The following is a 115,343-nucleotide window of genomic DNA, read 5'->3' as shown; positions in this document are numbered from 1 at the left end:
CGCCGGACAGCACGATAATCCCTTCACGATGGTCGATCAACCATTGCTGATCAATATAAGGCAAATCCGTATAGCCGCGTTCGTAGGCTTGGGAAAGTAATAGGGTGATATTGTGATAACCTTCATTATTTTTCGCTAATAACGTCAATTCAAAGGATTCATCACCGAGTAAATCGCTTTTCACCAACACATCCGCGCCGACAATCGGCTTCACGCCGGAAGAAAGTGCTTCGCCGTAAAAACGCACCAAGCCGCAAAAATTGGTGAAATCCGTCAACGCCATCGCCACCATTTCATTTTGCACGCAAGCTTTCACCAAAGGTTTAACTTTAGCGATACCGTTGATCATTGAAAAATCACTGTGTACGCGAAGGTGGACGAAACGATGTTGCGACATAAAAAATCCTTGCTAAGAAAAATGAAACCGTCTGCAAACGGTGAAAAGTGCGGTGTTATTTTAACGAGATTTTCAACCCGACTCAACTTGAGCGCCGAACATCCGCAAACTAAAGCGTAAACTTAATCAAGGCATTTACAATTCGGCGAATTTTCTTTAGGCTAGTTATTTTTATCATAAAGGCGAAAATACAATGCCAAAACAAAATGATTTAACCTTCGTTGATTTGCTGTTCCTTTGTGTGGTTTTCTTCGGTGCACCGATTTTTTTCTCTTTGCTCGGTTTTTTACAACTTGAGCAAAGCGGTGCGGAGCTTGCGACGAATCTGGATTTTAGCGACAGCGATAACAAAAGCTCGATTTATCTGGAGCTTGTTAGCTTAAGCGTTGCCGCCATTTATCTTTATTGGCGCAAATTCGATTTCCACCGTCTTCATCTGTCGCTCGATCGTTATACGCTGCTCTTAACTCTTGCGCTGATTTTAATCGCCGGCGGAATTACGCAAATTTTTTACGATGTAACGCTGCCGACTGTTGAAATCGTCGAAGAAGAAATCGCTCAACCTATTGAATATTCTAGCTATTTTTCACTCTCACTGATTTTATTTTCATTGTTAAACGGATTTTATGAAGAAGTGTTTTTCTTAGGATTGGCTTTCGCCGTATCGAAAAATCGTTTGCCTTATGTTTTGATTTTCAGTCTGTTCGTGCGTTTTTCTTTTCACACTTATCAAGGTATCACCTCGGCGCTCGGCATTACCTTGTTCGGCTTGATTTTCCTTGCCTTTCGTTTTCGTTTAACCAACTTAGTACCTTTTATGTTAGCACACGCCTTTTTCGACGTTTTCGGCTTAGGCTTGCCGTTGTGGTTAATTCCTTAAAACAAGACCGCACTTTTTAAAGTGCGGTCGATTTTCTTTGCGATTTTTCGGTTAATTAAACGTCAATTTCGGCGCTTTGTTTTCGGTAACGGTTTCTTCTTCCACAGTGACTTTTTGCAAGTCTTTCAAGGAAGGTAAATCGTACATTGTATCCAACAATAACCCTTCCACAATCGAACGCAAGCCGCGTGCACCGGTTTTCCGTTCGAGGGCTTTTTTCGCCATTGCGGTCAAGGCTTCCGGCGTGAAATCCAATTTGACGTTTTCCAAATCGAACAAAACTTGATATTGCTTGGTGAGCGCATTTTTCGGCTCGGTTAAGATTTTCACCAGCGCTTCTTCGTCCAATTCGCTTAGCGGCGCGATCACCGGTAAACGACCGATAAATTCCGGAATTAAGCCGAATTTCATTAAATCATCAGGTTCGACTTGGTTGAACAATTCGGTCAAGCTCGCTTTATCCGATTCGCCTTTTACTTCCGCACCAAAGCCGATTCCGCTGCCGATATGAGTACGTTTTTCGATAATTTTATCTAAACCTGCAAATGCACCACCGCAAATAAATAAAATTTTCGAGGTATCGAGGCGCAACATTTCCTGTTGCGGATGTTTGCGTCCGCCTTGAGGCGGGATAGACGCAATCGTGCCTTCCACCAATTTCAACAACGCCTGCTGAACGCCTTCGCCGGAGACATCGCGAGTAATCGACGGATTTTCGGATTTACGCGTAATTTTATCGATTTCATCAATATAAATAATGCCCTGTTCGGCTTTTTCGATGTCGTAATCGCAATTTTGCAACAATTTTTGCAACACGTTTTCCACATCTTCACCGACATAGCCCGCTTCCGTCAATGTCGTCGCGTCCGCCATTGCAAAAGGCACGTTTAACATTCGCGCTAAAGTTTCCGCCAACAGCGTTTTGCCGCTGCCGGTCGGTCCGATTAACAAGATATTACTTTTGCCCAATTCCACATCGTTATTTTTATACTGCGTTTGGCGACGTTTGTAGTGATTATACACCGCAACCGCCAAGACTTTTTTAGCATAATCCTGCCCGATGACATAATCGTCCAAATGAGCGCGAATTTCGTGCGGGGTCGGCAAACGGGTTTCGGCTTGTTGTTCGGCGGATTCCGCTTCGTCTTTCGCTTCGCTTTCCGCGTTCACCAACATATCGTGGCAAAGCTCGATACATTCGTTACAAATATAACCGGAAGTGCCGGCAATCAATTTATCCACTTCTTCTTGCATTTTTCCGCAAAAAGAACAATGTAATTCGGTTTCTTTCGTCATTTCTGTTTCCAATTATCGTTTAATCAACACGTCATCGACCAAGCCGTATAATTTGGCTTCTTCCGCAGACATAAAATTGTCCCGATCCGTGTCACGCTCGATTTTTTCGATCGGCTGTCCGCAATGGAAGGCTAAACGTTCGTTTAACGTGTGTTTAATTTTTAAAATTTCTTGCGCGTGGATTTGAATATCCGACGCCTGACCGCGAAATCCGCCCAACGGTTGATGAATCATCACTCGCGCATTCGGTAACGCCGCGCGCTTGCCCGCCGTGCCGCCCGCCAATAAAAACGCGCCCATTGAACAAGCCTGCCCGATACAAAGCGTGCGCACGTCCGGTTTGATAAACTGCATCGTATCGTAAATCGCCATTCCCGCCGTGACGGAACCGCCCGGCGAATTAATATAAATATTGACGTCTTTTTCCGGATTTTCAGATTCTAAAAATAGCAACTGCGCCACAATCAAATTCGCCATATGATCTTCAACTTCGCCGCTTAAGAAAATGATTCGCTCTTTCAATAAACGCGAATAAATGTCGTAAGAACGCTCGCCGCGCGAAGTTTGTTCGACAACCATAGGAATTAAACTCATATCCACCTCTTTTCGTTTAGGTAAGCCGTCCGCTTACTTTTATTTTTCAGGATGACATTATATAACAAAAGTGCGGTCATTTTTTAATAAAAAACGACCGCACTTTCAATTCAAAAGATTATCGGCAAATTAAGCTTGCGGATTCATCACTTCATCGAATGAAGAGGCTTTTTCGCTCACTTGCGCTTTTGCCAATACCGCGTCAACCGCTTGTTCTTCTAACACAACATTGCGGATGTTATTCATTAACTCTTTGTTTTTGCTGTAGTATTCAACCACTTCCGCCGGTTGTTCGTAAGCAGAGGCGATATCTTGAATCATTGCTTGAACGCGATCTTCATCCGCTTTTAATTCGTTTGAAGAAATCACTTCGGCGAACAATAAACCGACTTGAACGCGACGTTTTGCTTGTTCTTCAAATAATTCGCGCGGAAGTTGTGCCGCTTGTTGCGCGTTACCGCCGAAACGTTGTGCCGCTTGGTTGCGTAATACTTCGATTTCTTGTTCGATTGCCGCAGCAGGAACCTCAATCGGGTTTTGTTCTAACAAACCGTCGATCACTTGATTTTTCACGCGTGCGGTTAATGCATTTTTCAATTCGCGTTGCATATTTTTCGCGATTTCAGTGCGCAAATCCGCAACGGTTTTGGTATTCGGACCGAATTTCGCAACGAATTCGTCGGTTAATTCAGGTAACACCATCACTTCGACTTTTTTCAAGGTAATTGCAAATTTCGCCGCTTTACCTTTTAAGTTTTCCGCGTGATAGCTTTCAGAGAAAGTTACGTCGATATCAAAGGCTTCGCCTGCTTTGTGACCGACGATACCATCTTCAAAGCCCGGAATCATACGACCTTGACCCATTGCCAACACGAAATCGGAGGCTTTGCCGCCGTCAAATTCTTCACCGTCAACGGAACCGACGAAATCGATTGTCACGCGATCTTCCGCTTTTGCCGCATCTTGGCTTTCTGCCCAAGTAGCTTGTTGTTTGCGTAATACGTCAACCATTTTATCGATGTCCGCATCGGAAATTTCCACGACCGGTTTTTCCACTTTAATTTGGTCTAAACCTTGTAATTGCACTTCCGGATACACTTCGAAAGTTGCGGTGAATTGTAATTCTTTACCCGCTTCGAATTGTTCGACGCTGAATGTCGGGCGACCGGCAAGATTCACTTTGTTTTCAAACATTACGTTGAAGAAATGTTTTTGTAATAAATCGCCTAAAACATCTTGACGAACGGACGCGCCGAAACGTTTTTCAATAATTTGCGGCGGAACTTTACCTTTACGGAAACCGTCAACACGCGCATTTTTAGACACGCGTTTTAATTCTTCGCGCACGGCTTGTTCGACGGTTTCTGCCGGAACGGTGATGTTTACACGACGCTCAAGACCTTGAGTTGTTTCAATATTAAATGACATTATGTTACCTCAAAATGAATTTGCACTCGGCGAATACACGCACCGAACACGTTAGTAAATAAACTTAAGTTAAAAGACGATAAATTATAGCGATACAAACGCCGTCCGTCGAGAAAATGGCGTATAAAAAACAGCATTTGATTATTTTTTAACCCAAATAAAAAAGAAAGCCTTATTTCATCAAGAAACAAGGCTTTCCTTTGTTAAAGATTATAATGCTTTAGGTAAGCGAATTTTTTGTCCCGGGAAGATTTTATCCGCGTCTTTGATCACTTCTTTATTCGCATTCACGATCGCAGTATATTTTGCGCCGTTGCCATAGGTTTTTTCCGCGATTTTCCATAAAGTATCGCCTTTTTGGATAACGTAAAACTCGTCATCGCCCGCCAAGGTTTCGCCGTTTGCAACGGATACTTTATCCACATTCACCGAATTAATGCCGATAATATTTCCCGCCATTAACACCGCTTTTTCCAAGGCTTCCGCCGAAACCGCATTGCCTTCGAGCGTCGCGACGCCGTCTTCGACTTTTACAGAAACGTTTTCCACGCCCGGATTATCTTCCGCGATATGATTGGTGACCGCTGCGGACGCTTCTTCTTTTTTAGAAAAGATTTTTTTGCCAATGTCGCCGACGAAATCAAATAAACCCATTTTTAGCTCCTTACATTAAGATTGAATTGAATTCGTCGCTAACATTACCCAATAAATGCGGGCGAATCAACATTAACTTAACGAATCGCCGTAATCTTTACATTAATTGAATTTTCTCCGCAAAAAAACACCGCACTTTTTTGTTTTTTATAATAAAATAACGCCGAAATTCATCATTTTAAAGGAACTCAATTATGCGTTGGCAAGGTCGTAGAGAAAGCACTAATGTAGAAGACAGACGCGCGTCCGGAAAATCCCTCGGCGGCGGCAAAAGTACGGGGATTCTCGGCTTTATTATTTTATTGGTCGGCGCGTATTACGGCGTCGATTTATCCGGCTTGGTGGGCACGCCCGATTTCGGCGGACAGCAAACTTCTTCGCTAAACAGCCAAGAAGAACAAGAACTGAACGGTTTGTCCCGCGTGGTGTTGGCAGATACGGAAACCGTTTGGGGCAATTATTTCGCCAAAAACAACCGCACTTATCAAGCGCCGGTAATGGTGTTGTATAACGGCGCAACTTCCACCGCTTGCGGCACGGGGCAATCGGCGATGGGGCCATTTTACTGCCCGAACGATCATCGCGTGTATTTGGATTTGTCCTTTTATAACGATATGAAAAATAAATTAGGCGCGACGGGCGACTCGGCGTTTGCTTATGTGATCGCGCACGAAGTTGGTCATCATATCCAAAATTTATTAGGCATTTTGCCGAAAGTGAATCAAGCGCAACAAAAACTCGGACAAGCGCAAGCCAATCAATTATCGGTGAAATTGGAATTACAAGCAGATTGTTTCGCCGGCGTGTGGGGTTATCAAGCGACCCAAAGCGGATTATTTGAAAGCGGCGACATCGAAAAAGCTTTTCGCGCGGCGGAAGCGGTCGGCGACGATCGATTGCAGAAACGTAGTCAAGGTTATGTAGTACCGGACAGCTTTACTCACGGCACATCGGCACAACGTTTGGCGTGGTTTAAACGCGGTTTGCAATCCGGCGAACCAAGCCAGTGTGATACCTTTAATGCGAATTAATTTTGAAAAGTGCGGTTAGAAATAATCGCATTTTTTATCTTTCGACTATATCGGTTCGTTTTTATCTTTGAATGGTTCAAGGTATCAAAAGATAACAAAAAAACGTCATAGTTACTCGGAAAAATTTGCTTATCGAAATCGGATAATTAATGGCACGCCCTATTGGATTCGAACCAATGACCTACGGCTTAGAAGGCCGTTGCTCTATCCAGCTGAGCTAAGGGCGCATTTCAAATGGATATGTCGAATAAAAAAGAAGTGGTCGGCGAGATAGGATTTGAACCTACGACCCACTGGTCCCAAACCAGTTGCGCTACCAAGCTGCGCTACTCGCCGACGAATGTGTGCATTATAATTTGCTTTTATTTACAGTCAACGACTTTTTTATATTTTTCGTTCAATCGCTCAAATTTATCTCAATTAAACTTACATTCAACGTGTTTTTCTGCCAAAATAGCAAACGTTTACTTTCAAACAATAAAAGGAAAAATCAATGCCGGCACAAATTATTTCAGGTTCTGCGTTAGCAAAAAACGTCAAAGCGGAGATTGCGCAGAAAATCCGTCAATATCTCGCCCAAGGAAAACGCGCACCGGGATTAGCGGTGATTTTAGTCGGTGCGGATCCCGCTTCTCAAGTTTATGTGGGAAGTAAACGCAAAAGCTGTGAAGAAATCGGTATTTATTCAAAATCTTACGACTTGCCGGAAACCACTTCCGAGCAAGAATTATTGTCGTTGATCGAACAATTAAATCAAGATCCGAAAATCGACGGCATTTTAGTGCAACTGCCGCTGCCGACGCACATTAACAGCACTTTGGTTATCGAACGCATTGCACCGGAAAAAGACGTGGACGGTTTTCACCCTTACAACGTCGGTCGCCTCTGCCAACGCATCCCGACGTTGCGCGCTTGCACACCTTACGGCGTAATGAAATTACTGGAAACCACCGGCGTGGATTTATACGGTCAACACGCCGTCATCGTCGGCGCCTCGAATATCGTCGGTCGCCCGATGGCGTTAGAATTACTGCTAGCCGGCTGCACCGTTACCGTTACGCACCGGTTTACCAAAGATTTGGAAAGCCACGTTCGCCAAGCGGATATTTTGGTGGTTGCCGTCGGCAAACCACAATTTATTCCGGGCGATTGGATCAAAGAAGGCGCTATCGTGATTGACGTCGGCATTAACCGCGTCGAAGGAAAATTATTAGGCGACGTTCAATACGACATCGCCGCGCAAAAAGCCGGTTTCATCACCCCCGTACCGGGCGGCGTCGGCCCGATGACCGTCGCAATGTTGATGTTCAACACCCTGTTCGCCTACGAACGAAATACGCAATCGGCGGCTTAATCCGCTTTTTCGAACTTGTCATTACTTACTCGGCAGGGAAATACCCTGCCTTATAAATTTGATTAGTTCCTGATTTCAAGTTTATAAAAGACATTTTCAATAGTATAACGGCTGTTATTAAATAAACTAAGGTTATTAACGTTATTCTTCATTCTAACGTAGTGACGGCATTGTTTTTCGTTAGACTCGACTAAAATAGCATTCGTCAACGCTTGGAACTGTCCTCTTGAATGTACTTTATTGATTAACTTTTCAAGATTAGGTATATTTGCGGCATCCTCCGCTCTTTCAGGAATCCAAGCTGGCGTAACTTTCAATCCATTATTCAAAATATCGATCCGAAATAAGTAGTCAATCGCACCAGTTTCTTCGTTTGCCCAACAAGGCGGGTAATCTCGACCTCCATTAGCATCTCGTAATTTTTTCCGTAAAAACTGCACTTGCCCTTTTAACATTGCATTATCACGCATATCTTGATGAGTTAATTGCTGAAGCAAATTCTCAGTAAATAGCTGACGATCTTCTTGATTGATATTTTCAGGTATCATTGATTCAAGCTGCTTATTTAATACGATTGAATCTTGCAAAACCTTTTCTATTGCATTTAAGTCATTCACATTAATTTGTAAATCAGCCTCTTTTAGGTGTTCAATAATCCGTTCTCGAAAACCAACAACCTCTTGTAATTTCTGCACTAATTCATCTTTATTATGTTTGCCTTCGGCTAAAATTTCACTTAATGCTGTTAAGGTTTCATCTTGATTTGTCAATTTTTCTTTTAGCCGCTCAATTTCTTTTGAATTCTCTAACAGACTTTCTAATTCGAAAATAATTTCTTCCGGATTTGCGTTTCTTAGTTTCAGTAATTGTAATACTTCGCTTACTGTTTTCCTGTCATCGGAATATTCATTTAATTTATTTTCAACCTGTTGTAATTCCTGTTTAAAATGCTCCGCTTTGTCACGCTCTAAAAAATACATCCAACCGAGTAATAACAGTAAAATAAAAATCAACATAAATGCAATTTCTGTTAATGATAACTGGAAAACGCTATCATTTCTTTTTTTGAACGCATTTTCTATACTCATTTTTTACCCTTTCTAAACAAAGAAGACCAAAATGAATCATTTTCATCTTGCGGAATTGCCCTCAAGAATCGCTCTAATAATTCTCGGATACCTTTAAGTTCTTTATTATGATTAAGATCGGAAGATAACGCTTTTACCTGTTCTTTCAAATCTGCTAATAATTGCGGAGATATATCATTAACATCACGTTGTTTACTTTGTTCGGCAAGCACAACTAAGCGAATATCATTTAGTTGCTTGCTTAATTGATTTAACAAATCTTCTGTTTGATTACTCGCCGATTGTTTAATTTGATTATTAACTGCAAGATTTAACTGTTCTAAATGCTCGGACAAATTATTAAGCGCTTGCATCATCATATCTTGATGATTATTTGAAAGTGCGGTAGAAAGCCGTTCGATTTTATCGCCAACGGAAATCAAATCAGTCAATGAATTCACAATATTATTTGAAGCTTTATCTAAAGCAATGGTTAACTCAGCCTGATGATGACTTGTTTTATCCAACTGCTCGGACAATAATTGCGATTGTCGTTCATTATGATGTAATGCCTCAATCACATTAGAACGTTCAAGTAATTTCTGCTGTTCTATCAATTTATCGGTTAACTCCCCGGCTTGCTCGGCAAGCGTATCAATCCGTTCTACACTGTTTGCCAAAGATCGGCTAAATTGACCGTTTGCCTCTTTCACTTCATTCAAAGAGTCAATATATTGTTCACTACTATCAGCAAAAAATTGGTTAATACGATCGGTATAATCCTTACTCATTTTTTCCACTTCAAGTTCTACTCTCGCTATCGTTTTTTGTGCGGACTCAGCAATTTGCGTTTCAAACATAGCCATTTTATCGGTCAAGTTTTCCATTTGCGCGATCAATTTATCCGCCGACGCAATAATCGCTTCTTCGGTTTGTGTCACCGCATCATTTGCATCCCGTTTAAAACCGATAATTAGTACACGAGCGACCACCCCTAACAAGGTTGAACTCATTGCCACGGCAAAACGTGCCGCAATGACATCAATTTCCGAACCGATTCGGTTTAATTCGATTAATGTCACCAAAATTGTTGCAATCGTAAAAATAAAACCAAGGTAATAACAAGAATCTGCAAATTTATCATCGGAAACAACTTTATCACGATAAAAGTTCCCTATAAGAATATAGAAAAGCATTATGACAAGCGGTAATGCAAAGCCCGCAATCCACAAATCATTTAAAAAATAGGCAGCTAACAATGCGCCGATTTTTAATACGCAAGCAGCAACGAATAACTTTTTCACATCAAGATTCATTTTTATTATCCTTCCAAGGTTTTAACCAAAGTAATTCTCGCTCCCGCCGCATCAAAATATTGTTCCCAAAAATTTAAATGACGACGTGTTTGTAATTTCGGACTATTCATAATGTAATAGAGTTCAACTTTCACATTGTTCAAATCAGGTTTCACGCGTTGAGCATAATCTTGTTTAATAAATTCCGAATAACTTATCTGTGTTTTGTACATTGAAAATTCCGGTGTATTTTGCAACATATCAGAGACAATAATTAATTTACGATTGCCTGTAATATGTTGTTTTTTAAAGCCGTTAATTGCAACCAGCTGAATTTGCTCCATCACCGGCGAACGTTTAGCCGCTTCAATATTTGTCAATTCATTACTAATAGTTAAAATCGGACTAAAGAAACGTTCTTCATATTGACGTTTTAATTTTTTTAAATTTGCTGTCCATTCACTTTTATCGCTTCCGTCACCCGGGTTACAAAGTTGCAATAAAGGTTCATCATTTTGCTGAAAATCCTCACCGAGCGCAAATACAGAGATCATTTCCCCCGATTCAATTTTATTCATTACAATATCTTCAATTAAAACTTGAAATGCTTTCTTTTGAACAAAATTAAGCGGATCTGTTTTATCGATCAACAGTACGGTATGCCCTATGGCGCCTTTTTGCGGACAAAGTGTGTTTTTCCTCTTGCTTCACGTTATACATAAAATATCCGATTAGAGCGCAAACAGTAACTGCCACAAGTAGCAAAAACACGCCCAATAAAATGCTTTTCATTTCGTTATTTTTACGCTTTTTCTTCGCCATAATTTTTCCATTAGTTAGTGTTCAATCGTTAAAGGTGTAAAGTGATCATATTGTTCGGTAAAAGTGCGAGCAATCTCATTTTTGTAGTCTTCAACACAATTTATTAATCGCTGCACATTTCGTTCGCATTCATCAATATTTTCACGATCGTGATCAATATTATACTCCGCTTGTAATTCCACTTTATTCAGTTTGACATCATCCAAAAAATAGGCGGGAATATCATCGGTGCGATGAAGCTGATTTTCACTGCGGAATGTCTGCAACAAAGCCTTTGCCGTATGTTCGGCTTGCTGCATATAATTTTCATAAACGGATTGAGTTTGTGCCTTATCATTAATAATACTATCTTGTCGTACCAAATTTAACTTCAACTCCTGACAATATTGATCAAGATTACTCAAGGCTTCATCTTTCTTTTGGGTCAAGACTGCACGCAAATTTTCAATTTCCTGTTCATATTGCGTTCTGCTTTCTTCAAACTGTATATATTTAGGAGCATAAAGTGGATAGCTATCATTTAATTTCAAGCCATCAAAAAGCGCAAAAATACCAAAGGCAATAGTCAACCCACAAAGCACCCAAGAAGTAATATCATTAAATTGAAAGGTATGATTAAGTAATGAATTAATAACCGCTTTTGCCGGTTCTTCCACGCCCAAAACTGTTGCATCACGATAATGGGAAACGGTTAATGCAATAGTAAAAATGAGAGCAAGCGCAAAGAAAATAGCAATCCCCCCAACACACTTGAAGAAAAAATTGCGGTGGTTTACCCAAGGGATGGTGTAACGACCTTGTACGGCAGCAAATCCAATATTCACGGTAGCAAAAATTGCGGCTTGAATAAAACCGCCTAACAATCCCTGATCACTCCCCTGTGCAAAAAAGTATGCATTCAATATACCTTCACAAACGACAAAACAAATTAGTAGGGAAATCATTAAGAATTTTTTCCGCCGGATACAATCTTTGCATCTCGTGTTAACCCGTGTTTAGCTTTAAATATCTCCAATTCTTGTTTGAGATTTTTATACTTTCTTTCTAATTCGTTTAATTCCGATCTACTTTGATCAATACAATTATTCAATTCTTGCTTAAATTGTTCGGGATAATTCAAAGCCTTATTCAAATCGGTTTTCACATTTATAACCAATTCCGTTAAATTCTTATCTTGAATGTTCAACCTTGCATCACGCCAAGTAGAATACTTGGTTCGATATTTTTCCACTTCATCAATAATTTTAGCTTCAGGTCCGGATAATACGGTATCGGTAGAATAAGGGATATTCTGCTCTCCCAAACGTTTAGCTTGGTTAACAATATCTAATTCTTTTTCTAATTCCTTAGTATCAATCAATTTGGGCTTCTCATATTCATTAATAAGTTGAGCTTTATCCGAACCGGCAAACCACGAGAGAATTTTTTTGAAAAAAGCGATCAGCATAATTGAATTAATCCTGTTTTTTGAAGTAAAACGATCAAAGATTTAACGATTATTGAGTAATAATTAAGTATAAAATTTCTACCTAGAAGAAACAACCGTTTAATATTCTTCTTGATTCAATAAATCACAGAATTTTTTATTTTTTCACCGCACTTTTCTTCGAATTACTGTATTTTTTAAGAAATACCCAAACAAGGTTCACTTATCAAATGCTAGTCTTGATATTAGATGCTCAAGCCGGGAATATTCGGTAAAAATCGTTACCCATATCACAAAATCAACAATTTCCCTAAGAAACAAGCAGATAACAATAAAAATCCCTACGGAGATAGCATAAAATAAACCTAACCTATTCAGGTGGAAACTTAGATAAATAACGTTTTTTATAAGGAGTGTCATATGAAAAGAATGTTATTAATCAGCGGTTCGAAATATCAAAATACGGATTATCTCGTTCATTGTCAGCCTTGGCTGAAAAGCTTTCTTAACGACTATCTACACAAAAAAATCGCATTTATTCCTTATGCCGGCGTGCGGCAAACTAATGATCAATATGAAGCTAAAGTTCAAGCGGCGCTTGCCGGATTGGATATGGAAATTATTTCCGTACACCGCGCGGCGCAGCATCGGCAAGCGATTGAACAAGCGGATGTGATTGCCGTCGGCGGCGGGAATACTTTTTGTTTGCTGAAACAAATGTATGAACATCATTTATTGGAGGCGATTCGAGAAAAAGTGCTTGCCGGTACGCCTTATTTCGGTTGGAGCGCAGGGGCGAATGTGGCGGGCGCGTCCATAATGACGACCAACGATATGCCGATTACTTACCCGCCTTCTTTTGCGGCGTTGAATTTGTTTCCGCATCAAATTAATCCGCATTTTATTTCCGGCAAAATGCAAGGGCATAACGGCGAAAGTCGCGAAGAACGGTTAAGCGAATTTTTAATCGTTAATCCGACCGCACTTGTGTATGCATTGCCGGAAGGTACAGCGTTGCAAATCGAAGGCGAACAGGCAACGGCACTGGGCGAAAACGATATTCTTTGTTTTGCCGAAAAAATGCAACAACGCATTATTCCAAGTCATTCTACTTTTCGATATTAAGGGGGATATATGACGGAAATCAAAACCTTGATCGCAATTATCGGGATTATTGCGACCATTTATTTGCTTATCAAAAAATATGAAACCCGAACCGTTTTGATCGGCGTCGGGCTGATAATGTCGATATTAACCTTAAATCCGATGGGCGCCTTGGATGCTTTTGCCAAATCAATGACTTCCGGTGGGTTGATTATGGCGATTTGTTCCAGTATGGGTTTCGCTTATGTAATGAAATACACCGAATGTGACACGCATTTGGTTAATTTGCTGACCAAACCGCTCGGCGGATTGAAATTTGTGCTGATTCCGATCGCGACGATGATCACCTTTTTCATTAATATCGCCATTCCGTCGGCTGCCGGCTGTGCGGCGGCGGTGGGCGCGACCTTAATTCCTGTATTGCGTTCGGCGGGCGTACATCCGGCAATGGCGGGCGCCTCAATTTTAGCGGGTACTTTCGGTTCGATGATGAGTCCGGGGTCTTCCCACTCGGCGATGATTAGCGAAATGTCCGGTTTAACCATTGCCGAAGTGAACCTATCGCACGCACCTTACACCACGATCGCCGGCGTGATCGGCGCGATTACCTTAACCGTCATCGCCTTAATTTTGAAAGATTACGGTCAACAACATCGCGACGCTTATTTGCAAGAAAAAAGCGAAACGCAAACCGGTCGGGTGAATTTTCTTTATGCTTTAGCGCCGCTCGTGCCGTTAGTCATCCTTGTAATCGGCGGTACTTCGCTACAAAAAACACCCTGTTTGGAATGGACGCAAATGGGCGTACCGCAAGCAATGTTAATCGGCGCTATTTACGGTTTGGTCGTCACTCGCACGGCTCCGGCGAAAATCACCAATGAATTTTTTAACGGAATGGGCAATTCTTACGCAAACGTATTGGGGATTATTGTCGCCGCAAGCGTTTTTGTCGCCGGTTTAAAATCCACCGGTGCCATCGACAGCGCCATTGAATTTCTCAAACATTCGAACGAATTCGTGCGTTGGGGCGCTACCATCGGACCATTCTTAATGGGCGTGATTACCGGTTCCGGCGACGCGGCGGCAATCGCCTTTAACACCGCCGTCACACCGCACGCCGTCGAATTAGGCTATACCCACTTAAATCTTGGTATGGCGGCGGCGATCGCGGGCGCTATCGGACGCACCGCCTCACCTATTGCCGGCGTCACCATTGTATGCGCGGGATTGGCGATGGTCAGCCCGGTTGAAATGGTCAAACGCACCGCGTTGGGGATGATCCTCGCTACGTTATATTTAGCCCTATTTATGCTGTAAAACTCGGCTAAAACCGACCGCACTTTACTTTCAAGTTTTCGCCAAACTACTAAAGTGCGGTTAAATTTCCACATTTTTTCGGAGAAACGTTATGTCAAAGGAACTTGATCAACTCATCAAACTGCGTCGCGAATTTCATCAATTTCCCGAAATCGGTTGGGGCGAATTTTATACCACGGCAAAAATCGCCGATTATTTAGCAGCAATGGGCTTTGAGGTATTACTCGGCAAACAAATTATTCATCCCGATTTCGTGCGCGGGCGCGATGAAAAAGTGGTAAATCAATCGCTTGAACGCGCCAAAGCGCAGCACGCCTCGCCCGACCGTTTGGCGCAAATGGACGGTTATACCGGCTGCGTCGGCGTGTGGGATACCGGAAAAGCCGGCAAAACCTTAGTTTTGCGTTTTGATATTGATTGCGTCAATGTCAATGAAACGAATGATCCCGCTCACCTACCGAATCAACTGGGTTTTCGTTCCATTAATGACGGCTTAATGCACGCTTGCGGACACGACGCGCACATTGCAATCGGCTTGGGAACCGCGCAATGGATCAGTAGACACCAAGATCAACTTCACGGCGTGATCAAACTGATTTTCCAACCGGCGGAAGAAGGCGTGCGCGGCGCGGCGGCGATTGCGGCAAGCGATGTGTTAAACGACGCGGATTATTTTGCCGCTTCGCATATCAGCTTTTGTGCCGACAGCGGTACAGTGATTTGTAATCCGAAAAATTTCCTTTCCACCACAAAAATAGATATTCGCTACTTCGGCACGCCCGCCCACGCCGGCGCACAACCGCATTTAGGCAAAAACGCCTTGCTCGCCGCCGCGCATACGGTGACGCAGTTGCACGGAATCGCCCGTCACGGCGAAGGAATGACGCGCATTAATGTCGGCGTATTGAAAGCCGGCGAAGGGCGCAATGTGATTCCGTCGAGCGCAACGATTCAACTTGAAGTACGCGGCGAAAACAAAGCGATTAACGATTATATGGTCGAGCAAGTAATGCAAATCGCCAAAGGCATAGCGATCAGCTTTGATATCCGTTATGAAACGGAAATTATGGGCGAGGCTGTGGATATGACAAATGATCCGGAACTCGTCGCTTTGCTTGAGGAAATTGCTTTGCAACAGCCGCAAATTCGCAATACGAACGCGGATTACGCCTTCAATGCCAGCGAAGACGCCACGATTTTAGGCAGAAAAGTGCAAGAACAAGGCGGCAAAGCCATTTATTTTATTCTCGGCGCCGACCGAACCGCAGGACATCATCAAGCGAATTTTGATTTTGACGAACGTCAATTACTGACCGGCGTCAATATCTATAACGCCTTGATAACAAAGCTGTTAGGTTAATTCGTAGGCTCGCAAAAGCATAAAAGTGCGGTGTTTTTTTAGCTGATTTCAAGATTCGAGCGGTTTAATAAAAATACCGTCTTTTACCCCCGAAAACGAAACAAAAAAGGAATCCGATCTGACACGGATTCCTTTTAAAGAAAAGAGATTAAATTTTAGAACGGAATGTCATCATCAAAACCGCCGTCCATCATTGCAGGCTCGGCGGCTGCCGGTGCTGCCGGTTTCGGTGCTTGGCGCGGTTGTTGGTAAGATTGTCCGTATTGCGGCGCGGCGTTTGGTGCTGCGCTCGGTTGAGGCGCATAACCGCCTTGGCTGCGTTCCGCACGCGAATCAAGCATTTGTAACACATCGCCTTGAATTTCCGTGGTGTAACGATCTTGCCCGTTTTGATCTTGCCATTTACGCGTTCTTAAACGCCCTTCTACATAAACCTTAGAACCTTTACGCAAATATTCGCCGACAATTTCCGCCTGACGACGATAAAACACGATGCGGTGCCATTCAGTTACTTCGCGACGTTCGTTAGTATTTTTATCAAGCCAGCTTTCACTGGTCGCCACGCTGATATTTGCCACGGCTTCGCCGTTCGGCATCGTGCGGATTTCGGGATCATTACCTAAATTTCCCACGATAATGACTTTATTTACTCCGGCCATAGAATCCTCTGTTTTAGTTGTTCATTAAAATAAATTTTGATTATTCTGCCTGAAAATCAAAAAAAAATCTATTACTAAAATGATTTTCACTGGATATTTGCACAGTTATTTAAGAATATGCGATAATGATCGCAACTTTGAAATAATTTTATACAAAATCAGTGCAGATCACCTATGGAAAAAATTGATATTCGTGGCGCAAGAACCCACAATTTAAAAAATATAAACTTAACGATCCCGCGCGATAAATTAATCGTCATCACCGGATTATCCGGTTCGGGCAAATCTTCCTTGGCATTTGACACGCTTTATGCGGAAGGGCAACGCCGCTATGTGGAATCCTTATCGGCTTACGCACGCCAATTTTTATCCTTAATGGAAAAACCCGATGTGGATCATATCGAAGGCTTGTCGCCGGCGATTTCCATCGAACAAAAATCCACTTCGCATAATCCGCGTTCTACCGTCGGTACCATTACGGAAATTCACGATTATTTGCGTTTGTTATTCGCCCGCGTCGGCGAGCCGCGCTGTCCGACGCATAATATTCCGCTTACGGCGCAAACCGTCAGCCAAATGGTTGACAAAGTGCTTGCGTTGCCGGAAGAAAGCAAAATGATGTTGTTGGCGCCGATCGTAAAAGAACGCAAAGGCGAACATATTAAAATCCTAGAAAATATTGCCGCACAAGGTTATATTCGCGCCAGAATCGATGGTGAAATTTGCGATTTGTCCGATCCGCCGAAGCTGGAATTACAGAAAAAACATACCATTGAAGTGGTGGTCGATCGCTTTAAAGTGCGGTCGGATTTAGCCACACGTTTAGCGGAATCCTTCGAAACCGCGTTGGAGCTTTCCGGCGGGACGGCGGTGGTTGCGGAAATGGATAACCCGAAAGGCGAAGAACTGGTATTTTCCGCCAATTTCGCTTGTCCGCATTGCGGTTATTCCGTGCCGGAATTGGAGCCGCGCCTATTTTCCTTTAATAATCCGGCGGGCGCTTGTCCTACTTGCGACGGCTTGGGCGTGCAGCAATATTTCGACGAAAAACGCGTGGTGCAAAACCCGACTCTTTCTTTGGCGAGCGGCGCAGTCAAAGGCTGGGATCGTCGTAATTTTTATTATTATCAAATGCTGACTTCCCTCGCGAAACATTATGATTTTGATATTGAAACGCCTTTTGAAGCTTTACCGAAAAAAATTCAGCATTTGATTTTGCACGGTTCGGGTAAAGAAGAAATCGAATTTCAATATATGAACGATCGCGGCGATGTGGTGCTGCGTCATCATACTTTCGAGGGCATTTTAAATAATATGGCGCGCCGTTATAAAGAAACTGAATCGCTATCGGTGCGCGAGGAATTGGCGAAAAATATCAGTACGCGTCCTTGCGCCGATTGCGGCGGTTCGCGTTTGCGTCCTGAAGCGCGCCACGTTTATATCGGACAAACCAATTTGCCCGAAGTTTCGGAAAAAAGTATCGGCGAGGCACTGAGTTTTGTCGGCGCCCTCGAATTGAACGGACAAAAAGCACAAATCGCCGATAAAATTTTGAAAGAAATTAAAGAACGCTTGCAATTTTTGGTTAACGTCGGCTTGAATTATTTATCTCTCTCCCGTTCTGCCGAAACGTTGTCGGGCGGCGAAGCGCAGCGTATTCGCTTGGCAAGTCAAATCGGTGCGGGCTTAGTCGGGGTAATGTATGTATTGGACGAACCTTCCATCGGATTACACCAAAGAGATAACGAGCGTTTACTTAACACATTAATTCATTTAAGAAATTTAGGCAATACCGTGATCGTCGTCGAACACGACGAGGACGCGATTATGGCGGCGGATCACATTATCGACATCGGTCCCGGCGCGGGCGTGCACGGCGGTAATGTGGTTGCGCAAGGCTCGGCGCAAGAAATAATGGCGAATCCCGATTCTTTGACCGGCAAATTCTTATCCGGCAAAGAAAAAATTGAAATTCCGCAAAAAAGAACCGCACTTGATAAAACCAAGCTGTTGAAATTAAAAGGCGCCACGGGCAATAACTTAAAAAATGTCAACTTAGAGATTCCGGTGGGCTTATTTACTTGTATCACCGGCGTATCGGGTTCGGGAAAATCCACTTTAATTAACGATACTCTGTTCCCGCTGGCGCAAAATGCACTAAATCGTGCGGAAAACGCTCAATTCGCCCCTTATAAATCCATCGAAGGCTTGGAATTTTTCGATAAAGTAATCGACATTGATCAAAGCCCGATCGGACGCACCCCACGTTCCAATCCGGCGACTTATACCGGCTTGTTTACGCCGATCCGCGAACTTTTCGCCGGCGTACCGGAAGCCCGTGCGCGCGGTTATAATCCGGGACGTTTCAGCTTTAACGTGCGCGGCGGGCGCTGCGAAGCTTGCCAAGGCGACGGCGTGATTAAAGTGGAAATGCACTTTTTACCCGATGTTTATGTACCTTGCGATCAATGTAAAGGCAAACGTTATAACCGCGAAACCTTGGAAATTCGCTATAAAGGCAAAACCATTCATCAAGTATTGGATATGACCGTCGAAGAAGCGCGCGAGTTTTTCGATGCGATCCCAATGGTGGCGCGCAAATTGCAAACGTTGATTGACGTCGGTTTGTCCTATATTCGTTTAGGGCAATCTTCCACCACACTTTCCGGCGGGGAAGCGCAGCGCGTCAAACTCGCTACGGAATTATCCAAACGCGACACAGGCAAAACCCTGTATATTCTTGACGAACCGACCACCGGTTTACATTTCGCCGATATAAAACAGCTACTTGAGGTATTACATCGCTTACGCGATCAAGGCAATACGATTGTGGTGATCGAGCATAATCTCGACGTCATCAAAACCGCCGACTGGATCGTCGATCTCGGTCCGGAAGGCGGCAGTGGCGGCGGTGAAATCATCGCCACCGGTACGCCGGAACAAGTGGCGAAAGTTAAAGGCTCGCATACCGCAAGATTTTTAAAAGCAATTTTAGATAAAAAATAAAAATTCACCGCACTTTACCGAACAAGTGTAAAGTGCAGTGATTTTTCTCTACATTTTTTCAAAAATTTCTGTTATACATACCGTTTTTTTGATACATTTAGCACAATTTTTCCACCGCTCTAAACTGAGCATTTATTGTACGATTTTATTTTTACGGAATTCCTATGTTATTAAAAAAAATTCGCGGTTTATTTTCCAATGATCTCTCTATCGACTTAGGCACGGCAAATACCTTAATTTATGTGAAAGGACAAGGCATCGTGCTTGACGAACCTTCCGTCGTCGCCATTCGCCAAGATCGCGCCGGTTCGCTAAAAAGCATTGCGGCGGTCGGTAAAGAAGCCAAATTAATGTTAGGTCGCACGCCGAAAAGCATTTTAGCCATTCGTCCGATGAAAGACGGTGTAATCGCCGATTTCTTCGTTACCGAAAAAATGTTGCAATATTTCATCAAACAAGTCCACAGCGGCAATTTTATGCGCCCTAGTCCGCGCGTGTTGGTGTGTGTGCCGGCGGGTGCAACCCAAGTGGAACGCCGCGCGATTAAAGAATCCGCTATCGGCGCGGGCGCACGCGAAGTGTATTTAATCGAAGAACCGATGGCGGCGGCAATCGGCGCGAAATTACCGGTTTCCACCGCGACCGGCTCGATGGTCATCGATATCGGCGGCGGTACGACCGAAGTCGCCGTAATTTCTTTAAACGGTATCGTGTATTCTTCCTCCGTGCGTATCGGCGGCGACCGTTTCGACGAAGCAATTATCGCTTATGTGCGTCGTACCTTCGGTTCCATTATCGGCGAACCGACCGCAGAACGCATTAAACAAGAAATCGGTACAGCCTATATTCAAGAAGACGATGAAGTCAAAGAAATGGAAGTGCACGGTCATAACCTTGCCGAAGGCGCGCCGCGTACATTCAAACTTACTTCTCGCGATGTTTTAGAAGCGATTCAACAACCGTTAAACGGCATTATTACCGCAGTGCGCACCGCATTGGAAGAATGTCAACCGGAACACGCCGCCGATATTTTCGAACGCGGTATGGTGTTGACCGGCGGCGGTGCGTTATTGCGCAATATCGACGTATTACTTTCCAAAGAAACCGGCGTGCCGGTCATTGTGGCTGAAGACCCGCTAACTTGCGTTGCGCGCGGCGGCGGCGAAGCCTTAGAAATGATCGATATGCACGGCGGCGATATTTTTAGCGACGATCTCTAATCTGATAACCATTACGAAAGTGCGGTCTGAAAATTTAAATTTTTATAAATAACCGACCGCACTTTTTTTTCGGATTACACAATGAAACCTATTTTCAGCAAATCGCCCCCTTTAGGTATCCGCCTGATTCTTGCGGTGATCGCGTCCGTTGCTCTGATTTTGTCCGACGGGCAAACCAACACGATGATCAAAGCGCGCAGCATAATGGAAACGGCGATCGGCGGTCTTTATTATCTTGCCAACACGCCGCGCACCGTATTAGACGGCGTGTCTTATAACTTGGTCGATACCAATAAATTACAAATCGAAAATACCGTTTTAAGAGAACAGTTACGCGAAAAAAATGCGGATTTGCTCCTGCTTGATCAGCTTAAAGTGGAAAATCAACGGTTACGTTTATTATTAAACTCGCCGCTACGCACCGACGAATACAAAAAAATCGCCGAAGTGCTTACTGCGGAAACGGATATTTATCGCCAACAAGTCGTGATCAATCAAGGCGAAAAAGACGGCGCCTATGTGGGTCAACCGATTATTGATGAAAAAGGCGTGGTCGGGCAAATCATTTCCGTCGGCAACGACACCAGCCGCGTGTTATTGTTGACCGATGTCACCCATTCTATTCCCGTGCAAGTATTGCGCAACGATGTGCGTGTGATTGCCAGCGGTACCGGACGCAGCGATGAACTGACTTTGGATAATGTTCCGCGTTCTGTGGATATTGTGAAAGGTGATTTATTGGTCACTTCCGGTTTAGGCGGGCGCTTTTTAGAGGGCTATCCGGTCGCCGTGGTAGAAAATATTTCGCGCGACGGAAAAAACTATTTCGCCACCATTACCGCCAAGCCTTTGGCTTCGATAGAACGTTTACGTTATGTGTTATTGTTGTGGCCGACCTACGACGATATGCGCAAAGCCCAATCCATCACGCCGGAAGACGTTCGACAAGCGGTACAACAACGTTTGGAAACTCAAGGTTCCGAAGCGGAAAAAGTGAAGAAAACACGGGTGACGGAAGACTCGGATAATGCGCCGCCGAGCCCGCAATCTGCGCCGGAAGAAAATCATTCCGATGCTTCACCGACGGAAATCGCGCCCGAACCGGTCAGCCCCGAACAGCAACAATACAGAGAGGAAGATTAATGCAAGGTCGTTTTTTCTTACAAGTATTAGTCGTCACTTGTATTTTTATCGTTGCAATGGTGCTGGAAATCGCGCCTTGGCCCGCCGGTTTACAAAGCTTTAAACCGGCTTGGGTAGTGTTGGTCTTAATGTATTGGGTAATGGCGATCCCGAATAAAATCAGTATCGGCTCCGCATTCGTTTTAGGCGTAGTGTGGGATTTGGTTTTAGGATCTATTCTCGGCGTACACGCGCTGGTGCTTTCCGTGTTCGCCTATTTAATCGGTGTCAATCATTTAGTCTTGCGCAACTTGTCGCTTTGGATGCAAAGCTTGTTGGTTATTTTGTTTATTTTCGTGTTGCGATTAAGCATTTTCTTTATCGAACTATTTTTACACAACGCCAACTTTCACGCGCAAGAAATTTTCGGCGCCGTCGCCAGCGGCATTCTCTGGCCGTGGATTTTCCTTTTCCTACGCAAAATCAGACGTCAATTAGGTTTGCGCTAAATAAAAAAGTACGGTCAAAATTTAGATTATTTTGACCGCACTTAGTCTTATGGTTTTTAACGTAAGAATGCCGGAATTTTACTTTCGTAATCGGCGATTTTATCTTCGTGTTGCAAGGTCAAGCCGATATTATCCAAGCCGTTTAATAAGCAATGACGGCGGAATTCGTCCAGTTCAAAGCGATAAACTTTCTCACCGACGGTGACGGTCATTTTTTCTAAATCGATGTCAATGGTTTTTCCCTCGTTCGCCCAAACCCATTGGAAGATTTCTTCTACTTCTTCTTCGCTCAAACGAATCGGTAACATATGATTGTTCAAGCTGTTGTTATAGAAAATATCGGCGAAACTCGGTGCGATCATCGCTTTAAAACCGTAATCCGCCAGTGCCCAAGGCGCGTGTTCGCGAGAGGAGCCACAACCTAAATTTTTGCGCGCCAATAAAATCGTCGCTCCTTGATATTGCGGATAATTCAACACGAATTCCGGATTCGGTTGCGTGCCTTCCACATCTAAATAACGCCATTCGTGAAACAAATGTTTGCCGAAACCGACACGGGTGATTGCTTGTAAAAATTGTTTCGGGATAATCGCATCCGTGTCCACATTCGCTGCATCAAGCGGAACCACTAAACCCGTAAGTTGTTTAAAACCTGCCATTTTATTTTGTCCTTTTCGGGGCGAAGAACGCTTCGCCCGTATGATTAATTTAATTCAATGTGGCGAATATCCACAAATTTACCGAATACCGCCGCAGCCGCCGCCATTGCCGGACTGACTAAATGCGTACGGCCGTTACGTCCTTGGCGCCCTTCGAAGTTACGGTTACTGGTCGAAGCGCAACGTTCCCATTCGCCTAAGCGGTCGTCGTTCATTCCCAAACACATTGAACAACCCGGATTGCGCCATTCCGCGCCGGCAGCGATAAAAATTTTATCCAATCCTTCTTTTTCCGCTTGTTCTTTCACTAAGCCGGACCCCGGTACCACCAATACGCGTTTAACGTTATCGGCTTTTTTACGCCCTTTCATTACTGCCGCCGCAGCGCGTAAATCTTCAATGCGCGAATTGGTGCAAGATCCGATAAACACTTGATCCACCGGCACTTGGGTTAAATCCGTATTCGCTTCCAAGCCGATATAAGCCAAGGCTTTTTCCGCCGAGGCGCGCACTACTTGGTCGTCCATTTCTTGCGGGTTCGGCACAAGCTGATCGATACCGATAACTTGCCCCGGGTTGGTTCCCCAAGTGACTTGCGGTGCGATGTCTTTCGCTTCTAGCGTTACCACGGTGTCGAACTGTGCGCCTTCGTCGGTTTTTAAGGTTTTCCAATATTCCACCGCGTCATCCCAATCTTGTCCTTTCGGCGCATAAGGACGACCTTTTAGATATTCGAAGGTGGTTTCGTCCGGTGCGATAAGACCGGCTTTGGCGCCCATTTCGATCGCCATATTGCACACGGTCATTCGACCTTCCATCGATAAATCGCGAATGGCTTCGCCGCAGAATTCCACAACGTGTCCCGTGCCGCCCGCCATTGTGGTTTTGCCGATAATGGCAAGAATGATGTCTTTCGCGGTAATGCCCGGCGCCACTTTGCCGCGCACTTCGATTTTCATACTTTTAGCACGCGCTTGTTTTAAAGTTTGCGTCGCCAAAACGTGTTCCACTTCGGATGTGCCGATGCCGAACGCCAAGGCACCGAATGCACCGTGGGTGGCGGTGTGCGAGTCGCCGCACACAATGGTCATTCCGGGTAAGGTTAAGCCTTGTTCCGGCCCCATAACGTGTACGATCCCTTGTTGTTTGGTATTCATATCGAACAAAGAAATACCGGTGGATTTACAGTTTTTATCCAATTCCAATACTTGAATTTTTGCCTGTCCTTCCAATTTATTTACATCGCGTACTTGGGTGGAAATGCTGTGATCCATTGTGCCGAAAGTTTTGCTCACTTGACGCACTTGGCGATTTGCCACGCGCAATCCGTCGAACGCTTGCGGGCTGGTCACTTCGTGGATTAAATGACGGTTAATATAAAGAATCGGTGTTTCGCCCGCTTCTTCGTGCACAATGTGCGAATCAAATAATTTTTGGTAGAGTGTTTTTGCCATTTTATTATCTCGTTAGGGCGGGCGTAACGCATACGCCCGAAATATCTATAAAGTGCGGTGTTTTTTTACGCCGTTTTTGCACGTCGAACTAAATTGCATTAGCAATTAGCGTACCCATTTCCGCGGTGGAAACCGGTTTGCTATCGTCGGCTAAATCTGCGGTACGATAACCGTCAGCCAACACTTTTTTCACCGCATTTTCAATCGCGTTCGCCGCATCGTTTAAATCAAAGCTGTGGCGTAACATCATTGCGGCGGAAAGAATTTGCGCAATCGGATTGGCGATGCCTTTGCCGGCGATATCCGGCGCCGAGCCACCCGCCGGTTCGTACAAGCCGAAACCGCTTTCGTTAAGACTTGCGGACGGCAGCATTCCCATTGAACCGGTGATCATCGCACATTCGTCGGAAATAATATCGCCGAAAATGTTAGAACAAAGCAATACGTCGAAGAAATCCGGCTGTTTGATTAATTGCATTGTGGCGTTATCAATATAAATATGATCCAATTTCACTTCCGGATATTGTTTCGCTACTTCGATAACGGTTTCGCGCCATAAAATCGAGCTGATTAATACGTTGGCTTTATCTACGGACGTGACGTGTTTGTTACGTTTCATTGCCGTTTCAAAGGCGACTTTGGCAATGCGCTCGATTTCATAACGATGATACACTTCCGTATCATAGGCTTTTTCGTTTGCGCCCTCGCCTTCGCGACCTTTCGGTTGACCGAAATAGATCCCGCCGGTCAATTCGCGCACCGTGACCATATCGAAGCCTTTCGCGGCAATATCCGTACGCAACGGACAGAATTTTTCCAAGCCTTTATATAAGGTCGCCGGACGTAAATTGCAGAACAGCGCGAAATGTTTACGCAACGGCAATAACGCACCGCGTTCCGGTTGTTGATTCGGCGGTAAATGTTCCCATTTCGGGCCGCCTACGGAACCGAATAAAATCGCGTCGCTTTCTTCACAGCCTTTTACCGTTTCGGCAGGCAGCGGCGTGCCGTGGTTATCAATGGCGATACCGCCCACATCAAAAGTGCGGTAATTTAATTTAAAATTATATTTTTGTTGAACCACGTCCAATACTTTAAGCGCTTCCGCCATAATTTCCGGCCCGATGCCGTCCCCGCTTAATACGGCTACATTGTAACTTTGCATTTGTTCTTTTCCTTAATTGTTAATGTGAATGTTTATGTGATTTTAAATCCGCAACTTTATGCGCGCGATAAATCGCGTTGATGGCGTGAATTAATGCGCGTGCCGAGCTTTCCACAATATCCGTCGCCAAACCGACGCCGTGGAAACGACGACCTTCGTGTTCCACCACAATATCCACTTGCCCCAAGGCTTCCGCGCCTTCGCCTTTTGCGGTTAAATTATAACTCAACATTTTCAAATCAATCTGAGTAATTTTCAAAATCGCGTTAAATACGGCGTCAACCGGCCCGTTACCACCGCTGGAAACCTCGCTTAAACGCTCGCCGTCCAATTCCACTTGCACGAAAGCGGACGCCGGTAAATGGCTGATCATTTGCGAGGTGATCACATCTAAAGTCAAACGATCTTCATCCCCTTGTTGCATATCGATAAAGGCAAGAGCTTCCAAATCATAGTCGAACACTTGACCTTTTTTATCCGCCAATTTTAAGAACGCTTCGTACAATTTATCCAAATCATATTCGCTTTCTTGATAACCCATTGATTCCATATGATTTTTAACCGCCGCGCGACCGGAACGTGCGGTTAAGTTTAATTTTTCTTTTTTCAAGCCGATGGTTTCCGGCGACATAATTTCATAGGTATTTTTGTTTTTCACCATACCGTCTTGGTGAATGCCGGAAGAATGTGCGAACGCGTTCGCGCCGACAATCGCTTTATTCGGCTGAATCGGCATATTACAAAGTTGGCTGACCATTTGGCTGACACGATGAATTTCTTGCGTATTAATGCGCGTATCCACGCCTTTGAACAAATCTTGGCGGGTTTTGATCGCCATTACGACTTCTTCCAACGCGGTGTTACCCGCACGTTCGCCGATACCGTTAACGGTACATTCGATTTGGCGCGCGCCGTTTTGCACCGCGGTTAAGGAATTTGCCGTCGCCATTCCCAAATCGTTGTGACAATGCACGGAAATAATCGCTTTATCCACATTCGGTACGCGATTCATTACGTTCGCGATAATCTCGCCGTATTGCATCGGTAGGGTATAACCCACCGTATCCGGAATATTTACCGTGGTGGCGCCAGCGTCAATCGCCGCTTCCACAATGCGGCAGATATTATCGATACCGGTACGTCCCGCATCTTCGCAAGAAAATTCCACATCGTCGGTATAACGACGCGCGCGTTTCACTGCGTTAATCGCCATTTCTACCACGTCGTCAAAAGTGCGGCGTAATTTCGCTTCGACGTGCAAAGCGGAAGTTGCGATAAAGGTGTGAATACGAAATGCTTCCGCTACTTTCAAGGCTTCCGCCGCAACGTCAATATCTTTTTCCACCGCGCGGGACAAGGCGCAAACGCGGCTGTTTTTAATATTTTCCGCAATGGTGCGCACGGATAAGAAATCCCCTTCCGAAGATACCGGAAAGCCCACTTCCATTACATCCACGCCCAAGCGCTCCAACGCCAAAGCGATTTGTAGCTTTTCCTTCACTGTTAAGCTGGCTTTTAACGCCTGTTCGCCGTCGCGTAATGTGGTATCAAAAATAATTACATTGTCTGCCATAATCCGATCCTTAATTGTGCAATATTTAATATTCGCGTTGATAAAATCACTAAAAGTGCGGTGATTTTTCAGAAAATTTTATATGAAAAAACCCGCGTTCTAGTGCGGGTTTAAATTCGGGCGTTTTACATTTTACTGTTTTTTATCCGTGACTTAACCGCACAAAGAATGTGTGAGGAGGAGTCGGAGGGATAAAGAAACGGTATTAAACATAAAACAAAATCCTTTAAGTTAAAAATTAGCTTAATCTTACCGATTTAATAAGGAGTGTCAAATGATTTTTCAGCATTTTATTCCGATAGAAACGATTGGCAAGAACGCAAATAAATATAATTAACCAATTACTCGAAACAATAAAAAATTTAGCGCTAAAAATTTAAAAAACTTTAACTTTTTATACCGCACTTTTCCGGTTTGGCGGAGCGGAAAATTTTATCCTTTCATTGTCCGCCGACAAAATCAAAAGCCAATCACACAGTAAATATAAGGCAATTTTTCCCGTCGAACACTTGTTTTAAATCAAATAAATCCACTATATACGACTAAATGGGTATGTTTTTCCCGCTGCAAAAACTACGAGCGCGCAAAATGCTATGATAGAATGTCAACTTATTGGTACGGTAAAAATAAGCGGTTTTATGCAGCGAAATCATCAATTATATCTCGAACAATTAGCTTGTCAGCGCGGAGATCAAATTCTGTTTACGGATTTAACGCTACATTGGCAAAGCGGCGATTTCGTGCAAATCGAAGGGCATAACGGCATCGGGAAAACCAGTTTGTTACGCATTATCGCCGGTCTCGCCCAGCCTTTGCACGGTGAAGTGCGGTGGAATAATCTGAATATTTGCAAACAGCGGGAAGATTATCAGCAAGATTTGTTGTATTTAGGTCATCAAGCCGGCATTAAACCGGAATTAACACCGTGGGAAAATCTGCATTTTTACCAACAAATCGGCGCTTGTCGGCAAGGCAATGAAATGCTTTGGCAGGCATTGGAAAAAGTCGGTTTATTAGGGCGCGAAGACATTGCTGCCGCCCAGCTTTCTGCCGGTCAACAAAAACGAATCGCTTTGGCGCGTTTGTGGTTATCTGAGGCGCCGTTGTGGGTGCTAGACGAACCTTTTAACGCGATAGATCGAAACGGTGTGGCGATTTTGACCGCACTTTTCGAGCGCCATAGCGCCGAGGGCGGAATGGTCATTTTAACCAGCCATCAAGAAGTGCCGAGCGAAAAATTGCGCAAAGAGCGGTTGGAAAAATACAAATTTTTAGGAAACGACGAATGATCTTTATCCGAATTATTCAACGAGAACTCAAAATCGCCTTGCGTAAAAAAGCGGAAATTTTAAACCCGCTCTGGTTCTTTTTGATTGTTCTCACGCTGTTTCCCTTAGTCATCGGGCCGGATCCGAAATTATTGGCGAAAATCGCGCCCGGTATCGCGTGGGTCGCCGCGTTGTTATCCGCACTATTATCCTTCGAACGCTTATTTCGCGACGATTTCATCGACGGTTCGCTGGAACAATTAATGCTGACCGCGCAGCCTTTGGTGCTAACCTGTTTGGCAAAAGTGATTTCTCATTGGCTATTAACCGGTTTACCGCTGATTTTACTCTCGCCGATCGCCGGATTGTTGCTGTCTTTAGATATGCATATTTGGACGGCGTTGGTGCTGACGTTGTTATTGGGCACGCCGATCTTAAGTTGTATCGGCGCAATCGGCGTGGCGCTGACCGTAGGATTGCGCAAAGGCGGCGTGTTATTAAGCTTACTTATTTTGCCGTTGTTTATTCCGGTGTTAATTTTTGCCGCGTCGGTTTTAGACGCCGCAAGTTTGAATTTGCCTTATAACGGTCAACTCGCCGTTTTAAGCGCAATGTTTGTCGCCGCCCTCACGCTGTCGCCTTTTGCCGTTGCGGCAGCGTTGCGGGTGAGCTTGGATCAATAAAAGGACTCGTTATGTGGAAGTGGTTACATCCTTACGCAAAATCTGAAACGCAATATTATTTATGCGCGAAATTAATCCCTTTATTCGCCGTTTTGACCGCACTTTTGCTAGGCGCGGGCGTGATATGGGGCTTGGCATTCGCGCCGGCGGATTATCAACAAGGCAACAGTTTCCGCATTATGTACGTTCACGTTCCGTCCGCCATTTGGTCGATGGGGATTTATGTATCAATGGCGGTCGCCGGCGTCATCGGCTTAGTCTGGCAAATTAAACAAGCGCATTTATCCATTTTAGCAATGGCGCCGATCGGAATGGTGTTCACCTTTTTAGCCTTAGTTACCGGAGCAATTTGGGGCAAACCGATGTGGGGAACTTGGTGGGTGTGGGACGCGCGGCTTACCGCGTCGCTGATTTTATTCTTCCTTTATCTCGGCGTTATCGGGCTGTATTCGGCATTTCAAAATCGTGCGACCGGAATGAAAGCCGCCGCGATTTTATCCATTGTCGGCGTGATCAACATTCCGATCATTCATTTTTCCGTGGAATGGTGGAACACCTTGCACCAAGGCGCCAGTATTACCAAATTTGAAAAACCGTCTATCGCCACGCCGATGTTAATGCCGCTTATTCTGACTATTTTCGGCTTTATGGCGTTGACTATTTGGCTTACATTAGTGCGCTATCGCACGGAATTATTAAAAGAAGACGCCAAGCGCCCTTGGGTCAGAAATTTAGTGAAATAACGGGGGAAATATGTTTTTTGCAACTTGGAACGATTTTTTTGAAATGGGAGGCTACGGTTTTTATATCTGGCTTTCTTACGGCATTTCGTTTTTCGCCGTTTTATTTTTAATTATCCAAAGCGTTCAAGCACGCCGCGCCGTCTTACGCGAAGTGAAACGCGAATTGGCACGCGAACAACGTCAACAATCGACAAAAACAAAGGAAACCCTATGAATCCGAGACGTAAATCCAGATTATCCGTGATTATTTTCGTTTTAGTCGGCATTACGATTGCCGCGTCTTTGGTGCTGTACGCTTTGCGCCAAAATATCGATTTGTTTTACACGCCGTCGGAAGTGATTTACGGTAAAAACGATGATCCGAGCACCAAACCCGAAGTGGGACAACGTATTCGTATCGGCGGAATGGTGGTGGAAGGTACGGTGGAACGCGATCCGAAAAGCTTGAAAGTCAAATTTGATCTAAACGACATCGGCCCGTCCGTCACCGTTGAATACGAAGGCATTTTGCCGGATTTATTCCGTGAAGGACAGGGCATCGTGGCGCAAGGCGTGTTGAAATCCCCGACCGTATTAGAAGCCTCCGAAGTATTGGCGAAACACGATGAAAACTATGTGCCGCCGGAATTGGACGCGCAAATGCAAAAAGTGCATAAACCGATGGGCGTTTCCGATTTAAAAACTGAAAGCGAACGTGATCGCCAAACCAAAGAGCAAGAAGGACAACAATGATCGCAGAATTAGGCAATTATGCGCTGGCGCTAAGTTTGGCGGTGTCACTATTACTGACGATATTTCCGCTATGGGGCGCGGAAAAGGGCAATGCGCAGCTAATGTCCTTAGCCCGTCCGATGACATACGGATTGTTCGTCAGTTTAAGCGTTTCCTTCGGTGCGCTTTTCTATCTTTTTGCCACAAACGATTTTTCCGTGCAATATGTCGTGAATAATTCCAACACGGCGCTTCCGCTGCAATATCGCCTTTCCGCCGTTTGGGGATCGCACGAAGGATCGTTATTGCTATGGATTTGGTTGCTCACCTTGTGGGGTGCCGCCGTGGCGTTATTCAGCAAGCAGCTGCCGCAAGAAGCCGTGGCGCGCGTGCTAGGAATTATGGGCTTAATCAGCATCGGTTTTCTGGTGTTCATTCTGTTCACCTCCAATCCTTTTACCCGCACTTTCCCGAATTTTCCGGTGGACGGCAGAGAACTCAATCCGCTATTACAAGACGTCGGCTTGATTTTTCATCCGCCGTTGCTGTATATGGGCTATGTAGGATTTTCCGTCGCTTTTGCGTTCTCCATCGCGTCACTGATTAACGGCAAATTAGATACCGCGTGGGCAAGATGGTCGCGCCCTTGGACAATGGCGGCGTGGATTTTCTTAACGCTCGGTATCGTGCTCGGATCTTGGTGGGCGTATTACGAACTCGGTTGGGGCGGCTGGTGGTTTTGGGATCCGGTGGAAAACGCCTCGTTAATGCCTTGGCTTGCCGGAACCGCTTTGTTGCATTCTCTCGCCGTCACCGAAAAACGCGGTTCCTTTAAAGCTTGGACGGTTTTATTGGCGATTTTAGCCTTTTCTCTTTGCTTGCTCGGTACGTTTTTAGTGCGTTCCGGTATTTTGGTTTCGGTGCACGCCTTCGCCTCGGATCCGACCAGAGGATTATATATTTTAGCCTATTTAATCGTCGTAATCGGCGGTTCCTTAGCGCTGTACGCTTATAAAGGCTCACAAATTCGTTCACGCGATAATGCCGAACGTTATTCGCGCGAAAATATGTTATTGCTGAATAATATTTTATTAATGACCGCACTTGTCGTGGTATTCCTCGGTACGCTATTACCTTTAGTGCATAAACAACTGGGTTTGGGTACTATTTCGATCGGCGCGCCGTTCTTTGATCAAATGTTCTTAATCATTATGACGCCGTTTGCGTTCTTATTGGGTATCGGGCCTTTAGTCAAATGGCGTCGCGACGAATTCAGCACGATTCGCTTACCGGTGGTTATCAGCTTGATCATTATGCTCGTCAGCGGTTTCGCGCTCCCTTATTTCTTGCAAAACCGCCTGACGGTCAGCGCGGTTTTAGGCACAATGATGAGCGTTTTTATCGTTTTGTTAGCATTGTACGAATTACATCAACGCGCCGCTCATCGGCATAATTTTTTCACCGGTATCGGCAAACTTTCTCGTTCCCATTGGGGAATGGTCTTGGCGCATTTGGGCGTGGCGATGACGGTTTGGGGAATCGCATTCAGCCAGAATTACAGTATCGAACGCGATGTGAGAATGCATATCGGCGAAACCATCGATATCGCCGATTATCAATTCACCTTCCAAGGTATTAGCGACGCGAACGGCGCGAACTATTTGGGCGGCAAAGCACAAATCGACATTGCCCGCAACGGTAAGCACGAAGCGACATTATTCGCGGAAAAACGCTTTTACACCGTCAGCAAAATGACTATGACCGAAGCGGCGATCGACTGGGGTTTCTCGCGCGATCTATATGTTGCCTTGGGCGAAAGCCTCGGCAACGGCGCTTGGGCGCTACGTTTGTATTATAAACCGTTTATCCGCTGGATTTGGTTGGGCGGATTATTTATGGCGTTCGGCGGCGCATTATGTTTATTCGATCGACGCTACCGTTTCGGCGCATTATTAAAAAAATCCTAATCGGAGCAAAAATGTTTCAACACACAGATCCTCACAAGAGCGAGGCCCTATGTGTTGCTCTGAATTAGAAGAGGTTATGTCTCTTCCAATTAAATTATCCGCGATAAATGACTGGGGTTTCAACCATAAGGTAAATATTTGATGAATAAGAAACTTTATATTCCGTTAATTCTTTTCTTGGCATTGGCACTGACGTTTTTCGTCCAGCTGCAACGCAATGCGCAAGGTGATGATCCGAAAGCTTTGGAAAGCGCCTTAATCGGCAAATCCGTGCCGACAAAAATGTTGACGGATTTGTTTGATCAAAACAAAGCTTACGACAATACGCTGTTTCAACAAGGTAAACCGCTGTTAGTCAACGTGTGGGCGACTTGGTGCCCCACTTGCTACGCCGAACATCAATATTTGAATCAGCTGGCAAAACAAGGCGTTACCATTATCGGCATCGATTACAAAGACAAATCCGACAAAGCGATTAAATGGCTTAAAGATTTGGGGAATCCTTATCAAACGGTAATTAAAGACGAAAAAGGCGCTTTCGGTTTGGATCTCGGCGTGTACGGCGCGCCGGAAACCTTTATCGTTGACGGTCAAGGCGTGATTCATTATCGCCACACCGGTGATGTCAACGAAAGCGTATGGCAGGAAAAATTGTTACCGATTTATCAAACACTGGCGGAGAAAAAATAATGAAAAAAATCACCGCACTTTTTTTCTTTTTCATCCATTTTTCTGCCTTTGCCGCGATTGACGCGTTAAATTTCGCCTCGCCGCAGCAAGAAAACGATTATCACGCGTTAACGCAAGAACTGCGTTGCCCGCAATGTCAAAATAACAATATCGCCGACTCCAATGCAACGATCGCCGTAGATATGCGGGCTAAAGTGTTCGAACTTTTGCAAGAAGGCAAACAAAAGCAGGAAATCGTGGATTATATGATCGCACGCTACGGTCATTTCGTGACCTATAACCCGCCGCTCACCGCCGCCACGCTTGCATTGTGGGTCGTGCCGGCATTGTTGGTTTTATTCGGTGTAGTGATGATTTTTCGTCGCAAACCGCACCAAGCACAGACGTCGCAAAGTGCGGTGAATTTCGAGCAAGAATCACTAAGCGAAGCGCAGCGACAACGTTTAAACGCGCTTTTGAAGGAGAAGGAATAACAAAATGTTTTTTTGGCCGAGTATTATTATTTTAACCTTCATTGTCGCCTTTATTTGTTTTTATCCACTTTGGCGCAATCGTGTATCCCGCGCGGAAACACAGCGCGATGCGCTCAATAAAGCCTTTTATTTCAATCGCTTGCAAGAATTGGAACAAGAAGCGCAACAAGGTCTATCCGACGATGTCAATCAATTTAAAACCGAATTGCAACAAACCTTATTAGACGATATTCCGGAAACCCGAACCGTTTCGACACCGACGGCAAAACCCTACGGCAAAATTTGGGCATTATCCGGATTTGTAGCGTTGCTGATTCTTGCCGGTTCGGCTTATATGCCAATCGGTGCGTGGAAAACGGAAATCGCTTTGCAAAAAAATCTCGAAAACTTACCGCACTTTTATCAACGTTTAAAAGAAGAACAAACTAATCCGCTCAATGATCAGGAATTACAACAATTTATTACTGCTTTACGGCTTAAATTGCAAAATGATCCGCAAGACGCAGAAGGCTGGTGGTTGCTCGGTCAAAGCGCAATGGCGGCGGATAACGGACAACTCGCTGCCGACAGTTATGCTCGCGCACACCGTTTGGCACCGGAAAATACGGAATATCAACTCGCCTACGCGCGAATTTTAATGTATTCCGAAGATCAGAGCGATAAACAAAAAGGCACGGAATTGTTAAAAGAAGTTCTGCGCAAAGATCACACCAATATGCACGCGCTTAATTTGCTCGCCTTCCGATATTTTGAAACGGAAGACTACAAAATGGCGTCGGTGACTTGGGCGATGATATTGCGTTTAATGCCGGAAAACGATCCGCGCGTGCCGTTAATCGAAAAAAGTATTCGCGCGGCGCGTGATGCCTTGGAAGAACAACAAAACAAACAAAATTAGATAAATTTTAATAAATCGGTCAAAATCGATTTGACTATCGGATAGAAGAACAAATTCTACTCAACTTATTGAACGAAAGCTGATATACTCTTCAGATTGTAAGGTTAAGGAACGAAAATGAACTCGCCGATTTTGGGATTTCATCATATTGCGCTGATTGTGTCCGATTATGCGAAATCGAAAGATTTTTATACGCGGATCTTGGGCGCGCAAATTATTCAAGAAACCTATCGTCAAGAACGAGACAGTTATAAGTTGGATTTGCGCTTTCCCGATAACAGTCAAATAGAATTGTTTTCTTTCCCCGAACCGCCGCCGCGCCTCACCTCACCGGAGGCGTGCGGATTACGCCATTTAGCATTTAAAGTCAATAATATAGAAAATGCCGTCTGCTATTTACAGCAACAAGGTATTCAATGCGAAGCGGTGAGAATTGATAAATTAACGGGTAAACATTTTACTTTCTTCCGTGATCCCGATGATTTACCTTTAGAGTTTTATGAAATTGAATAAAATAGTCAGAGTCAACACAAATGAAAAAGAACAATTTAATTATTGCGATCACTTTCTGTCTCGTCTCTAGTCAATGTTTTGCGCAAGCCGCGCAAAGCGCAAGCCATTCTCAATTATTTAAGCAAGTCGAACAGAAAAAAGAGGTGAAAAATCAAACTTATTTGAGTAAAGACGCTCACGCTCAGTTAAATCCGGACGACAGTAAAGATGCGGAAAAATTAGCCTCCAGCATTGAATTTGAGATTTACGAAATCGGCGAAAATAAAATGGCGCATACGGTTTATCAATCCGGCGCAGGGATTTGCAACGGTTATCAATCCGCATTGGGTGTCGATATTACCGATTCCAGAACTTATTACATTAATCAAGACGAAAACGAATATTACGCCAGCATTGCCGGCGCAACGGTTTATTCGAAAAATGATCCGGATAACGTACAATATGCGCCGGTTTTTAATATCAAAAATACCGATGTAGCAAAACAAGTTCAAGAAGAAGAACAACTATACGGTAAAAAAATGGCGACGCAAAATATTCAAAAAAGCGCAAACGTACTATCCGGTACGATTTGCAAATAATCACAACCTAAGGAACTTTTATGAAAAAATATCTTTTAACTGTTGTCGGATTGGCAATGTTATCCGCCTGTAGCGCACCGCCGCAACAAACAGCATCGGCACCTTTGGACACCAAAACCGTCGAAGAATACAAAAAGAACGTATATAGCGGCAATACGGTCAGTGCGGCACAAAAACAACAAGCGCCGACCACGGTGGAAATGCCGTTGAACGCCAGCGATAACGGCGGCAAAAAAATCGCACGCTATACGCAAGAACCGCGCATTATTCTAGCGCCGAGCGTCGGCTACGGTTATTATCGAGGTCATCGCCACTGGCATCATTGGTAAACAAATATTGAAAGACCGCAAAAGTGCGGTCTTAGACTGATGACAAACCTGATGTAAATCATATTTTATGCGTAGGATGGGCTTCAGCCCATCAAAAATATAATTATTTCAATATGATGGGCTAAAGCCCATCCTACTTATATACTTTGTCAATAAACTAAGACCGTTAAAAGTACGGTCTTTTTTGTCCGAATTTATAATTTTAAAATTTCTTTTACGAACGGAATGGTTAATTTTCGTTGCGCTTGTAGCGAGGCTTTATCCAACTTCGATAAGACATCAAATAAGGTTTTCATATCACGATCCAAGCGTTTTAATAAAAATGCGGCGGTTTCATCCGGCAGTTCTAGCCCGCCTGTATAGGCTTTTTTTTGTAGCACGGCGATTTTTTGTTCGTCATTTAGCGGAGCCAACTGATAAATCTCGCCCCAAGACAAGCGCGACGCCAAATCGGGTAATCGCACGCCGAGCGCGTTCGGCGATTGTTCCGCACTGATTAACAATAAGGTCTTACCCGTTTCACGAATGCGATTGATTAAATCGAAAATCGCCAATTCCCATTCCGCTTGCCCAATAACCGTATGAATATCATCCAGACAAACCAGTTCTTGACGTTCCAAATCTTCTAACACGGCGGGAGAAAAATATTGCGATTTGGCTAAAGGCACATAAATCGAGGCGCGCTGTTGCGCCAAAAAATAATGCGAACAGGCTTTTAATAAATGGCTTTTTCCACAACTTTTCCCGCCCCAAATATAAAAGAATTGCTGCTCAAGGCGCGTGAAATTATTATGCAACGAGCCGAGCAACAATCGATTATTCTCCGGATAGAAATTTTCTAAGGTATCATCATCCGGTTGATAAATGGGTAATGGAAGCTGAGAATTGACCAACAAATCGTTCCCTAAAAAACAAGAAAGTGCGGTAAGAATATACAAAAAAAAGAGGGATAAATAAACCCTATCCCTCTTTTTTATTGAAAAAACTACTCTTCAGGTTGATTAATCGCTTTTGGTAACACTAAGTTTAATAAGATTGCTACCACAGCGCACAAGCTGATGCCTTTTAAGGAAATTTCGCCGAAATTAACAAACATTCCGCCGATACCGAATGTCATTACCACAGAAATAATGCACAGGTTACGCGCTTCGGTAACATCCACTTTACCGCGAATTAAGGTACTCATTCCCACAACGGCGATGGAACCGAACACTAACATCATAATACCGCCCATTACAATGGTCGGAATGGTGGATAGGAAGGCGCCAACTTTACCGCAGAAGGAAATGGCAATCGCCCAAACCGCCGCCCAAGTCATAATGTTCGGATTAAAATTGCGTGTCAACATTACCGCGCCGGTCACTTCCGCATAGGTGGTATTCGGTGGACCGCCTAAAAATGATGCGGCGGAGGTAGCAATACCGTCACCTAATAATGTGCGGTGCAAGCCCGGTTTTTTGAGGAAATCTTTACCGGTAACGGAACTGATCGCCATAATGCCGCCGACGTGTTCAACCGCCGGTGCGATGGCGATTGGCAATAAATACAAAATCGCTTCCAATTTAAATTCCGGCGTGGTGATATTCGGCAAGCTGAACCAAGGCGCATCGAGTACCGGTTGGAAATTGATTAAGCCTAAAAATAGACATAGTACATAACCGACGGCAATACCGAACATAATCGGAATAAGTTTCATCATTCCTTTAGAGAACACAGCAACCGCTAAGGTGGTTAATAAGGTTACCATTGAAACCAACACCGCATCGTTATAGTCGTAGTTGCTGCCTTTTCCTAATGCCATATCAACGGCAACCGGCGCCAAGCCCATCCCGATAATAATAATCACCGGGCCGACCACTACCGGCGGAAAAATGCGTTGTAATGCCCCCGCACCTTTTAATTTCACCAAGGTACTTAACGCAACATACACCAAACCAGTGCATACCAAGCCACCCATTGTTACCGCAATGCCCCAAGTGGCGACACCGTATTGGATCGGCGCGATAAAGGCGAAGGAAGAGGCGAGGAAAATCGGTACTTGTTTGCCGGTACATAATTGGAATAATAATGTTCCGATACCTGCGGTTAATAATGCCGTATTGGCGTCCAAACCGGTAATTAACGGAACCAATACCAATGCGCCGAAGGCGACGAATAACATTTGCAAACCGACAAACGCCTGTTTGGCTTTGCTTTGCACCTCGTAAGGCGCTTGTTGATGATTTTCTGTCATTTAAGTTTCAACTCTCTGTCTGAATTAACTTGAAAGTGCGGTCTATTTTTCAATAAAACGCACCGAAAAAAACGGCATTAAATGCCGTTCTATCTTTTGGATTTATTTCGTACCAAAAATCTTGTCGCCCGCGTCACCCAAGCCCGGAATAATATAACCGTGCTCGTTAAGATGTTGATCGATTGATGCGGTATATAATTCAATGTCCGGATGCGCTTTTTCCAATGCTGCAATACCTTCCGGTGCGGCAACCAACACTAATACTTTAATTTGTTGGCAGCCTTTTTGTTTTAATAAATCGATTGTCGCAATCATTGAACCGCCGGTCGCAAGCATCGGATCCACCACGATCGCCAAACGTTCGTTTAAATCACTGGCAAGTTTTTGGAAATACGGCACCGGTTCTAAGGTTTCTTCATTACGATACATTCCGACCACGCTGATTCTGGCGCTCGGAATATGCTCCAACACACCGTCCATCATTCCCAAGCCTGCACGCAAAATCGGCACGACCGTCACTTTTTTACCTTTAATCCGATCAACTTCCACCGGTCCGCACCAACCGTCGATAATCACTTTTTCGGTTTCTAAATCTTCCGTCGCTTCATAAGTTAATAAACTACCGACTTCCGTCGCCAATTCGCGGAAATGTTTGGTACTCACGTCGGCGGCACGCATTAAACCCAATTTATGTTTTACTAACGGATGTTTGACTTCGACAATCTTCATTTTATACCCCTTATTATGAATTAAACGATGTGAGGAAAAATTCCAAATCGGCAAATTTTAAATCAGAACACCGAAAATTAACAGTCATTCGTCACAATTTTCCGCGAAAAATTTAAAAGTGCGGTGATTTTTCCGTTTTTTTATAATGATATGAATCCCCAACCCGCCCTCATTTTTATTTCAATCAATACTTGGTAATACAATATACGCTTTCATTTTTACACCTTAACTTATACGGGGCGACACGGTTCGTGAATGGACTGCCCTTCGTCCTCATTATTGTGCTAAAAGCAAAGTTAGCATTCGCCTTGAAATAAAAATTACACCTTATTTTTTATAATTCGTTCAGCCAATTTGCTTGCTGAATTAAGGTATCCAACTCGCGACAAGTTCTTGCCGTGTTGTCCGCCTGTTTGCGCAGATCTTTCACATCCACCGCCGCCAACATTTTTATTTCGCTGCGGCTATAGCGGGATTGTTCGGGAATCGCGGCGTTAGCTAATGCAGTGAGCATCGAATGCTGCGCTTTTAAACGATCGCGCCGTGCTAAGGCTTTAATCATCGGCATACCGTCTTCAAGCACAAGCCGATTATTCGCCGAATTGATTTGCACGATTAAATTTTCCAAGCGATTGGCGGTTTGCTGATATTCCGCCAGCAATTCCGTCGGATTTTCTAACGGTGCTTCGCCTTCTTGATATTGTGCATTTTGTTGTAAACGTTGAACTAATTGTTCTAAGCGGCGTTGCAAATCCGCCCGTTCAATTAACGCTTCCGCTAATTTCATCCTTTTCCCCTTTATTGAAAGATAAAGTCAGTTAAAAATAATTCTTTGATTTCAATCGGATAACCTTTTAATAATAAATCCGAACGACGCGCATATAATCCGCTGGTAGGATCCTGTCGCCATTGCAAACTCACGCGAGTCGGATTCTGCGGAAAAAGCCAAAGCCCGATCGGTCGTTCGCCCAAATACAGCACTTCACCGGCAACCTGACGAACGGTCGATTCCGGTAAGTCGGTTCGGGCAAAAATCCAATTTTTACCGTCGCCTTGTAGCATCACCTCGCGACGCCAAACCGATTTCTCAGAAAGTGCGGTCGGTTTTTGATCATTTTTTTGCACCCAACCTTGAAAAATCACTTTCACGCTTAATTGCGCGCCGGTTTCGTATAATTTTTTCGTCAAGGAGCCTTGATGCAACAGCCATTGCGCCTTTTCCGGCGAAAGAAAAGAACCGGTCGTCCGCCAATCTTGGGCGGATAACAAGGTTCTATAAAGTGAAAAATCGGGTTCTGTCATTGTGCGGCGCCTTTGTGTTTACGCCATTATAACACTAAACTATTTTGCGTGGCGTTCTTTTAGTTTACCGATAACATCCGCCCAAGATAAATCCGCATCTTGCAATAACACGGTTAAATGATACGCTAAATCCGCCGCTTCGCAGATGGTTTCATTGCGATCTTTCACCGTCGCCGCCAATGCGGTTTCCACGCCTTCTTCGCCGACTTTTTGTGCAATTCGCTTGGTACCGCGCGCATACAAAGACGCTGTATAAGAACTTGCCGGATCCGCGCCTTTACGCGCATTTAACAAACGTTCCAATTTACTGAAGAAAACCCAATCCGGTTCCGTTTGTCGTTCGAATTGATGAAAACAGCTTTCCGCGCCGGTGTGACAGGTTTCACCAATCGGATTCGCGAGGATCAATAAAGTATCATTATCGCAATCCAAGCTCATATCCGCCACATTTAAGAAATTACCGGAGGTCTCACCTTTTGTCCAAAGCCGCTGTTTGGTGCGCGAGAAAAAGGTCACTTTTTTCTCCGCCAACGTTTTTTCCAAGGCTTCTTGGTTCATATAGCCCAACATCAGCACTTCGCAGGTTTGAGCGTTTTGGATGATTACAGGGAGTAGTCCGTTGACTTTTTTCCAGTTAATTTGGTTTTTCATATTATTTAGCCTTTATCTTGTAATTTAATAATTTTACCTAACATTTCTCCACCTTCATTAACAATAGTTGGAGCAATAAAAACAACTTTTCGCAATAAGTTATTTTTTCCATAAGGTTGATTACGAAAATGCCCTCTTCTAAAGTGAGTTGATAATATTTTTCCTGTAGTTAAAGCCTTTGCTAATAAATTAGCTTCTTTAGTTTTAGCAAAATTTTTACCGACATATAGAACTTTAGAATAACCAGCTTCCAGCAAACCCTTTTCTAGATTTTTTCTTTCATTAACATTATTTCCTTTTTCTAATCTTAATGTTTTTTCTATTGGTGTATCTTTATTCCAATCTTCAATAACATCATTGTTCTGACTGTTAATATAAAGTATTAAATTAACAACTAAAGGGAATAATTTTAATATTTCTTCACTTTCTAACTTTTCTTTTTGGAGATGTAGCTGGGTATTTTCATTATTTAATGTCCCATTTCTTTCTGCTATAGAATATTGAATGTAAAAAGATGATGTTATCTCATTTTGAAGTATATCTTTTATAATTGAATTTGGTTCGCTAATATCCAACTCACAGCTACGTAATTTATCTCCGCATATTTTATCTCGACGTAACTGACTTAATGATGTTTTATTTTTTGCATAATTTTTATAAACAAAATAAAACCAAATAGTATCTTCTTCACCATTAACATCTTCAGATGATATATACTTATCAACATATACCCCATCAAATAAACTAGAGTATTCTCCTAGTTGGATATAGAAAGTACTATACGGTAAATTAAGAGTAGAGCAAGGAATATCTAACTCTGTAATAGATAGGGCTTCAAAAAGTATTTTGTCTAGTTCATAAATAATTCTTCCACTAGCTAAAAATCGAGTAAATATGTCTATGTTTAAGATTAACTCTAGATTATCTCCATTTATATTTTTATCTATCCAATTCCCTACAAATTGATAGCAATCTTGTTCTTTATTGATTATTTTCTTTTTGGCTACATTAAACATCTCTTGTAAAAAAGAATAACGAGCTTCAAATCTAATAGGACCATAACTGCTTTTTTCTGTAATACGTATTTTGCTCATAATATCTCCCATTATGGTAATAAATATCCACGATCGTACCATCACCTATTTGAGCTATTTGCGAATTTCCACACTTTCTCTCGCCAAATACTCCTTCAACTCCCCAATATCAATAATCCGCTTATGAAACACACTCGCCGCCAATGCACCGTCTACATTCGCTTTCACAAAGGCATCACGGAAATGCACCATCTCTCCAGCTCCGCCGGAGGCGATTAAAGGCACGTGGCATACTTCACGCACGGCGTTGAGTTGCACTAAATCATAGCCTTTACGCACGCCGTCTTGGTTCATCATATTCAGCACGATTTCGCCCGCACCGCGTTGTTGCACTTCTTTCACCCAGTCGAGCAGCTGCCAGTTGGTTTGGCGGGTGCGTTTTTCATCGCCAGTATATTGGTTTACCCAATATTTGCCGTTTTCCGCTTCAAACCAGCTGTCGATTCCTACCACAATGGCTTGCACGCCGAAACGTTCGGCAAGGGCGGTGATTAAATTCGGGTCGGCAAGGGCAGGGGAGTTGATAGAAATTTTATCCGCCCCGAAAGCGAAAATTTGTTCCGCATCTTCAATGGTTTTAATCCCGCCAGCAACGCAAAACGGAATATCGATCACTTCCGCCACACGTTCCACCCAGCTTTTATCCACGGTTCGACCATCACTAGAAGCGGTGATATCGTAGAATACCAATTCGTCTGCCCCTTCTTCCGCATAGCGTTTTGCAAGCGGTACGATGTCGCCGATAATTTCGTGATTGCGGAATTGCACACCTTTTACCACTTGCCCGTCACGCACATCTAAACAAGGAATTATCCGTTTTGCCAACATTCAATCGCCTCCGCTACATTAAATTTACCTTCTAACAACGCACGTCCGACAATCACGCCCGCCACGCCCGTACCTTTTAATGCCGCAATATCAGAAAGTGAACCGATACCGCCAGAAGATTGGAAATCCACCTGCGGAAATTTGGCACAGATTTCTTGATAAAGCTGCACGTTTGAGCCGGCAAGGGTGCCATCACGGGAAATATCGGTGCAAAGAACGTGTTGAAGACCAAAAGTGCGGTAGTTTTCTACCAAGTTTTCCAAAGTGAGTGGGCTAGTTTCTTGCCAACCTTTAATTGCCACTAGCTTTTGTCCGTTTTCAATCCGCACATCTAACGCCAGCACAAATTTTTCCGCGCCATATTTTTCAAACCAACCTTGCACCATCTGAGGTTCGGTTACTGCTGTTGAGCCAATCACTACACGATTTGCCCCCACCGCCAGTAAATCCGCCACATCTTTTTCCGAGCGAATACCACCGCCCACTTGGATTTTGCTTTGGGTCGCTTCAATAATCTTGCCGATTAACGCTGTTTGGCGCTTGTTCGGATCTTTCGCACCAGTTAAATCCACCAAATGCAACTGCTCCGCCCCTTGTTGAATATAGCTTGCGAATTGCTCGATAGGATTATCGCTATAACTAGTCTGCTTGCCGTAATCCCCTTGGTGCAACCGCACTACTTGTCCGTCAATCAGGTCAAGGGCTGGGATAATGATTGATTTTTTCATTGTGCTTTTCCTGTATTAAATATTTTCCACAAAATTTCTTAACAACTGTGCGCCAGCCTTGCCTGAACGTTCCGGGTGGAACTGCACGCCATAGAAATTCTTATGTTGTAATGCTGCGGAGAACAGCACGCCATAATCCGCAGTCGCAATGGTATTTTCATTCGGCAGAACGGCATAGCTATGCACAAAATAGAAATAGCTACCTTGTTCAATATCGGCAAAAAGCGGGTGATCCGAGCGATATTCCACTCTATTCCAGCCCATATGCGGCAAAGGTAAACCGTTATCAGGAATTAACTCCGTACGACCGTTCATTAAATTCAATGTCGGCACATTGCCTTCGGTGGAATATTCAGTCATCAGCTGCATACCCAAACAAATGCCAAGCATTGGTTGGGTTGCTTTGCGGATAGTTTCGATTAAATCCCGCTCCTGCAAAATTCGCATTGCTGCTTGTGCCGTTCCCACACCAGGTAAAAGCAGCTTATCGGCGGATTGGATTTTAGTTAAATCACGGCTGATTTCGGCGTTAATCCCCAAGCGGTCAAAGGCAAATTTGACCGAAGAAAGATTGGCACAGCCGGTGTCGATGATGGTGATGTTGGGCATAATTTTCCTTATTTTTAATTATAAATTTCTTAAATGTTAATCTGTGCAAATTCACTAAGTAATGAATTATGGAATTTTTTAATTCGCTTATCCATTGATTTATTATTTTCTATATAAATATTAATTTTACATTCAAGCGTTCTCATTTCATTATTATACTCTTGAATAAGATCTTCATATTCTTCCCACATTCTATTTTTATATATTTTTGTAATTTTATTAGTTAAATCCCCTTTACTTTCGTGACCAGTAAAAGGATCTAAAATCTTAGGAATAAATGCTATATTCCAAGGAGCACAAAACGCATAGGGATTTTTGGTACATCCAAATATATGAGAAACCTGAAAATTCTGTATATTTGCATTTCTTCCGTTTTTGTTAAATCCCGTCAGTTCTTGTAATAATTCCGTCGGATAACGATTATTTGTTTTATCAACGATTATTTTACAAGGGAAAAGCTCTTGATATATTTCTTGATATAAATAATTTCCTTCACCATTTCTAGCATAAGATCTAACATAAACCTCTTGACCTTCCCCTTGTATTCTTTGCTTCAAATTTACCCATTCTTTTTTTGCCCTTTCTTTAGGTATTAAAATAATGGAATCTTCAGCAAACCGAAGAAAATCTTCTATGCTAATATTAAATCGTTCAAAAAATTCTAAATATCCATCTTTCATCATAGAACTCTACAAAATTCAACCGCACTTTTAACAACAGGCACGAGTGAGACACTCGCACCATCGTTACTTTTATATTTATAGTACACCTTTCGAACTCGGCAACTCATTCCCTTCAATCCGAATACATTGTCTTAATGTACGCCCAAACACCTTAAATAAACTTTCGATTTTGTGGTGATCATTATCGCCTTTTGCTTTTAAATGCAAGGTGGCAAACATTGTAAACGCAATGGATTGGAAGAAATGTTCGGTCAGTTCGGTGCTGAAATCACCGACTTTGTCGCGTTTGAAATCGGCTTTGAATTTGATAAATGGTCTGCCAGATAAATCCATCGTGCATTCGGCTTTGCATTCGTCCATTGGTAGCACGAAGCCGAAGCGGGCGATGCCGCGTTTGTCGCCGATGGCTTGTTTGAGTGCGGTGCCAAGTGCGAGTGCGGTGTCTTCTACGGTGTGATGTTCGTCAATCCACAAATCGCCTTTGCAGCTCACGTTCATTCTAAAGCCGCCGTGGGTGGCGATTTGGTCGAGCATATGGTCGAAAAAGCCTACACCTGTGCTGATTTCGTTTGTGCCGGTTTCATCAAGCCATACTTGCACTTTAATATCAGTTTCTTTAGTTTTGCGAGCCACTTCCGCATAGCGTGGTTGGCGGTCGCCGATGTTGGTTACCGCTTCGCCAAGCAGTTTTTCGGCAATGAGATCCCAATTTAATTTTTCAGGATGATATTGCAAAGCACGAATGCCAAGATTTTCTGCCAGTTGTACATCTGTAGCACGGTCGCCGATGACAAAGCTGGTCGCTGGATCGAACAGTTGGCGGTCGATATATTTTTGCAAAAGCAGAGTTTTCGGCTTACGGCAGTTGCAATTATCTTCCGGTTTGTGCGGGCAAATTAGCACATCATCAAATTCAATACCTTGCGAATTAAACAACGTCATCATTGCATTGTGCGGTTTGTCGAAATCTTCTTGCGGAAAAGAGCTTGTGCCTAAACCGTCTTGATTGCTCACCATCACAAAGCGGTATTTGTGTTTAAGCTTGAGCAATGCAGGGATGACATTCGGCTCAAATTTGAGTTTTTCAAGGCTGTCAATTTGAAAATCGGTTTTTGGTTCGTCGATAAGCGTGCCGTCGCGGTCGATGAATAAAATAGATTGTTGTGTCATTTTGTTGTCCTATCAATTAAAAATCTACAAAAGAAATTCCTTTATTGGATAAATTTTCAACCAATTTCATTTTAAATTCATCCAATATGGTTTCATCTACGGTGGTTAAATATGGATTAATATATAATCCTAATTTTCTTATATTTTTCAATTCCAATAGTGGTTCTAAAACAGCAATAGAATTACAGGATATATCCGAGAGTATTAAATAGTCACAAGAAATATTTTTAACTGCTGATATATCTTCTAACATAGCACCATTAATCCAAAACTGTTTTAAATTCTTAAAATAAGTTAGTTCTGGAATAGATTCTATTTTTAACTGCTGAAGATCAGGCAATGGATCGGGTAGCATACAATATGTGCTGTATTCAGCTTCACCAACTTGAATTGCATTAAGGGAGAATATTAATAATAAATCGTTCTCTCTTTCCAACGTTGTTCTTCCATATTCACAGATACCTCTATAATTATTAGGACTACACATTGTAAAAAAGCCTTGTTCGTAATAAAGAAGGGTAAATACTTTCTTCCAAAAATCAGACAAGTTATTCCACCATTGTCGTTGTTCTTCACTCACTGTTTTGCCTTTTATCGCTTCTCTATCTTGGTTTATTCTTAGCTGATTTTGTCTATCCCAATCATCTTCTTCTAATTGCATTCTATATCTCCTTTGTAGCCTATTTTGATGGGCTAAAGCCCATCCTACTTGGTATTATACGATTGCGGCAATCGTTTCAACCACTCTCTGATTCTCTTCCGCCGTGCCGATACTAATCCGCACGCAATTCGCTAAACCGACAGCTTTGTGTTGGTCACGCAGGATAATGCCTTGATCCCACAGGGTTTTGAATACTTTTTGTCCGTCTTGGAATTTAACCAGCAGATAGTTGCCGTCGCTTTCAAACACTTTCTCTACAAGCGGTGAGTTTTCGAGATTTTTTTGCAATTTTTCACGCTCAGAAAGTACGTCTGCTACACGTTGTTTCATCTGTGCGATACCTTGTGGTTGCAACGCTTGGGCAGCGATGTCGGCAACAGGCACAGGCAGCGGATAAGGGGCGATGACTTTTTGCAGCACGCCGATAAGTTCTGCATTAGCAAGGGTGAAACCGCAACGTAAACCGGCAAGGGCGAAGGCTTTGGATAGGGTGCGGATAATCGCCAAGTGCGGGTGGTTTGCCAGTTCATTGACCATTGTCGCTTGCGGGCAGAATTCGATATAGGCTTCATCCACCACCACAATCGCTTTGCCTGCGGTGATTTGCAAAAGTTTGAGCAGATCCGACCGCTTGATCAACGTGCCGGTCGGGTTATTCGGACAACAGACAAACACCACTTTCACACCGTTCAGATTTTTCTCGATTTCGGCTAAATTGAGTTGGAAATCGGCTGTGAGCGGCACGGTTTTTAACGCAACGCCGCAGGTTTCTGCACTCACGGCATACATTCCGTAGGTCGGCGGGCAGTAAAGTACGCTGTCGTTCGCTTCACAAAAAGCGCGAATAATCAGCTCAATACTTTCATCGCCGCCGCGGCTGACCAGCACATTTTCCTGTTTTACACCGGCGTAATCGGCATAGCCTTGAATTACGGCTTCAGGCTGCGGATCGGGGTAGCGGTTAAAAGTGCGGTGGGTTAAATCGAAATTCGGCGAAGTCGGATATTCGTTTGCATTCAGCCACACATCGCCGTTGCCGCCTAAACGACGGGCAGATTGATAAGGGGTGAGGGCTTGGACGTTTTTGCGTGAAAGTTGTGTAATGTTCATCGTTTATTCCTGTTTTTTGTTATTTAACGGTTAAATCGTAGCTCCAGTCGATCATTTTATATACCTGATCTTCAGGAAAATTGCTGTCCAGCCTTAAACTGAACCAATGCTCTTTATTCATATGATAGCCGGGTAAAATATCCGGATCGTTTCTTAGCGAACTGATAACTTCCGTCTTACATTTCAGATTAATAATTTCAACCGTTTCATCGCCATTTAACCCTAATTTCTCGGCAGATACCTGCAAGATAAAGGCAAAAGCCTTATTTTTCTTGTTCTGATGTCGCAATGCGACCACATCAGGAAATTTTGGAAAAGGGTAACTCGGTTCAATGCCGTATTGGTTTAAAACATAGTCAAAAATGTGTTGTCGGGTAATCATTTTTAGTCCTACTTTTTCAACATATGCATAATTAAACGGATCAATGTTTCTTTTTGTTTCGGATCGCTTTCCGCCACCAACAATGTAAGTGCGGCAAGTCCGGTATCGTTAATCACGGGATTGCCTTGTTCATCAAATAGTCGCCCGTTACGGTGTAAAAAATCCACAAATAAAAATGCACCGCTGCGTTTGTTTCCGTCGGAGAACGGGTGATTCTTCACGATAAAATAGAGCAAGTGGGCGGCTTTGGCTTCAATGCTCGGGTAAGCGGGTTCACCGAAAACCGTTTGATCCAAATTGCCTAAAATGGCGGATAAGCCATCTTCCCGTTCACGCCCGAATAAATCGGATGCTTCGCCGCGGCTGACAAGCTGTTGTTTTAATTCGCTCAAGGCAGCGCGTGCAGCATCAACTGTCGGTAATATACCGCCTTGTTGTGTTCGAGGTTCGGCAAGTAAGCCTTCATCATACTGCTGTAGCCACAAAAAGGTTTGTGCATAACGGCTAACAATATCTACCAAACCGCGACCGCTTTCCACGGTTAATTCAGGGGAATGCGCCGTTTTTTGAATAAGCAGTAATGCTTGCTCTAATTCTGCCGCATTTTGTTGCAAACGTTTTTGATTTAACGCATAGCCTTTAACGAGATAATCTTTTAAGCGAGCGGTTGCCCATCGACGAAATGCTACGCCTTGTGGGGATTTTACTCGATAGCCTACGGAGATAATCATATCTAAATCATAGTGTTCGATTTCACGATTGACCTGCCTTTTACCTTCTTGGCGAACTATCCGGAAATTCCGGATAGTTAAATCTTGTTCTAATTCGCCTTCCTCAAATATATTTTTGATGTGTTCATTAATAGTACGCACATCTTTTCCAAATAGAGTTGCCATTTGCGCTTGTGAAAGCCAAACAGTTTCCTGTTCAAAACGCACTTCTACTTGTGTTTGTCCGTCTTGGGTTTGGTAGATTTCAATCGGGTTGGTCATAGTTATTTCCCTTTTTGCAACACCAACAATGTTGGCATAGCGAGTTCCGCTTTCTCATAAAGTACAAAAATATGATCGTGATAACACACTATCGTTTAACACAGGCTGCATAGTTCGAATGAGAATTTGTAAGTTGCTGATTGCAGTCATAATTATTAAACCTCTGTTTCCGGATTATTCTTGTCCACAAATCCAATCTTTATTTCTGCATTAAATTGAATTTTAAGCCATTGTGCTAAAGTTTGGGCGGCTAAACGAACTTGTTCATCATTAACCCCAACGAAACCGTCAATCGGGAAAAACACATATTCGGTATTTTCATCAATTTTGCCGTTTTCACTTTGTCGCCACGTCCAACGGCGTGTACGCACTTGATTTCCCACCGCATAAATCGCTTCACCCGTTTCGGGATTATCCGGTTCCGTCGCGCCGAAAGGCAAAAACTCATCTTGAGCAACGGCTAAACGTAGGCAAATATCCTGTTCGCTTAAGGCTAAATTATGCGTTCCCATTGGCAGAGTATAGGCAAGACTCACTGCATTATTTAAATCAACCAACGGGTTAATCGACGGCATTCCCTTGCCTTTGGCAATACGGGTAAATAAAGCTTCGATACTGCACAAAAATTTATTCGGATTGATATTTAACGCTTGAAACGCCTTGCGGTAAGGTAAAATTTCCGTGCATTCTTTCACTCTTTTATCTTTGAAACGCCCTTCCGCCTCGGAAATTGCGCGTTGCAAAAACGCCGTGATTTCAGGATAAGCTTTTTTATTATTAATGCCTTTAGCCACCACAACACCCACACATAAATCCGGCATTGCATCAAAAATCTCTGAAGAAACAATAAATTTCATATTTACATCCTTAAAATTTTGCTAGTTTCGACCGCACTTAAGCTAATTTAGCCAATCTAATACTCACCGCTTGTTTATGCGCATCCAACTGTTCCGCACTCGCCATAAGTTCAACGGTTTTAGCGAGGTCTTTAAAACCTTGCGGGGTGAGTTCCTGCACGGTCATTCGTTTGCTGAAATCCGCTAAACCAAGGCTGGAATAGGTGCGAGTATAGCCGTAAGTCGGCAGAACGTGGTTGGTACCGCTGGCGTAGTCGCCCATACTTTCCGGTGAATATGCACCTAAGAAAATTGAACCGGCGTTGTCTAAAAACGGCAATAAATCGCGCGGATTTTCCACTTGCACCACCAAGTGTTCCGGCGCGTATTCATTGCTGATCGCCACGCATTGTTGTAAATCTTCCGCAATAAAGGTACGGCTGTGCGATAACGCTTTACTGGCGGTTTCTGCACGAGGCAATAAAGCCAGTTGACGTTCTATTGCAAGCTCGGTTTGTTCGGCAAGTTTGCGGCTCGGTGTGACTAAAATCACTTGGCTGTCCGCACCGTGTTCCGCTTGGGAGAGCAAATCGCTCGCCACAAACTCAGGATCGGCATTTTCATCCGCTAGAACCAACACTTCGGAAGGTCCCGCCGGCATATCGATATTCGCACCGTTGATTAATTGACTGACTTGGCGTTTCGCTTCGGTCACAAAGGCATTGCCCGGCCCGAAGATTTTATCCGTTTTGATCACGCTTTCCGTACCTAGTGCCATTGCAGCGATTGCTTGCGCACCGCCGACGGCATAAATGGTTTCAACACCGCAAAGATCCGCCGCGTATAAAATTTCGTCGGCAATCGGCGGCGGTGAACACAACACCACTTTATTACAACCGGCAATTTTTGCCGGAATGGCAAGCATCAATACGGTGGAAAACAGAGGTGCCGAACCGCCCGGAATATATAGCCCCACGCGATTGATCGGACGCGTTACTACTTGACAACGCACGCCCGCCTGCGTTTCCACATCAACAATTTGTGGCTTTTGCGCCTCGTGGAAAAGCGTAATATTACGTTTGGCATTTTGAATCGCTTGTTTTAATTCTTGCGGAATGCGTGCGCTTGCTTGTTCGATTTGCGCTCGCGACACAATTAAATTATCCAATTTCGTTTTATCGAATTTTTCCGTCAATTCAAACAACGCCTTATCGCCTTGGCTTTTCACTAAATTAACGATATTTTCCACCGCACTTTTGATTTCGTTTGAGGCGGAAATCGCCGGACGAGTAAGGGCTTGTTGTTTTTCGATTTCGGTTAGAGTATTCCAGATTAGGGTTTGCATATTTTTTCCTTATTCTAAATTTACGTTTTATGCCTAGCACTGCGTGCTAGGTTACGCATAATGCTGTCGCGCTGCGACAGGTTGCGGAGCAACCGCACAATGCGTAACCCTATACGTCAGTATAGGGACTACTCCATCATCTTCTCAATCGGTAACACCAAAATCGAGCTGGCGCCGGCGGCTTTTAATTTTTCCATTGTTTCCCAGAACAGATTTTCTTGGCTGACGACGTGCATTGCCACTTTGCTGCCGTCTTCCGCTAAAGGTAAAATAGTCGGGTGTTCGACACCGGGTAAAAGTGCGGTGATTTCTTGTAATTTTTCTGTCGGTGCGTGTAGCATAATGTATTTGGATTCGCGAGCTTGGGAAATGCCTTGGATACGGGTGAGCAATTTATCCACAAGCGCTTGCTTGTCGGCATCTAAAGGTTCGGCGCGTTGAATTAAGCAGGCTTTGGATTGATAAATTACTTCCACTTCGCGCAAGCCGTTGGCTTCCAAAGTTGCGCCGGAGGAAACCAAATCGCAAATCGCATCGGCAAGCCCTGCGCTTGGCGCCACTTCCACCGAACCGTTCAATAGAATGCTTTTGCACGGCACATCTTGTTCTTTCATATAGCGTTTTAACAAATTCGGGTAAGATGTGGCGATGGTGGCATTGGTGAAATCTTGCACATTGCGGTAAGCGCGATCACGGTCGATGGCGAGAGATAAACGGCAGCCGCCGAAATCGAATTGACGTAATTTTTTATAGGCAACGGCTTCACCGGCGGCGAGGCGACCGAGTTCTTCCTCTTCCAGCACGTTTTCGCCGATAATGCCGAGATCCACCACGCCATCGAAAATCAAGCCCGGAATATCGTCGTCGCGCACGCGTAAAATTTCAATCGGCATATTTTCCGCATAAGCGATTAAACGTTGTTCGTTCCAGTTAATTTTTACACCGCATTGTTTGAGCAATTCGCTGCATTCTTTGGTTAATCTGCCTTTTTTTTGCATTGCGATGCGTAATCTTTTGTTGTCTGACATATTGTTTTCCTTTTTTATTTTTAATAATGATAAAAAAACCTCTCGAAAGTTATCTTCCGAGAGGTTTTCCTATTTGCTTACTGCACTTACTCGGAAGGTTATCTTCCAAGCACCACAAAACGCCTGAAAGATCAATCAGGGAAATGGTGGTGATGATGAGAAGTGCGGTTAAAATTCATTTGATTTATTCCAAAATTAAGTTGGTTTTTAATCTACTAGGAAATCGTTTGCTCGGCAAGTCTTTTTTTAGATTTTTTTCGCTTTGATAAACAACAGCACCGGACGGTGACGTAAATCTTTAAATTCCGCGTGCCATTGCGACTGCTGCGTAAGCATCGGTTCCGCCATTTCTTCGATTTGAAAGCCGTTTTTAATCAACAGATTCACGACAGTCGATAAGGTGCGATGATAGGTTTTAAACGGCTGTTTAAACCAATTTCGATCGCGCTCGCCTTCTTCGCGATAATAATTCAATCGATAGGCGACTTGTTCTTTCTGTGCATTTTTCTCCCAACGATCGCCTTCGCGATAACAGGTCACAATCGGATGTTCTTGGGAAAAGATCAAATAGCCGTTCGGCGTTAATTTTGCTGCGATTTGCTGCAATAATGCATCGAAATCTTCAATATAATGAAACGCAAAAGAACTGGTGATCAAGTCAAAATTCGTTTCGGGCAGCGATTCAAGTCGTTCCATTGATAAACGGTGCAAAGCAAAGTGTGGTGAAAAATCCGCAAGATTTTGCTGCGCTTGTTGCAACATTTTTTCCGACAAATCCACACCGACGACAGACGCAGCACCTCGCTGCAAATATAACGCCAAATGTTCGCCGCAACCGCAGCCTAAATCCAATATTCGTTTTCCGTTTACATCCGGCAATAGCGACAACATTGTCGGTTTTTCTACGCATTCATTCAGGCTGAGCGGATTTTCCCGCAATTTTTGATACAGCGAAAAAAATTCCGCCGTATCATACACGCTTTGTTTCATCATTAACCTGTAAACACCGGCAACCAACCGAATTGCATTGCGATTTGGGCGAAAATATTCAAAATACCGAATAGCAATACAAAGTAAATCATCGCGTTGCCGCCGTAAGCGGTATAGCCGGATTGGGCGAATTTACGACGGCTGGCTTTCGCCAATAACGCCGGCACGATCACCGCCCAAACGGTTGCCGCTAAGCCGGCGTAGCCGATAGCGATTACGAAGCCATAAGGGAATTGCAAGCTTAATAACAACGGCGGTAAGAAGGTGACTAAGGTGGTTTTGGTTCTGCCCGCTACGCTATCATCAAATTTAAATAAATCGGCGATGTAATCGAACAAGCCCAAAGTCACGCCGAGGAAGGAGCTGGCAATCGCCATATAGGCGAAGAAACGTAAAATCAATGCGATGTAATCCGTTTGCAAATAGCGTCCCAAGGCATCCAGCAACACGGCGATGTCGCCACCTTTTTCGATCACCGGTGCAAATTCCGCGCGCGGCAAATTACCTTGAATCGCCAACTGCCATAATACATAAATGACCAAGGCAATGCCGGTGCCAATAAAGATCGCTTTCACCACCGGTCGGCTGTCGCGATCATAATATTTCACCAAACTCGGTACGTTTTGATGGAAACCGAAGGACACCAAACAAACCGGCAACGCCACCAAAGCATAAGGTAAATATTGTTGTTCGCCTTGGGCGAGCGTATCAAACAACACCTCGGTTTTCGCCGAAGAAAGCAATCCGCTGACCGATAGGAAGAAAGAAATCACCATTCCCGCCATTAACACCACGCTAAAGCGATCCACCGCTTTGGTGGAAAGCCAAACGAACGCCGCCAAAATAACACAGAAAATTAACGAGCCGAAAGTGCGGCCGATTTCCACCGCACTTTGTTCCGAACTGAGCAGCTGATTTAAAAAGCCTTCGGTAATACCGCCGCCGGAGGTAATGTAGGCATAGGTTAAAATATAAAGCACGAAAGCTAAGGATAAACCGTTGAAGACATTCCAACCTTTACCAAGCAAATCTTTCACAATGGTGTCGAATCCCGCGCCGGTCGGGTAATGCAAATTTGCTTCAAGCAACATTAAGCCTGAAGTCGTCATACAAAACCACGTATAAACAAGGATTAATAAAGATCCCACAAACCACACGCCTGCCATAGAGGTCGGATTTGCCAACATTCCGGCACCGATTGTGCCGCCCGCGATAATCATCGCGCCGCCGAATAACGAAGGAGTTTTCTTATTTGACATAGTTTTTTCCGTTTAAGAGAATATAATTTTGAACTATTATAATAGTACAAATTAAAATTACAATGTCGTTTTTACACAATTTCGGAGGTCGAGGACTTTTTTCCCTTCACCGTGCGGCGCACCTCGACAACTTCCCTTAATTAAAGCTATAATTAACTCGTTTTATTCACAATTAACTTTTAAGAAGGAACAGCAAATGGGCTTAGAAAGCGTACCAGCAGGTAAAGAATTGCCTGATGATATTTATGTCGTTATTGAAATTCCGGCAAACTCCGATCCGATCAAATATGAAGTCGATAAAGAAACCGGCACATTATTCGTTGACCGTTTTATGGCAACCGCAATGTTCTATCCGGCAAACTACGGTTATGTCAACAACACCCTTTCTTCCGACGGCGATCCGGTTGACGTTTTAGTTCCAACACCTTATCCGCTTCAACCGGGTTCGGTAATTCGTTGTCGTCCGGTCGGTGTGTTAAAAATGACCGACGAAGCCGGCGGCGATGCAAAAGTGGTTGCCGTTCCGCATACGAAATTAAGCAAAGAATACGATCACATTAAAGATGTAGGCGATTTACCGACATTGTTAAAAGCGCAAATTCAACACTTCTTCGAAAGCTATAAAGCGCTTGAAGCCGGCAAATGGGTGAAAGTCGAAGGCTGGGGCGATGTTAACGAAGCGCGCAAAGAAATTTTAGATTCCTTCGAACGCGCGAAAAAATAATTTTTTATCGATACCGTTCCGCCTTGCGGAGCGGTATTTTTTTATCCGAATTACGACTTAAGGAAATCCGAATGCTATTTTCAATGAAAAAAACCTTATCGATCTCGTTGCTTGTTTTGTTCGTCAACGCTTGTGCCAGTTCCGCCGATATTAATCAACAAGCCGCCGCGAACTATGTCGAGACCGTGAATGAAGCGAAAACCCAAGGCGCGGTGGATACCACTTCCACCACGGCAAAACGCGTGCATAAAATTTTCAACCAAATGCGTCCTTATGCAGACAAAGAAAACCATACGGGACAAGTGTTTAATTGGCAATTAACCGTGATCAAATCAAAAGAATTAAATGCGTGGGCGATGCCCGGCGGGAAAATGGCGTTTTATACCGGCTTGGTGGATAATTTGAAATTAACCGATGATGAAATTGCCACGGTAATGGGCCACGAAATGGCGCACGCGCTGAAAGAACACGGCAAGAAAAAAGCCAATATGGGGCAATTTACCAATGTGTTGGCACAAGTGGCGCACGTTGCGCTCGCGACCCAAATCGGCTCCGACGGCAGTGCCGTTGTGGTGGGATTAACCAAAGATTGGGCGTTGGATAAACCTTATTCGCGCAGCGCCGAAACAGAAGCCGATGAAGTCGGTTTGTTATTAATGGCGCGTTCGGGCTACAATCCGGAAGCCGCACCGAAATTATGGGACAAAATGCAAGCGGCATCCTCCGGTTCCGACAGCGTGTTAGCCGCTCTGTCTTCCACCCACCCGAGCGATAAAGATCGCCAAGCCAATTTATTGCGTTTAATGCCCGAAGCGGTTGCGATTTATAAAGGCAAGAAATAATTCCGTTCAACAAAAAGTGCGGTCGATTCTAAAAAATTTAATGATCGACCGCACTTTTTTATTTACTGCAATTTAAAACTAATCGGCACGGAAATATTTGCATCCATTCCTTTCGGGCGCGGGCCGATAGAACGTGCGTTTTGCACCGCTGCAACCGCCGCCGTATCCAAGTCTTCCGCACCGGAAGATTGACCTACGCGAACATTCGTTAAACCGCCGTCGGCACCCAACGTAAAGTTCACATTCACCACGCCTTGTTTGCGCATCATTTTCGCCCGTTGCGGATAACGTTTATGCCGTTCGATTTCACGCCGTAATGCCGAGCGATAGGCGTTTAACTCGTCCGCACTCGCGCCGCTTCCGGCGAGATTCTGATTATCCGTGGTCGCTTTTGCCGGCGCGCTTGCCGCCGAATTGACCTTGTGTTCCGATTTAATCGTGCGCTCGCCTTTCGGCATTGCCGAATCAACCGGCTTTTTAGGTTTCTCTTTCGGTTTATCCTTCGGTTTTTCTTGCAGCTTCGGCTTTTCTTTCGGTTTCTCTTTTTTCTTCTCCGGCTCTTTCGGTTTTTCCGGTAGCGGTTTCACCGTCGGATCCGGCAAGGTTTCTTGTACTACGGGCTCCGGCTCGCTTACTTGTTCCGGTTCGGGCGGCGTTTCTTCCACCATTCCCATAATCATTTCCATTGAAATATTGGTATCCGTCACTTGCGCCTGATACGCACTGGCACTGTCGCTTTTTACCGTATAAAACAACGCGCCGATCACTGCGGAATGAAACAGCAAAGACAACCAGAAACCTAACCAAGAACGATGCTTATTCGCCATTTATTTGCCTTTTTCTTTCATTGTGACGATCGCGACGTTTTTAATCTGATTTTTCGCCATTAAATCGGTTAAGGTGACAAAATCTTGGAAAGTGGACTTAGCATCCACTTTTAGCGTCACTTTTTGATCTTTATTCCAAGTAGAAATTTCTTGTTCCAACGCATCAATGGAAATCGGTTTATCGTTAAAATAAATCTCGCCCTGTTCCGTCACGGTCAATAATTTAGCCAAATCGTCCGACTTAAACGCCACCGTGCTGCTTGCTTTCGGCACATTTACTTGAATTTTACCTTGCGAAATAAAAGAGGCCGTAATCAACACAATCGCCAATAAGACCAGCATTATGTCGATAAACGGAATAATGTTGATTTCGTCGAATTTTTTCACCTTATGCCCCTACGTTTTTTTGTCCGTTTAAGGCTTTCCATTTTAAGCGATTGACTTCCACTTTACGCACCAAGCCGTTATAAAACACCATCGAAGGAATCGCCACTAAAATCCCCACCGCCGTAGCTTTTAAGGCAAGAGATAAATTCAGCATAATCGCCGCGGCGTCAATGTCGCCGCCGGAATGCCCTAATTCATAAAACGTTAATAAAATCCCGATTACCGTACCAAGCAAACCCACATAAGGCGCATTGGAGCCGATGGTGGAAATGACGGTTAAATTGCGGTTTAAATCGATATCCAATTCGTGAATATTGGTATATTGCGCCACTTTGACGCGGCTTAAGAAAATAAAGCGTTCGATAACGAACCATAACATCAAAAAGCTCATCAAACCGAGCAAACCGAGAATAATATAATCAACGTACTGTTGTAAAAAATCAAATAGCTGCGACATTAACATACCCTTAAATTAATTAGAATTTTGTAATTGAGAATTAATTTCAATTAGATTGAAATTCTAGCAAAATCACGAGGCAGGGTCAAAACGTATTGACAAAAAGTGCGATGAAAATCACCGCACTTTTGAGGAAAATTAGAATTTATAGGCAACGGATAATTTATAGTTGCGACCCGGATCCAAATCGACGGAGCCGTAATATTGGGTACTTTGATCTTTATAGGCTCTGTTAAAGATATTATCAATACCCGCCGTTAATTCTAAACCTTTCACTTGTTCCGGTGACCAGCTGACATAAAGATTGCTGACCGCATAGCCGTCTTTACGCAATTTGCCCGCTTTTTGTGCACCACGTGAACCTACAAGAGTCGGCATATACAGGTTTCTCACAAACATTGTGTTCCAACCTAATTCCACGTGCGCCGCCGGAATATATTGGCTGATGCCGAAAGTATAACGGTCGCCGGTATCCGGGAACGCTGCTAAATGATCGGATTTTTGTTCGCTGCGTGCACGCGCATAGCTGACGGAAAGTTGCGTGTTGTCATAACGATATTTCGCCGACGCTTCCACCCCTTTCAATTTTACCGCGCCGACACTGGTGTATAAGCTACCGCTTAGCGGTTTAGGTGCGGTGGTATTTTTGTTTAAATTGTCATAATCGGTATGGAAATATTTCGCCGTGAAGGATAAACCGTCATTGTCGGACAATAAACGATCCTTCACAAAGTTGAAACCAACTTCTTTATTATCGCCGCGAATCGCTTCTAAGTTAGCGGAATAGTTGCGAGAACCTCTTAACATAATTTCACCGGCATCCGGCCCTTTGAACAATTCCGTATAATTGGCGAACAAGACGATTTCATCCGTTAAGGCATATTTCAAACCGAGCGCTTTGGAAAAGCGTTGATAAGTTCTGTTAAAGCTCGGATCCAAATCCGCTTTATGGTGATCATAACGAACACCCGGCGTAATTAAGAAATCACCCAAAGCAATTTGATCTTCTAAATAAACGGAAGTGCTGGTGACTTTGGTTTCGTAGGTTTTTTCCGTGTCATTTAAGGCTTTGGATTTAGTTTGATATAACTCGCCGCCGAATAACACGCGGTGTCCGGTTACGCCCAAATCAAATTCCGAAGTGTTTAATAAAGTCGCACCGTTGGTTTCCACTTTGGTTTGCGGGCTACCCATTGACGCCATTTCGGTTTCCGTATTATAGGCGTTAAATTTCACATTCACCCATTTGTTATCTTGCGGATTAAAACCGTAGCTTAATGTGTGCGTTTTTCGGGTTAATTCCGTATAAGCGCGACTATGGTTCGAGCTGACATAACCTTTTTCCCCTTCTTGCGGCACATCACCCAAACAAGTACCGAAATTTGCACGGAAACAGCTGAACGCAGTGTTGGTATAACGCTCGGTGGAAACTTTTAACCATTGTTCCGGACTAATATTATATTTGGCTTTAAACAAATAGTTTTGTAAATGACCGCGGTTAGCATTTTTCACGCCGTTGCCATCTTTACCGTCCTCTTGATGACGATAATTGAAATAGCCTAATAAATCCAAATCGCCGCTACGACCATAAAGCGTCGCCATACCTTGATGAGAATTACCGTTGGAGCCGTATGCATATTTCAATTTCGCCCCGATGTTTTGCCCTTCTTCCAACAAATCCGCTGCATCAACGGTTTCGAATTTAATCGAACCGCCTAAAGAACCGGCGCCGGCAACAACGGAATTCGAGCCCACATCAATATCCACGCGTTTTAAAATTTCCGGATCGATACCGTAGTTACCGGCGTGGTGGAAGGCATAACCGTTTTGTCTTGCGCCGTCCACAGTAACGGTTAAATATTCTTCGCTAACGCCACGAATGTTGTAACGTTCCACCGCCGAACGCGCGCCGTTAACATTCACGCCCGGTACGCCGCGAATCACGTCCGACATTTTAGTCGCTTGACGAACTTTCGTTACGCCTTTCGCCGCAATATTTTCCGCTTGCGGAGAAAAATTATCGCTCACCACATCAATGGTATCCAACGCCTGAGTATCGGCGTGCGCGGCGGAGGCAATGAATGCTGCGAGAGGTAAAAGTGCAAAGTGTGTCTTTTTCATTATTCTTCCTTAAAATTAATTATGAGGCCTAAATAGCAAATGCTAATTATTCTCATTTATTGTTTAATGTCAAGAATAGAATCTAAAAACGCGTTAACGAATCATTAAAAATAAAAAAAACGACGATTTTATTACCGTCGTTTTATATGATTTTCAATGATTGAATTAATTTTGTTCGTTTGCCGGCGGGAGTTTTTCCACTTTGGCTTGTTTCACCATATTGTCCGCTACTTCCAAAATGGTGATTTTCAACCCATCGATTTCGCATTCCGTGCCTTCGTCGGGAATTTCTTCCAAGTGTTCCAAAATCAATCCGTTGAACGTGCGCGCATCTTCCGTATCCAAATGCCAATCGAACAATTTATTTAAATCGCGAATGTTCGCCGAACCTTCGATAATCATCGAGCCGTCCGATTGCGGCGTGACTTCTTCATTAATCGACGGCGCGGTAGAGGTAGTAAATTCACCGACGATTTCTTCTAAAATATCTTCCAACGTGACCAAACCTTTAATGTCGCCGTATTCGTCCACCACCAAACCGATTCGTTCCTTACGGCTGCGAAAATTCAGCAACTGCGCATTCAACGGCGTGCCTTCCGGAATAAAATAAGCTTCGTCCACCGCGCGAATCAAGGTTTCTTTGGTGAACTCGTTTTTATCCAACATTAAACGAAACGCCTCGCGCACGCGCAAAATGCCCAGTACGTTTTCATCCATACTTTCTTTATATAACACGACTTTACTGTGCGCTGCGTGGTTTAACTGACGCATAATGGATTTCCAATCGTCTTCGATATCGATACCGCCGATGTCGTTGCGCGGCACCATAATGTCGTCCACGGTCACTTTTTCCAGATCTAAAATCGACAGCAGCATTTCTTGGTGAGCGGAAGGAATAAATTTGCCCGATTGATTCACAATCGCACGCAATTCCTCGGTGCTTAACGAATTACCTTTCACCTCGTTTTTCACGCCGACAATTTTCATCAAGCTACGAATAATCAGATTCATTACAAAAACGATCGGACTGAACAATTTCAATAAAATCGTTAATAAATGACTGGATACGAACGCTACACGCTCCGGATAAATCGCTGCGATGGTTTTCGGGAAAATTTCCGAAAATATCAGCATTACGAAAGTCAGCACACCGGTAGCAATCGCCACGCCGATGTCGCCGTATAAGCGCATTCCGATAATCGTCGCGATGGCGGATGCGGAAATATTCACGAGGTTGTTACAAATTAAAATTAGGCTCAGCAGAATATCGGTTTTTTTCAGTAATTTTTCGGCTTTTTGCGCGCCTTTATGCCCTTTTTCCGATAAAAAACGCATCCGATAACGATTCGCCGAGAGCAAGCCGGTTTCCGAACCGGAAAAATATGCGGACGCAATAAGTAAAATAATTAAGGTAATAAATAAGGTACTAAGGGGAATACTATCCAAAACAAACTCATCCTTTTGTCGGTAAAGACTAAAAGTGCGGTGATTTTTTGCGAATTTTCACCGCACTTCAAAAATATCATTAAAGATCAAACATTACACGGCTGCCGAAATAAGCAATCGTTAGCAAGATCATACCTGAAATTGTATAAATTATCATCTTTTTTCCGCGCCAATGCAGTTTCCAATGTCCGATTAACGCCAAACCGAATACGATCCACGCCAAAAACGAAAAGGCGGCTTTTTGAATATTCGAGGCGGCAAAAAAATCGGCGAGATAAATCGAACCGGAAAGTAAGGTTAATGTCAGTAAAATTTCGCCGCTTAACATTGAACGGAAGAAATGCCGTTCCACAGTCATTAACGGCGGTACAATCGGTGAAAAAGACATTTTTTTATGCTTCAAATTATGATCAATCCAGCCTAATTGCACGGCGTATAAGGTTGCGATAAAACACACCGCATAAGCGAATAACGCCAAGGCGATATGAATCAACAAGCCGGTATTTTGGCTTAAATGTTGTACCACGGAACCGGGTAGACAGGTTTGTAAAATCAAGGTGATAATCGAAAAACAATACACGATCGGCAACAAAAACCACAGGGTATTCACTTTTAAGCACATTGCCGCCGTCGCCAATGCTGCAACGATCACGCTGACCGAGGATCCGATTTGCATTAAGGTGAAATTTTCACCGCCGAAAAGATGTGTCAACAGCGGAAATAAACTGAAACAATGGGCAATAATGGCTAAAAGTGCGGTAGAAAAAAATAAAATTTTATTCGGTTTTTCCGTATGTGCGCCCGCTTGCGCTTTTAATAACATCGGCACAATCAATAAGATACTGAGCAAATATAACAACATTGAACTTATCGCAAACCACATTCCTTTATCCTCACCTTGCTACGAATCGTTTTTATTCTAACTTTGCCGTGCCAAAATCGCTATAAATTTCTTTCAAATGATGAAAATCCGCTGAATTTCAGTATAATTGGGAAAATTTTAATGAAAAGATTAGGATAAAAAATGTTTGAAAATTTATCGGATCGCCTGTCCAAAACCCTACGCAATATCACGGGGAAAGGCCGTTTAACCGAAGAAAATATTAAAGAAACCCTGCGCGAAGTGCGTATGGCGTTATTGGAAGCCGATGTGGCGTTACCGGTCGTTCGCGAATTTATCAACAAAGTCAAAGAACGTGCGATCGGCGAAGAAGTGAACAAAAGTTTAACGCCGGGACAAGAATTTCTCAAAATCGTCCAAGCGGAATTAGAAGCGGCAATGGGTCAGGCGAACGAAAGTTTGAACCTAGCAGCGCAACCGCCTGCCGTCGTGTTAATGGCGGGTTTGCAAGGTGCGGGGAAAACCACCTCGGTCGGTAAATTAGCGAAATTCTTAAAGGAACGCCATAAGAAAAAAGTCTTGGTCGTATCCGCCGACGTTTACCGCCCGGCGGCGATCAAACAGTTGGAAACCTTAGCGCAAGCGGTCGGCGCCGATTTCTTCCCTTCCGATACGCAACAAAAACCGATCGAAATCGTCAAAGCCGCTTTAGCGGATGCCAAACTGAAATTCTACGATGTGTTGATCGTGGATACGGCGGGTCGTTTGCACGTTGACGGCGAAATGATGGATGAAATCAAACAAATTCACGCCGCTTTAAACCCGATTGAAACGCTATTCACCGTTGACGCGATGACCGGTCAAGATGCCGCTAACACGGCAAAAGCCTTCAACGAAGCTTTACCGCTTACCGGTGTGATTTTAACAAAAGTGGACGGTGACGCGCGCGGCGGTGCGGCGTTATCCATTCGCCAAATCACCGGCAAGCCGATTAAATTCTTAGGGGTCGGCGAAAAAACCGATGCCTTGGAGCCGTTCCATCCGGATCGCGTCGCTTCACGCATTTTAGGAATGGGTGACGTACTTTCCTTGATCGAAGATTTGCAACGTTCCGTCGATCAAGAAAAAGCGGAAAAAATGGCGAAGAAATTCAAAAAAGGCGACGATTTCACCTTGGAAGATTTCCGCGAACAGCTGATCGAAATGAAAAAAATGGGCGGAATGATGTCGATGTTGGAAAAATTGCCGGGCGCAAAAAATTTGCCTGATCACGTAAAAAACCAAGTTGACGATAAAATGTTTGTAAAAATGGAAGCGATCATTAATTCAATGACATTGAAAGAACGCGCTAATCCCGACATTATCAAAGGTTCACGCCGTCGTCGTATTGCCCTCGGTTCCGGCACGCAAGTGCAAGACGTCAATAAATTACTCAAACAATTTGACGAAATGCAACGAATGATGAAAAAAATGCGCAAAGGCGGTATGGCAAAAATGATGCGCGGAATGCAAGGAATGATGGGCGGCGGAATGGGCGCGCTCGGCGGTTTGGGCGGAATGTTCAAACGTTAATAACCTGTCAAAGTGCGGTGATTTTCACCGCATTTTTTTCGGAGAAACGAAATGCTTGATATTTCTCACTTGGATCATTTAGTCTTAACCGTTGCCGATATTCAACGCAGTCTTGATTTTTATACCGCGTTAGGCTTTCAAGAAATTACCTTCGGTAATCAGCGCAAAGCCTTATTATTCGGACGACAAAAAATCAACTTACACCAAAAAAGCGAAGAAATTTCTCCGCACGCTCGCCTACCGGTTTGCGGCAGCGCCGATTTGTGTTTTATTATCGAAACGCCCTTGGAAGAAGCGGTGCGCTATCTGAATCGGCAGAATATTCCTCTGGAAAGCGACATCGTTACGCGCACCGGTGCGACAGGTAATATTCGTTCGATTTACTTGCGCGATCCGGACGGTAATTTAATCGAATTGAGTAATATTGAATAAAAAATGCAATCCTTAGATTGCATTTTTTCCTTAAATCATTTTATTTTTCTGCGTTATTCTTCGCCTTTTTCCACCGCACTTTTGATGGTTAAGCCGATTTCGCTGGAAATCATATGTTCAAGAATATCGGCGATATTGCCTAATTTTTGCATATCCACCACGCCTTCATCATCAAAATAACCACTAGTTTTCAATCCGGCGATAAAGGCGGAGAATACGGCTTTATCAAAAAATTCCGGTGCGTTAATACCGTGTAAAACCGATAAGCGCTGCGCCACGGATTGACTTTCTTTTTCCAAGGTCGCACGCGGAATAGTCGGTTCTTTTTGCAAAATACTGACGGTAATATAATAACGTTGTAAAATTTCACGCACGCCGGCAGACCAGAGTTGCAGGGTGCGCACCTGCGCTTTATTAATCGATAACAGATTTTCGTTGTATTTAATCATTCCCTGACGCGACAATTCGGCGATAATTTTTTCAACTCTCGCCACCAATTCTTCTTGCGGGAAATGTAAAAACAATTCGCCTTGTAAGAACGGATAAATTTTGCTTACGGCATCCAATACCAAATCTTTTTGAATGGCTTCATAATGTAATACAACGCTTGCGACTAACGACGGCAATACCAAGAAATGTTGAATATTGTTGCGGTAATAGGTCATCAACACGGCGGAATTGCGTTCTAAACGGACGATTTCACCGAAATTATCTTTTTCCACCAACACGCCGACGCGATCTAAGCTCAACACGTGTTCCAACATCGCTTCCGGCGTATCCGTCGGAACAATCATATCCGCGGAATAAGGCACATTTTGCAAGAACTGTTGATAGCTCGCCAGCTGCTCCAATAATTGCTCGCGGGATAGCGCCCGTTGACGGGAAGACAATAACGCCGTGCCGGTTAAGTTCATCGCATTCACCGCCGCCGCTTTATTAATATTAATCATCACTTGATTAGAAACGCTATCCACCGCGCGGCTAAACCATTGCGGGCGATCTTCATCGCTTTCTTCCTTCCATTCTGGGAAATGTTGATTTAAGTAATTGCTTAACACAATCGGCTCGCCGAAATTCACATAACCTTTACCCAAATTGCGTAATTTTTTAATCACACGCAACACCAAGCCGGCATTTTCTTTTTCTTTCGCCGCGCCACGCAATTCTTTCGCGTAAGTGTCAACTTCCAAAACGTGTTCATAGCCCACATAAACGGGCACTACGGAAATCGGTCGAGTTTGGCGCTGTTGCAAGGCTTGCAAGGTCATCGACATCATTCCGGTTTTCGGCGCTAATAAACGTCCGGTGCGCGAACGTCCGCCTTCGATAAAGTATTCCACCGAATAACCGCGATGGAATAATTCCGCCAAATATTCGCGGAAAATGGTGGAATATAAGCGATTACCTTTGAATGTGCGGCGAATAAAAAACGCTCCGCCGCGACGGAACATTGCGCCGACCGGCCAGAAATTCAAGTTAATACCGGCGGCAATGTGCGGCGTCACCAACCCTTGGTGATATAACACATAAGATAATAATAAATAGTCGATATGGCTACGGTGACAAGGCACATAGACGATTTCGTGCCCGTCTAACGCCAGTTTGCGCACACGATCGGCGTTTTGTACGTCAATACCTTGATAAAGCTTATTCCATAACCAACGTAAAAAACGATCCGCCACGCGCAAGCCTTCATAACTCACATTTGCGGCGATCTCATCCAAAATTTTATAGGCTTCTTTTTCCGCTTTTTCTTTGCTGATTTTTTTGTTTTTCGCTTCGTCCTCAATGGCTTCTAAAATCGTCGGTAATTGCAATAATTTATTAAACATCGCTTGTCGATTCGGCAAACGCGGTCCGGTGGCAGAAATACGTTGTTTGGAAAAGTGAATTTTCGCCACGCGTGCCAATTTATTGGCGATTTTTTTATCGAATCCGTGTTCGTTCACCATATAACGCAAAGAAACCGCTTGCGAAAAACGCACGAAGGTATCGCGCCCGAACCAAATTGCCGCCGCCGTTTTTTGAATACCGTTCAGCAAGCGCAAATTCGGCAAGCCCGATTTACTTTCGTGTCCCGGCGAGCGCCCCCACAAAACGGATCCCGGAATTAATTGCACGTCCAATTCCGTCAAAGTGCGGTGTAATTCTAAATATTTATTGAAAATTTTTATCGTTTCCTGCTTCGCGCCTTTACTTTTGAAAAAACGACGACCTTCGTCTAAAAATACGAAACGCGGCAAAGATACGCCGTCGATTTCGTTATTCTCAAAGGGATCGGGCAAGCCCACGCTCAAACAATTCTTACGAAAAATCACCAAATCCGTCTGAGAAGTATAAGGCAGAACGTACACCACAGGCTGCGCCGTATTCAAAGCTAATTCTTCAATAGGATTATGCGGAATCGGATTATTTTTCACCAAAAGAGATAAGGGTAATTCAAGTAACTTTCTGTATAACTTAACAATGCCGGACATAAAAATTCCACTAACTGGTTAATCGATTTAAAAAATTTACCTCATTTTAACACAAAATCCGATAATTTCTTTTATATAGATCACAAAAGAAAGATTGCAACCGGCGCATTTCTGTATATAATAACAGTGATTATGTATATAAAAACAGGAGAAGAAAATGGGATTAACAAAAGCGCTGACCGCGCGCCAACAAGAAGTTTATGATCTCCTCAAACGACATTTGGAAACCACCGGAATGCCGCCGACGCGGGCGGAGATCTCGAAAGAACTGGGTTTTCGTTCGCCCAATGCCGCCGAAGAACATTTGAAAGCACTAGCGCGAAAAGGTGTGATCGAAATTATCTCCGGCGCCTCGCGCGGTATTCGTTTATTGGCTAACGAAGAAGAAAACGAACCGGAAGGCTTACCTTTGGTCGGTCGGGTTGCCGCAGGTGCGCCGATTCTCGCCGAACAACATATCGAAGGCACATATCGCGTCGATGCCAATATGTTTAAACCCCAAGCGGATTTTCTGCTTAAAGTGTACGGTCAATCAATGAAAGACATCGGCATTTTAGACGGCGATTTACTCGCCGTGCACAGCACCAAAGATGTGCGCAACGGACAAGTCGTGGTCGCTCGTATTGAAGATGAAGTGACGGTAAAACGCTTGGAACGCAAAGGCTCGATTGTGTATTTACACGCTGAAAACGAAGAATTCGCGCCGATTGTGGTTGATTTAAATCAACAAGCCGATTTCGAAATCGAAGGCATCGCCGTCGGAATTATCCGTAATAATGCGTGGATGTGATCGAAGATAATTCACGAAAAAGTGCGGTGGAAAAATCGTTTTTTTTCACCGCAAATAAAGCTATTTGAATATAACCGTAGAGCGCTGTAGGACAAAAATAAGACGCTTTTGTATAGTTATATTCAATCGAAATTCTCTTTTTTAAGAATTCTTCACAGCCTGTAGAAAAGAAACTAAGGTTTGTTTTTGAATAAGATTTAACTCATTCCAATATTTATCCAATTCTTTGTCTGTTGCTTTTGTAGATAAGCAATCTTCGAAAAACCATTCGATCGGCGTTTCTAAATAGGCTGCAATGCTGATTAAATGACTGACATTAATCTTATTCGTTCCGCGTTCATAACGTGAAAGTTGCTGTTGAGAAATGCCGATATATTCCGATAACTTATCCGCAGACAACCCCCATTCCAAGCGTTTCTTTTGAATACGTTTACCGATTAATTTGTCAAAAGATTCGGGAGCCAACTGCGCCATTAAATATTATTCCATCTAGATACTCATCTTTAGCTATTTTTATTTATTTTTACTCTTGAATAAACTGTCTTAAATGAGTAATATTAATAAAAACCACTCCTCTATAGATAAACAACAATGAAATACCTTACTTTTATTTACACTGCTTTTTAGCGCGCTTAACTATGCCAAATGGGAACAAGCAATGCTTGCGCAAGATCTCGGACAAGTCGGGCGTTATCATTCCAAATGCCAATATGCGGATACTTATAGTAATTTTCACTTTCAAGCGATTATTGAAGAATCTTCTTGTCCTTTGTACATCTATTACGATCCGACAAAAGAAAATCAGGTTCAAGTAAAAATGAAAGAAGAAATGAAAGAAGATAGCCATCAAGAAAATAATCAAAAGTAACGGAAGGAATAAAAGCATCGTTAATCCGGCAGCTCACAATTAAATAAAACACCTGTCGGATTTAATTATTTTTCTGCAAAAACCACCTACTTTTTAAACGATTCGACTTGTCTTTTTCGCTTTCTCTCTGTATAATCGCACGCCTTACAGTCACATCATATTTTCGTTCCTTGCTTCCGCAAGATTGGTGACTGGTCTTACAGTCGGAGGCTGATTAACCCGTAAGGAGCAGTAATGCGTCACTACGAAATCGTGTTTATGGTTCATCCGGACCAAAGCGAACAAGTACCAGGTATGATTGAACGTTACACCGGTTCTGTAAAAGAAGCCGGCGGTCAAATTCATCGCCTAGAAGATTGGGGTCGCCGTCAATTAGCATACCCAATCAATAAATTACACAAAGCACATTATGTGCTTATGAATGTAGAAGCGCCTCAAGAAGTCATCGACGAGCTAGAGACAACTTTCCGTTACAACGACGCAGTTCTTCGTAACGTAATTATTCGTACTAAGCACGCCGTAACAGAAGCGTCCCCAACGGTTAAAGCACGCGAAGAGCGTAAACCTTTAGCTGAAGTTGAAAACAACGATTTTGAGGATGCTGAAGAGTAATTTGAATATTAATAATCGTTTATCTTTAATCGGACAAGTCGCCGATTTTCCTAAACGATATACCAGCCCAAGCGGAATCGGCCATTGTCGCTTTTCATTGGAACATCGTTCCGAACAAATGGAAGCAGGATTACCTCGTCAAGCATGGTGTAAAATGGCGATTCAGGTCAGCGGCGAATTAATAGCAATCACTCAAAGCATTACGGTCGGTCGGCAATTATTGGTAGTGGGATTTATTACCTCGCATAAAACCGCAAACGGTTTAAGCCAATTAGTTTTGCACGCCGAGCAAATCGAATTTATAGATTAGGAGACTAGCCAAATGGCACGTTATTTCCGTCGTCGTAAGTTCTGCCGTTTCACAGCGGAAAACGTAGTTGAAATCGATTACAAAGATATCGCTACTTTAAAGAACTACATCACAGAGAGCGGCAAAATTGTTCCAAGCCGTATTACCGGTACTCGTGCGAAGTATCAACGTCAATTAGCTCGTGCAATCAAACGCGCACGCTATTTAGCGTTACTTCCGTACACTGACAATCATCAGTAATCAAGAGAGGATACGGTAATGCAAGTAATTCTTTTAGATAAAATCGCTCACCTAGGTAGCGTAGGTGATCAAGTTAGCGTTAAATCAGGTTATGCCCGTAACTTCTTAATCCCGCAAGGTAAAGCGGTAATGGCGACCAAAGCTAACATCGAACACTTTGAAGCGCGTCGCGCCGAATTAGAAGCGAAAGCAGCGGAATCTTTAGCCGCAGCTCAAGCTCGCGCAGCGAAATTAGCCGAATTAGCAACAATCACCATCGCTTCTAAAGCAGGTGACGAAGGTCGTTTATTCGGTTCTATCACCACTCGCGATGTTGCCGAAGCAGTCACCGCGGCAGGTGTTGAAGTTGCGAAAAGCGAAGTTCGCCTTTCAACCGGCCCGCTTCGTACTACCGGCGATCACGAAGTTCGCTTCCAATTACACGGCGAAGTATTTGCAACATTAAACGTCGTTGTCGTTGCAGAATAATTCTTCGTTCTGATACGCGAAACCCGACTTCGGTCGGGTTTTTTATTGTTTACCGCTTGCTGCATTCTTTCCTTGCTTTCCCCTCCTCGCGGTGTCAAACTTATCACTATCCATTCCATATGAGGAAATTTCTATGGCACGCAAAACAAACAAAAAAAACACCGCACTTGTTGACCCGAATTATCGACAAGAAGCGGAAAAATACGACAATCCGATTCCCAGCCGTGAATTTATTCTCAGTATTATTCGAGAGCATAACGCGCCGATGTCACGCGAAGAAATTCTCGCCTCGTTGAACATTCAAGATGAAGAACGTCAGGAAGGAATGCGCCGTCGTTTGCGTGCAATGGAAAACGACGGACAATTAATTTTCACCAAGCGCAACCGTTATGCCCTACCGGAAAAGCTGGATTTAATTAAAGGCTTGGTCATCGGACATCGCGAAGGCTATGGTTTTTTGCAAGTGGAAGGTTCGAAAGAAGACTGGTTTATCCCGAACGCACAAATGCAACGCACAATGCACGGCGATTATGTACTTGCCCAGCCGAGCGGGTTTGATCGCAAAGGACGCCGCGAAGTGCGTATCGTGCGCGTATTGGAAAGCCGCAAAAAACAAATCGTCGGGCGCTTTTTCTTGGAAGAAGGAATCAGTTATGTCGTGCCCGATGACAGCCGAATTAACCGTGATATTTTAATTCCGAACGAAAATCGCCAAGGTGCCAGAATGGGACAGGTGGTTGTAGTGGAACTCAAACCGCGCACCGCCGCATTTACCCGTCCGGTGGGTATAATTACCGAGATCCTCGGTGAAAATATGGCGAAAGGAATGGAAACGGAAATCGCCATTCGTAATCACGATATTCCGCATATTTTCCCAAGTGCGGTGGAAAAACAAATTAAAAAATTCACCGAAGAAGTGCCTGAAGAAGCGAAGAAAAATCGCGTAGATTTACGCCGTTTGCCGCTTGTCACCATTGACGGTGAGGACGCGCGCGACTTCGACGACGCGGTTTATTGCGAGAAAAAAGCCAAAGGCGGCTGGAAACTTTGGGTCGCCATTGCCGATGTAAGCTACTATGTTCGCCTGCGCACGGCGCTTGATACGGAAGCCTACAATCGCGGCAATTCGGTGTATTTCCCGAATCGGGTCGTACCGATGTTGCCTGAAATTTTATCCAACGGCTTATGTTCCCTTAATCCGCAAGTGGATCGCCTGTGTATGGTGTGCGAAATGGATTTATCGGCAAAAGGCAAGCTGACCGATTATCGCTTTTACGAAGCGGTAATGAATTCGCACGCCCGCCTGACCTACACCAAAGTGGCGCGTATTTTAGAAGGCGATGAAGAACTCAGTGAGCGTTATCAAGAATTAGTGCCGCATTTGCAAGAATTACATCAAATGTATCAAGCGCTTATCAAAGCGCGCCACCAACGCGGCGCCATTGATTTTGAAACTATCGAAAGCAAATTTGTGTTTAACGAAATGGGACGCATTGAAAGCATTGAGCCGGTGGTGCGCAACGACGCGCACAAAATCATCGAAGAATGTATGATTCTCGCCAATATTTCGGCGGCGAATTTTATGGAACACCATCAAGAAGCGGCGTTATACCGTATTCACGCCGGCCCTAGCGAGGAAAAACTTACCGCGTTCCGAGGCTTTTTAAACGAATGCGGATTAACCCTCGGCGGCGGAGAAAAACCGACCACTGCCGACTACGCCAAACTTTTGGAGCAAGTGCGCGTTCGACCGGATCACGAATTAATTCAAACAATGTTGCTGCGTTCCTTAAGCCAAGCAATGTACGATCCTGAGAATATCGGACACTTCGGTTTAGCGCTGGAAGAATACGCGCATTTTACCTCGCCGATTCGCCGTTATCCCGATTTGACTTTACACCGAGGCATTAAATATTTGCTCGCCAAGCAAAAAGGCTCCAAACGCAAAACCACCGATACCGGCGGTTATCATTACAACGAAGAAGAAATGGACGTTCTCGGAGAACATTGTTCGATGACCGAGCGACGCGCCGATGACGCCACACGCGAAGTAGCGGATTGGCTGAAATGCGAATATATGCAAGATCACGTCGGCGAAGAATTTAGCGGCGTCATTTCTTCCGTGACCGGTTTCGGCTTGTTCGTGCGTTTGGATGATTTGTTTATCGACGGATTGGTGCATATTTCAACCTTAGATAACGATTATTATCAATTCGATCTCGGCAAACAACAACTGATCGGCGAAAATAGCGGGATGATTTATCGCTTGGGCGATAAAGTGAAAATCCGCGTCGAAGCCGTGAGCTTGGAACAACGTCAAGTGGATTTCACGCTGATTTCCAGCGAACGTAAACCAATGCGGGCAGGAAAAACGGCAAAAGATCGCGCGAAGAAAAATTTACGTTACGCCGAAAGTATCAAAAAACAAAAAGCGAGCGTAAAAAAAGCTGCGACCAGCAAAAACGTAGCGAAAAAAAGTGCGGTGAAAAAATCGAACGTTTCGAAAAAAACAAAAAAGAATAAAAAATAAAAAGGAATAAAAATGTCAGAAAAAATTTACGGTATTCACGCGGTGAGCGCCTTTCTTGCTAACGCACCGGAAAGATTGATCGAAGTTTATGTGCTGAAAGGGCGCGAAGATAAACGCTTACAGCCACTATTGAACGAACTGCACCGCTTAGGTATTTCGGTACAATTTTTAAATCGCGACAGTTTAGACAAAAAAGCGGACGGCGAAGTGCACCAAGGCATTATCGCGCGCGTACAAGCCGCGAAAGAACTGAACGAAAACGATTTAGATCAAATTCTACAAAAACATACCAATCCGCTATTATTGGTATTAGACGGCGTAACCGACCCGCATAATCTCGGCGCTTGTTTGCGCACGGCGGATGCCGCGGGCGTGTGCGCGGTGATTGTGCCGAAAGACAAATCGGCGCAACTGACCTCGATTGCGCGTAAAGTAGCTTGCGGCGCCGCGGAATCCGTGCCGCTTATCCGCGTCACTAATCTCGCTAGAACGTTGCGAGATTTACAGCAACAGCATAATATTTGGGTCATCGGCACTGCCGGAGAAGCCACCGAAACGCTGTATCAAAGCAAATTGACCGGCGCGCTCGCTTTAGTAATGGGCGCGGAAGGTGACGGAATGCGTCGTTTAACACGCGAAACCTGCGATCAACTGATCAGTATCCCAATGGCAGGCACGGTTTCCTCGCTGAACGTGTCGGTCGCCACCGGCGTTTGTTTGTTCGAAATCGTCCGCCAACGTTCGGCATAATGCGAGTAATTATTTCCGTTTTAACTAGGTGAATAAAAAATGTTAAAGAAATTGTTATTATCTTCAGTCGCGATAGCGCTTGCGGGTTGCAGTTGGAACACGACGAACGATACCTTTCCCGCGCAATTCGCCAATGCGGATTATATCTTAACCGATCAAGACGCACAGCGCTGGGTTGTCGCCAGTCATCAGGCAGAACAATGTATTTACCCGAATTTAACTCGCATCCAGCAAGAGCATTTTTCTAAAGAGGATGCTTATATTCATTCTCAATACGTCTTTTTCTATCCATTGGAAAGCGTGATCGGCGCAGATTATGTCAAAATGATCCAAACCGATGAAAAATCAATGGGTTACGCCCAATATCAATATAAAAAATTTAAGTCCTTGAATACGAAACCTTTGGAACAAGAGCAGTGCGTCACCTTGCGCAACAAAGCACGCGATGATCTTGCCGTGGTGAAAGGCGAATACAAAAGTGGAATGGCGGAAGAAAATAAAGCGGACGCCAATACCAATTCGGACGGCGTCGCCACCAACCAAAATAAATTCTTCTTTGATATTATCAAATGGGGCTCGGCATTATTGTTGTAAGGACGAAAAGTGCGGTGTTTTTTTCACGCATTTTGCGCACGAAATAATGAAAAATTGCACCGCACTTTGAACTGTTACCGACCGATTCGAAGCGAAAAAAAGCTAACATTAACGTTAGCTTTTTTCATTTGAACGACAATTAGCCGAGGGTAACGCGTGCGTTGCGGAAGATGCGCATCCACGCGCCGTCTTCGCTCCAATCTTCCGGATACCAAGAGTTGCTGACCGCGCGGAATACGCGTTCCGGATGCGGCATCATAATGGCGACGCGACCGTCTTGGTTGCTGACGGCAGTAATGCCGTTCACCGAACCGTTCGGGTTCGCCGGATAAATTTCCGTCGGGTTAAGATTGTGATCGACATATTGCGCAATCACCAAACCTTGTTTTTGTAGATTTTCAAGCTGAGCCGCGTCTTTAAATTCCACTTGCCCTTCGCCGTGAGATACCGCGATCGGCATATGCGATCCCGCCATTCCTTGGAACCAGAAAGAATTGGTTTGGTTGATTTTCACCAAGCCGACGCGCGCTTCGAAGCGTTCGGATTTATTGCGCACGAAACGCGGCCAGTTTTCCGTTCCCGGAATGATTTCCGCCAGGTTCGACACCATTTGACAACCGTTACACACGCCGAGCGCTAAGGTGTTCGGGCTGGCAAAGAAAGTACCGAATTGCTCGCGTAACATTGGGTTGAATAAAATGGACTTCGCCCAACCGCCGCCGGCACCGAGTACGTCGCCGTAAGAGAAACCGCCGCACGCCACCATTGCATTGAAATCGGTCAAGTTATATTTACCCGTCATTAAATCGGACATATGCACGTCGATCGCGTTGAAACCGGCGCGATCAAACGCCGCCGCCATTTCGTAATGGCTGTTCACTCCTTGTTCGCGCAACACGGCGACCGTCGGTCTCACGCCTTTGGCAATATAAGGCGCGGCAATGTCTTCATTCACATCATAAGACAAATGTACGGAAAGTCCTTTATCATTCGGATCTTTTTTGGCGGCGAATTCTTGATCGGCACATTCCGGATTATCACGCAAACGCTGCATTTGATGGGTTAATTCCGCCCAAATACCGCGTAATTCGGAACGTTTTTCGCTTAATAAGACTTTCGGCCCGCGTGTAATTTCAATATGATCGGAAGTCGTCACTTCACCCAATTCTTTGGTTAAATGCAATAATCCGTTTTGGTTCAACACTTCGCGTACTTCGCTAATTTCGCTTTCGCGCACTTGGATCACGGCACCGAGTTCTTCGTTAAACAAGACCGCTAAATCGTTATCGCCCAAGGCGCTAATGTCAACGGCAACGCCGCAATGACCGGCAAATGCCATTTCCGCTAAAGTGACAATCAAACCGCCGTCGGAACGATCGTGATAAGCCAACAATTTATCTTGTTGAACAAGAGTTTGCATTGCGTTAAAGAAACCTTTAAGGCGTTCGACGTTTTCCACATCCGCCGGTTTATCACCGAGCTGTTTATACACTTGCGCAAGTGCGGTCGCGCCCAAACGATTTTTGCCTTCACCCAAATCAATCAATAACAAACGGCTAGCGCCTTTATCGGTGCGAAGTTGCGGCGTGACGGTTTTGCGCACGTCTTCCACGCGCGCAAAGGCGGAAATCACCAAAGAAAGCGGCGCGGTAACAGATTTTTGTTCGCCGTTTTCGTTCCAAGTGGTTTTCATCGACATTGAGTCTTTACCCACCGGCACGGTAATGCCTAGCGCCGGACAAAGTTCTTCGCCCACGGCTTTCACCGCTTCATATAAACCGGCGTCTTCGCCTTGGTGTCCTGCCGCCGACATCCAGTTGGCGGAGAGTTTAATGCGTTTAATATCGCCGATATTCGTCGCAGCGATATTGGTGATGGATTCCGCCACCGCTAAGCGCGCGGAAGCGCCGAAATCCAATAATGCAACCGGCGCGCGTTCGCCGATGGACATCGCTTCGCCGTAATAGCTGTCTAAGCTTGCGGTAGTGACGGCGCAATCCGCCACCGGAATTTGCCAAGGACCGACCATTTGATCGCGCGCCACCATTGCGGTGACGGAACGGTCACCGATAGTAATCAAGAAGGTTTTTTCCGCCACGACCGGCAAACGCAAGACGCGATGCAAGGCTTCTTTTAATTGAATGTGATCTTGCGAAACCGCCGGATTTTCCACCGCACTTGATTTCACATCGCGGGTCATTTTCGGCGTTTTGCCTAACAATACGTTCATCGGCAAATCGATCGGATTATTATCGAAATGGTTATCGTGCAAGGTTAAGTGTTCTTCCGCCGTCGCTTCGCCGATAATCGCATAAGGCGCACGTTCGCGGCGACAGAATTCTTCGAACACCGCCAATTTGTCCGCCGCAACCGCTAACACATAGCGCTCTTGCGATTCGTTACACCAGATTTCCAACGGCGACATTCCGCGTTCGTCGCATAAAATATCGCGTAATTCAAAGCGCCCGCCACGACCGCCGTCGTGTACCAATTCCGGCATTGCGTTAGATAAGCCGCCGGCACCGACGTCGTGAATAAAGGCAATCGGGTTGTCTTCACCGAGTTGCCAGCAACGGTCGATTACTTCTTGGCAACGACGTTCCATTTCAGGGTTATCCCGTTGCACGGAGGCAAAATCCAAGTCTTCTTTGGATTTTCCCGATGCCATTGAGGACGCCGCGCCGCCGCCCAAGCCGATATTCATCGCCGGGCCGCCTAACACGATTAATTTCGCGCCGAGCGGAATCTCGCCTTTTTGAACGTGTTCGGCACGAATGTTGCCGATCCCGCCCGCTAACATAATCGGTTTGTGATAGCCGCGCACTTCTTCGCCGCCGAAGCTGTTGACTTTTTCTTCGTAAGTGCGGAAATATCCCAATAATGCCGGACGACCGAATTCGTTATTAAACGCCGCGCCACCCAACGGGCCTTCGATCATAATATCTAAGGCGGAGGCGATACGATTCGGTTTAGATAACGGATTTTCCCAAGGTTGTTCGAAATTCGGGATCACTAAGTTTGATACGGAGAAACCGGTTAAACCTGCTTTCGGTTTCGCGCCGCGTCCGGTAGCGCCTTCGTCGCGAATTTCCCCGCCCGAACCTGTTGCCGCACCCGGGAAAGGCGAAATGGCGGTCGGGTGGTTATGAGTTTCCACTTTCATTAAAATGTGGGCGTCTTCATTGTGATAGCGATATTGTCCGTCTTTATCAGGGAAGAAACGTCCGACTTTGGAACCTTCTATTACCGCTGCGTTATCTTTATAAGCGGAAAGCACATAATCCGGTGTTTTTTCGAAGGTATTTTTAATCATTTTAAACAGGGATTTTTCCTGTTTTTCGCCGTCGATGATCCAATCCGCGTTAAAAATTTTATGGCGGCAATGTTCGGAGTTAGCTTGCGCGAACATATATAATTCGATGTCGTGCGGATTGCGACCAAGTGCGGTGAAATTTTCCACCAAATAATCGATTTCATCTTGCGCTAAAGCCAGTCCGAGTTCAACGTTGGCTGTTTCCAATGCCTTGCGCCCGCCGGATAAAATATCTACGGTTACGAAAGGTTTCGGTTCTTGATGACGGAATAACGCCGCAGCATCATTCGGCGAGCGAATCACGCTTTCCATCATTCGGTCGTAAATATGTGAAATCAGTTGTTGTTCTTCGTCCTCCGTCAATGCGCGTTCCAGCTCGAAATAAAACGCTAATCCGCGTTCCAAGCGCGCCACTTTATTCAATCCGCAGTTATGCGCGATATCCGACGCTTTGGACGACCAAGAGGAAATAGTACCGATTCGCGGAATCACGATAAAACATTCGCCGCTCGGTTCGTGCTGCGCAAGTGTCGGGCCATAATGCAATAATTGTTCCAATTTATCGGTTTCTTCCGCCGTCAATTCGGCGGTTAATTCCGCAAAATGCAAATATTCCGCATAGCAGGATTTAACCGGTAAATCCGCTTTTTGGAAACGGGCGGCAAGTTGATTCAAACGGAAGGAAGAAAGTGCGGGTGATCCGCGAAAAACCTGTAACATAGACTTTTTACCATTGATTAGCTGATTGAAAATACAGGCTATTATAAAGGAATTCGACGAGAAACGAAAACGTTTGCGCGAGATAAAACGAAAAACGCCCTTATTTTGCAACAAGGGCGTTTTTGTCAATATCGATTAAGAATTAACCCATACCGTATTTTTTCAATTTTTTGCGTAATGTTCCGCGGTTAATGCCGAGCATTGTCGCCGCGCGCGTTTGGTTGCCGCGCGTATATTGCATAACCATATCCAACATAGGGTGTTCAACTTCCGCTAAAACTAATTCATAAAGATCGTTCACATCTTGACCGTCTAACTGTGATAAGTAGTTTCTTAATGCTTGTTTCACAGAATCACGAAGTGGTTTATTTGTTACTTGAGATTGTGAATTTAAAACTGAAACCGTTAAAGCTTCAGCCGGATTACGTTGTTGTTCTAACATTTCTCTTTATCCAATTAAATCAAATTAAAAAATTCTTCCAATGCAATTAGCTGCGTTTTGGCGTCAGTTATTGCATTAAAAGTCTGTCTAAAACCGGAATTGGGTTGAATTCCCTGCAAATACCAAGCAACGTGCTTGCGTGCTATACGATACCCTTTTTCTTCACCGTAGAATTGATGAAGATCACGAATATGTTGCAAAATTACACCGCACTTTTCCGCTAAACTCGGTTCCGGTATCGTCGAACCCGTTTCCACTAAACTCACCGTTGATTGAAACAACCAAGGGCGACCTAATGCACCGCGTCCGATCATTACCGCATCAGCCCCGGTATAGTTAAGCACATCCAATGCTTTTTGGGGCGAAATTATGTCGCCGTTCGCAATAATCGGTATCGAAACTTGCTTTTTCACCGCGCGGATATGTTCGTATTCCGCTTCGCCTTCAAACAGACATTCGCGCGTTCGACCGTGAACGGTCAGCGCTTGAATACCGGCTTGTTCCGCTATTTTCGCGATTTCCGTGCAATTTCGATTATTGCGATCCCAACCCGTTCTAATTTTTAATGTTACGGGCACGTTTACGGCATTAACCACCGCTTCAAGAATCCGTCGAACCAAATCGGGATATTGTAAAAGCGCGGATCCCGCCATTTTACGATTCACCTTCTTTGCCGGGCAGCCCATATTTATATCAATAATGTCCGCACCGTATTCCACGTTTACTTGCGCCGCTTGCGCCATTTCATCAGGATCGGCGCCCGCGATTTGCACGGCGTTAATTCCCGCGTCTTGGTGATGAGCCAAGCGCAGCTTCGATTTTTCGGTATGCCAAACTTGCGGATTCGTTGACATCATTTCGGAGAAAGTTAACGCCGCACCGTAGTGTGCGCAAAGTCGCCGAAACGGTTGATCGGTAATGCCTGCCATCGGAGCCAAAATAATACGGTTTTTCAGTTGATAAGAACCAATCCGCACTTTCTTTTCCTCGTTAAACACACCTGATCCGCTAAAAATTAAACACGCCTGCCAACCGACAAGGCGTGCTATGATACGCACTTTTAACCCATTTGAAAAGCATATTTTTTATACAAAACGCATTTTTTTTCGATTCGTTAATTAATGTCTAAATTTCATTAAATTTCTATCGAGAAACCGTTTTTTATGCTTGACAAATTTACTTCAATTTCCCTGTAATACGGCTCCATTCCTCGCGAACTTTCACCTCATCCAGCGCAAACGTTTGCTCGTAAGCCTCACACACCGACGGTGCTTGCGTCTCTAAAATACCGGATAATCCCAACACGCCTTGCGGTTTCACTAAGCGGCTGATTACCGGATAGAGTTCTTTCAGCGGGCCGGCTAAAATATTCGCCACCACCACATCCGCTTGCAAATCCGCCGGTTTGTTTTGCGACAAGAAAAGCTGTAAGCGATCCGCCACGCCGTTTTGTTCGGCATTATTTTTGCTGGCTAAAATCGCTTGCGGATCAATGTCGATTCCCACCGCACTTTTTGCGCCTAATTTCAACGCGGCAATGGCTAAAATACCGGAGCCGCAACCGAAATCGATTACGGTTTTACCTTCCAAATCCAAACCGTCCAGCCATTCTAAACATAACGCAGTGGTCGGGTGAGTTCCCGTGCCGAACGCCAAGCCCGGATCCAACATTACATTCACTGCGTCGGGATCGGGAATCTCACGCCAGCTCGGACAAATCCATAAACGCCGCCCGAATTGCATCGGATGAAAATTATCCATCCATTCGCGTTCCCAATCTTTATCTTCGATTTGTTCGATTTTATACGCGCTTTGCTCGTCAAGATGACCAGCTTGTTGCAACGCGCGCACAATCCGTTGCATATCCGTTTCCGCATCGAACAACGCGATGACGTCGGTATTACCCCACAGGCGCGTTTCGCCCGGCAGCGGTTCGAAAATCGGCGTATCCTGACTATCCATAAAAGTCACCGACACCGCGCCGATTTCATCCAAATAATCGCTAAGCTTTTCCGCTTGTTGATTGGTGCTGTTAATTCTGATTTGTATCCAAGCCATTTTGTTTCCTTTTGTTTTCTCGTTAAATTATCGCAAAAGTGCGGTGTTTTTTTAACGATTTTTTTGTTTGTTTCGTTTTACGCCGAAGTAATTTCCCACTAAAAATGCCGCTAAACCGAAGACTAATGACGGCACGATTGCGTGGAAATTCAGTAGTTTAATTGAAAGCGAAGTCAGTAAAATATAACTGCCGAGTCCGATCACCATTGAACTGATCGCGCCGTAGGCATTGGCTTTATCCCAATATAAACCGAGTACGATCACCCATAAAAATGCGGCTTCCAATCCGCCGAAAGCGAAAAGATTCAACCAGATAATCATATCCGGCGGATTCAGCGCGGCAAAAATGAGCAGCGCAGTCAAACCGAGCGTAATCAGGGAAGAAAGCCGGCTGATTTTCTTCTGATTTTGCGCCATTTCCGGTTTTGCCGATAAATATAAATCTTTGACGAAAATCGACGACGATTGAATCAGTTGCGCGTCAATGGTGGACATAATCGCCGACATTGGCGCGGCTAAGAAAATACCGGCGACGACCGGCGGTAAAACGTGCAGCATTAAAGTCGGGATCACTTGATCCGGCACGGTTAAATCCCCAATCACTGCACGACCTAATGCACCGGCAAGGTGCATTCCGAGCATAATCACACTCAAAACGACGGTGCCGATCAACATTCCGTTATGCAGTGCTTTACTGTCTTTAAACGCCATACAACGCACCGCCGTATGCGGTAAGCCGACCACGCCGAAACACACCAAAATCCAGAAAGATGCCATAAATTGGAAATCCAACATATCGTTCGGTCCGTAAGGCGTAACTAAGTGCGGGTCGATTTCCGTTAATTTTTGCACCGCACTTTCCACGCCGCCGGCGGCATAAACGGTTGCCACAAGCAAGATGATCGTGCCTAAAATCATTACCGTGCCTTGAATGGTGTCGGTCAACACCACGGCGCGAAATCCGCCGATAAAGGTGTAAAGCCCGACGGTTAAGGCGAAAATCAGCAAGGCTTGCGTATAACCGATGCCGATAGTCGTTTCTAATAAACGCGCGCCGCCGATAAATTGCACGGTCATCGCAGCGAAAAAGGCGATCAACAAGGCAAAGCCGGAAATCCACACTAAGAATTTATTTTTATAGCGATAAAGTAGCAAATCGTTAATGGTCAGCGCATTGGTTTCGCGCGATAACAAGGCGAATTTTTTCCCTAATGCACCCAACGCCAACCACACCGCCGGCACTTGAATCATCGCCAGCAATACCCAACCTAAACCGAATTTATAAGCAGCGCCGGGCCCGCCGATAAAGGAACTGGCGCTGGCATAGGTGGAGGCGGTAGTCATCGCCAAGACAAAACCGGTCATCGAGCGGTTGCCCACATAATATTCGGTCAAAAAATCATTACCGGAACGTTTGACATAAGCATAAATCGCCGCACCGAACACGAAGGTTAAATAAATTCCCAACGGAAGAATAATTCCCAAATTCATTTTTCTTCCTCATTTTCAAGTGAAATGTCCTGATAGACGATTTTGATGACCCAGTACGCCACAACGATGAACAATACGGGAAGATAAATACAAGCCAATTCGAACCATAACGGGAAACCGAGCGGCCCGCTTGTTTCTTTCGGCAAATACGCACACAGACACCAACCGATGACATAAAGCACGGTTAGCCCCAATGCCCAGCGCGCCTCTTTCGACGCTTGTTTGTAACGTAAGTTTGTTTGCATTTTTTTCATTTCCATTGTATGAGAGTAATTTTTATCGTTTTTGCGAATAGGCGAATTTCACCTATAAAAAAAGTGGAAATTACTCCACTTTTTTCATTAAATCAAATCGTTTAATCACGCATTCCCAGTTTTTTCTCTAGGTAATGAATATTCGTGCCGCCTTTTTGGAAATTTTCATCGGCTAAAATCAATTCGTGTAACGGAATATTGGTTTTAATACCGCTGATAATAGTTTCCGCCAATGCGTTTTGCATACGACGAATCGCCACTTCGCGCGTGTCGCCGTAAGTGATCAATTTTGCGATCATCGAATCGTAATGCGGCGGTACGGTATAACCGGCATAAACGTGAGAATCCCAACGCACGCCCAATCCGCCCGGCGAATGTAAATGCGTTACTTTACCCGGCGACGGTAAGAAGGTATTCGGATCTTCCGCATTAATTCGGCATTCCATTGCGTGACCTTTCACTTGAATATCTTCCTGTTTGAAGGAAATCGGTAAACCGGAGGCAATACGCAACTGCTCTTTCACCAAATCCACGCCCGTGATCATTTCGGTCACCGGATGTTCCACTTGGATCCGCGTGTTCATTTCGATGAAATAAAATTCGCCGTTTTCATATAAAAATTCAAACGTACCCGCACCGCGATAGCCGATTTCTACACAAGCTTTCGCACAGCGCGAGCCGATGTCGCGACGCACTTCTTCGCTGATTCCCGGTGCCGGCGCTTCTTCCACCACTTTTTGGTGACGACGCTGCATCGAACAATCGCGTTCGGCAAGATACACGGCGTTGCCGTGGGTGTCGGCTAACACTTGGATTTCGACGTGACGCGGATTTTCCAAGTATTTTTCCATATACACCATATCGTTATTAAACGCCGCTTTCGCTTCCGCTTTGGTCATTGCGATGGATTCTTCCAAGGCGCTTTCACCGCGCACCACGCGCATACCGCGCCCGCCGCCACCGCCGGAAGCTTTAATAATCACCGGATAACCGATACATTTGGCGATTTCTTTATTTTTCGCCATATCCGAACCCAACGGGCCGTCCGAGCCCGGCACGCAAGGCACGCCGGCTTTTTTCATTGCGTTAATCGCGGACACTTTATCGCCCATTAAACGAATCACGTCCGCTGTCGGGCCGATAAAGGTAAAACCGGAACGCTCGACTTGTTCGGCAAAATCCGCATTCTCCGACAAGAAACCGTACCCCGGATGAATCGCATCCGCGCCGCTCACTTCGGCGGCGGCAATGATCGCCGGAATATTCAAATAACTTTTCACGGAAGGCGCCGGGCCGATACAAATGGTTTCATCCGCCAATAAAACGTGTTTCAATTCACGGTCGGCGGTGGAATGAACCGCAACGGTTTTAATCCCCAGCTCTTTACAGGCGCGTAAAATACGCAAGGCGATTTCGCCGCGGTTGGCAATAACAACTTTTTCTAACATAAGCATTTACTCTTAGCCTATTCGGGTCTGTTGACCTTGGCGTAGATCGACAAAGATCTACGAAAAAACGAATTATTCGATAACGATTAACGGTTCGTCAAATTCAACCGGCTCGCCGTCATTGACAAGAATCGCTTTCACCACACCGGCCTTATCCGCTTCGATACGGTTCATCATTTTCATCGCTTCAACGATACATAACGCATCGCCCACTTTCACGGTTTGACCGACTTCGACGAATACTTTTGCATCCGGACTTGGGCTACGATAGAAAGTACCCACCATCGGCGAACGAACGATATGACCGGACACTTCTTCCGCTGCAGCCGGTGCCGCAGGCGCTGCAACCGCAGGTGTCACAGCCGGCGCTACCGGAGCCGGTGTCGGCGCAGGAACCGTGTATTGCACGGCAGTCACCGCCGGCGTACCGCGATTAATGCGTACCGATTCTTCACCTTCCGAAATCTCAAGCTCCATAATGCCCGATTCTTCCACTAATTCGATAAGTTTCTTAATTTTACGAATGTCCATACTGTTTTCCTAAAATATTAAAAATTTTGACCGCACTTTTTTTATTGGACAAACAAAGCGCTAAAAAGTGCGGCGGGTTTCTTTTAAATTATCGCCCGTGAGATTACCTGAAAATCTGCGTGTTGGCGACAAAATTCTGCAAATTTCGCTAAATTTCCGTCATTTCGTTAATTCTCGGCAAATGCGCAACGGCATATTGCAAAGCGAATTCGTATCCTTGCGCGCCTAATCCGCAAATCACGCCTTCGGCAATATCGCTGAAATAAGAATGATGACGAAACGGCTCACGTTTATGTACGTTGGACAAATGCACTTCGACGAACGGAATCGCCACCGCCAACAAGGCGTCGCGCAAAGCGACGCTGGTGTGCGTGTAAGCCGCCGGATTAATAATAATAAAATCCACTTGACGGAAACTTTGATGAATACGTTCGATCAATTTTTCTTCGCTATTTGCTTGAAAACATTCTAATTCGATACCTTTTTGTTTTGCCGATTCGCTCAGTTGTTGCTCAATCGCCGCAAGAGATAAATGACCGTAATGCGCCGGTTCGCGCTTGCCCAACATATTTAAGTTCGGGCCGTTTAACAGCAAAATGCGTGGTAATTGCGACATAATTCCATCCTTTTTCCTTCAGAGACCGCATTATAGCGTTTTTTATAAAAATCGCAGTAAGATAAACTGTGGTCAAACCAATATTAAACTTGTTCGTCAAGATCAATCGCGCGAATAAACGGCGAATCCAATCCGATTAACGGCAAGGTCGAATCCGGCCATTGTCTTAACACTTGGTAATCCATCAAACTTAAAGTATCCAAGCCCGGCGTTACATTCGGCGTGTATTGCTGCGCAATGCGCGCAAGCTGAGTTAATCCGAGGCTACTTTCGATAGACGAACTGATTACCGCTTTAATCCCTTGTCGATGTGCTTGTTCGATGAGTTCGATACAATAATCCAGTGATCCGACCAATGTCGGCTTAATCACGATCGCTGCTAAGTGCGGTTCTTTTTCGACGCGAAATTGCGCTTCTCGCACGCTTTCGTCCCACGCAATAGCAATGCCGGTTTCCGCGGCGAATTGACGACTTGCCTCGCGCGTTTTGCAAGGTTCTTCCAAAAATTGAATGCGCGCGCGATGTTGCGGTTTGACATATTTGGCGAATAATTGCGCTTTTTCCGGCGTCCAACTGCGATTGGCGTCAAGGCGTAACTGTAAATCGGGAATGGCTTCCAACAACATATCGGCGATCATTCCGTCGCGATTTGCTTCATACATTCCCACTTTGATTTTGGCGACTTTCTCTCCTTGCATCTGATTCAAAGGTTCGTAAAGTTCGTCAGGATCGCCGTAACAAAGCGGCGCGACCTGATAATTCCCTTGCGCGTTCAATTTGCCTTTTAACTCCGCCAAAGCGCAGCTTAAACCGAATGCCACAGAAGGATAAAGTCCGTCCAAAGACAATTTTTGATTGTTGGCGCGGGCTTCGTCCCAGTTTTTCAGCCAAAGTGCGGTCTGTTTTTCCGCCATTTCCAAGGTTTCTTCGCTAAATTCGGGCAAAGGTGCGATTTCGCCCCAGCCTTCGTGTTGCCCGCATTGAATATGCACTAACAAGCCTTCACGCCGTTTCAAAAAACGATTGCGCAAAATCAGTTGGCTGTCAACGGGAATACTGTATTGATAAAGTTGATAACGGCGAGCGGTCATATTTTCCTACTTAATAAAACGCAGGGCGCACTTTGTCGCCCCGCTTTTCAACCCGATTAAGGATTACGTTTAAATTTACTGAAATCCGGCGCGCGTTTTTCGTTAAACGCATTGCGACCTTCCTGACCTTCTTCGGTCATATAGAACAACATTGTCGCGTTGCCCGCCAATTCTTGCAAGCCGGCTTGTCCGTCGCAATCCGCGTTTAACGCTGCTTTCAAACAACGCAAGGCAATCGGGCTGTTACGCAACATTTCGCGACACCAACGCACGGTTTCTTTTTCCAAATCCGCATAAGGCACGACAGTGTTCACCAAGCCCATATCCAAGGCTTCTTGCGCATTATATTGACGGCATAAGAACCAAATTTCGCGCGCTTTTTTCTGACCGATGATACGCGCCATATAACTTGCGCCCCAGCCGCCGTCGAAAGAGCCGACTTTCGGGCCGGTTTGCCCGAAGATCGCGTTATCCGCCGCAATGGTCAAATCGCATAACATATGTAAAACGTGACCGCCGCCGATAGCATAACCCGCCACCATTGCCACCACCGGTTTCGGGCAGCTGCGAATATCGCGTTGAAAATCCAATACGTTTAAGTGATGTACGCCGCTTTCGTCTTTATAACCGCCGTAATCGCCGCGCACTTTTTGATCGCCGCCGGAGCAGAAAGCTTTTTCGCCTTGTCCTGTTAATACAATAACACCGATTTTTTCATCGAAACGCGCATCCGAAAAGGCGTGAATCATTTCTTTGACGGTTTGCGGACGAAAGGCATTACGCACTTGCGGGCGATTAATGGTGATTTTGGCAATACCGTCGGCGGATTTGTGATACAGAATATCCGTATAGCCCTCGCTGTGATCCGCCCACTCAATCGGCGCATAAAGTACATCGTCTTTTGGGTTTTGCATTATTTATTCCTTCATTTTATCGGGTTGTAAAAAACCGAATCATTATATCCCAATCTCGAAAGGACTAAAAGTGCGGTTGATTTTGCTGAAATTTTTGCATAAAAAAGGAATCGAAGGGTACGATTCCTGAAATTGGTGACATTTTTTAATGCGTTAGTTTGTTGATAAAGTGTAATCGGTACAACCCGAACATCCTTTACATATTAACCCGAAGACATCGTTTACATTCATTTTGTAAACTCTCACCTAAAAATGGTGATAAACGGCTATATAGGTTCGTCATTGATTCGAAAAATTTGCGTGCCGCAATAAATCATTCCTGTGCGCAGATGCCCTGTGCGCAGGCATATGCCGAGCTCCACGCCCATTGAAAATTATAACCGCCCAACCAGCCGCTGACATCCAACACTTCGCCGATAAAATACAATCCTTTCACTCGTTTGCTTTCCATTGTTTTTGAAGAAATTTCATCAGTATCCACGCCGCCCAAAGTCACTTCCGCCGTGCGATAACCTTCCGTGCCGTTCGGTTGAAAATGCCAATGATGAACCGAATTCGTCAAATTTTCCAACCGCACTTTACTCATTTGCGCAATCACTTCATCTTGCAATATGCCTTGCGCAAGCCACAATTCGACCAATTTGTTCGGCAATAGGCGAGATAATGCGGTTTTTAACTGTAATTTCGGCGACGTTCGACGTAAATTCAAGATATATTGCGCAATATCTTCCGACGGTAATAAATCGATATGCAAACTTTCGCCCGACTGCCAATAATTCGAAATCTGCAGTGCCGCCGGGCCGGAAAGTCCGCGATGCGTGAATAATAAGCTGTTCGCAAAAGATTTTCCGCACGCCGCCGTAATCTCCACTGGCAGCGAAATACCGGAAAGTGCGGTGTAGAATTTGTCCGTTTCTCGCCAAGTGAACGGCACTAAACCTGCTCGCGGCGCAAAAACATTCAGCCCGAATTGTTGCGCGATTTGATAGCCGAAAGGCGTTGCGCCTAATCCCGGCATCGAAAGCCCACCGGTGGCAATCACCAAATTCCGGCAACGAATCGCCTGCCCGTTCGCATATAAAATAAAACGTCCCTGCGAATTATCATCTGCCCGCTCCACGCGTTCGATTTGTTGACGTAAATGAATATTCACCGCGTATTTTTCACATTCCGCCGCCAACATCGCCACAATATCTTCTGCGCTACGATCACAAAAAAGCTGTCCTTGTTCTTTCTCGTGATAAGCAATGCCGTATTGCGCGACCAAGGCGATAAAATCCCATTGGTTAAACCGCGCCAAGGCAGACTTTACAAAATGCGGATTATGCGAAAGATAGTGCTGCGGCGTGACATCAAGATTAGTGAAATTACAAAACCCACCGCCGGACATTAAAATTTTCCGCCCGATTTTTTTGCCATTATCCAGCACACAAACCTGCCCGCCGTTTTCGGCGATACGCGCCGCACAAAACAACCCCGACGCCCCCGCGCCGATAATAACGGTGTCATAAAAAACAAAGTGATTCATTCAACTTATCGCCTTTCCGGAAATCTTGGCGGGAAAGCTATCATTTTCTATGGGAAAAGTACAGTATATCTAGGACTTATTGATCTTCGTTCTAATAAAATCTGCACCTTACTAGGTTGGGTGTTTCGCCCGACTCTTGGGGTGCAGATCACATAAAGCTGCTGAATATAGCAAGATATTAATATCTTACATCTACTTTGCGATATTTATCTAATAATGTGATATTCACTTTTGCTAATAGATCTCCGTGTAATCGATAATAACGGAAATACACGATTAATTTAATGCCATAGAACATTATAGGTAGCGCAATCATAATTGCTTTCATCCAGAAAATCGTTTCCGGTGTTTGCTCAACATTAGGAATATAACCGATAGCGGTGAGTAAAACACCAATTAAGAAAGCTGATACAGCGGATCCTGCTTTAACTACCATTGTTTGTACGGCATAAGCAATGCTTTCCGAACGAATACTAAGTTTATATTCACCATAGTCAACAGTATCGGCAACCATAATAACTTGCAATGTCCAGAATATTGCACTACCGATCTGCATAAATACACCGGCTAAAATAATCATAAAGGCGCTCGTATTTTCCGCCAATCCGGCATAAGCTAAAATAGCACAGCTTAAAATAGAACTCACAGAAATACCTATCCATAATGTTCGGCGAGAAAAGAATTTCACTAAGCGTGAAAATAATATGATAACGGCAAGATTAGCAATACCCGCATAAGACATATAATATGGGAACATTTCTTTATCACCGACAACATAAGTGAAATAATATACCGCGAACCCAGAAATGATATTACCTGCAATATTGTAACAAAGCGCCATTATTAACAAGCTTAACAGCTGATCATTTTTCGGAATCAAAGATACTAATGTTTTTAGAGGAACTTTAGCAGCTGTTTGATTTCCGCCTTCAAGGTTATCCGATGAATATTTTTCCTTCACATTAATCAGCGTAATTACAGTTGAAATAACAAAGAAAGCAATGATGATCAAACAAAACATTCTAAAGCCGAAACTTTTATCATCTCCCCCGACATAATCAACAAACGGCATACAAATACCAGCTGTGACAAACCCTGCCAAACTTGCAAAGAAACGTGGATAAGGCACTAGTTCTTCTCGTTCACGTTGATCAAGCGTTAACGTCGGAGTTAAAGACCAAAAAGGAATATCCATTAACGTATAGGTCATCCCCCAAAGGATATAAGTCACTGCGATATAAATAATTAATGCGTCTCCGCTAAAGTAATCCGCGCAAAATAAAGAAAATAATGAAATGGAATTCAATATTGTGCCAATCAAAATCCACGGTTTGAATTTTCCCCAGCGTGTACGCGTATTATTAACAATCCAGCCCATAATAGGATCATTTAATGCGTCCCAAATTCTGGCTACCATAAAAATGGTTCCGACTGTTGCAGCAGATACACCGATAATATCAGTGTAGTAATACATTAAATACATATACACAATGCCTATGGCAAAATCTTTACCATATGCACCTAGCCCAAAACTAATTTTTGTTTTCATCGATAAGCTCATAAAAAACCTCCGCGTTATTTTAATAATGGGAAAAGGCGCTATTTTTGCTAATATCTAATCAATATTCCAAATCAACGCCTCTTTATTTTATGTTTATTGGTTAATCCATTCAGGCAACCAATCCTTATGAGCAATCAACAATTCATCAACTAGGCTATAAATTTCCTCCAACCCTAATGCTGCCGCAGTATGCGGATCCAGCATTGCAGCGTGATAAATACGATCACGATTTTGTGTTAATAAAGCCTCTGTAGCCAAACGTTGCACATTGATATTAGTCTGCATCAATGCCGCCAAATGATTAGGGATTGCACCTACTTTTGTTGGTCTAATACCATTCGCATCTACCAAACACGCAACTTCTACGCAACAATCCTGTGGTAAGTTATCTATTAAATCCACATTCTTCACATTTCCATAAATCACACTTGGCGTTCCTGTCCAAATAGAATTAATAATCGTACTTGCATATTCACGAGATTCTGGCATACAAATACTTTCCGCTTGTTTATATTCTTCTAAGTCTTTTTTCCATTTTGAAATTTGTTCAACACAACGTTTCGGGTATTCGTCAAGAGGAACCTTATAACGTTCGATCAAATCCGGGCGATTAGGTTTAATAAAGTACGGCGTATATTCAGCAAAATGTTCCGAAGATTCTGTTACAAAATAGCCTAATTTTTTCAGCATCTCATAACGCACAATATTGTTACAGCGCGGGTTATTATCCATTCTTGGCTTCGGCGCACGTCCACTTTCATACGCGGCTAATAAATCTGGATAAATACTCACATAGCTGCCATCCGCTTGTTTTTTCTCAAGATTGAGATAGAAAGCCATATGGTTAATTCCTGCGCAAACATAACGTAAATCCTGATGATTCAAATCTAAATCTCTGGCTAATTCTTCCGCTGTTCCTTGCACAGAATGACATAATCCAACTTGCTTAATTTGAGGATATTTCTCAAACATCGCCCAAGTATTCATCGCCATAGGGTTTACATAGTTTAGCATTGTCGCATTTGGACAAACTTCTAGCATATCGTCACAAATTTTCCATAAATGAGGAATTGTACGTAGCGCTCGCATAATGCCGCCAACGCCCAAGGTATCGGCAATAGTTTGCTCTAAACCATATTTTTTACAGATTTCAAAATCCGTTACCGTACAAGGCTCATAGCCGCCAATTTGAAAAGCGACAATAACAAAGTCAGCACCTTTTAACGCTTCTTTTTGATCTGTATAACATTCAATGATGCCGTTTGCACCGACAGACTTCATTAGTTTATCTATAACAAAGTGAGATTCCTGTAATCGATTCTCATCAATATCCATTAGTGCAATACGAGCTTGTTTTAACGCAGGCTTATGAAAAACATCACTTAAAATATTCTTAACAAAAACTGTAGATCCTGCGCCAATAAACGTGATTTTAGGGGAACTCATAGTATTACTCCTATAAAAATTAATTACTCATCAGATCGAAAGGTACATTTACCTAAAATCATAATGCCCAAAATATCGAAAAAAATTAATATCACATTCTTTAATAAAATTCCCAAAAACTCACTTTTATTGTTCTAGATATCAAAATATGAGTTTTTAGGAATTTTTAGCAAAAAATTACTATCTTTTTTTCGGTTAAACGAATACTCTAATTCAGGAATAAACTTAAAGTGCGGTCAATTTATGATGAAAAAAAGAAATAATACAACGGTTGATACTTCCGCCTTTAACAGTGAAATTATCAGTCCGTTATCTTTATATTCCGATAAACAAACACTCAATGTCGTTTTACAACAACCACCTTATGTAATGGCTGGTTATCACTGGCACGGACATATAGAAATAAACATTCCTTTTGATAGCAACGTCGAATACATTTTCAATGGACGTAACGTCACTATTCAAGCAGGACATATCGCGCTTTTTTGGGCTTCAGTTCCTCATCGAGTAGTTGATTGTAAACATTGCCGTTCAATGGCTGTTTTGGATATTCCAGTACACTTATTCCTATCTTGGCCGCTCTCGCGCGAACTTATTAACCACGTAACACACGGAATTGTCATTCAATCAAAGCACGCCGAACTTGTCAGCGCTTTTGAAATAACACGCTGGGAAAAGGAGTTGCAATCAGACAATTTGAATGTGCAGCAGTTGGCTTATGATGAAATTCAACTAATGTTAAGACGTTTAAGTTTTGACGGTTGGGAACTCTTATTAGAAAACACATACCAATCAAATCAACAAATCAAATCATCTAAACATACTCAACATTATGTAAGCTTAATGTTAGATCATATTGCAAATCATTATAGCGATGCACTCACGGTAGAAAATGTGGCAAGCGCAGTCGGATTAAATACGCATTATGCAATGCGATTATTTCAAACCGTAATGCAGTTAACAATTAAACAATATATTACGATGATGAGGATTAACCATTCTAAAGCACTTTTAAGCGACACTGATAAAACAGTATTAGATATTTCACTCACCGCCGGATTTAATTCAATTAGCCGGTTCTATGATAGCTTCCAAAAATACACCGGCGTATCGCCGCAAAATTATCGTAAACTGAGTCGTTCAAACGAGAAATGGGCTAGCCAAGGATTTATCCCAACCGAACAAATCAATAAAGGTGCGAGTGACGGTAAAGATCTCCTTAAAAGATGACTATTCCCTCTCCCCCGCCTTCAACAACATTTCCGCCATTTGCATACTTTGGATGATGGCGCGGCGGTCGGTTTCCGGTTTGTCGCCGTCAAGGATTCGCTGCCATAAACTTAAGGCGCGGCGGTAATCCGCTTGGAGGAAGGCGTCGCTTGCCAATAAGGAGAGGGCGGAGATTTCTTGCGGATCTTGTTGTAAAGCGCGGGTTAATAAGTTTTCCGTTGCCGGTGTGATTTTTTGCCCGTCGCGGTAATATTGCGCACTTGCCGCCAAGCCGAGCAAATAAGGTTTTTGTCCTTCCAATCCTGCAGCATTGTTATAAGCGATCAGGGCGTTTTCAAATTCGTTATTAAGCATATATGCCTGCCCTAATTCCACCCAATGGGCGGCGTTATTCGGATCACGGCGTAAGCGGTTTTGCACGGTTAAGATGTAGTCGTTATTTTTGTCGATTGCATCGCGGTTTTCCGATTTTATGCGCATTTCCGTGCCGTCTTGTACGCCCATTTGCGCCACGTCGAAACGTTGTAAGGAAAAATAATAGCCGAGCGGAAGCAAGGTGAGCAGCAAAAATAGCAAACTTGCGTAACAAAAATGATTCGTGGCGATATTCGGCGAATAAAAGTGCGGTGAATTTTGCAGCTGTTTTTCGTCATTCAATAAACGTTGCGCATATTCGTCCGCTAAGTCGGCAGGCGGATTGGCGCGCAGTTGCCGTTGATATAATGCGACGTTTTGTTCGCGTCGATAAGCGCGTTGCCAATCTATTCGTCCGGACAACGGCAGAAAAACCGACAGCGCAATCACCACAAACGCCAACATTCCGATGATAAATTCGTTCATTTTTTTCCCGTTTTTTGCAATAAGTCGTTTAATGCTTGTTGTTGCGCTTGATTAAGCGAGGCGTTTTTTGCCTCGGTGGAAGTTCGGCGGCGGAGGTAATAAACAACACCGACGATACCCGCCAAAAAACATAAAAACGGCAATCCCCACAATAACGCGGTGGTTGCTTTAAACGGCGGGTTATAGCGCACGAAATCGCCGAATCGCGCCGTCATTGCCTCAATGATTTGCTCGTTGCTTTTGCCTTGGTTCACCATATCGTACACTTCAATGCGCAGGTCATAAGCGATCGGCGAATTGGATTCCACCAGATTTTGATTCTGGCACTGCGGACAACGCAAGGATTTTGCCAACTCCACGGCGCGCGTGCGTTCTTGCGCATTGGCGAATTGATAGGTGTCCACCATTTCTGCGCGCACGGGTGCGCAATATAATAATATTGCCGAAAAAAACGTCAAAAGTGCGGTGAATTTTTTTATTATTGCCATTTTTCCCATTCCGGTAAAAATTTTTGTCGCCAAATTTCTTGGTTTAATTCGCCCGAATGACGATAGCGAATGACGCCGTTTCCGTCGATTAAATAGGTTTCCGGCGCGCCGTCAACGCCGAGTTTCAATGCAAGAATTCCTTGACTGTCGTCGATAACGGAAACAAAAGGATTGCCCATTTTGCGCAACATTTCCACCGCACTTTGCGCCTTGTCGCGATAATTTAAGCCGACGATTTTTATGCCTTGCTCGGTAAGCCGCATCAAAAACGGATGTTCGATTTTACAATAGACGCACCAACTGCCCCAGACGTTTAATAAAAAAGGTTCTTTGGGTAAATCCGTGTTGCTCAGCGTATTTGTCGGATTTAACAAATCCGCTTGATAAAATTCGGGAATCGGTTTGCCGATTAATGCCGAGGCGATTTGTTTCGGATCCTGTTGCAAGCCGCGAAACAATAAAAAGCACAGAGCAAGAATCAATAATAACGGCACAAAAACCAGTTTTCTATTCATCATTTTTTCGTCTTAATCCTACAGCCGCACAAAACGCGCCGAACGCCATTAATAATCCGCCCGCCCATAACCAGCGAATAAAAGGCTTGTAATGCAAGCGGAAAGTAAATTCGCCGGCGCCGAGTTTGTCGCCCATTACGATGTAAATATCGCCTAACCACTCCCAATGCAAACCGACTTCCGACATATTCATCGTGCGCACCTCATAATAGCGCCGTTCAGGATAAAGTGCGGTCACTTTTTCGTTATTTTTAAACACCTCGAAATGGGCTTTCTCGGCGGTGTAGTTGGCGCCTAATTCATTGGTAAATCCCACATAATGAAAATCATAGCCGTTCAGTTGTTGTCTATCGCCGGGCGATAAGCGCACGCCGATTTCCGTGCCGAAATAGCTCGACATCACCGCGCCGATCACTGCAATCGCCACGCCGCAATGAGCGAAGATCATTCCCAAACCTTTAATGTTCGATTTAAAAGGATTCACGCATAGAGTTGTGAACAACAACCAACAGGCAAGCGTCACCAATAAAAATGCGACGGCGTTAAAACGCAAACTTTCGTCTGCTTTAACGGTCAAGGCGATCATTGCGTAAGCACAAGCTAACGCGGGCAATAACAGCAATCCGTTACGGCGCAATATGGCGAAATGTCCCGTTTTCCAAAAAGTCGCTAATACCAAGATCATTATCAGCAATAGGATGATAAATAAAGGCAAAAAGACGGTATTAAAATACGGCGCGCCGACGGAAATGGAACCGTATCCCAACACGGAAAACAACATCGGATAAAAAGTGCCGATAAATACGCTCGCCGCCGCAACGGTAAAAATAATATTCGCGAGCAACATCAAAGTTTCGCGCGAAAACAGGGCAAAACGCACACTAACGGGTTGAAGGTTCACTTTTAAGGCGAATAGCGTCAATGATCCCACGGTTAACAAAAAGAATAGCATTAATAAGGCAATTCCGCGCTCGCCGTCTAAGGCGAAGGCGTGAACGGAAGTCAATACGCCGGAGCGCACCACAAAGGTGCCTAATAAACTAAAGGCAAAGGCGAAAAGCGAAAATAAAATTGTCCAATAGCTGAAAATGCCGCGTTTTTCCGTGACATATAAACTGTGCAGCAACGCTAAACCTAATAGCCACGGCATTAATGAGGCGTTTTCCACCGGATCCCAAAACCACCAGCCGCCCCAGCCCAATTCGTAATATGCCCACCAAGATCCCAACATTATGCCAAGAGTTAGAAACATCCAAGAAACCAACACCCAAGCGCGCGTCCAACGGGCAATCGCTGCGTCGAAATGCCCGCTTAATAAGGCGGCGACGGTTAAGGCGAAATTCACCGCAAATCCCACATAGCCGATATACAACAACGGCGGGTGAAAAATTAAGCCTACGTCTTGCAACATCGGATTAAGATCGCGACCTTCCAAGGGTATCGGGAAAAGGCGGATAAAGGGATTGGAGAAAAACAAAATAAAAATCGCAAACCCTGCGCACAGTAAACCTAAAACGGACAAAGTGCGCGTCGCAATCAAGGGATCGATTTTTCGGCTGAAATAGGCAAACGCAGTTACCCAAAGCGCGAGGGAAAACAGCCAAAACAGCATCGAGCCTTCGTGTCCGCCCCAAACAGCGGCAAGTTTAAAAAATACGGGCAGCTGAGAATTAGAATGGGCGGCGACATATTCGACGGAAAAATCGTCCGTTGCAAAGGAATAGGCTAAGAAAAACAACGAAAGTGCGGTGAAAATTCCGAATAAATAACTGAAATGCCACGCGAATCTCATTATATCCGGACGATGTTTCATAATGCCGATTTGCGGGACGAGCGCTAACAATATCGAGCAAACCGACGCAAAAAGTAACGCAATAAAACCAAGTTCCGGAAGCATTTTATCTATTTCACCCTCGCTTAAAAGTAGGTTTATTCTAGTGAAATCCCGCCGAAATGTCATTGACATTTTAGAGGTATAACCGCGCGTTAAACAAAAAATGACGACAAAAAATAAGGCGCCGAACGCGCCCTATTTTAAACTTAATCGGCTTATGCCAAAGTCATTTGTCCGGCGTATAGGATAAAGTAGCGCAGGCACAGCACGCCGATTAATCCTAAGGTCGCCACAAAGATCATAAAACCTCTGTTATGTTTTAGTTGATTGCCGGCGATCGCATTAAGCACCAACGGCGCAACAATGCCGATTCCCACGACACCGATCCAGAACACATTCGCCCAGAAACCGCCTAATACCGCCGTTTCGAAGGCAACGGTTTTTTGTCCGCCGCCCAAATATAAGCCGAAGAAAAAGGCGAACAACAAGAAGGCTTCAATTAACACCACCGGCAATTCGAATTTATGCAAAAAGCCGATTGAGGCAGAATGCGTACTTTCTTTGGTAAACAATAAGGTGCAGAAAATCAATGCGGCAATACCGGATGAGGTTCCCGACGCAAGGAACAAAATCGGCAACACCGGATTATTCAACATCGGATAGCTGATTAACGCCGATAACAAGAAACCGGTATAAGCACCGAGCGCCACACTCAAAATTAAGGTTACGATTTCAATAAAACCGGTGAATTTCGCCGAAATATCAATCACTTTTGTTGCCAATGCAGACAATTTCGGCACAAAGCGATTGATTAGGCTTAACACGAGATCTTTAAAAATAATCGCCAACCATAAAATGAGGAACAGCATATACACTTGGAATAAAATCACCCCGACGGACATAATGGAGGTGTGATGATAATTAAACATCAAATACCAGAACGTCCAAGGTTTCGCCAAGTGGAAAATCAACAATAACAAACCGATGGTAATACTGATCGGCGCAAGCAAGGCATTGCAGCGCAGAATATTATTCTCCGCCGGATTTTCTCCTGCCAAACCGCTGCGTTTTAATAATACCGCAAGCATTGTCGCCCCAGCGGAAATCCCTAATAAAAAGAGATAAACCGCAATGGCGTGATCCCACACTAGAGAGGGAAAATGAAACGGGCTATTCATCGTCTAACCTCCCCCGGACGTGCCGGAACGTGATATAAATTCGGATCCGTACCCAATTCGACTTTTGTCCGATAAGTTTGTTTTTCTTGTAGTTTCAAAGAAATCGCACTATTCGGATCATTCGTATCGCCGAAGGTCAAAGCTTTTGTCGGGCAGGCTTCCACACAAGCCGGTTGTTTACCCGCGGCTAAATTGGTATCGCGGCAGAAATTACATTTATCCGCCGATTTATACACCGGATGAATAAAGCGCACGCGATACGGACAAACCGCAATACAATATTGGCAACCGACACATAAATCTTTATGCACGTCAACAATGCCTGTTTCCGGATCGATATAAGATGCGGCGGTCGGACACACGGTGACGCAAGGCGCATTGCTGCAATGCTGACAAGAATGGCGGAAAAATTCATATTTCACATTAGGAAATTCGCCGTAAGGCTGACTTCTGATAATTTCCAAACGAGAAACACCCTCCGGCACTTGATTGGTTTCACGACAAGCATCCATACACGCCGTACAGCCGATACACGCGGTTTCATCGTGTAACATTGCATAGCGAATAGGTTGCGCTTGCGTTGTGCCTTGTGCCGCTGATTTAATTGTTGTTCCCGTCATTAGGATTAACGCACCCATACCGGAAACAAAATTTCGGCGTGAGCAAGCTGTCATTTTTTATCCTTTTGTTCGGTTGATTCGGTATTGGCTTGAGCTTCTTTACGTTTTTGCTGTTCACCGTGGCAATCGACGCAAAGTTTCACTTGTTCTTTCTTCTCGATGCCGTCCATCGCATCTTTTTTCGGGTGCAATGTATGGCAACTTGCGCAAGGTAGTTTCATCGCGTGAACATCGTGCGCCCAAAGCTTTTCGCGTAATTTGTCAGGACGGTGACAAGAGAAACACACTTGGTTTTGTTCTTGCACCGAATACATCGGCTGTTTTCCGCTGAAAATATCGCCTTCGAAACGCATCACGTCTTTCACGCCGCGACGGTGATCTTCGGAAATATTACCGTGACAGTTCACGCAAGTAATAGCTTTTCCGTTATTCGGATTTTTTTGCGACAAGTGCGTACCGTGGAATTTTCCGAAGTGGAATTCACCGCCGGATTGTTCTTCGTTCGCATCCAATTTATGACATTTCGCGCAATATTCGTTCGGATTACGCTGATTTTCCAATGTCGGTTCGTAAGTAAGCGGATCGGTGGTAGCGGTTTGAGCGCTTGCAGGCAATGCAAACATCATCACACCGGCTAACGCCGCCAGCTTGAGTATATTTTTCAATACGAAATTCATCTTTTTTTACCTCAATTCGTTGCGCAATTTCGACCGCACTTTATCGAAAGTGCGGTCATTTTTCGGATTATTTTGCCGGTGGCGCTTCAAGAATTAAGCCTTTATCAAGGGCTTCTTTATTCCATTGCGGCACAACTTCTTTGAGGAATTTTTCTTTATCGGCACGTTCTTTTTCAATGTCGATACCGATAGCTTTCCACGCTAATTCGGCGGTTGAAATATCCGGCACTTGAACCGGAGTTTGCACGCCGTGTTTCACTAAAATCGCCGCTAATTTAGCACGCGCGTCCGCCGCACGATCCAAACCGCTAGCAATCACTTTCAACAACACATCCGGTGCGTGAATATGACCGCCGTGACCTGCCGCAGAGTAATCCCAACGCCATTGCGCGTGACGAATCGCTTGTAACGCGTCTTTCATTTCCGCTTCGGTAGCACCCGCATCCCAAGCTGCTTTCGCTTCGAAGTGCGCGCGTACAAGTTGATCTTCAAGTTTAATCATCACGTCTTTAATATCGTGTTTACGCGACGCAACAATGCTTTGTAATTTTTCTTTGCTTTGATCGTGGCAGTTTGCACAAGTGCTTTCAAAGGCATCGAACGGATTACCGATTTTGTGATCCGTATAAACTTTACCGTCGGCACCTTGTACTTTCGGCATATGACAGTCGATACAGGTCACACCGTTTTTACCGTGAATGCCTAAAGACCAAGTTTCATAATCCGGATGTTGCGCTTTTAACATCGGCGCTTTAGAGACGGAGTGAACCCAGTCTTTGAATTCGATATCGTCGTAATATTTTTCGATACCGTCCACGTCCACACCGTTAAACCAAGGGAATACGACGTTGTTGGTGACGTTTTTATCGAAATAATATTCAACGTGGCAGTTTGCACACACCGCCGCGCGTTTATCGGTTTTATCCAGTTGCGGGAAGTCTTTGCTGATTGCGTCCAAAGCGCGTAAAACGTGCGGACGAGCGATACGTAACGCAGGTTTACCTTCGGCGAAATCTTGTGAAGTCGTATCGTGGCAGTCGGCACAACCGATAGAATTGACCACTTCCGCTCCACCTTTCGCCCATTTGCCGTTAAAATAGCCTTCCTCACCCCATTCGGCAATCAAACGCGCTACGTCCGGACCTTTACAAGTCCAACACGCCATAGGTTGAGGCCCGCCGTTTGCGTCCATCGGCGCACCGGTACGCAAAATATTACGCACGTCGGTAACGGCATAAAAGTGTCCGCGCGGTTTGTTGTATTCTTTTGAGAACGCATAACCGCCCCATAACACGATCATACGCGGATCAACTTCAATCGCGGGAACGATTTCGGTGGATTTTGATGTTTCTTTCCAGCTGTTATATTGGCGAGCATATCTTTCCGCAAACTTATCATTATTCGATTCGATTTTTACATCGCTCGGTTTTGCAAGCTCTTGCAAAGTCGGTGCCATTTTACCGCTTTCGGTGGTTACGGCTTTCGTTTCGGCTGCGGCGCTGTGCATAACGCTCAAACCGAATCCGGCAATCGCCAGAGATGTCAGGGTTTTTCTGAAAATGTTCACGATAATTACTCCACTAAAAATTGATCAAGGTCAGTTCGTACATACAAATTTAACATTATTCACTATTCATCGAATTCATATCAAATGAGAATTTTTATCATTAAAAACAATACGATAATAAATAAAAAGAGAAGAATTCAGGATTAAAAATAGCAAATCGCCCGAAATTTTTCAGGGTTATTTGAAGATTTATTGCGTTTGATCAAGATTTTTTTGAAAGATAACTCATTGGAGTTATTTTTGCTACATTAAAATAATTAGTAAGTGTTATAAAAACCAGATATTTCAAAAAGTTATGAATATTCACTCGGAAAATAGAATAAATTATTAGACATACCTCTTTATAGTTATTTTGCGTTTTATGCTACATTTCAACCGATAATCATAAGGAATTGTTTTTATAGGTTTTTAGTAAAAGTGCGGTGGTTTTTACGCAAAAAATTCGGAGCGCATCAGACTGATAAAAATCTTAATTTATAAATACAATAAATTAGAGTTTGTCAATGATCTCAAGGCGAACACAACGTTCGCCCGACAAATGTATGAGATGACAAGCGGAAGAATTATTTCACCAGTCCACCGCTCGCTTGTAAATCCGCGTGATAGGAAGAACGAACGAAAGGCCCGCAGGCGGCGTGTTCGAAGCCCATTTGTTGCGCTTTTTCGCGGAAATCGTCAAATTCCTCCGGCGGTACATAACGCGCAACCGGTAAGTGATGGCGACTCGGTTGCAAATATTGCCCTAAAGTCAGCATTGTGACGCCATTGCTGCGTAGATCTTGCATTACTTGCAAAATCTCTTCATTGGTTTCGCCCAAACCCACCATTAAACCGGATTTCGTCGGAATATGCGGAAACATCGCTTTAAATTCGCGCAATAATTTCAGCGACCATTGATAATCTGCGCCGGGACGAATTTCGCGATATAAACGCGGTACGTTTTCCAAGTTATGGTTAAACACATCAGGCGGGTTATCTTTTAATTTATCTAACGCCGCCTCAATGCGTCCGCGAAAATCCGGTACGAGAATTTCGATTTTAATGCCCGGATTTAAGCGGCGAATTTCTTTCACGCATTCGGCAAAATGCCCTGCGCCGCGATCCGGCAGATCATCGCGATCCACTGAGGTGATCACCACATAGCGCAATTTCATATCTTGAATGGTTTCGGCTAATTTTTGCGGTTCTTGCGGATCCGGCGGCAAAGGTTTGCCGTGCGCCACATCGCAAAACGGGCAACGACGGGTGCAAATCGCACCTAAAATCATAAAAGTTGCGGTGCCGTGATTAAAGCATTCGTGCAAATTCGGGCAGGAAGCTTCTTCACAAACCGAGTGCAAACCGTGGCGGCGCATTCCGTTTTTGATGCTGTCGATTTTTGCGCTGTTCGCCGGTAATTTGATTTTCATCCACGCCGGTTTTTTTAATAATTCCTGATTCGGATCGATATTTTTGACCGGAATAATCGAGGTTTTTGCCGCATCGCGATATTTCACGCCGCGTTCCATTTTGAAAGGCGTTGCCATAACCGTTCCTTTTGTTAAAAATTTGTTACATTATTATAGCCTAATAATCGGGTAAAGTATGCAACTAATTTCGGTGACACTTTTTCGCATTGCGCTTCATCTTGCGCGATAAAATCCGCTAACTGACACATTTCCAAACCGGCATAGCCACAAGGGTTGATCATTAAAAACGGCGATAAATCCATATTCACGTTAAGCGCCAAACCGTGAAAGGAACAGCCGCGACGGATGCGTAATCCGAGCGAACAAATCTTTTTGCCGTCCACATAAACCCCCGGCGCATCTGCTTTCGGGTAGCTTTTGATGCCGTAATCCGCCAAGGTGTTGACCACCGATTGCTCAAGTGCGGTCACTAATTGACGAATATTGAGATCGCGTCCGGCGGCTTTTTGTCGTTTAATATCAATCAATACATACATTATTTGCTGACCGGGTGCGTGATAGGTAATTTGCCCGCCACGATCCGATTGCACCACCGGAATGTCGCTGCGCTGCAATAAATGCTCCGGCTTTCCGGCGGAACCTTGGGTAAATACAGCGGGATGTTGCACCAACCAGATTTCATCCGTCGTGGTCGCCGTGCGGTTATCGGTAAATTCCTGCATTTTATGCCAAATTTCCTGATAATCGCGCACACCTAATTGCCTAATAATAATGTCCGTATCCATTAGTTAAAGCACCATTCTCACACCGTCGATTTTCGCCAGTTCTTGATAAAGGGTTTCCACTTGTTCGATATTTTCCGCCACAATATCCACGGAAACCGAATTATATGTGCCTTTCGAGCTGATGTGCTGACGCGGGTTATAATCGCCTTTGGCGTAACGTTGTATCACCACAAGGGTGTCGTCCACTAAATCCGGTCTGTTTTTGCCGACCACTTTGAAGGTGAACGGGCAAGGGAAATCTAATAAATCTTTTAGCTGTTGTTGAGGAATATCTTCTAATTTTACGATTTTTTCCGTCATTCGTTTTTCCTTTTATTATCGTATGGGATTTTTATCCGACAGCGCTCTTCGGTCGCAATCGGTTAGGCAGAATACGGACGCACGCAGTGCGTTCCTACAGGTTCCCTATTTGTCAATTTGTTACCCGACAGCGACCTTCGGTCGCAATCGGTTACGCATAGTTGAGTGGCTCCGCCACTCTGTAATGCAGGAGGGGTACAGATTATTATAAAATGCGTTTATTAGGGCTATAACATATTCTCTACGCAAAATTAATCTAATCATTTGATTTATAAAATCTTTTTAGTTTTATTGTAGGGGCGTATGGCATACGCCCCTTTCGCAGTTATAACTTATCCGCCGTTATGTTCGGTCGTTTAACCGAACAAACTTTTCACCGTTAACACCAACCAGTCCCAAGCTTTGCCGAAGAAACCGCCTTCACTGACTTCTTCCATTACTTGTAAATTGACTTTAGCGATGTCTTTGCCTTCCAGCTGATAAACCACCTGTCCGACGACTTGACCTTTCGCTAACGGCGCTTGTAGGTATTTTTGTTCCAATTCATAACGCGCTTTTACGTCCGCTTGACGTCCTTTCGGTAAGGTGATGAATGCATCTTGCAACACGCCTAATTGCACTTTGCCGCTGTTGCCGTAATACACGCTTTGTTCGGAAACCGCTTTTCCGGCTTCTAGGGCTTTAAAGGTTTCGAAATTCGCAAAGCCCCATTGTAAGAGTTTTTTGCTTTCTACTTCCCGACCTTTATATGTCGGCACGCCCATTACCACAGAAATTAAACGCATATTGCCGTTGCCGGTTGCGGAGGCGACTAAATTATAGCCCGCCTTGTCGGTATGACCGGTTTTCATTCCGTCAACATTAATGCTTTTATCCCATAATAAACCGTTGCGGTTCGGTTGTTTGATTTTGTTAAAGGTGAAATCTTTTTCCGCGTAAATTTTATATTCTTCCGGCAAATCGCGAATAATATGTGCGCCGATTATCGCCATATCGCGTGAAGAGGAATATTGATTATCATCATCTAAGCCGTGCACGGTGGTGAAATGGGTGTTTTTCAAGCCGAACTGCGCGGCGTATTTGTTCATCGCGTCAATAAAATTTTGCTCGGAGCCGGAAATATGTTCCGCCATTGCCACGCAAGCGTCATTGCCCGATACTACGATAATACCGCGATTTAAATCGGACACGGAAACTTGTTGATTCAGATTCAAGAACATTTTAGACGAGCCGGGAAAGTTTTTCCCCCACGAACTTTCGCCGATTGTCACTAAATCCGTGTTATGAATTTTACCTTGTTTTAATGCGTCACCCACCACATAGCTGGTCATCATTTTGGTCAATGACGCCGGATATTGGCGTTGATCCGGATTTAGCGCCGCTAAAACCGCACCGGAATTGTAATCCATTAAAATATAGGTTTGCGCATTGAGTTCCGGCGCAGTGATGCCGTATTGAATATCGTCCGCTTGAGCTAAAAGCGGCATTGCCAATACGCTTGAAATCACCGCGATTTTGGTTTTTTTAAAGACTTTTTTAAGCATACATCTAATGTCCTAAATAAATTTATTTTGAATTAATTTCAGGTTTGTTGATCTTTTGAATTTACTATTTTAAACCCGTACCATTCTTACCCTAGCACACCAAACCGCACAGCTACAATCAGACTACGACGGAATTTCTCCTTCATAGTATAGAGCGGCGGAGCCACTCAACTATGCGTAACCGATTGCGACCGTTGGTCGCTGTCGGATAAAAACGGAACTATTTCGGCGTCATTTATATACTCAGAAATTCAACACGCCCTAGTTATAGCCATAAACAATCAGTTGTTTGGAACGATTAAGTTTTTGTAACTGTGCTTTTAGCCGATTCACTTCGTTTTTGCTTGTCACCGGCCCGAAGTGAATATCGTATTTTTTGCCGTTTTGTGAAATTTCGGCTTTGACGTTTTCCAGCGCCAATTCCGCAATCACTTGTTCCGCTTGTTGTTTGCTGTTGACGTTCAACATTCGGATTTTATAGCCGTCCATATTTTCGGAGGGCTTTTTATTTTTCGCCGAATTTTCCACCGCACTTGTGTCTAATCGGCTGAGCCCTTCGGGATGGGTTGTTGTTTTTGCCAATGCCGCCGCCGCAGGGCCGGAAATTTTACCTTCCGAGCTAACGTGTAAAGCTTCAACTCGCACATTGCCCGTGCCGCGTGCGAGAAGACCGATTTCTTTTGCCGCTGCGGAGGATAAATCGATAATTCGTCCGCGGGTGAACGGTCCGCGATCGTTAATCCGCACAATCACTTTACGATTATTATGTAAGTTGGTAACTAACGCATAGGAATTCAACGGCAGCGTTTTATGCGCAGCGGTGTATAACGCCGGACTGTAAAGTTCGCCGTTCGAGGTTCTGCGCCCGCTGAATTTGGCGTGATAATAACTCGCTACGCCTTCTTTCGAATAATTTTTCGCATTATGATGCGTTTTGGTCGTATAAGTGACGCCCTTCACTTGGTAAGAATGCGATTTGGTCGTCGGTTGTTTATAAGTCAACTTGGGGCCTTGCACGCCGTATAACTTCTTTGTTTCCGCCTGCGTCGAAAGTGTTACCGCCGCAATCGACAAGGCAAGAATACATTTTAAGGTTTTCGTTAGTTTCATATTAAATATGCTCAATTTTTATCAGGTTCCGTTTCTAAGATTCGCAAAATCTTATTTAGTTCCCTTGAAAAAATGTTCTTTGTGAGTGTGAACGGACATTATTAAGCCGAATCCTGCCATAATCGTCACAAATGAAGTGCCGCCGTAGCTCATTAAGGGCAACGGCACGCCCACTACCGGTAAAATACCACTCACCATACCAATATTCACAAATACATAGACAAAAAAGATTAAGGTTAACGCACCGACTAATATGCGTCCGAATGCGGTTTGCGCATTCACGCCGATCATTAATCCGCGCACCACGATAAACAAATAAATCGCCATTAACACGGCAAAGCCGATCATTCCGTGTTCTTCGCTTAAGACGGCGAAGATAAAATCCGTATGCGGTTCGGGCAAAAACTCCAGCTGGGATTGCGTGCCTTGCATCCAGCCTTTGCCCCAAATGCCGCCCGATCCGATGGCGATTTTCGATTGCAGGATATGATACCCCGCACCGAGCGGATCTTTTTCCGGATCAAGTAAGGTTAATACCCGTGTGCGCTGGTAATCGTGCATTAGGTAAAACCACATTATAGGAATAAAACCGACTAACGCAACCACCGCAGTTAAAATCAACCACCAGCTCATTCCGGCTAAAAACACCACGAACACGCCGGAGGCGCTGACTAAAATCGATGTGCCTAAATCCGGCTGAATCGCCACAAGCAAAGTCGGACCGAGAATTAATCCCAGCGCGATAAAGGTATCTTTTAATTTCGGCGGTAAGGCGCGCTTGCCCAAATACACCGCCACCATTAAAGGCACGGCGAGTTTTACGATTTCGGAAGGCTGGAAACGCAATATGCCTAAATCCAACCAACGTTGCGCGCCTTTGCTGGTGGTACCGATTAAATCCACCAAAATCAACAATACGATACCTGCACCGAATAAATAAGGCGCGACGCGTTGATAAAATTTCGGCGAAAATTGTGCCATTACCAACATTACCGCAAAGCCGAGGGAGACCTGAATCACACGGTTACGGAACATTGCTTCGTTTGCGCCGGATGCGCTGTATAACACCAATAATCCGTAAGCGGAAATGACCACCAAGCCGATAAATAACCAAAGATCGATGTGCAAACGTCGCCACAGCGATAGCCATATTTTCTTTTCTTCCATCATTCCGCCACCTCGTTTTGCTCTTGCTCATCGATCGGTTTTTGCATTTCATTCACCTGAGGCAAGCGAACGTTTAAGTAATAATCCATAATGCTTCGCACCACCGGACCGGCGTTGGAGCCGCCGCCGCCGGCATTTTCCAAGATCACCGCCACCACCATTTTCGGATTTTCATAAGGTGCGTAAGCGATAAACCACGCGTGATCGTGTAATTCTTTCACCAACGCGCCGGCATTATAGGTTTGATTTTCTTTCAAACTGAACACCTGCGCCGTGCCCGATTTGCCCGCCACGTGATAACGCGTACCGGCAAAAGGTTTGCGCCCCGTGCCGTTGCCCGCATTCACTACATTGAACATTCCACGTTTCGCCGCGTCCCAATAAGCTTGACTCGGTTCTTTAATATCGTCGTATAACAACGGATCTTTATAAGGCTCCACCGTGCTGCCTTCAATGGATTTCATTAAGTGCGGTGTGTTTACCTTGCCGTTATTCACTAACACTGCAAGCGCTTTCGCCACTTGCAACGGCGTTGCCGTCCAATAACCTTGCCCGATACCGACGGAAATCGTATCGCCTTGCACCCAAGGTTTTTTATAGCGTTTTTGTTTCCATTCGCGGCTCGGCATAATCGCGGCGGTTTCTTCCTGAATATCGATGCCCGTCGGCACGCCGAAACCGAAACGTTTCATCCAGTCGGACAGGCGATCAACACCCATATTGTACGCCAGCTGATAAAAATAAGTATCGGAGGATTCGGTAATCGCTTTGTTTAAATCCGTATAACCGTGACCGGATTTTTTCCAGTCGCGGAAACGCTTGGTGCTGTTCGGTAAAATCCAATAACCGGGATCGAATACCGTGGTATTTTGCGTTATCACGCCTTCCTGCAAGCCTGCGACCGCGATAAAAGGTTTGACCGTAGAAGCGGGCGGATACGCGCCTTGGGTGACACGACCGTATAACGGACGATTCGGATCCTCCAACAAGCGTTTATAATTTTCGCCCGAAATGCCGCCGACGAATAAATTATTGTCGTAACTCGGCGTAGAAACCATTGCCAAAATACTGCTATCTTTCGGATCCAACACCACCGCAGCGCCTTTTTTGCCGGCTAATAAATCGGTGATGTAACGTTGTAAATCCAAATCTACCGTCAAATGCACGCTTTTGCCCGCGATCGCCGGTTGTTCGCGCAATTTACGAATCACTTTACCGCGATTGTTGATTTCCACTTCTTCGAAACCGACCGTGCCGTGTAATTGATCTTCGTAATAACGTTCGATGCCCAATTTGCCGATGTCGTGCGAACCGGCATAATTGGCGAATTTATCTGCTTTTTTCAAACGTTCGACGTCTTTATCGTTAATTTTCGCCACATAGCCCAAAATATGAGTCAGCGGTTCACCGTATAAATAATGCCGTTTAAAATAAGGTTTAATTTCCAAACTGGAGAATTGATATTGATTCACCGCAAAGCGTGCGATTTGTTCTTCGGTTAAATCCGGTTTCAATAAAATTGAGGTATAACGCGAGGAACGGCGACGTTCTTTCTTAAAATTTTCAATATCTTCGTCGGTTAAGCCGACAAGCTGTTTAAGTTGGTCAAAAGTGCGGTCTAAATTTTCTACTTTTTCCGGCACGATATATAAGCCGAAAAAGGTTAAATTTTCCGCCAACATTCGACCGTAGCGATCGTAAATCAATCCGCGTGTCGGCGGCAGTGGCAACAATTTAATGCGATTGCCGTTCGAACGCGTTTGATAAGTTTCGTAATTCACGATTTGCAGATGATATAAATTAGTGAACAATACCGCCGATAACGCCAAAACGCCGATAAACGACACCAATGCGCGGCGTGCAAATAAATTGCGCTCCGCTTTATTGTCGCGAATCGGCTCGTGGGTTTGTTGAGCGAGAAATTTCTTTAAATTCATTGCTATAATCTGCTTTCGATCATTGGTTTCGGGTTACTCGCGGTGATACGGATGATTTGCCGTGAGCGACCACGCACGATATAGGCTTTCCGCCGCCACAATGCGCACTAAAGGATGCGGCAAGGTCAACGGCGACAGCGACCAGCTTTGTTCGGCGGCGGCTTTACATTCCGGCGATAAACCTTCCGGCCCGCCGATTAAAATGCAAATATCGCGCCCATCATTTTTCCACGCTTCTAATTGTTCCGCCAGCAGTGCTGTCGTCCAAGGTTTACCGGGAATATCCAAGGTGACGATTTTATTTTTGCCGCACGCATTCAACGCGGCTTTGCCTTCTTGTTCCAAGATTCGCTTAATATCCGCGTTTTTGCCGCGTTTTCCCGCCGCAATTTCAATCAGCTCCAAAGGCATATCTTTCGGGAAACGGCGTTGATATTCTTCGAATCCGCGAGTTACCCAATCCGGCATTTTGGTGCCGACCGCAATTAACTGAATTTTCATCAAATATCTACCTTATGGTTGAAACCCAGCCATTTATGGCGGATAATTTAATTGGAAGAGGCGTAACCTCTTCCAATTCAGGGCAACACATAGGGCCTCGCTCTTATGAGGCTCTGTGTGTTGAAACATTTAGCTCCAGAGTTTTTCTAATTGATACAACTCGCGGCTTTCTCGTTGCATTATATGCACGATGGCTTGACCGAAATCCACCGCCACCCAATCGGCGGTTGCTTTGCCTTCTTCGCCGAAAGCTTCAAAGCCCGCCTGTTTGCTTTCGTCGATCAATTTTTGCGCCAATGAAGCAACGTGACGGGCGGATGTGCCGGTGCAGATAATCATATTATCGGTCACGGAAGAATTGCCTCGTACATCAAAATTTAAAATATCCGTCGCTTTTAAATCGTCCAATTTAGTCATTAAAAAATCGGTTAAGGTCATTATATATTTCGCTTATTACTTTGATGTTATCAACTTTTATCCGACAGCAACCTACGGTTGCAATCGGTTACGTATAGTGGAGTAGCTCCGCCACTCTAGTAGCCCCGGAGGGGCGACTTCAGCCATAGGCTATACCCTACGGCTTTGCCGTGCTAGGGTAAAAAATATTCGCTTATTACTTTGATGTTATCAAAAATGTGTAATTTTAACACGAGATGAGGAAGATAGGAATACGCTTAAAAAACAACCGCACTTTTAAAGTGCGGTTAGGTTAACGATAAACATAAAAGGGCGTATGCATACGCCCCTACAACAGAATAGTTTAATTTATTTAATAAATCCGGAATTAAAGGAATTTTTCTTTTAATTCTTTGGCAACCGCTAATTGTTTTTCGGTTGCTTTGGCAGTCATCGGTTCGCGGCAGTAACCTGCGTCCACACCTTCAAGTTTCAATAATTCTTTGATGGTGAGATATAAGCCGTTCGCTAAGATACCTTCGATTAAATCGTTGGTAACGTGTTGAATGCGTAACGCTTCGTCCAATTTGCCCGCGCGGGTTAAATCAAAGATTTGTCTTGCGCGGATACCGTTGACGTTAAAGGTACTACCGATCGCGCCGTCCACACCTAATGCCGCTGCCGGTAACATCATTTCGTCGAAGCCCGCCCAAATGAGGTGATCCGGATAAGCTTTTTTCAAGCGTTCTAATAGATAGAAGTCGCCGGCGGTGAATTTCACACCCAATACTTTAGGGTTTTTGTATAATTCGCCGAATTGTTCGACACCGATGTTTACGCCGGTTAAGAACGGGATGGAGTAAACGATCATATAGTTACCGGTTTCGGCAATAATGGTTTCGTAGTAGTTTTTGATTTCCGCAAAACTGAATTTGTAGTAGAACGGTGTTACCGCAGATAAGCTGTCATAGCCTAATTCCGTTGCGTATTTACCTAATTCCACCGCTTCGTGTAAGTTAACGCTACCCACTTGTGCAATTAAAGCGACGTCATCTTTCGCTTCGTCTTTTGCAATACGGAAGATTTGTTTTTTCTCTTCGGTGGACAACATAAAGTTTTCGCCGGTACTGCCGCCGACATATAAACCGTCCACTTTCATTTTATCAATGTTATGACGAATAATTTGTCTCAAGCCTTTTTCATTAATTGAGCCGTCTTCGTTATAAGACACTAATAGCGCACTAAAAATACCTTTTAAATTTTTCATTGTTTTCTCCTATTGAGGGGTTATTTAATTCGTTGTTCTAAAATGACATTAACGGTTTTTTGCTTCATTTCTACGGCGTTATCTTCTTCAGCTTGTACCAATAACGCGTAAATCAAATCCAGAACGAAAAGTTGCGCGATTTTCGTTCCGATTGAGTCGCCTTGCAACTGTCCTTGGCGGTGACCGTTTATCAAAACATAATCCGCCACTTGCGTAATCGGCGAGCGCAGATTATGAGTTAAGGCAATGGTGGTCGCCCCGTTTTTTCTGGCAATACTTAACGCTTGGGTAGTTTCCTTCGAATAACCGGAATGACTTATCCCGATCACTACGTCACCGTCGCGCATTAACGCCGCCTGCATATACATAAAATGGTTATTGCTTGTAGCATCAACCTGCAATCCGATTCGCATCAGTTTGTGTTTGGTATCTTCCGCCGTTACACCTGAGGATCCGACACCGAATAAGAAAATCCGATTGGCTCTGCGTAATGCGGCAACGGATTCTTCCAACTGCGAGCTATCCAATAAATTAATGGTTTCGGAAATCACATTATTAATGGAATTTTGCAGTTTTTCCGCGATATGTTGCGCGTCGTCGGTCGGCGTAATATCGCTGTCTAATAAAGAATTCGGCTGTTTTTCTCTGGTTGCCAATTCAATGGACAACTGCAATTTAAAATCGGTGAAACCTTTAAATCCCAACGTCCGACAAAAACGGATAAAAGTCGCTTCGCCCACATCAAATTGCTCGGCAATTTCAGCCAAAGAACATTGGCTTAATAAATGCGGCGAAGATAAAATCGTGCTGGCGATTTTCTTCTCCGTTTTGGTCAGGCTATTATATAAAGCACCAATAGTGTCTAAAATGTTGCCGCTTGTTGCCGCCATAATACGCCTCCCTTTTATTAATCGATTAATTCGACCGGTACTTTTACCACTAATTTTTTCAAACTCGCCGGTTCGTCGCCTACGTTACAGCAAGGTTTATGCGGCTCGTAAGGTAAAAAGACGGCGAACATTTTCGGCGTTAAAACTACCGCACTTTTATTCGGAATATCCGGAATTAATTGATAATCGTCTTTTTCATCATAGTCGGTATATGCGCTAAGATCCGGATAATTCACGCCGTATTCGATACGTTCGGCGCCGGAGATCAACACTTGCACGTCGATATATTTGCGGTGTAATTCCGCTTGTTTGCTTTCCGGTGCGGCGGTTTCCGGTTCCATTACGTTCATATAAATTTCATCGGTAATATCGTGGCGTCCTTTTTCCAATGCCGCCAAATCCAATGTATTTAAATGATCACAAATGTCCGCGATTACTTTCGGTAATCCGCGTTTAAAATCCGCTCTGGTTAAATCGCCAAAAATCATATTTACTCCTTACAATAAATTTTGTCGTAATTGTTCTTCCACCCAATATGCCGCGCCGATCAAACCGGCGTCACCGCCGAATACCGCGCGTTCCAACGGGCAACGATAAAATTTCGGCATTTCGTCCAAATAAGCTTGCACCAAAGGCAAATAACCTTCCGCCAAGCCGACGCTACCGCCAATGACTACTTTTTGTACATCCAATCCGATCACCATATCCGCGACTAAATTTGCAATCGCCGCAGCAGAACGACGAATAAGTGCGGTGGCTTTTTCATCTTGTTTTCTGAATTGTTCGAACACTTCTTTCGGACTCAACGGCGGATTCCACTGTGACGAAACCGCTTCGATCGCACGTCCGGCGGCAACGGCTTCGACACAACCGCGACGTCCGCAACCGCATAACGGGCCGTTCGGATCTGCCAAACTATGACCGATATGTCCGACTACGCCGTTCGGACCGGTAGAAAGTTGTCCGTCTAAAATAATACCACCGCCGACACCGGTTGAAACCGTAATAAAGACAAAATTTTTCACCGCACTTTTATCTTGCTGCGCATATTCCGCGCACACCGCTGCTTGCACATCGTTTAACAATCCGATCGGTTTATCGGTGTGGCGCGCAATGCTTTCTTTTAATGGAAAATCTGCCAAGCCGCCCAAGTTTTTCGGGTTTAATGCGGTTAAAATACCGTTATTAATAATGCCGGTGGAAGCCACGGCGACCGCATCGAATTGTCCTTCGTAATGGCGAACAATTTCCGCCAGAGCTTGATGCATCGCCGTCGCCGCGTCGTCTTGCGGTGTGGTGATTTGACGGCGTTGTTCGATAACGCCGTTTTCAATAATGGCGGAGGCAATTTTGGTTCCGCCGATATCTAAAGCCAAACAACGCATAATCACTCCTCTTATTTATGTGCCGATTTAATCGCACCGGCAAACCAGCTGACAATATGTTCCAAACGGGTCAATGCCGAGCCGACGGTCACGGCATCCGCGCCGATTTCTATCGCGGTTTTCGCCAATTCAGGGGTGTTATAACGACCTTCCGCCATTACATAGCAACCGGCGGCTTTGAGATCTTTCACGAGTTGATAATCCGGTTCTTCCGGCACTTCGCCGCCGGTATAACCCGACATTGTGCTGCCGACAATATCAAAACCGAGCTGTTGACAGTAAAGCCCTTCTTTTAGATTAGAACAATCCGCCATTGAAAGACAGCCGACTTCTTTGATTTTTTTCACCGCACTTTCAATGTCCACCGGTCTGGCGCGATCCGTACCGTCCACGGCGATAATATCCGCACCGGCGGCAGCTAAATCTTCAATATCTTGTAAAAATGGGGTAATTCTCACCGGACTGTCCGGTAAATCGCGTTTTACAATTCCAATAATCGGAATATTGACGACTTTACGCACGGCTTTCAAATTTTCTACGCCTTCGATGCGCAATCCGGCGGCACCACCGATAACCGATGCTTGCGCCATTGCGGCAACAATTTCCGGACTATCCATCGGGCCGTCGTCAACCGGTTGGCAAGAAGCGATTAATCCGTATCTGATTTTTTCGAGTACATCTTTATTTGGTAATTTTGACATATGAACTCCAATATAAACATTATAAAAGAAGTTAATTTTCGTTTTGCTAAGCATAATCCTCTTAAAATAAAAAACAAGGAAAATAGTTTAAAAGTGAGATCTAGATCATAAAATGGAGCAAAATTTCACAAAATAATTTGAAGAAACAGTATTTAACTTGTATTTTAAACGGGTAAGTGAGTTTTCTTGCTTATCCAATGCGTCTTTCACGCAACGATAAAATCACATTTCTGAAATATTACTTCATTATTTTATGAATGATGATTCGATTCGACAGCGGCGACACATCTTTTTTATTATCTCGTCAATGCCTATTCGGATAACAACGGAAAACTTGATTCTCGGCGCGGATTTAATAGTGAAATCCGCCCGGCTTTCCTGATCAAATAGAAATGCGGTTCTATTATTCTTAGCGAGGCTCCTGAGCAGGAAAGCAGTCTTTTAATTTAATGTATCGGAGTACATATGAAACTTATCAACAAATTAGAAGAATGGATCGGTGGTGTATTATTCCTCATTATCTTTGCAATTCTTCTGGCTCAGATTATTGCCCGCCAATTTTTTCATTCGCCGTTTATCTGGAGTGAAGAATTGGCACGACTGCTATTTATTTACGTCGGTATGCTCGGTATTAGTATGGCGGTGCGCACTCAGCAACACGTCTATATCGACTTTTTAACCAACTTTATGCCGGAGAAAATCAGAAAATTATGTAACTCTTTCGTCCAACTGATTATTTTCGCCTGTATTTTTTTATTCTTCCATTTGGGATTGAAAGTTTTCCTTGATGCCACCTTTGAAATCGTTTCCTTGGGCATTTCGGAAAAATGGCTGTATGCGGCGCTGCCGTTTATTTCCGTCCTAATGTTCTTCCGTTTTTTACAAGCGCAAGCGGAAAACTTTAAAAATGGTTTAAGCTATTTGCCGGCGACGTTTTTCCTAATAAGTGCGGTGCTTTTATTAGCAATTTTGTTCGTTTCGCCGGACGCTTATAAAGTGTTGCGCATTACCAACTATGTGAAATTCGGCAGCAATGCCGTATTTATCACCTTAATCGTTTGGTTGGTGATTATGTTCCTCGGCACGCCGGTGGGTTGGTCTTTGTTTATCGCCACGATTTTATATTTCTCAATGACTCGTTGGAATATCGTCAATTCGGCGTCTAACAAATTAGTGGACAGCTTAAACAGCTTCCCGCTACTTTCCGTACCTTTCTTTATCTTAACCGGTATTTTAATGAACACCGGCGGGATCACCGAACGGATCTTCAACTTCGCGAAAGCCTTACTCGGTCACTATACCGGCGGTATGGGTCACGTTAATATCGGCGCGAGCTTAATCTTCTCCGGTATGTCCGGTTCGGCGTTGGCGGACGCAGGTGGTCTCGGTCAATTAGAAATTAAAGCAATGCGCGACGCCGGTTATG

Annotated in this window: 117 protein-coding genes, 2 tRNA genes and 1 other annotated feature (1 of these 120 running past the window's edge); of the genes, 37 read left to right on the top strand and 82 right to left on the bottom strand. The window is 44.3% G+C overall.

Going from position 1 to position 115,343, the window contains the following annotated elements; all coding sequences use genetic code 11:
- Positions 1-397 carry the 5' end (the start) of a DNA polymerase III subunit alpha gene (gene dnaE, locus CVP04_RS05975; RefSeq protein WP_100296607.1) on the bottom strand. The gene continues 3,080 nt to the left of window position 1, outside the view, so only the first 397 of its 3,477 coding nucleotides appear in the window; the start codon lies at positions 395-397; its stop codon lies off the left edge, out of view.
- A gap of 193 nt (positions 398-590) precedes the next feature.
- Here dnaE and CVP04_RS05970 point away from each other — a divergent pair, with 193 nt between their 5' ends.
- Positions 591-1,277 (top strand): CPBP family intramembrane glutamic endopeptidase, encoded by a 687-nt coding sequence (locus CVP04_RS05970; RefSeq protein WP_100296606.1) that lies wholly within the window; start codon positions 591-593, stop codon positions 1,275-1,277.
- 51 nt (positions 1,278-1,328) lie between these two features.
- Here CVP04_RS05970 and clpX read toward each other — a convergent pair whose 3' ends face one another.
- The 4 genes from clpX to lysM form a co-directional block, all read right to left on the bottom strand.
- Positions 1,329-2,573 (bottom strand): ATP-dependent protease ATP-binding subunit ClpX, encoded by a 1,245-nt coding sequence (gene clpX, locus CVP04_RS05965; RefSeq protein ID WP_100296605.1) that lies wholly within the window; start codon positions 2,571-2,573, stop codon positions 1,329-1,331.
- A 12-nt stretch (positions 2,574-2,585) separates the two neighbouring features.
- Complete coding sequence (gene clpP / locus CVP04_RS05960; protein WP_100296604.1) at positions 2,586-3,167, bottom strand: ATP-dependent Clp endopeptidase proteolytic subunit ClpP; 582 nt, start codon at positions 3,165-3,167, stop codon at positions 2,586-2,588.
- A gap of 129 nt (positions 3,168-3,296) precedes the next feature.
- Positions 3,297-4,595, bottom strand: coding sequence for a trigger factor (gene tig, locus CVP04_RS05955; RefSeq protein ID WP_100296603.1), 1,299 nt, complete (start codon positions 4,593-4,595; stop codon positions 3,297-3,299).
- Positions 4,596-4,805: 210 nt separating this feature from the next.
- A complete protein-coding gene (lysM, locus tag CVP04_RS05950; protein WP_100296602.1) occupies positions 4,806-5,249 on the bottom strand; it encodes a peptidoglycan-binding protein LysM in 444 nt (147 codons plus the stop codon).
- A 194-nt stretch (positions 5,250-5,443) separates the two neighbouring features.
- Here lysM and ypfJ point away from each other — a divergent pair, with 194 nt between their 5' ends.
- A complete protein-coding gene (ypfJ, locus tag CVP04_RS05945; protein WP_100296601.1) occupies positions 5,444-6,280 on the top strand; it encodes a KPN_02809 family neutral zinc metallopeptidase in 837 nt (278 codons plus the stop codon).
- 150 nt (positions 6,281-6,430) lie between these two features.
- On the opposite strand, the gene CVP04_RS05940 is transcribed toward ypfJ, so the two are convergent.
- Both CVP04_RS05940 and CVP04_RS05935 read right to left on the bottom strand, forming a co-directional pair.
- Positions 6,431-6,507: transfer RNA gene (locus CVP04_RS05940), tRNA-Arg, on the bottom strand.
- A 32-nt stretch (positions 6,508-6,539) separates the two neighbouring features.
- Positions 6,540-6,616 (bottom strand) — tRNA-Pro (locus CVP04_RS05935).
- Positions 6,617-6,773: 157 nt separating this feature from the next.
- Between CVP04_RS05935 and folD the strand changes: the two genes are divergently transcribed.
- The gene (gene folD, locus CVP04_RS05930; protein WP_100296600.1) at positions 6,774-7,634 is read left to right on the top strand and encodes a bifunctional methylenetetrahydrofolate dehydrogenase/methenyltetrahydrofolate cyclohydrolase FolD; all 861 of its coding nucleotides are present in this window, start codon (positions 6,774-6,776) and stop codon (positions 7,632-7,634) included.
- A 62-nt stretch (positions 7,635-7,696) separates the two neighbouring features.
- Here the strand turns inward: folD and CVP04_RS05925 are convergent, their stop codons facing one another.
- The 5 genes from CVP04_RS05925 to CVP04_RS05900 form a co-directional block, all read right to left on the bottom strand.
- Positions 7,697-8,722 carry a hypothetical protein gene (locus CVP04_RS05925; RefSeq protein WP_100296599.1) on the bottom strand — a complete coding sequence of 342 codons (1,026 nt, stop codon included), beginning with the start codon at positions 8,720-8,722 and terminating at the stop codon, positions 7,697-7,699.
- Positions 8,719-10,017, bottom strand: a complete 1,299-nt coding sequence (locus CVP04_RS05920) for a hypothetical protein (RefSeq protein WP_100296598.1) — start codon at positions 10,015-10,017, stop codon at positions 8,719-8,721. The genes CVP04_RS05925 and CVP04_RS05920 overlap by 4 nt, the downstream gene beginning before the upstream one ends.
- A gap of 5 nt (positions 10,018-10,022) precedes the next feature.
- Complete coding sequence (locus tag CVP04_RS05915; RefSeq protein WP_133118477.1) at positions 10,023-10,574, bottom strand: hypothetical protein; 552 nt, start codon at positions 10,572-10,574, stop codon at positions 10,023-10,025.
- A gap of 258 nt (positions 10,575-10,832) precedes the next feature.
- Positions 10,833-11,762 (bottom strand): hypothetical protein, encoded by a 930-nt coding sequence (locus CVP04_RS05905; RefSeq protein WP_100296595.1) that lies wholly within the window; start codon positions 11,760-11,762, stop codon positions 10,833-10,835.
- A complete protein-coding gene (locus CVP04_RS05900; protein WP_100296594.1) occupies positions 11,762-12,265 on the bottom strand; it encodes a hypothetical protein in 504 nt (167 codons plus the stop codon). Before CVP04_RS05900 ends, CVP04_RS05905 begins: the two co-directional genes overlap by 1 nt.
- Positions 12,266-12,664: 399 nt before the next feature.
- On the opposite strand from CVP04_RS05900, the gene pepE reads away from it, so the two are divergent.
- The 3 genes from pepE (at position 12,665) to CVP04_RS05885 (ending at position 16,025) form a co-directional block, all read left to right on the top strand.
- Entirely contained in the window at positions 12,665-13,369 is a 705-nt protein-coding gene (gene pepE, locus CVP04_RS05895) for a dipeptidase PepE (RefSeq protein ID WP_100296593.1), read from the top strand.
- A gap of 9 nt (positions 13,370-13,378) precedes the next feature.
- On the top strand, positions 13,379-14,665 hold the full coding sequence (gene dcuC, locus CVP04_RS05890; RefSeq protein ID WP_100296592.1) for a C4-dicarboxylate transporter DcuC: 1,287 nt from the start codon (positions 13,379-13,381) through the stop codon (positions 14,663-14,665).
- Between the two features lie 91 nt (positions 14,666-14,756).
- The gene (locus CVP04_RS05885; RefSeq protein ID WP_100296591.1) at positions 14,757-16,025 is read left to right on the top strand and encodes a M20 family metallo-hydrolase; all 1,269 of its coding nucleotides are present in this window, start codon (positions 14,757-14,759) and stop codon (positions 16,023-16,025) included.
- Positions 16,026-16,180: 155 nt separating this feature from the next.
- Here the strand turns inward: CVP04_RS05885 and CVP04_RS05880 are convergent, their stop codons facing one another.
- The gene (locus CVP04_RS05880; RefSeq protein WP_100296590.1) at positions 16,181-16,684 is read right to left on the bottom strand and encodes a single-stranded DNA-binding protein; all 504 of its coding nucleotides are present in this window, start codon (positions 16,682-16,684) and stop codon (positions 16,181-16,183) included.
- Between the two features lie 174 nt (positions 16,685-16,858).
- Here CVP04_RS05880 and uvrA point away from each other — a divergent pair, with 174 nt between their 5' ends.
- The 4 genes from uvrA to mreD all read left to right on the top strand — a co-directional run bounded on the left by uvrA (position 16,859) and on the right by mreD (position 22,541).
- A complete protein-coding gene (gene uvrA, locus CVP04_RS05875; protein WP_100296589.1) occupies positions 16,859-19,690 on the top strand; it encodes an excinuclease ABC subunit UvrA in 2,832 nt (943 codons plus the stop codon).
- Between the two features lie 164 nt (positions 19,691-19,854).
- Positions 19,855-20,910 (top strand): rod shape-determining protein, encoded by a 1,056-nt coding sequence (locus CVP04_RS05870; protein ID WP_100296588.1) that lies wholly within the window; start codon positions 19,855-19,857, stop codon positions 20,908-20,910.
- Between the two features lie 81 nt (positions 20,911-20,991).
- Positions 20,992-22,053, top strand: a complete 1,062-nt coding sequence (gene mreC / locus CVP04_RS05865) for a rod shape-determining protein MreC (protein WP_100296587.1) — start codon at positions 20,992-20,994, stop codon at positions 22,051-22,053.
- The gene (mreD, locus tag CVP04_RS05860; RefSeq protein WP_100296586.1) at positions 22,053-22,541 is read left to right on the top strand and encodes a rod shape-determining protein MreD; all 489 of its coding nucleotides are present in this window, start codon (positions 22,053-22,055) and stop codon (positions 22,539-22,541) included. The genes mreC and mreD overlap by 1 nt, the downstream gene beginning before the upstream one ends.
- A 56-nt stretch (positions 22,542-22,597) precedes the next feature.
- On the opposite strand, the gene leuD is transcribed toward mreD, so the two are convergent.
- From leuD to leuA, 4 genes are all read right to left on the bottom strand, one after another.
- Positions 22,598-23,200 carry a 3-isopropylmalate dehydratase small subunit gene (leuD, locus tag CVP04_RS05855; RefSeq protein ID WP_100296585.1) on the bottom strand — a complete coding sequence of 201 codons (603 nt, stop codon included), beginning with the start codon at positions 23,198-23,200 and terminating at the stop codon, positions 22,598-22,600.
- 44 nt (positions 23,201-23,244) lie between these two features.
- Positions 23,245-24,654: a 3-isopropylmalate dehydratase large subunit gene (leuC, locus tag CVP04_RS05850; RefSeq protein ID WP_100296584.1), complete on the bottom strand. Its 1,410-nt coding sequence runs from the start codon at positions 24,652-24,654 to the stop codon at positions 23,245-23,247.
- Positions 24,655-24,742: 88 nt separating this feature from the next.
- Positions 24,743-25,819 (bottom strand): 3-isopropylmalate dehydrogenase, encoded by a 1,077-nt coding sequence (gene leuB, locus CVP04_RS05845; RefSeq protein WP_100296583.1) that lies wholly within the window; start codon positions 25,817-25,819, stop codon positions 24,743-24,745.
- Positions 25,820-25,838: 19 nt separating this feature from the next.
- Positions 25,839-27,392, bottom strand: a complete 1,554-nt coding sequence (leuA, locus tag CVP04_RS05840) for a 2-isopropylmalate synthase (protein WP_100296582.1) — start codon at positions 27,390-27,392, stop codon at positions 25,839-25,841.
- A 638-nt stretch (positions 27,393-28,030) separates the two neighbouring features.
- Between leuA and ccmA the strand changes: the two genes are divergently transcribed.
- The 12 genes from ccmA to CVP04_RS05780 all read left to right on the top strand — a co-directional run bounded on the left by ccmA (position 28,031) and on the right by CVP04_RS05780 (position 36,245).
- Positions 28,031-28,681, top strand: a complete 651-nt coding sequence (gene ccmA / locus CVP04_RS05835; RefSeq protein ID WP_100296581.1) for a cytochrome c biogenesis heme-transporting ATPase CcmA — start codon at positions 28,031-28,033, stop codon at positions 28,679-28,681.
- Entirely contained in the window at positions 28,678-29,343 is a 666-nt protein-coding gene (gene ccmB / locus CVP04_RS05830) for a heme exporter protein CcmB (RefSeq protein WP_100296580.1), read from the top strand. The genes ccmA and ccmB overlap by 4 nt, the downstream gene beginning before the upstream one ends.
- 11 nt (positions 29,344-29,354) lie before the next feature.
- The gene (locus tag CVP04_RS05825; protein WP_100296579.1) at positions 29,355-30,086 is read left to right on the top strand and encodes a heme ABC transporter permease; all 732 of its coding nucleotides are present in this window, start codon (positions 29,355-29,357) and stop codon (positions 30,084-30,086) included.
- 10 nt (positions 30,087-30,096) lie between these two features.
- Entirely contained in the window at positions 30,097-30,300 is a 204-nt protein-coding gene (ccmD, locus tag CVP04_RS05820) for a heme exporter protein CcmD (RefSeq protein WP_100296578.1), read from the top strand.
- Complete coding sequence (ccmE, locus tag CVP04_RS05815) at positions 30,297-30,818, top strand: cytochrome c maturation protein CcmE (RefSeq protein ID WP_100296577.1); 522 nt, start codon at positions 30,297-30,299, stop codon at positions 30,816-30,818. Before ccmD ends, ccmE begins: the two co-directional genes overlap by 4 nt.
- Positions 30,815-32,764, top strand: coding sequence for a heme lyase CcmF/NrfE family subunit (locus CVP04_RS05810; protein ID WP_100296576.1), 1,950 nt, complete (start codon positions 30,815-30,817; stop codon positions 32,762-32,764). The genes ccmE and CVP04_RS05810 overlap by 4 nt, the downstream gene beginning before the upstream one ends.
- 141 nt (positions 32,765-32,905) lie before the next feature.
- On the top strand, positions 32,906-33,454 hold the full coding sequence (locus tag CVP04_RS05805) for a DsbE family thiol:disulfide interchange protein (protein WP_100296575.1): 549 nt from the start codon (positions 32,906-32,908) through the stop codon (positions 33,452-33,454).
- Positions 33,454-33,927: a cytochrome c-type biogenesis protein gene (locus tag CVP04_RS05800; protein WP_100296574.1), complete on the top strand. Its 474-nt coding sequence runs from the start codon at positions 33,454-33,456 to the stop codon at positions 33,925-33,927. The genes CVP04_RS05805 and CVP04_RS05800 overlap by 1 nt, the downstream gene beginning before the upstream one ends.
- A gap of 4 nt (positions 33,928-33,931) precedes the next feature.
- Entirely contained in the window at positions 33,932-34,825 is an 894-nt protein-coding gene (ccmI, locus tag CVP04_RS05795; RefSeq protein WP_100296573.1) for a c-type cytochrome biogenesis protein CcmI, read from the top strand.
- Between the two features lie 117 nt (positions 34,826-34,942).
- Complete coding sequence (gloA2, locus tag CVP04_RS05790) at positions 34,943-35,338, top strand: SMU1112c/YaeR family gloxylase I-like metalloprotein (protein ID WP_100296572.1); 396 nt, start codon at positions 34,943-34,945, stop codon at positions 35,336-35,338.
- 20 nt (positions 35,339-35,358) lie between these two features.
- Positions 35,359-35,916: a DUF8095 domain-containing protein gene (locus CVP04_RS05785; protein ID WP_100296571.1), complete on the top strand. Its 558-nt coding sequence runs from the start codon at positions 35,359-35,361 to the stop codon at positions 35,914-35,916.
- A 20-nt stretch (positions 35,917-35,936) separates the two neighbouring features.
- Positions 35,937-36,245 (top strand): YajG family lipoprotein, encoded by a 309-nt coding sequence (locus CVP04_RS05780; protein ID WP_100296570.1) that lies wholly within the window; start codon positions 35,937-35,939, stop codon positions 36,243-36,245.
- Between the two features lie 194 nt (positions 36,246-36,439).
- On the opposite strand, the gene hda is transcribed toward CVP04_RS05780, so the two are convergent.
- From hda to CVP04_RS05675, 21 genes are all read right to left on the bottom strand, one after another.
- Positions 36,440-37,138, bottom strand: a complete 699-nt coding sequence (gene hda / locus CVP04_RS05775; protein WP_100296837.1) for a DnaA inactivator Hda — start codon at positions 37,136-37,138, stop codon at positions 36,440-36,442.
- Between the two features lie 92 nt (positions 37,139-37,230).
- Complete coding sequence (locus tag CVP04_RS05770) at positions 37,231-38,478, bottom strand: nucleobase:cation symporter-2 family protein (RefSeq protein WP_100296569.1); 1,248 nt, start codon at positions 38,476-38,478, stop codon at positions 37,231-37,233.
- 102 nt (positions 38,479-38,580) lie between these two features.
- Positions 38,581-39,207 carry a uracil phosphoribosyltransferase gene (gene upp / locus CVP04_RS05765; RefSeq protein WP_100296568.1) on the bottom strand — a complete coding sequence of 209 codons (627 nt, stop codon included), beginning with the start codon at positions 39,205-39,207 and terminating at the stop codon, positions 38,581-38,583.
- 334 nt (positions 39,208-39,541) lie between these two features.
- Positions 39,542-39,994, bottom strand: a complete 453-nt coding sequence (locus tag CVP04_RS05760) for a DIP1984 family protein (protein WP_100296567.1) — start codon at positions 39,992-39,994, stop codon at positions 39,542-39,544.
- 11 nt (positions 39,995-40,005) lie between these two features.
- Positions 40,006-40,509 carry a chorismate--pyruvate lyase family protein gene (locus tag CVP04_RS05755; protein ID WP_100296566.1) on the bottom strand — a complete coding sequence of 168 codons (504 nt, stop codon included), beginning with the start codon at positions 40,507-40,509 and terminating at the stop codon, positions 40,006-40,008.
- 39 nt (positions 40,510-40,548) lie between these two features.
- Positions 40,549-41,160: a bifunctional phosphoribosyl-AMP cyclohydrolase/phosphoribosyl-ATP diphosphatase HisIE gene (hisIE, locus tag CVP04_RS05750; protein ID WP_100296565.1), complete on the bottom strand. Its 612-nt coding sequence runs from the start codon at positions 41,158-41,160 to the stop codon at positions 40,549-40,551.
- A gap of 5 nt (positions 41,161-41,165) precedes the next feature.
- Positions 41,166-42,254, bottom strand: coding sequence for an AcrVA2 family anti-CRISPR protein (locus CVP04_RS05745; RefSeq protein WP_133118476.1), 1,089 nt, complete (start codon positions 42,252-42,254; stop codon positions 41,166-41,168).
- A gap of 54 nt (positions 42,255-42,308) precedes the next feature.
- On the bottom strand, positions 42,309-43,082 hold the full coding sequence (gene hisF / locus CVP04_RS05740; RefSeq protein WP_100296563.1) for an imidazole glycerol phosphate synthase subunit HisF: 774 nt from the start codon (positions 43,080-43,082) through the stop codon (positions 42,309-42,311).
- Positions 43,064-43,810, bottom strand: a complete 747-nt coding sequence (gene hisA, locus CVP04_RS05735) for a 1-(5-phosphoribosyl)-5-[(5-phosphoribosylamino)methylideneamino]imidazole-4-carboxamide isomerase (RefSeq protein WP_100296562.1) — start codon at positions 43,808-43,810, stop codon at positions 43,064-43,066. Before hisA ends, hisF begins: the two co-directional genes overlap by 19 nt.
- 15 nt (positions 43,811-43,825) lie before the next feature.
- A complete protein-coding gene (gene hisH, locus CVP04_RS05730) occupies positions 43,826-44,419 on the bottom strand; it encodes an imidazole glycerol phosphate synthase subunit HisH (RefSeq protein WP_100296561.1) in 594 nt (197 codons plus the stop codon).
- 29 nt (positions 44,420-44,448) lie between these two features.
- Entirely contained in the window at positions 44,449-45,102 is a 654-nt protein-coding gene (locus CVP04_RS05725; RefSeq protein ID WP_243385116.1) for a hypothetical protein, read from the bottom strand.
- A gap of 75 nt (positions 45,103-45,177) precedes the next feature.
- A complete protein-coding gene (hisB, locus tag CVP04_RS05720) occupies positions 45,178-46,272 on the bottom strand; it encodes a bifunctional histidinol-phosphatase/imidazoleglycerol-phosphate dehydratase HisB (protein WP_100296559.1) in 1,095 nt (364 codons plus the stop codon).
- 16 nt (positions 46,273-46,288) lie between these two features.
- Positions 46,289-46,933 (bottom strand): hypothetical protein, encoded by a 645-nt coding sequence (locus CVP04_RS05715; protein WP_100296558.1) that lies wholly within the window; start codon positions 46,931-46,933, stop codon positions 46,289-46,291.
- Between the two features lie 54 nt (positions 46,934-46,987).
- Complete coding sequence (gene hisC, locus CVP04_RS05710) at positions 46,988-48,043, bottom strand: histidinol-phosphate transaminase (RefSeq protein WP_100296557.1); 1,056 nt, start codon at positions 48,041-48,043, stop codon at positions 46,988-46,990.
- Between the two features lie 19 nt (positions 48,044-48,062).
- On the bottom strand, positions 48,063-48,425 hold the full coding sequence (locus tag CVP04_RS05705) for an MmcQ/YjbR family DNA-binding protein (RefSeq protein WP_100296556.1): 363 nt from the start codon (positions 48,423-48,425) through the stop codon (positions 48,063-48,065).
- A gap of 8 nt (positions 48,426-48,433) precedes the next feature.
- Entirely contained in the window at positions 48,434-49,423 is a 990-nt protein-coding gene (locus CVP04_RS05700; RefSeq protein ID WP_100296555.1) for a virulence RhuM family protein/type II toxin-antitoxin system death-on-curing family toxin, read from the bottom strand.
- A 149-nt stretch (positions 49,424-49,572) separates the two neighbouring features.
- A complete protein-coding gene (locus tag CVP04_RS05695; RefSeq protein WP_100296554.1) occupies positions 49,573-50,274 on the bottom strand; it encodes a B3/B4 domain-containing protein in 702 nt (233 codons plus the stop codon).
- A 37-nt stretch (positions 50,275-50,311) separates the two neighbouring features.
- Positions 50,312-51,598, bottom strand: a complete 1,287-nt coding sequence (hisD, locus tag CVP04_RS05690) for a histidinol dehydrogenase (RefSeq protein WP_100296553.1) — start codon at positions 51,596-51,598, stop codon at positions 50,312-50,314.
- A gap of 128 nt (positions 51,599-51,726) precedes the next feature.
- Positions 51,727-52,626: an ATP phosphoribosyltransferase gene (gene hisG / locus CVP04_RS05685; RefSeq protein ID WP_100296552.1), complete on the bottom strand. Its 900-nt coding sequence runs from the start codon at positions 52,624-52,626 to the stop codon at positions 51,727-51,729.
- Between the two features lie 30 nt (positions 52,627-52,656).
- Positions 52,657-52,782 (bottom strand) — a sequence feature (His leader region).
- 90 nt (positions 52,783-52,872) lie between these two features.
- Positions 52,873-53,619 carry a class I SAM-dependent methyltransferase gene (locus tag CVP04_RS05680; RefSeq protein ID WP_100296551.1) on the bottom strand — a complete coding sequence of 249 codons (747 nt, stop codon included), beginning with the start codon at positions 53,617-53,619 and terminating at the stop codon, positions 52,873-52,875.
- Positions 53,619-54,875: an aromatic amino acid transporter gene (locus tag CVP04_RS05675; RefSeq protein WP_100296550.1), complete on the bottom strand. Its 1,257-nt coding sequence runs from the start codon at positions 54,873-54,875 to the stop codon at positions 53,619-53,621. Before CVP04_RS05675 ends, CVP04_RS05680 begins: the two co-directional genes overlap by 1 nt.
- A 196-nt stretch (positions 54,876-55,071) precedes the next feature.
- On the opposite strand from CVP04_RS05675, the gene ppa reads away from it, so the two are divergent.
- Positions 55,072-55,599 carry an inorganic diphosphatase gene (gene ppa / locus CVP04_RS05670; protein WP_100296549.1) on the top strand — a complete coding sequence of 176 codons (528 nt, stop codon included), beginning with the start codon at positions 55,072-55,074 and terminating at the stop codon, positions 55,597-55,599.
- Between the two features lie 71 nt (positions 55,600-55,670).
- Complete coding sequence (locus tag CVP04_RS05665; protein ID WP_100296548.1) at positions 55,671-56,441, top strand: M48 family metallopeptidase; 771 nt, start codon at positions 55,671-55,673, stop codon at positions 56,439-56,441.
- A gap of 62 nt (positions 56,442-56,503) precedes the next feature.
- Here the strand turns inward: CVP04_RS05665 and CVP04_RS05660 are convergent, their stop codons facing one another.
- The 6 genes from CVP04_RS05660 to CVP04_RS05635 all read right to left on the bottom strand — a co-directional run bounded on the left by CVP04_RS05660 (position 56,504) and on the right by CVP04_RS05635 (position 62,562).
- Positions 56,504-57,268, bottom strand: a complete 765-nt coding sequence (locus tag CVP04_RS05660; protein WP_100296547.1) for a TonB family protein — start codon at positions 57,266-57,268, stop codon at positions 56,504-56,506.
- Entirely contained in the window at positions 57,269-57,655 is a 387-nt protein-coding gene (gene exbD, locus CVP04_RS05655) for a TonB system transport protein ExbD (protein WP_100296546.1), read from the bottom strand.
- A 1-nt stretch (position 57,656) separates the two neighbouring features.
- The gene (exbB, locus tag CVP04_RS05650) at positions 57,657-58,112 is read right to left on the bottom strand and encodes a TonB-system energizer ExbB (RefSeq protein ID WP_100296545.1); all 456 of its coding nucleotides are present in this window, start codon (positions 58,110-58,112) and stop codon (positions 57,657-57,659) included.
- A gap of 138 nt (positions 58,113-58,250) precedes the next feature.
- Positions 58,251-60,233, bottom strand: coding sequence for a TonB-dependent receptor domain-containing protein (locus CVP04_RS05645; protein ID WP_100296544.1), 1,983 nt, complete (start codon positions 60,231-60,233; stop codon positions 58,251-58,253).
- A gap of 165 nt (positions 60,234-60,398) precedes the next feature.
- The gene (locus tag CVP04_RS05640) at positions 60,399-61,679 is read right to left on the bottom strand and encodes an HlyC/CorC family transporter (protein ID WP_100296543.1); all 1,281 of its coding nucleotides are present in this window, start codon (positions 61,677-61,679) and stop codon (positions 60,399-60,401) included.
- 79 nt (positions 61,680-61,758) lie between these two features.
- Positions 61,759-62,562 carry a cytochrome C assembly family protein gene (locus CVP04_RS05635; RefSeq protein ID WP_100296542.1) on the bottom strand — a complete coding sequence of 268 codons (804 nt, stop codon included), beginning with the start codon at positions 62,560-62,562 and terminating at the stop codon, positions 61,759-61,761.
- A 141-nt stretch (positions 62,563-62,703) separates the two neighbouring features.
- On the opposite strand from CVP04_RS05635, the gene ffh reads away from it, so the two are divergent.
- Both ffh and CVP04_RS05625 read left to right on the top strand, forming a co-directional pair.
- Positions 62,704-64,092, top strand: a complete 1,389-nt coding sequence (gene ffh, locus CVP04_RS05630) for a signal recognition particle protein (protein WP_100296541.1) — start codon at positions 62,704-62,706, stop codon at positions 64,090-64,092.
- A gap of 51 nt (positions 64,093-64,143) precedes the next feature.
- On the top strand, positions 64,144-64,524 hold the full coding sequence (locus CVP04_RS05625; RefSeq protein WP_100296540.1) for a VOC family protein: 381 nt from the start codon (positions 64,144-64,146) through the stop codon (positions 64,522-64,524).
- A 53-nt stretch (positions 64,525-64,577) separates the two neighbouring features.
- On the opposite strand, the gene plsB is transcribed toward CVP04_RS05625, so the two are convergent.
- On the bottom strand, positions 64,578-67,001 hold the full coding sequence (gene plsB / locus CVP04_RS05620) for a glycerol-3-phosphate 1-O-acyltransferase PlsB (RefSeq protein WP_100296539.1): 2,424 nt from the start codon (positions 66,999-67,001) through the stop codon (positions 64,578-64,580).
- 157 nt (positions 67,002-67,158) lie between these two features.
- Between plsB and lexA the strand changes: the two genes are divergently transcribed.
- Positions 67,159-67,791, top strand: a complete 633-nt coding sequence (lexA, locus tag CVP04_RS05615; RefSeq protein ID WP_100296538.1) for a transcriptional repressor LexA — start codon at positions 67,159-67,161, stop codon at positions 67,789-67,791.
- Between the two features lie 141 nt (positions 67,792-67,932).
- Here lexA and CVP04_RS05610 read toward each other — a convergent pair whose 3' ends face one another.
- A complete protein-coding gene (locus CVP04_RS05610) occupies positions 67,933-68,265 on the bottom strand; it encodes a helix-turn-helix domain-containing protein (protein WP_100296537.1) in 333 nt (110 codons plus the stop codon).
- Between the two features lie 184 nt (positions 68,266-68,449).
- Here CVP04_RS05610 and CVP04_RS05605 point away from each other — a divergent pair, with 184 nt between their 5' ends.
- The 8 genes from CVP04_RS05605 to CVP04_RS05570 all read left to right on the top strand — a co-directional run bounded on the left by CVP04_RS05605 (position 68,450) and on the right by CVP04_RS05570 (position 74,163).
- A complete protein-coding gene (locus CVP04_RS05605; RefSeq protein ID WP_100296536.1) occupies positions 68,450-68,659 on the top strand; it encodes a hypothetical protein in 210 nt (69 codons plus the stop codon).
- A 234-nt stretch (positions 68,660-68,893) separates the two neighbouring features.
- A complete protein-coding gene (gene rpsF / locus CVP04_RS05600) occupies positions 68,894-69,271 on the top strand; it encodes a 30S ribosomal protein S6 (protein ID WP_100296535.1) in 378 nt (125 codons plus the stop codon).
- The gene (priB, locus tag CVP04_RS05595; RefSeq protein ID WP_100296534.1) at positions 69,258-69,581 is read left to right on the top strand and encodes a primosomal replication protein N; all 324 of its coding nucleotides are present in this window, start codon (positions 69,258-69,260) and stop codon (positions 69,579-69,581) included. The genes rpsF and priB overlap by 14 nt, the downstream gene beginning before the upstream one ends.
- A 12-nt stretch (positions 69,582-69,593) precedes the next feature.
- Complete coding sequence (gene rpsR / locus CVP04_RS05590; RefSeq protein ID WP_005759927.1) at positions 69,594-69,821, top strand: 30S ribosomal protein S18; 228 nt, start codon at positions 69,594-69,596, stop codon at positions 69,819-69,821.
- A gap of 18 nt (positions 69,822-69,839) precedes the next feature.
- A complete protein-coding gene (gene rplI / locus CVP04_RS05585) occupies positions 69,840-70,289 on the top strand; it encodes a 50S ribosomal protein L9 (protein ID WP_100296533.1) in 450 nt (149 codons plus the stop codon).
- A 133-nt stretch (positions 70,290-70,422) separates the two neighbouring features.
- Positions 70,423-72,819: a ribonuclease R gene (gene rnr, locus CVP04_RS05580; RefSeq protein WP_100296532.1), complete on the top strand. Its 2,397-nt coding sequence runs from the start codon at positions 70,423-70,425 to the stop codon at positions 72,817-72,819.
- Positions 72,820-72,831: 12 nt separating this feature from the next.
- Positions 72,832-73,569, top strand: a complete 738-nt coding sequence (gene rlmB / locus CVP04_RS05575; protein ID WP_100296531.1) for a 23S rRNA (guanosine(2251)-2'-O)-methyltransferase RlmB — start codon at positions 72,832-72,834, stop codon at positions 73,567-73,569.
- A 39-nt stretch (positions 73,570-73,608) separates the two neighbouring features.
- Positions 73,609-74,163: a DUF5358 domain-containing protein gene (locus CVP04_RS05570; RefSeq protein ID WP_100296530.1), complete on the top strand. Its 555-nt coding sequence runs from the start codon at positions 73,609-73,611 to the stop codon at positions 74,161-74,163.
- A gap of 139 nt (positions 74,164-74,302) precedes the next feature.
- Here CVP04_RS05570 and purL read toward each other — a convergent pair whose 3' ends face one another.
- From purL to melA, 14 genes are all read right to left on the bottom strand, one after another.
- Positions 74,303-78,196, bottom strand: coding sequence for a phosphoribosylformylglycinamidine synthase (purL, locus tag CVP04_RS05565; RefSeq protein ID WP_100296529.1), 3,894 nt, complete (start codon positions 78,194-78,196; stop codon positions 74,303-74,305).
- Between the two features lie 142 nt (positions 78,197-78,338).
- Positions 78,339-78,638: a DNA-binding transcriptional regulator Fis gene (fis, locus tag CVP04_RS05560; protein WP_032092358.1), complete on the bottom strand. Its 300-nt coding sequence runs from the start codon at positions 78,636-78,638 to the stop codon at positions 78,339-78,341.
- Between the two features lie 14 nt (positions 78,639-78,652).
- Positions 78,653-79,615, bottom strand: a complete 963-nt coding sequence (gene dusB / locus CVP04_RS05555) for a tRNA dihydrouridine synthase DusB (RefSeq protein ID WP_100296528.1) — start codon at positions 79,613-79,615, stop codon at positions 78,653-78,655.
- A 199-nt stretch (positions 79,616-79,814) separates the two neighbouring features.
- Entirely contained in the window at positions 79,815-80,696 is an 882-nt protein-coding gene (prmA, locus tag CVP04_RS05550) for a 50S ribosomal protein L11 methyltransferase (protein ID WP_100296527.1), read from the bottom strand.
- Between the two features lie 51 nt (positions 80,697-80,747).
- Positions 80,748-82,187 (bottom strand): sodium/pantothenate symporter, encoded by a 1,440-nt coding sequence (gene panF, locus CVP04_RS05545; RefSeq protein ID WP_100296526.1) that lies wholly within the window; start codon positions 82,185-82,187, stop codon positions 80,748-80,750.
- Entirely contained in the window at positions 82,184-82,432 is a 249-nt protein-coding gene (locus tag CVP04_RS05540) for a YhdT family protein (RefSeq protein WP_100296836.1), read from the bottom strand. The genes panF and CVP04_RS05540 overlap by 4 nt, the downstream gene beginning before the upstream one ends.
- Positions 82,433-82,542: 110 nt before the next feature.
- Positions 82,543-83,889 (bottom strand): acetyl-CoA carboxylase biotin carboxylase subunit, encoded by a 1,347-nt coding sequence (gene accC, locus CVP04_RS05535; RefSeq protein ID WP_100296835.1) that lies wholly within the window; start codon positions 83,887-83,889, stop codon positions 82,543-82,545.
- 72 nt (positions 83,890-83,961) lie between these two features.
- Positions 83,962-84,420: an acetyl-CoA carboxylase biotin carboxyl carrier protein gene (gene accB, locus CVP04_RS05530; RefSeq protein ID WP_100296525.1), complete on the bottom strand. Its 459-nt coding sequence runs from the start codon at positions 84,418-84,420 to the stop codon at positions 83,962-83,964.
- 148 nt (positions 84,421-84,568) lie between these two features.
- Positions 84,569-85,036, bottom strand: coding sequence for a type II 3-dehydroquinate dehydratase (gene aroQ / locus CVP04_RS05525; RefSeq protein ID WP_100296524.1), 468 nt, complete (start codon positions 85,034-85,036; stop codon positions 84,569-84,571).
- An 83-nt stretch (positions 85,037-85,119) separates the two neighbouring features.
- Complete coding sequence (menC, locus tag CVP04_RS05520) at positions 85,120-86,127, bottom strand: o-succinylbenzoate synthase (RefSeq protein WP_100296523.1); 1,008 nt, start codon at positions 86,125-86,127, stop codon at positions 85,120-85,122.
- A 56-nt stretch (positions 86,128-86,183) separates the two neighbouring features.
- Complete coding sequence (gene menB / locus CVP04_RS05515; RefSeq protein ID WP_100296522.1) at positions 86,184-87,041, bottom strand: 1,4-dihydroxy-2-naphthoyl-CoA synthase; 858 nt, start codon at positions 87,039-87,041, stop codon at positions 86,184-86,186.
- Between the two features lie 313 nt (positions 87,042-87,354).
- Entirely contained in the window at positions 87,355-88,569 is a 1,215-nt protein-coding gene (locus CVP04_RS05510) for a BaiN/RdsA family NAD(P)/FAD-dependent oxidoreductase (protein ID WP_100296521.1), read from the bottom strand.
- Positions 88,570-88,747: 178 nt separating this feature from the next.
- On the bottom strand, positions 88,748-90,130 hold the full coding sequence (gene melB, locus CVP04_RS05505; protein WP_100296520.1) for a melibiose:sodium transporter MelB: 1,383 nt from the start codon (positions 90,128-90,130) through the stop codon (positions 88,748-88,750).
- A 93-nt stretch (positions 90,131-90,223) separates the two neighbouring features.
- Entirely contained in the window at positions 90,224-91,576 is a 1,353-nt protein-coding gene (gene melA / locus CVP04_RS05500) for an alpha-glucosidase/alpha-galactosidase (RefSeq protein WP_100296519.1), read from the bottom strand.
- Between the two features lie 243 nt (positions 91,577-91,819).
- Here melA and melR point away from each other — a divergent pair, with 243 nt between their 5' ends.
- Complete coding sequence (gene melR, locus CVP04_RS05495; protein WP_100296518.1) at positions 91,820-92,806, top strand: transcriptional regulator MelR; 987 nt, start codon at positions 91,820-91,822, stop codon at positions 92,804-92,806.
- On the opposite strand, the gene CVP04_RS05490 is transcribed toward melR, so the two are convergent.
- The 22 genes from CVP04_RS05490 to CVP04_RS05385 form a co-directional block, all read right to left on the bottom strand.
- Positions 92,807-93,646 carry a TPR domain-containing protein gene (locus tag CVP04_RS05490; protein WP_100296517.1) on the bottom strand — a complete coding sequence of 280 codons (840 nt, stop codon included), beginning with the start codon at positions 93,644-93,646 and terminating at the stop codon, positions 92,807-92,809.
- Complete coding sequence (gene nrfF, locus CVP04_RS05485) at positions 93,643-94,134, bottom strand: heme lyase NrfEFG subunit NrfF (protein WP_165772777.1); 492 nt, start codon at positions 94,132-94,134, stop codon at positions 93,643-93,645. The genes CVP04_RS05490 and nrfF overlap by 4 nt, the downstream gene beginning before the upstream one ends.
- Complete coding sequence (locus CVP04_RS05480; protein WP_100296515.1) at positions 94,125-94,649, bottom strand: DsbE family thiol:disulfide interchange protein; 525 nt, start codon at positions 94,647-94,649, stop codon at positions 94,125-94,127. Before CVP04_RS05480 ends, nrfF begins: the two co-directional genes overlap by 10 nt.
- On the bottom strand, positions 94,642-96,546 hold the full coding sequence (gene nrfE, locus CVP04_RS05475) for a heme lyase NrfEFG subunit NrfE (RefSeq protein ID WP_100296514.1): 1,905 nt from the start codon (positions 96,544-96,546) through the stop codon (positions 94,642-94,644). Before nrfE ends, CVP04_RS05480 begins: the two co-directional genes overlap by 8 nt.
- 152 nt (positions 96,547-96,698) lie before the next feature.
- Complete coding sequence (gene nrfD, locus CVP04_RS05470) at positions 96,699-97,661, bottom strand: cytochrome c nitrite reductase subunit NrfD (protein ID WP_100296513.1); 963 nt, start codon at positions 97,659-97,661, stop codon at positions 96,699-96,701.
- A complete protein-coding gene (gene nrfC, locus CVP04_RS05465) occupies positions 97,658-98,335 on the bottom strand; it encodes a cytochrome c nitrite reductase Fe-S protein (protein WP_100296512.1) in 678 nt (225 codons plus the stop codon). Before nrfC ends, nrfD begins: the two co-directional genes overlap by 4 nt.
- Positions 98,332-98,958, bottom strand: a complete 627-nt coding sequence (gene nrfB, locus CVP04_RS05460) for a cytochrome c nitrite reductase pentaheme subunit (RefSeq protein WP_100296511.1) — start codon at positions 98,956-98,958, stop codon at positions 98,332-98,334. The genes nrfC and nrfB overlap by 4 nt, the downstream gene beginning before the upstream one ends.
- A 67-nt stretch (positions 98,959-99,025) precedes the next feature.
- A complete protein-coding gene (gene nrfA / locus CVP04_RS05455; protein ID WP_100296834.1) occupies positions 99,026-100,465 on the bottom strand; it encodes an ammonia-forming nitrite reductase cytochrome c552 subunit in 1,440 nt (479 codons plus the stop codon).
- A 623-nt stretch (positions 100,466-101,088) separates the two neighbouring features.
- Positions 101,089-102,051, bottom strand: a complete 963-nt coding sequence (lipA, locus tag CVP04_RS05450) for a lipoyl synthase (RefSeq protein WP_100296510.1) — start codon at positions 102,049-102,051, stop codon at positions 101,089-101,091.
- A 14-nt stretch (positions 102,052-102,065) separates the two neighbouring features.
- Positions 102,066-102,719, bottom strand: coding sequence for a lipoyl(octanoyl) transferase LipB (gene lipB / locus CVP04_RS05445; protein ID WP_100296509.1), 654 nt, complete (start codon positions 102,717-102,719; stop codon positions 102,066-102,068).
- A gap of 3 nt (positions 102,720-102,722) precedes the next feature.
- Positions 102,723-103,019 (bottom strand): DUF493 family protein YbeD, encoded by a 297-nt coding sequence (ybeD, locus tag CVP04_RS05440; RefSeq protein WP_100296508.1) that lies wholly within the window; start codon positions 103,017-103,019, stop codon positions 102,723-102,725.
- 356 nt (positions 103,020-103,375) lie between these two features.
- Positions 103,376-104,563 carry a serine hydrolase gene (locus tag CVP04_RS05435; RefSeq protein WP_100296507.1) on the bottom strand — a complete coding sequence of 396 codons (1,188 nt, stop codon included), beginning with the start codon at positions 104,561-104,563 and terminating at the stop codon, positions 103,376-103,378.
- A gap of 261 nt (positions 104,564-104,824) precedes the next feature.
- Positions 104,825-105,673, bottom strand: a complete 849-nt coding sequence (locus CVP04_RS05430) for a septal ring lytic transglycosylase RlpA family protein (protein ID WP_100296506.1) — start codon at positions 105,671-105,673, stop codon at positions 104,825-104,827.
- Between the two features lie 51 nt (positions 105,674-105,724).
- The gene (gene rodA / locus CVP04_RS05425) at positions 105,725-106,840 is read right to left on the bottom strand and encodes a rod shape-determining protein RodA (RefSeq protein ID WP_100296833.1); all 1,116 of its coding nucleotides are present in this window, start codon (positions 106,838-106,840) and stop codon (positions 105,725-105,727) included.
- Positions 106,840-108,777, bottom strand: coding sequence for a penicillin-binding protein 2 (gene mrdA, locus CVP04_RS05420; RefSeq protein WP_100296505.1), 1,938 nt, complete (start codon positions 108,775-108,777; stop codon positions 106,840-106,842). Before mrdA ends, rodA begins: the two co-directional genes overlap by 1 nt.
- A gap of 33 nt (positions 108,778-108,810) precedes the next feature.
- Complete coding sequence (gene rlmH / locus CVP04_RS05415; RefSeq protein WP_100296504.1) at positions 108,811-109,278, bottom strand: 23S rRNA (pseudouridine(1915)-N(3))-methyltransferase RlmH; 468 nt, start codon at positions 109,276-109,278, stop codon at positions 108,811-108,813.
- Between the two features lie 129 nt (positions 109,279-109,407).
- The gene (gene rsfS, locus CVP04_RS05410) at positions 109,408-109,716 is read right to left on the bottom strand and encodes a ribosome silencing factor (protein ID WP_100296503.1); all 309 of its coding nucleotides are present in this window, start codon (positions 109,714-109,716) and stop codon (positions 109,408-109,410) included.
- 346 nt (positions 109,717-110,062) lie between these two features.
- Positions 110,063-110,941 (bottom strand): N-acetylneuraminate lyase, encoded by an 879-nt coding sequence (gene nanA / locus CVP04_RS05405; RefSeq protein ID WP_100296502.1) that lies wholly within the window; start codon positions 110,939-110,941, stop codon positions 110,063-110,065.
- Between the two features lie 20 nt (positions 110,942-110,961).
- Positions 110,962-111,831 carry a MurR/RpiR family transcriptional regulator gene (locus CVP04_RS05400; protein ID WP_100296501.1) on the bottom strand — a complete coding sequence of 290 codons (870 nt, stop codon included), beginning with the start codon at positions 111,829-111,831 and terminating at the stop codon, positions 110,962-110,964.
- Between the two features lie 17 nt (positions 111,832-111,848).
- Complete coding sequence (gene nanQ, locus CVP04_RS05395; protein ID WP_100296500.1) at positions 111,849-112,319, bottom strand: N-acetylneuraminate anomerase; 471 nt, start codon at positions 112,317-112,319, stop codon at positions 111,849-111,851.
- Between the two features lie 9 nt (positions 112,320-112,328).
- Complete coding sequence (locus tag CVP04_RS05390) at positions 112,329-113,216, bottom strand: N-acetylmannosamine kinase (protein WP_100296499.1); 888 nt, start codon at positions 113,214-113,216, stop codon at positions 112,329-112,331.
- 11 nt (positions 113,217-113,227) lie between these two features.
- Entirely contained in the window at positions 113,228-113,917 is a 690-nt protein-coding gene (locus CVP04_RS05385; protein ID WP_100296498.1) for an N-acetylmannosamine-6-phosphate 2-epimerase, read from the bottom strand.
- A 465-nt stretch (positions 113,918-114,382) separates the two neighbouring features.
- Between CVP04_RS05385 and CVP04_RS05380 the strand changes: the two genes are divergently transcribed.
- The coding region (locus CVP04_RS05380) for a TRAP transporter large permease subunit (RefSeq protein WP_133118475.1) at positions 114,383-115,343 on the top strand (961 nt) is incomplete at its 3' end.

The sequence above is a fragment of the Caviibacterium pharyngocola genome, from assembly GCF_002795405.1.
Classification (GTDB): Bacteria; Pseudomonadota; Gammaproteobacteria; order Enterobacterales; family Pasteurellaceae; genus Caviibacterium; species Caviibacterium pharyngocola.
Note: the sequence above shows the minus strand (reverse complement) of the source record. Positions and strands in the feature narration are given on the sequence as shown.

Coding starts and splice junctions, on each gene's coding strand:
- CVP04_RS05970 (WP_100296606.1), top strand. CDS start 591: ATGCCAAAACAAAATGATTTAACCTTCGTTGATTTGCTGTTCCTTTGT.
- clpX (WP_100296605.1), bottom strand. CDS start 2,573: ATGACGAAAGAAACCGAATTACATTGTTCTTTTTGCGGAAAAATGCAA.
- clpP (WP_100296604.1), bottom strand. CDS start 3,167: ATGAGTTTAATTCCTATGGTTGTCGAACAAACTTCGCGCGGCGAGCGT.
- tig (WP_100296603.1), bottom strand. CDS start 4,595: ATGTCATTTAATATTGAAACAACTCAAGGTCTTGAGCGTCGTGTAAAC.
- lysM (WP_100296602.1), bottom strand. CDS start 5,249: ATGGGTTTATTTGATTTCGTCGGCGACATTGGCAAAAAAATCTTTTCT.
- ypfJ (WP_100296601.1), top strand. CDS start 5,444: ATGCGTTGGCAAGGTCGTAGAGAAAGCACTAATGTAGAAGACAGACGC.
- folD (WP_100296600.1), top strand. CDS start 6,774: ATGCCGGCACAAATTATTTCAGGTTCTGCGTTAGCAAAAAACGTCAAA.
- CVP04_RS05925 (WP_100296599.1), bottom strand. CDS start 8,722: ATGAGTATAGAAAATGCGTTCAAAAAAAGAAATGATAGCGTTTTCCAG.
- CVP04_RS05920 (WP_100296598.1), bottom strand. CDS start 10,017: ATGAATCTTGATGTGAAAAAGTTATTCGTTGCTGCTTGCGTATTAAAA.
- CVP04_RS05915 (WP_133118477.1), bottom strand. CDS start 10,574: ATGAATAAAATTGAATCGGGGGAAATGATCTCTGTATTTGCGCTCGGT.
- CVP04_RS05905 (WP_100296595.1), bottom strand. CDS start 11,762: ATGATTTCCCTACTAATTTGTTTTGTCGTTTGTGAAGGTATATTGAAT.
- CVP04_RS05900 (WP_100296594.1), bottom strand. CDS start 12,265: ATGCTGATCGCTTTTTTCAAAAAAATTCTCTCGTGGTTTGCCGGTTCG.
- pepE (WP_100296593.1), top strand. CDS start 12,665: ATGAAAAGAATGTTATTAATCAGCGGTTCGAAATATCAAAATACGGAT.
- dcuC (WP_100296592.1), top strand. CDS start 13,379: ATGACGGAAATCAAAACCTTGATCGCAATTATCGGGATTATTGCGACC.
- CVP04_RS05885 (WP_100296591.1), top strand. CDS start 14,757: ATGTCAAAGGAACTTGATCAACTCATCAAACTGCGTCGCGAATTTCAT.
- CVP04_RS05880 (WP_100296590.1), bottom strand. CDS start 16,684: ATGGCCGGAGTAAATAAAGTCATTATCGTGGGAAATTTAGGTAATGAT.
- uvrA (WP_100296589.1), top strand. CDS start 16,859: ATGGAAAAAATTGATATTCGTGGCGCAAGAACCCACAATTTAAAAAAT.
- CVP04_RS05870 (WP_100296588.1), top strand. CDS start 19,855: ATGTTATTAAAAAAAATTCGCGGTTTATTTTCCAATGATCTCTCTATC.
- mreC (WP_100296587.1), top strand. CDS start 20,992: ATGAAACCTATTTTCAGCAAATCGCCCCCTTTAGGTATCCGCCTGATT.
- mreD (WP_100296586.1), top strand. CDS start 22,053: ATGCAAGGTCGTTTTTTCTTACAAGTATTAGTCGTCACTTGTATTTTT.
- leuD (WP_100296585.1), bottom strand. CDS start 23,200: ATGGCAGGTTTTAAACAACTTACGGGTTTAGTGGTTCCGCTTGATGCA.
- leuC (WP_100296584.1), bottom strand. CDS start 24,654: ATGGCAAAAACACTCTACCAAAAATTATTTGATTCGCACATTGTGCAC.
- leuB (WP_100296583.1), bottom strand. CDS start 25,819: ATGCAAAGTTACAATGTAGCCGTATTAAGCGGGGACGGCATCGGGCCG.
- leuA (WP_100296582.1), bottom strand. CDS start 27,392: ATGGCAGACAATGTAATTATTTTTGATACCACATTACGCGACGGCGAA.
- ccmA (WP_100296581.1), top strand. CDS start 28,031: ATGCAGCGAAATCATCAATTATATCTCGAACAATTAGCTTGTCAGCGC.
- ccmB (WP_100296580.1), top strand. CDS start 28,678: ATGATCTTTATCCGAATTATTCAACGAGAACTCAAAATCGCCTTGCGT.
- CVP04_RS05825 (WP_100296579.1), top strand. CDS start 29,355: ATGTGGAAGTGGTTACATCCTTACGCAAAATCTGAAACGCAATATTAT.
- ccmD (WP_100296578.1), top strand. CDS start 30,097: ATGTTTTTTGCAACTTGGAACGATTTTTTTGAAATGGGAGGCTACGGT.
- ccmE (WP_100296577.1), top strand. CDS start 30,297: ATGAATCCGAGACGTAAATCCAGATTATCCGTGATTATTTTCGTTTTA.
- CVP04_RS05810 (WP_100296576.1), top strand. CDS start 30,815: ATGATCGCAGAATTAGGCAATTATGCGCTGGCGCTAAGTTTGGCGGTG.
- CVP04_RS05805 (WP_100296575.1), top strand. CDS start 32,906: ATGAATAAGAAACTTTATATTCCGTTAATTCTTTTCTTGGCATTGGCA.
- CVP04_RS05800 (WP_100296574.1), top strand. CDS start 33,454: ATGAAAAAAATCACCGCACTTTTTTTCTTTTTCATCCATTTTTCTGCC.
- ccmI (WP_100296573.1), top strand. CDS start 33,932: ATGTTTTTTTGGCCGAGTATTATTATTTTAACCTTCATTGTCGCCTTT.
- gloA2 (WP_100296572.1), top strand. CDS start 34,943: ATGAACTCGCCGATTTTGGGATTTCATCATATTGCGCTGATTGTGTCC.
- CVP04_RS05785 (WP_100296571.1), top strand. CDS start 35,359: ATGAAAAAGAACAATTTAATTATTGCGATCACTTTCTGTCTCGTCTCT.
- CVP04_RS05780 (WP_100296570.1), top strand. CDS start 35,937: ATGAAAAAATATCTTTTAACTGTTGTCGGATTGGCAATGTTATCCGCC.
- CVP04_RS05770 (WP_100296569.1), bottom strand. CDS start 38,478: ATGACAGAAAATCATCAACAAGCGCCTTACGAGGTGCAAAGCAAAGCC.
- upp (WP_100296568.1), bottom strand. CDS start 39,207: ATGAAGATTGTCGAAGTCAAACATCCGTTAGTAAAACATAAATTGGGT.
- CVP04_RS05760 (WP_100296567.1), bottom strand. CDS start 39,994: ATGAAATTAGCGGAAGCGTTAATTGAACGGGCGGATTTGCAACGCCGC.
- CVP04_RS05755 (WP_100296566.1), bottom strand. CDS start 40,509: ATGACAGAACCCGATTTTTCACTTTATAGAACCTTGTTATCCGCCCAA.
- hisIE (WP_100296565.1), bottom strand. CDS start 41,160: ATGAAAAACCAAATTAACTGGAAAAAAGTCAACGGACTACTCCCTGTA.
- CVP04_RS05745 (WP_133118476.1), bottom strand. CDS start 42,254: ATGAGCAAAATACGTATTACAGAAAAAAGCAGTTATGGTCCTATTAGA.
- hisF (WP_100296563.1), bottom strand. CDS start 43,082: ATGTTGGCAAAACGGATAATTCCTTGTTTAGATGTGCGTGACGGGCAA.
- hisA (WP_100296562.1), bottom strand. CDS start 43,810: ATGAAAAAATCAATCATTATCCCAGCCCTTGACCTGATTGACGGACAA.
- hisH (WP_100296561.1), bottom strand. CDS start 44,419: ATGCCCAACATCACCATCATCGACACCGGCTGTGCCAATCTTTCTTCG.
- CVP04_RS05725 (WP_243385116.1), bottom strand. CDS start 45,102: ATGATGAAAGATGGATATTTAGAATTTTTTGAACGATTTAATATTAGC.
- hisB (WP_100296559.1), bottom strand. CDS start 46,272: ATGACACAACAATCTATTTTATTCATCGACCGCGACGGCACGCTTATC.
- CVP04_RS05715 (WP_100296558.1), bottom strand. CDS start 46,933: ATGCAATTAGAAGAAGATGATTGGGATAGACAAAATCAGCTAAGAATA.
- hisC (WP_100296557.1), bottom strand. CDS start 48,043: ATGAACATTACACAACTTTCACGCAAAAACGTCCAAGCCCTCACCCCT.
- CVP04_RS05705 (WP_100296556.1), bottom strand. CDS start 48,425: ATGATTACCCGACAACACATTTTTGACTATGTTTTAAACCAATACGGC.
- CVP04_RS05695 (WP_100296554.1), bottom strand. CDS start 50,274: ATGAAATTTATTGTTTCTTCAGAGATTTTTGATGCAATGCCGGATTTA.
- hisD (WP_100296553.1), bottom strand. CDS start 51,598: ATGCAAACCCTAATCTGGAATACTCTAACCGAAATCGAAAAACAACAA.
- hisG (WP_100296552.1), bottom strand. CDS start 52,626: ATGTCAGACAACAAAAGATTACGCATCGCAATGCAAAAAAAAGGCAGA.
- CVP04_RS05680 (WP_100296551.1), bottom strand. CDS start 53,619: ATGATGAAACAAAGCGTGTATGATACGGCGGAATTTTTTTCGCTGTAT.
- CVP04_RS05675 (WP_100296550.1), bottom strand. CDS start 54,875: ATGTCAAATAAGAAAACTCCTTCGTTATTCGGCGGCGCGATGATTATC.
- ppa (WP_100296549.1), top strand. CDS start 55,072: ATGGGCTTAGAAAGCGTACCAGCAGGTAAAGAATTGCCTGATGATATT.
- CVP04_RS05665 (WP_100296548.1), top strand. CDS start 55,671: ATGCTATTTTCAATGAAAAAAACCTTATCGATCTCGTTGCTTGTTTTG.
- CVP04_RS05660 (WP_100296547.1), bottom strand. CDS start 57,268: ATGGCGAATAAGCATCGTTCTTGGTTAGGTTTCTGGTTGTCTTTGCTG.
- exbB (WP_100296545.1), bottom strand. CDS start 58,112: ATGTCGCAGCTATTTGATTTTTTACAACAGTACGTTGATTATATTATT.
- CVP04_RS05645 (WP_100296544.1), bottom strand. CDS start 60,233: ATGAAAAAGACACACTTTGCACTTTTACCTCTCGCAGCATTCATTGCC.
- CVP04_RS05635 (WP_100296542.1), bottom strand. CDS start 62,562: ATGTGGTTTGCGATAAGTTCAATGTTGTTATATTTGCTCAGTATCTTA.
- ffh (WP_100296541.1), top strand. CDS start 62,704: ATGTTTGAAAATTTATCGGATCGCCTGTCCAAAACCCTACGCAATATC.
- CVP04_RS05625 (WP_100296540.1), top strand. CDS start 64,144: ATGCTTGATATTTCTCACTTGGATCATTTAGTCTTAACCGTTGCCGAT.
- plsB (WP_100296539.1), bottom strand. CDS start 67,001: ATGTCCGGCATTGTTAAGTTATACAGAAAGTTACTTGAATTACCCTTA.
- lexA (WP_100296538.1), top strand. CDS start 67,159: ATGGGATTAACAAAAGCGCTGACCGCGCGCCAACAAGAAGTTTATGAT.
- CVP04_RS05610 (WP_100296537.1), bottom strand. CDS start 68,265: ATGGCGCAGTTGGCTCCCGAATCTTTTGACAAATTAATCGGTAAACGT.
- CVP04_RS05605 (WP_100296536.1), top strand. CDS start 68,450: ATGCTTGCGCAAGATCTCGGACAAGTCGGGCGTTATCATTCCAAATGC.
- rpsF (WP_100296535.1), top strand. CDS start 68,894: ATGCGTCACTACGAAATCGTGTTTATGGTTCATCCGGACCAAAGCGAA.
- priB (WP_100296534.1), top strand. CDS start 69,258: ATGCTGAAGAGTAATTTGAATATTAATAATCGTTTATCTTTAATCGGA.
- rpsR (WP_005759927.1), top strand. CDS start 69,594: ATGGCACGTTATTTCCGTCGTCGTAAGTTCTGCCGTTTCACAGCGGAA.
- rplI (WP_100296533.1), top strand. CDS start 69,840: ATGCAAGTAATTCTTTTAGATAAAATCGCTCACCTAGGTAGCGTAGGT.
- rnr (WP_100296532.1), top strand. CDS start 70,423: ATGGCACGCAAAACAAACAAAAAAAACACCGCACTTGTTGACCCGAAT.
- rlmB (WP_100296531.1), top strand. CDS start 72,832: ATGTCAGAAAAAATTTACGGTATTCACGCGGTGAGCGCCTTTCTTGCT.
- CVP04_RS05570 (WP_100296530.1), top strand. CDS start 73,609: ATGTTAAAGAAATTGTTATTATCTTCAGTCGCGATAGCGCTTGCGGGT.
- purL (WP_100296529.1), bottom strand. CDS start 78,196: ATGTTACAGGTTTTTCGCGGATCACCCGCACTTTCTTCCTTCCGTTTG.
- fis (WP_032092358.1), bottom strand. CDS start 78,638: ATGTTAGAACAACAACGTAATCCGGCTGAAGCTTTAACGGTTTCAGTT.
- prmA (WP_100296527.1), bottom strand. CDS start 80,696: ATGGCTTGGATACAAATCAGAATTAACAGCACCAATCAACAAGCGGAA.
- panF (WP_100296526.1), bottom strand. CDS start 82,187: ATGAATTTGGGAATTATTCTTCCGTTGGGAATTTATTTAACCTTCGTG.
- CVP04_RS05540 (WP_100296836.1), bottom strand. CDS start 82,432: ATGCAAACAAACTTACGTTACAAACAAGCGTCGAAAGAGGCGCGCTGG.
- accC (WP_100296835.1), bottom strand. CDS start 83,889: ATGTTAGAAAAAGTTGTTATTGCCAACCGCGGCGAAATCGCCTTGCGT.
- accB (WP_100296525.1), bottom strand. CDS start 84,420: ATGGACATTCGTAAAATTAAGAAACTTATCGAATTAGTGGAAGAATCG.
- aroQ (WP_100296524.1), bottom strand. CDS start 85,036: ATGTCGCAATTACCACGCATTTTGCTGTTAAACGGCCCGAACTTAAAT.
- menC (WP_100296523.1), bottom strand. CDS start 86,127: ATGACCGCTCGCCGTTATCAACTTTATCAATACAGTATTCCCGTTGAC.
- menB (WP_100296522.1), bottom strand. CDS start 87,041: ATGCAAAACCCAAAAGACGATGTACTTTATGCGCCGATTGAGTGGGCG.
- CVP04_RS05510 (WP_100296521.1), bottom strand. CDS start 88,569: ATGAATCACTTTGTTTTTTATGACACCGTTATTATCGGCGCGGGGGCG.
- melB (WP_100296520.1), bottom strand. CDS start 90,130: ATGAGCTTATCGATGAAAACAAAAATTAGTTTTGGGCTAGGTGCATAT.
- melA (WP_100296519.1), bottom strand. CDS start 91,576: ATGAGTTCCCCTAAAATCACGTTTATTGGCGCAGGATCTACAGTTTTT.
- melR (WP_100296518.1), top strand. CDS start 91,820: ATGATGAAAAAAAGAAATAATACAACGGTTGATACTTCCGCCTTTAAC.
- CVP04_RS05490 (WP_100296517.1), bottom strand. CDS start 93,646: ATGAACGAATTTATCATCGGAATGTTGGCGTTTGTGGTGATTGCGCTG.
- nrfF (WP_165772777.1), bottom strand. CDS start 94,134: ATGGCAATAATAAAAAAATTCACCGCACTTTTGACGTTTTTTTCGGCA.
- CVP04_RS05480 (WP_100296515.1), bottom strand. CDS start 94,649: ATGAATAGAAAACTGGTTTTTGTGCCGTTATTATTGATTCTTGCTCTG.
- nrfE (WP_100296514.1), bottom strand. CDS start 96,546: ATGCTTCCGGAACTTGGTTTTATTGCGTTACTTTTTGCGTCGGTTTGC.
- nrfD (WP_100296513.1), bottom strand. CDS start 97,661: ATGAATAGCCCGTTTCATTTTCCCTCTCTAGTGTGGGATCACGCCATT.
- nrfC (WP_100296512.1), bottom strand. CDS start 98,335: ATGACAGCTTGCTCACGCCGAAATTTTGTTTCCGGTATGGGTGCGTTA.
- nrfB (WP_100296511.1), bottom strand. CDS start 98,958: ATGAATTTCGTATTGAAAAATATACTCAAGCTGGCGGCGTTAGCCGGT.
- nrfA (WP_100296834.1), bottom strand. CDS start 100,465: ATGCACAGCGCCGCAGCCGAAACGAAAGCCGTAACCACCGAAAGCGGT.
- lipA (WP_100296510.1), bottom strand. CDS start 102,051: ATGGCAACGCCTTTCAAAATGGAACGCGGCGTGAAATATCGCGATGCG.
- lipB (WP_100296509.1), bottom strand. CDS start 102,719: ATGGATACGGACATTATTATTAGGCAATTAGGTGTGCGCGATTATCAG.
- ybeD (WP_100296508.1), bottom strand. CDS start 103,019: ATGACGGAAAAAATCGTAAAATTAGAAGATATTCCTCAACAACAGCTA.
- CVP04_RS05435 (WP_100296507.1), bottom strand. CDS start 104,563: ATGCTTAAAAAAGTCTTTAAAAAAACCAAAATCGCGGTGATTTCAAGC.
- CVP04_RS05430 (WP_100296506.1), bottom strand. CDS start 105,673: ATGAAACTAACGAAAACCTTAAAATGTATTCTTGCCTTGTCGATTGCG.
- rodA (WP_100296833.1), bottom strand. CDS start 106,840: ATGGAAGAAAAGAAAATATGGCTATCGCTGTGGCGACGTTTGCACATC.
- mrdA (WP_100296505.1), bottom strand. CDS start 108,777: ATGAATTTAAAGAAATTTCTCGCTCAACAAACCCACGAGCCGATTCGC.
- rlmH (WP_100296504.1), bottom strand. CDS start 109,278: ATGAAAATTCAGTTAATTGCGGTCGGCACCAAAATGCCGGATTGGGTA.
- rsfS (WP_100296503.1), bottom strand. CDS start 109,716: ATGACCTTAACCGATTTTTTAATGACTAAATTGGACGATTTAAAAGCG.
- nanA (WP_100296502.1), bottom strand. CDS start 110,941: ATGAAAAATTTAAAAGGTATTTTTAGTGCGCTATTAGTGTCTTATAAC.
- CVP04_RS05400 (WP_100296501.1), bottom strand. CDS start 111,831: ATGGCGGCAACAAGCGGCAACATTTTAGACACTATTGGTGCTTTATAT.
- nanQ (WP_100296500.1), bottom strand. CDS start 112,319: ATGATTTTTGGCGATTTAACCAGAGCGGATTTTAAACGCGGATTACCG.
- CVP04_RS05390 (WP_100296499.1), bottom strand. CDS start 113,216: ATGCGTTGTTTGGCTTTAGATATCGGCGGAACCAAAATTGCCTCCGCC.
- CVP04_RS05385 (WP_100296498.1), bottom strand. CDS start 113,917: ATGTCAAAATTACCAAATAAAGATGTACTCGAAAAAATCAGATACGGA.